Source organism: Snodgrassella gandavensis, from assembly GCF_914768025.1.
GTDB lineage: Bacteria > Pseudomonadota > Gammaproteobacteria > Burkholderiales > Neisseriaceae > Snodgrassella > Snodgrassella gandavensis.
Genome location: NZ_CAJZCE010000002.1, coordinates 56916 through 172258 on the forward strand (window position 1 = coordinate 56916; position 115343 = coordinate 172258).

Annotated in this window: 90 protein-coding genes, 8 tRNA genes and 3 pseudogenes (1 of these 101 only partly in view); 51 read left to right on the forward strand and 50 right to left on the reverse strand. The window is 43.9% G+C overall.

The window, feature by feature from the left end; genetic code table 11:
• Nucleotides 1-444, reverse strand: partial view of a TetR/AcrR family transcriptional regulator gene (locus MJ764_RS02080; RefSeq protein ID WP_239324205.1) — the 5' portion only. It extends 162 nt beyond the left edge of the window; only the first 444 of its 606 coding nucleotides appear in the window; it begins with the start codon at nt 442-444; the stop codon falls past the left edge of the window.
• A 135-nt stretch (nt 445-579) separates the two neighbouring features.
• Here MJ764_RS02080 and MJ764_RS02085 point away from each other — a divergent pair, with 135 nt between their 5' ends.
• Both MJ764_RS02085 and MJ764_RS02090 read left to right on the forward strand, forming a co-directional pair.
• Nucleotides 580-1131 carry an HPP family protein gene (locus MJ764_RS02085; RefSeq protein WP_239324207.1) on the forward strand — a complete coding sequence of 184 codons (552 nt, stop codon included), beginning with the start codon at nt 580-582 and terminating at the stop codon, nt 1129-1131.
• Nucleotides 1132-1815: 684 nt separating this feature from the next.
• Entirely contained in the window at nt 1816-2784 is a 969-nt protein-coding gene (locus MJ764_RS02090; protein WP_239324209.1) for a phospholipase D family protein, read from the forward strand.
• Nucleotides 2785-3147: 363 nt separating this feature from the next.
• Here the strand turns inward: MJ764_RS02090 and purM are convergent, their stop codons facing one another.
• The 5 genes from purM to rpsP all read right to left on the reverse strand — a co-directional run bounded on the left by purM (nt 3148) and on the right by rpsP (nt 6464).
• Nucleotides 3148-4182: a phosphoribosylformylglycinamidine cyclo-ligase gene (purM, locus tag MJ764_RS02095; RefSeq protein ID WP_239324211.1), complete on the reverse strand. Its 1035-nt coding sequence runs from the start codon at nt 4180-4182 to the stop codon at nt 3148-3150.
• Between the two features lie 379 nt (nt 4183-4561).
• Nucleotides 4562-4927: a 50S ribosomal protein L19 gene (gene rplS, locus MJ764_RS02100; RefSeq protein WP_025331156.1), complete on the reverse strand. Its 366-nt coding sequence runs from the start codon at nt 4925-4927 to the stop codon at nt 4562-4564.
• A 13-nt stretch (nt 4928-4940) separates the two neighbouring features.
• Nucleotides 4941-5687, reverse strand: coding sequence for a tRNA (guanosine(37)-N1)-methyltransferase TrmD (gene trmD, locus MJ764_RS02105; protein ID WP_239324213.1), 747 nt, complete (start codon nt 5685-5687; stop codon nt 4941-4943).
• A complete protein-coding gene (gene rimM / locus MJ764_RS02110; protein WP_239324215.1) occupies nt 5687-6199 on the reverse strand; it encodes a ribosome maturation factor RimM in 513 nt (170 codons plus the stop codon). Before rimM ends, trmD begins: the two co-directional genes overlap by 1 nt.
• 16 nt (nt 6200-6215) lie before the next feature.
• Complete coding sequence (rpsP, locus tag MJ764_RS02115; RefSeq protein ID WP_025331153.1) at nt 6216-6464, reverse strand: 30S ribosomal protein S16; 249 nt, start codon at nt 6462-6464, stop codon at nt 6216-6218.
• Nucleotides 6465-6869: 405 nt separating this feature from the next.
• On the opposite strand from rpsP, the gene MJ764_RS02120 reads away from it, so the two are divergent.
• The 5 genes from MJ764_RS02120 to groL all read left to right on the forward strand — a co-directional run bounded on the left by MJ764_RS02120 (nt 6870) and on the right by groL (nt 12927).
• Complete coding sequence (locus MJ764_RS02120; RefSeq protein WP_239324217.1) at nt 6870-7829, forward strand: acetyl-CoA carboxylase carboxyltransferase subunit alpha; 960 nt, start codon at nt 6870-6872, stop codon at nt 7827-7829.
• On the forward strand, nt 7807-9132 hold the full coding sequence (gene tilS, locus MJ764_RS02125; RefSeq protein WP_239324219.1) for a tRNA lysidine(34) synthetase TilS: 1326 nt from the start codon (nt 7807-7809) through the stop codon (nt 9130-9132). Before MJ764_RS02120 ends, tilS begins: the two co-directional genes overlap by 23 nt.
• Nucleotides 9133-9208: 76 nt before the next feature.
• On the forward strand, nt 9209-9805 hold the full coding sequence (locus tag MJ764_RS02130; protein WP_239324221.1) for a sigma-70 family RNA polymerase sigma factor: 597 nt from the start codon (nt 9209-9211) through the stop codon (nt 9803-9805).
• A gap of 1124 nt (nt 9806-10929) precedes the next feature.
• The gene (groES, locus tag MJ764_RS02135) at nt 10930-11217 is read left to right on the forward strand and encodes a co-chaperone GroES (protein ID WP_239324223.1); all 288 of its coding nucleotides are present in this window, start codon (nt 10930-10932) and stop codon (nt 11215-11217) included.
• A gap of 63 nt (nt 11218-11280) precedes the next feature.
• Entirely contained in the window at nt 11281-12927 is a 1647-nt protein-coding gene (gene groL / locus MJ764_RS02140) for a chaperonin GroEL (protein WP_100091008.1), read from the forward strand.
• Nucleotides 12928-13169: 242 nt separating this feature from the next.
• On the opposite strand, the pseudogene MJ764_RS11555 reads toward groL, so the two are convergent.
• The 3 genes and pseudogenes from MJ764_RS11555 to MJ764_RS02155 form a co-directional block, all read right to left on the reverse strand.
• Nucleotides 13170-13789, reverse strand: a pseudogene (locus MJ764_RS11555) (3,4-dihydroxy-2-butanone-4-phosphate synthase).
• Nucleotides 13790-14056: 267 nt separating this feature from the next.
• Nucleotides 14057-14491, reverse strand: coding sequence for a ribonuclease HI (gene rnhA, locus MJ764_RS02150; RefSeq protein ID WP_420853912.1), 435 nt, complete (start codon nt 14489-14491; stop codon nt 14057-14059).
• Nucleotides 14492-14524: 33 nt separating this feature from the next.
• A complete protein-coding gene (locus MJ764_RS02155; RefSeq protein WP_239324227.1) occupies nt 14525-15931 on the reverse strand; it encodes an FAD-binding oxidoreductase in 1407 nt (468 codons plus the stop codon).
• Nucleotides 15932-16061: 130 nt separating this feature from the next.
• Here MJ764_RS02155 and MJ764_RS02160 point away from each other — a divergent pair, with 130 nt between their 5' ends.
• The 6 genes from MJ764_RS02160 to purF all read left to right on the forward strand — a co-directional run bounded on the left by MJ764_RS02160 (nt 16062) and on the right by purF (nt 21555).
• On the forward strand, nt 16062-16415 hold the full coding sequence (locus MJ764_RS02160; RefSeq protein WP_239324228.1) for a hypothetical protein: 354 nt from the start codon (nt 16062-16064) through the stop codon (nt 16413-16415).
• A 12-nt stretch (nt 16416-16427) separates the two neighbouring features.
• Entirely contained in the window at nt 16428-16910 is a 483-nt protein-coding gene (locus tag MJ764_RS02165) for a protein YgfX (protein WP_239324230.1), read from the forward strand.
• 4 nt (nt 16911-16914) lie between these two features.
• Nucleotides 16915-18231: a bifunctional tetrahydrofolate synthase/dihydrofolate synthase gene (gene folC, locus MJ764_RS02170; protein ID WP_239324232.1), complete on the forward strand. Its 1317-nt coding sequence runs from the start codon at nt 16915-16917 to the stop codon at nt 18229-18231.
• A 30-nt stretch (nt 18232-18261) separates the two neighbouring features.
• Nucleotides 18262-19422 carry an SPOR domain-containing protein gene (locus MJ764_RS02175; protein WP_239324234.1) on the forward strand — a complete coding sequence of 387 codons (1161 nt, stop codon included), beginning with the start codon at nt 18262-18264 and terminating at the stop codon, nt 19420-19422.
• Nucleotides 19423-19437: 15 nt separating this feature from the next.
• Nucleotides 19438-19935 carry a CvpA family protein gene (locus MJ764_RS02180; RefSeq protein WP_239324236.1) on the forward strand — a complete coding sequence of 166 codons (498 nt, stop codon included), beginning with the start codon at nt 19438-19440 and terminating at the stop codon, nt 19933-19935.
• An 84-nt stretch (nt 19936-20019) separates the two neighbouring features.
• Nucleotides 20020-21555, forward strand: coding sequence for an amidophosphoribosyltransferase (gene purF, locus MJ764_RS02185; RefSeq protein WP_239324540.1), 1536 nt, complete (start codon nt 20020-20022; stop codon nt 21553-21555).
• 251 nt (nt 21556-21806) lie between these two features.
• Here purF and MJ764_RS02190 read toward each other — a convergent pair whose 3' ends face one another.
• The 3 genes from MJ764_RS02190 to MJ764_RS02200 all read right to left on the reverse strand — a co-directional run bounded on the left by MJ764_RS02190 (nt 21807) and on the right by MJ764_RS02200 (nt 26075).
• On the reverse strand, nt 21807-22877 hold the full coding sequence (locus MJ764_RS02190) for a zinc-dependent alcohol dehydrogenase family protein (RefSeq protein WP_239324238.1): 1071 nt from the start codon (nt 22875-22877) through the stop codon (nt 21807-21809).
• A 321-nt stretch (nt 22878-23198) separates the two neighbouring features.
• Nucleotides 23199-23780, reverse strand: coding sequence for a ferritin-like domain-containing protein (locus MJ764_RS02195; RefSeq protein WP_239324240.1), 582 nt, complete (start codon nt 23778-23780; stop codon nt 23199-23201).
• 813 nt (nt 23781-24593) lie between these two features.
• Nucleotides 24594-26075, reverse strand: coding sequence for a SulP family inorganic anion transporter (locus MJ764_RS02200; RefSeq protein ID WP_239324242.1), 1482 nt, complete (start codon nt 26073-26075; stop codon nt 24594-24596).
• Between the two features lie 338 nt (nt 26076-26413).
• On the opposite strand from MJ764_RS02200, the gene MJ764_RS11560 reads away from it, so the two are divergent.
• Entirely contained in the window at nt 26414-26581 is a 168-nt protein-coding gene (locus MJ764_RS11560) for an integrase core domain-containing protein (protein WP_369127169.1), read from the forward strand.
• 70 nt (nt 26582-26651) lie between these two features.
• Here the strand turns inward: MJ764_RS11560 and MJ764_RS02205 are convergent, their stop codons facing one another.
• Both MJ764_RS02205 and MJ764_RS02210 read right to left on the reverse strand, forming a co-directional pair.
• Nucleotides 26652-29957 carry a S8 family serine peptidase gene (locus MJ764_RS02205; protein WP_239324244.1) on the reverse strand — a complete coding sequence of 1102 codons (3306 nt, stop codon included), beginning with the start codon at nt 29955-29957 and terminating at the stop codon, nt 26652-26654.
• 401 nt (nt 29958-30358) lie between these two features.
• Nucleotides 30359-30940, reverse strand: coding sequence for a DUF3418 domain-containing protein (locus MJ764_RS02210; RefSeq protein ID WP_239324245.1), 582 nt, complete (start codon nt 30938-30940; stop codon nt 30359-30361).
• A 1156-nt stretch (nt 30941-32096) separates the two neighbouring features.
• Between MJ764_RS02210 and MJ764_RS02215 the strand changes: the two genes are divergently transcribed.
• Together MJ764_RS02215 and MJ764_RS02220 are read left to right on the forward strand one after the other, a co-directional pair.
• A complete protein-coding gene (locus tag MJ764_RS02215; protein ID WP_239324246.1) occupies nt 32097-32798 on the forward strand; it encodes a phosphoadenosine phosphosulfate reductase in 702 nt (233 codons plus the stop codon).
• Complete coding sequence (locus MJ764_RS02220; RefSeq protein WP_239324247.1) at nt 32785-33210, forward strand: hypothetical protein; 426 nt, start codon at nt 32785-32787, stop codon at nt 33208-33210. Before MJ764_RS02215 ends, MJ764_RS02220 begins: the two co-directional genes overlap by 14 nt.
• Nucleotides 33211-33287: 77 nt before the next feature.
• Here MJ764_RS02220 and hrpA read toward each other — a convergent pair whose 3' ends face one another.
• The 9 genes from hrpA to MJ764_RS02265 form a co-directional block, all read right to left on the reverse strand.
• Complete coding sequence (hrpA, locus tag MJ764_RS02225; protein WP_239324248.1) at nt 33288-37310, reverse strand: ATP-dependent RNA helicase HrpA; 4023 nt, start codon at nt 37308-37310, stop codon at nt 33288-33290.
• Nucleotides 37311-37633: 323 nt separating this feature from the next.
• Nucleotides 37634-37873: a hypothetical protein gene (locus MJ764_RS02230; protein WP_239324249.1), complete on the reverse strand. Its 240-nt coding sequence runs from the start codon at nt 37871-37873 to the stop codon at nt 37634-37636.
• Between the two features lie 11 nt (nt 37874-37884).
• Complete coding sequence (locus MJ764_RS02235) at nt 37885-38643, reverse strand: iron ABC transporter ATP-binding protein (RefSeq protein WP_239324254.1); 759 nt, start codon at nt 38641-38643, stop codon at nt 37885-37887.
• Between the two features lie 67 nt (nt 38644-38710).
• Complete coding sequence (locus MJ764_RS02240; protein WP_239324256.1) at nt 38711-39685, reverse strand: iron chelate uptake ABC transporter family permease subunit; 975 nt, start codon at nt 39683-39685, stop codon at nt 38711-38713.
• Entirely contained in the window at nt 39675-40643 is a 969-nt protein-coding gene (locus MJ764_RS02245; protein WP_239324258.1) for an ABC transporter permease, read from the reverse strand. Before MJ764_RS02245 ends, MJ764_RS02240 begins: the two co-directional genes overlap by 11 nt.
• Before the next feature lie 96 nt (nt 40644-40739).
• Entirely contained in the window at nt 40740-41702 is a 963-nt protein-coding gene (locus tag MJ764_RS02250; RefSeq protein WP_239324260.1) for a siderophore ABC transporter substrate-binding protein, read from the reverse strand.
• A gap of 81 nt (nt 41703-41783) precedes the next feature.
• Nucleotides 41784-42590: a siderophore-interacting protein gene (locus MJ764_RS02255; protein WP_239324262.1), complete on the reverse strand. Its 807-nt coding sequence runs from the start codon at nt 42588-42590 to the stop codon at nt 41784-41786.
• Nucleotides 42591-42592: 2 nt separating this feature from the next.
• Nucleotides 42593-43534, reverse strand: coding sequence for an alpha/beta hydrolase (locus MJ764_RS02260; protein WP_239324264.1), 942 nt, complete (start codon nt 43532-43534; stop codon nt 42593-42595).
• A gap of 318 nt (nt 43535-43852) precedes the next feature.
• Entirely contained in the window at nt 43853-46078 is a 2226-nt protein-coding gene (locus tag MJ764_RS02265; RefSeq protein WP_239324266.1) for a FepA family TonB-dependent siderophore receptor, read from the reverse strand.
• A 376-nt stretch (nt 46079-46454) separates the two neighbouring features.
• On the opposite strand from MJ764_RS02265, the gene MJ764_RS02270 reads away from it, so the two are divergent.
• From MJ764_RS02270 to MJ764_RS02290, 5 genes are all read left to right on the forward strand, one after another.
• A complete protein-coding gene (locus MJ764_RS02270) occupies nt 46455-47264 on the forward strand; it encodes a hypothetical protein (RefSeq protein ID WP_239324268.1) in 810 nt (269 codons plus the stop codon).
• Between the two features lie 312 nt (nt 47265-47576).
• The gene (locus tag MJ764_RS02275; RefSeq protein WP_420853914.1) at nt 47577-48077 is read left to right on the forward strand and encodes a pilin; all 501 of its coding nucleotides are present in this window, start codon (nt 47577-47579) and stop codon (nt 48075-48077) included.
• A 172-nt stretch (nt 48078-48249) separates the two neighbouring features.
• Nucleotides 48250-48714: a pilin gene (locus MJ764_RS02280; protein ID WP_239324270.1), complete on the forward strand. Its 465-nt coding sequence runs from the start codon at nt 48250-48252 to the stop codon at nt 48712-48714.
• Between the two features lie 131 nt (nt 48715-48845).
• Nucleotides 48846-49082 (forward strand): hypothetical protein, encoded by a 237-nt coding sequence (locus tag MJ764_RS02285; RefSeq protein ID WP_239324272.1) that lies wholly within the window; start codon nt 48846-48848, stop codon nt 49080-49082.
• 9 nt (nt 49083-49091) lie between these two features.
• Complete coding sequence (locus MJ764_RS02290; RefSeq protein WP_338053812.1) at nt 49092-49574, forward strand: alkaline phosphatase family protein; 483 nt, start codon at nt 49092-49094, stop codon at nt 49572-49574.
• 356 nt (nt 49575-49930) lie between these two features.
• Here MJ764_RS02290 and waaA read toward each other — a convergent pair whose 3' ends face one another.
• The 3 genes from waaA to MJ764_RS02305 all read right to left on the reverse strand — a co-directional run bounded on the left by waaA (nt 49931) and on the right by MJ764_RS02305 (nt 55388).
• A complete protein-coding gene (gene waaA / locus MJ764_RS02295; protein ID WP_239324276.1) occupies nt 49931-51226 on the reverse strand; it encodes a lipid IV(A) 3-deoxy-D-manno-octulosonic acid transferase in 1296 nt (431 codons plus the stop codon).
• Between the two features lie 148 nt (nt 51227-51374).
• Nucleotides 51375-54854 carry a chromosome segregation protein SMC gene (gene smc, locus MJ764_RS02300; protein WP_239324278.1) on the reverse strand — a complete coding sequence of 1160 codons (3480 nt, stop codon included), beginning with the start codon at nt 54852-54854 and terminating at the stop codon, nt 51375-51377.
• 126 nt (nt 54855-54980) lie between these two features.
• Complete coding sequence (locus tag MJ764_RS02305) at nt 54981-55388, reverse strand: MerR family DNA-binding protein (protein WP_239324280.1); 408 nt, start codon at nt 55386-55388, stop codon at nt 54981-54983.
• Nucleotides 55389-55504: 116 nt separating this feature from the next.
• Between MJ764_RS02305 and MJ764_RS02310 the strand changes: the two genes are divergently transcribed.
• The 6 genes from MJ764_RS02310 to MJ764_RS02335 all read left to right on the forward strand — a co-directional run bounded on the left by MJ764_RS02310 (nt 55505) and on the right by MJ764_RS02335 (nt 63603).
• Nucleotides 55505-55711 (forward strand): heavy-metal-associated domain-containing protein, encoded by a 207-nt coding sequence (locus tag MJ764_RS02310; RefSeq protein ID WP_239324282.1) that lies wholly within the window; start codon nt 55505-55507, stop codon nt 55709-55711.
• A gap of 38 nt (nt 55712-55749) precedes the next feature.
• On the forward strand, nt 55750-57954 hold the full coding sequence (locus MJ764_RS02315) for a heavy metal translocating P-type ATPase (RefSeq protein WP_239324284.1): 2205 nt from the start codon (nt 55750-55752) through the stop codon (nt 57952-57954).
• A 296-nt stretch (nt 57955-58250) separates the two neighbouring features.
• Nucleotides 58251-59165, forward strand: a complete 915-nt coding sequence (locus tag MJ764_RS02320) for a hypothetical protein (protein WP_239324286.1) — start codon at nt 58251-58253, stop codon at nt 59163-59165.
• A gap of 588 nt (nt 59166-59753) precedes the next feature.
• The gene (locus tag MJ764_RS02325) at nt 59754-60125 is read left to right on the forward strand and encodes a hypothetical protein (protein ID WP_239324288.1); all 372 of its coding nucleotides are present in this window, start codon (nt 59754-59756) and stop codon (nt 60123-60125) included.
• 231 nt (nt 60126-60356) lie between these two features.
• Nucleotides 60357-61424 (forward strand): AAA family ATPase, encoded by a 1068-nt coding sequence (locus MJ764_RS02330; RefSeq protein WP_239324290.1) that lies wholly within the window; start codon nt 60357-60359, stop codon nt 61422-61424.
• Entirely contained in the window at nt 61414-63603 is a 2190-nt protein-coding gene (locus MJ764_RS02335; protein WP_239324292.1) for a S8 family peptidase, read from the forward strand. The genes MJ764_RS02330 and MJ764_RS02335 overlap by 11 nt, the downstream gene beginning before the upstream one ends.
• 78 nt (nt 63604-63681) lie before the next feature.
• Here MJ764_RS02335 and MJ764_RS02340 read toward each other — a convergent pair whose 3' ends face one another.
• The 6 genes from MJ764_RS02340 to MJ764_RS02365 all read right to left on the reverse strand — a co-directional run bounded on the left by MJ764_RS02340 (nt 63682) and on the right by MJ764_RS02365 (nt 71549).
• A complete protein-coding gene (locus MJ764_RS02340) occupies nt 63682-67512 on the reverse strand; it encodes a DUF3683 domain-containing protein (protein ID WP_239324302.1) in 3831 nt (1276 codons plus the stop codon).
• 270 nt (nt 67513-67782) lie between these two features.
• On the reverse strand, nt 67783-68472 hold the full coding sequence (locus MJ764_RS02345) for a DUF799 domain-containing protein (protein WP_239324544.1): 690 nt from the start codon (nt 68470-68472) through the stop codon (nt 67783-67785).
• Complete coding sequence (locus MJ764_RS02350) at nt 68472-68828, reverse strand: DUF4810 domain-containing protein (RefSeq protein ID WP_174828947.1); 357 nt, start codon at nt 68826-68828, stop codon at nt 68472-68474. The genes MJ764_RS02345 and MJ764_RS02350 overlap by 1 nt, the downstream gene beginning before the upstream one ends.
• 36 nt (nt 68829-68864) lie before the next feature.
• Nucleotides 68865-69527, reverse strand: a complete 663-nt coding sequence (locus MJ764_RS02355) for a CsgG/HfaB family protein (RefSeq protein WP_239324304.1) — start codon at nt 69525-69527, stop codon at nt 68865-68867.
• Between the two features lie 121 nt (nt 69528-69648).
• Nucleotides 69649-70395 (reverse strand): pseudouridine synthase, encoded by a 747-nt coding sequence (locus MJ764_RS02360; RefSeq protein ID WP_239324306.1) that lies wholly within the window; start codon nt 70393-70395, stop codon nt 69649-69651.
• Nucleotides 70392-71549, reverse strand: a complete 1158-nt coding sequence (locus tag MJ764_RS02365; RefSeq protein WP_239324308.1) for a THUMP domain-containing class I SAM-dependent RNA methyltransferase — start codon at nt 71547-71549, stop codon at nt 70392-70394. Before MJ764_RS02365 ends, MJ764_RS02360 begins: the two co-directional genes overlap by 4 nt.
• A gap of 203 nt (nt 71550-71752) precedes the next feature.
• Here MJ764_RS02365 and MJ764_RS02370 point away from each other — a divergent pair, with 203 nt between their 5' ends.
• From MJ764_RS02370 to MJ764_RS02425, 12 genes are all read left to right on the forward strand, one after another.
• A complete protein-coding gene (locus tag MJ764_RS02370; RefSeq protein ID WP_239324310.1) occupies nt 71753-72037 on the forward strand; it encodes a YciI family protein in 285 nt (94 codons plus the stop codon).
• Between the two features lie 120 nt (nt 72038-72157).
• Nucleotides 72158-72994 carry an NYN domain-containing protein gene (locus MJ764_RS02375; protein ID WP_239324312.1) on the forward strand — a complete coding sequence of 279 codons (837 nt, stop codon included), beginning with the start codon at nt 72158-72160 and terminating at the stop codon, nt 72992-72994.
• A gap of 186 nt (nt 72995-73180) precedes the next feature.
• Complete coding sequence (locus tag MJ764_RS02380; protein WP_239324314.1) at nt 73181-74239, forward strand: bifunctional transcriptional activator/DNA repair enzyme AdaA; 1059 nt, start codon at nt 73181-73183, stop codon at nt 74237-74239.
• A gap of 485 nt (nt 74240-74724) precedes the next feature.
• The gene (locus MJ764_RS02385; RefSeq protein ID WP_239324316.1) at nt 74725-75981 is read left to right on the forward strand and encodes a tetratricopeptide repeat protein; all 1257 of its coding nucleotides are present in this window, start codon (nt 74725-74727) and stop codon (nt 75979-75981) included.
• Nucleotides 75982-76218: 237 nt separating this feature from the next.
• The gene (gene mutY / locus MJ764_RS02390) at nt 76219-77289 is read left to right on the forward strand and encodes an A/G-specific adenine glycosylase (RefSeq protein ID WP_239324318.1); all 1071 of its coding nucleotides are present in this window, start codon (nt 76219-76221) and stop codon (nt 77287-77289) included.
• 402 nt (nt 77290-77691) lie between these two features.
• Nucleotides 77692-80385 (forward strand): magnesium-translocating P-type ATPase, encoded by a 2694-nt coding sequence (gene mgtA / locus MJ764_RS02395; protein ID WP_239324320.1) that lies wholly within the window; start codon nt 77692-77694, stop codon nt 80383-80385.
• Between the two features lie 176 nt (nt 80386-80561).
• Complete coding sequence (locus tag MJ764_RS02400) at nt 80562-80810, forward strand: helix-hairpin-helix domain-containing protein (protein WP_239324322.1); 249 nt, start codon at nt 80562-80564, stop codon at nt 80808-80810.
• A gap of 319 nt (nt 80811-81129) precedes the next feature.
• Nucleotides 81130-83400, forward strand: a complete 2271-nt coding sequence (locus MJ764_RS02405; protein WP_239324324.1) for an NADP-dependent malic enzyme — start codon at nt 81130-81132, stop codon at nt 83398-83400.
• Between the two features lie 82 nt (nt 83401-83482).
• Entirely contained in the window at nt 83483-83986 is a 504-nt protein-coding gene (greB, locus tag MJ764_RS02410) for a transcription elongation factor GreB (protein WP_239324326.1), read from the forward strand.
• A gap of 218 nt (nt 83987-84204) precedes the next feature.
• Complete coding sequence (locus MJ764_RS02415; protein ID WP_239324327.1) at nt 84205-85116, forward strand: AAA family ATPase; 912 nt, start codon at nt 84205-84207, stop codon at nt 85114-85116.
• A complete protein-coding gene (locus MJ764_RS02420) occupies nt 85100-86035 on the forward strand; it encodes a DUF58 domain-containing protein (RefSeq protein ID WP_239324328.1) in 936 nt (311 codons plus the stop codon). Before MJ764_RS02415 ends, MJ764_RS02420 begins: the two co-directional genes overlap by 17 nt.
• The gene (locus MJ764_RS02425; protein WP_239324330.1) at nt 86035-88032 is read left to right on the forward strand and encodes a transglutaminase TgpA family protein; all 1998 of its coding nucleotides are present in this window, start codon (nt 86035-86037) and stop codon (nt 88030-88032) included. The genes MJ764_RS02420 and MJ764_RS02425 overlap by 1 nt, the downstream gene beginning before the upstream one ends.
• Nucleotides 88033-88184: 152 nt before the next feature.
• Here the strand turns inward: MJ764_RS02425 and MJ764_RS02430 are convergent, their stop codons facing one another.
• Nucleotides 88185-89129 (reverse strand): DUF723 domain-containing protein, encoded by a 945-nt coding sequence (locus tag MJ764_RS02430; RefSeq protein WP_239324331.1) that lies wholly within the window; start codon nt 89127-89129, stop codon nt 88185-88187.
• Between the two features lie 771 nt (nt 89130-89900).
• On the opposite strand from MJ764_RS02430, the gene MJ764_RS02435 reads away from it, so the two are divergent.
• Nucleotides 89901-90674: an isocitrate lyase/PEP mutase family protein gene (locus tag MJ764_RS02435; protein WP_239324333.1), complete on the forward strand. Its 774-nt coding sequence runs from the start codon at nt 89901-89903 to the stop codon at nt 90672-90674.
• A gap of 246 nt (nt 90675-90920) precedes the next feature.
• On the opposite strand, the gene MJ764_RS02440 is transcribed toward MJ764_RS02435, so the two are convergent.
• On the reverse strand, nt 90921-92633 hold the full coding sequence (locus MJ764_RS02440) for a thiamine pyrophosphate-dependent enzyme (protein WP_239324334.1): 1713 nt from the start codon (nt 92631-92633) through the stop codon (nt 90921-90923).
• 276 nt (nt 92634-92909) lie between these two features.
• On the reverse strand, nt 92910-93557 hold the full coding sequence (gene grxB, locus MJ764_RS02445; protein WP_239324336.1) for a glutaredoxin 2: 648 nt from the start codon (nt 93555-93557) through the stop codon (nt 92910-92912).
• 239 nt (nt 93558-93796) lie between these two features.
• On the opposite strand from grxB, the gene hemF reads away from it, so the two are divergent.
• Entirely contained in the window at nt 93797-94723 is a 927-nt protein-coding gene (gene hemF / locus MJ764_RS02450) for an oxygen-dependent coproporphyrinogen oxidase (RefSeq protein ID WP_239324337.1), read from the forward strand.
• Nucleotides 94724-94746: 23 nt separating this feature from the next.
• Here hemF and MJ764_RS02455 read toward each other — a convergent pair whose 3' ends face one another.
• Nucleotides 94747-95973 carry a chloride channel protein gene (locus MJ764_RS02455; RefSeq protein WP_239324339.1) on the reverse strand — a complete coding sequence of 409 codons (1227 nt, stop codon included), beginning with the start codon at nt 95971-95973 and terminating at the stop codon, nt 94747-94749.
• Between the two features lie 145 nt (nt 95974-96118).
• Here MJ764_RS02455 and MJ764_RS02460 point away from each other — a divergent pair, with 145 nt between their 5' ends.
• Together MJ764_RS02460 and MJ764_RS02465 are read left to right on the forward strand one after the other, a co-directional pair.
• Nucleotides 96119-97747, forward strand: coding sequence for an ABC-F family ATPase (locus MJ764_RS02460; RefSeq protein ID WP_239324340.1), 1629 nt, complete (start codon nt 96119-96121; stop codon nt 97745-97747).
• Nucleotides 97748-97800: 53 nt separating this feature from the next.
• On the forward strand, nt 97801-98346 hold the full coding sequence (locus tag MJ764_RS02465) for a GNAT family N-acetyltransferase (RefSeq protein ID WP_239324342.1): 546 nt from the start codon (nt 97801-97803) through the stop codon (nt 98344-98346).
• 18 nt (nt 98347-98364) lie between these two features.
• Here MJ764_RS02465 and crcB read toward each other — a convergent pair whose 3' ends face one another.
• A complete protein-coding gene (crcB, locus tag MJ764_RS02470) occupies nt 98365-98751 on the reverse strand; it encodes a fluoride efflux transporter CrcB (RefSeq protein ID WP_239324343.1) in 387 nt (128 codons plus the stop codon).
• Between the two features lie 124 nt (nt 98752-98875).
• Here crcB and MJ764_RS02475 point away from each other — a divergent pair, with 124 nt between their 5' ends.
• The 5 genes from MJ764_RS02475 to MJ764_RS02495 all read left to right on the forward strand — a co-directional run bounded on the left by MJ764_RS02475 (nt 98876) and on the right by MJ764_RS02495 (nt 102017).
• A complete protein-coding gene (locus MJ764_RS02475) occupies nt 98876-99412 on the forward strand; it encodes an NUDIX hydrolase (protein ID WP_239324345.1) in 537 nt (178 codons plus the stop codon).
• A gap of 17 nt (nt 99413-99429) precedes the next feature.
• The gene (gene gloB, locus MJ764_RS02480) at nt 99430-100188 is read left to right on the forward strand and encodes a hydroxyacylglutathione hydrolase (protein ID WP_239324546.1); all 759 of its coding nucleotides are present in this window, start codon (nt 99430-99432) and stop codon (nt 100186-100188) included.
• 169 nt (nt 100189-100357) lie between these two features.
• On the forward strand, nt 100358-101698 hold the full coding sequence (locus MJ764_RS02485) for a deoxyguanosinetriphosphate triphosphohydrolase (protein ID WP_239324346.1): 1341 nt from the start codon (nt 100358-100360) through the stop codon (nt 101696-101698).
• A 157-nt stretch (nt 101699-101855) separates the two neighbouring features.
• Nucleotides 101856-101932, forward strand: a tRNA-Arg gene (locus MJ764_RS02490).
• Between the two features lie 10 nt (nt 101933-101942).
• Nucleotides 101943-102017: transfer RNA gene (locus MJ764_RS02495), tRNA-Glu, on the forward strand.
• A 160-nt stretch (nt 102018-102177) separates the two neighbouring features.
• Here the strand turns inward: MJ764_RS02495 and recG are convergent.
• The 5 genes and pseudogenes from recG to MJ764_RS02520 all read right to left on the reverse strand — a co-directional run bounded on the left by recG (nt 102178) and on the right by MJ764_RS02520 (nt 108449).
• A complete protein-coding gene (gene recG, locus MJ764_RS02500; RefSeq protein WP_239324348.1) occupies nt 102178-104214 on the reverse strand; it encodes an ATP-dependent DNA helicase RecG in 2037 nt (678 codons plus the stop codon).
• A 201-nt stretch (nt 104215-104415) separates the two neighbouring features.
• Nucleotides 104416-106284: a dihydroxy-acid dehydratase gene (gene ilvD, locus MJ764_RS02505; RefSeq protein WP_239324349.1), complete on the reverse strand. Its 1869-nt coding sequence runs from the start codon at nt 106282-106284 to the stop codon at nt 104416-104418.
• Between the two features lie 185 nt (nt 106285-106469).
• On the reverse strand, nt 106470-107159 hold the full coding sequence (locus MJ764_RS02510) for an RDD family protein (RefSeq protein WP_239324351.1): 690 nt from the start codon (nt 107157-107159) through the stop codon (nt 106470-106472).
• 118 nt (nt 107160-107277) lie between these two features.
• Nucleotides 107278-107771 (reverse strand): annotated as a pseudogene (locus tag MJ764_RS02515) (dihydroxy-acid dehydratase domain-containing protein); the annotation flags it as partial.
• 108 nt (nt 107772-107879) lie between these two features.
• Nucleotides 107880-108449, reverse strand: a complete 570-nt coding sequence (locus MJ764_RS02520) for an RDD family protein (protein WP_239324353.1) — start codon at nt 108447-108449, stop codon at nt 107880-107882.
• A gap of 552 nt (nt 108450-109001) precedes the next feature.
• Here MJ764_RS02520 and MJ764_RS02525 point away from each other — a divergent pair.
• Both MJ764_RS02525 and MJ764_RS02530 read left to right on the forward strand, forming a co-directional pair.
• The gene (locus MJ764_RS02525) at nt 109002-110192 is read left to right on the forward strand and encodes an FAD-dependent monooxygenase (protein ID WP_239324355.1); all 1191 of its coding nucleotides are present in this window, start codon (nt 109002-109004) and stop codon (nt 110190-110192) included.
• 27 nt (nt 110193-110219) lie between these two features.
• A complete protein-coding gene (locus MJ764_RS02530) occupies nt 110220-111383 on the forward strand; it encodes an FAD-dependent monooxygenase (protein ID WP_239324357.1) in 1164 nt (387 codons plus the stop codon).
• Between the two features lie 435 nt (nt 111384-111818).
• Here MJ764_RS02530 and MJ764_RS02535 read toward each other — a convergent pair.
• The 8 genes and pseudogenes from MJ764_RS02535 to msrAB form a co-directional block, all read right to left on the reverse strand.
• Nucleotides 111819-111909, reverse strand: a tRNA-Leu gene (locus MJ764_RS02535).
• A 45-nt stretch (nt 111910-111954) separates the two neighbouring features.
• A tRNA-Cys gene (locus tag MJ764_RS02540) sits at nt 111955-112029 on the reverse strand.
• Between the two features lie 23 nt (nt 112030-112052).
• Nucleotides 112053-112126 (reverse strand) — tRNA-Cys (locus MJ764_RS02545).
• Between the two features lie 45 nt (nt 112127-112171).
• Nucleotides 112172-112247: transfer RNA gene (locus MJ764_RS02550), tRNA-Gly, on the reverse strand.
• A gap of 31 nt (nt 112248-112278) precedes the next feature.
• Nucleotides 112279-112354: transfer RNA gene (locus MJ764_RS02555), tRNA-Gly, on the reverse strand.
• 31 nt (nt 112355-112385) lie between these two features.
• Nucleotides 112386-112461: transfer RNA gene (locus MJ764_RS02560), tRNA-Gly, on the reverse strand.
• A gap of 107 nt (nt 112462-112568) precedes the next feature.
• Nucleotides 112569-113141 (reverse strand): CDP-diacylglycerol--glycerol-3-phosphate 3-phosphatidyltransferase, encoded by a 573-nt coding sequence (gene pgsA / locus MJ764_RS02565; RefSeq protein WP_239324359.1) that lies wholly within the window; start codon nt 113139-113141, stop codon nt 112569-112571.
• Nucleotides 113142-113377: 236 nt separating this feature from the next.
• Nucleotides 113378-114364 (reverse strand): annotated as a pseudogene (msrAB, locus tag MJ764_RS02570) (bifunctional peptide-methionine (S)-S-oxide reductase MsrA/peptide-methionine (R)-S-oxide reductase MsrB); the annotation flags it as partial.
• Between the two features lie 152 nt (nt 114365-114516).
• Here msrAB and MJ764_RS02575 point away from each other — a divergent pair.
• Entirely contained in the window at nt 114517-115005 is a 489-nt protein-coding gene (locus MJ764_RS02575; RefSeq protein ID WP_239324360.1) for a GNAT family N-acetyltransferase, read from the forward strand.
• The last annotated feature ends 338 nt before the right edge of the window (nt 115006-115343 follow it).

Genomic DNA, 115343 nt, shown 5'->3' on the forward strand with positions numbered 1-115343 from the left:
CAGCCATTGAGAAATTGAAGTCTGCATCCATAGTTTGTGTTCTCTAACAATAGAGCATATTTCTTCACTTCTATTGCCATATTCAGCCTGAGCACGCACAAACATGCAACCGCGATAGTCGTTATCGTTAAACCACCTGATATGCCATGAAATAAGCGCATTAATTTTATCTTTTTTCTCCGAAAATACCGCAATCACATCTGTAATTGACTTTTTAAAAAAAGCATTCCTCCTAAGTAATACTTTACTCACCAGCCCATTTTTGTCACCGAAATATTTATATAACGTTCGTTTCGATACTCCTGCACGTTCTGCAACGAGCTCCAGACTAACAGCGCAGTAACCAAATTCATTAAAAAGTGATTCAGCAGCAGCAAGTATCTTATCAATAATTTCAGATTTCATTATTTTGACGTTTTTAGCATATTTTTGTGATTTTATCACAATAACACCATTTTGGTTAATTATAAATATTATTTGACCATAAATGGTTTTGAAAATACAATAAGTAAACGCAATCGTTTATTTATTGTATTTATTTAAACAATAATGTTTACTTATTCATTACAGGAGGAATTCATGTTAGTAAAAATTAAAGGGGGAGAGGCCATGCAGCCCCGACCTAATGCAGTAGCGATATTGAGAGGTTTTACTGGTGGCACTTTGGGAATTTTCGTGTTACTCCTGATAACTTACTGGAGCGGTACTTTAGCAATCATGGCTCCATTTGGTGCAACATGTGTATTATTATTTGCCGTACCTAAAGCACCATTAGCTCAGCCAAGAAGTGTTATCGGGGGGCATTTTATCTCGGCTTTAGTAGGGATTTTGTTCATCAATTTATTTGGTAATGGAATACTATCCATAGCATTAGCGGTTGGCATATCCATTGCTTTAATGCAATTTTTACGTGTAGTCCATGCCCCTGCGGGTGCAAATCCTATTCTTATCATGATGTCAGGAATCACTGACTATTCATTCTTGTTGACACCCGTACTGATAGGTTCAGTTCTGTTAGTTCTTGTCGCTTTAATAGTCAATAATATCGGAGCCGGAACCCATTGGCCCTGTTATTGGCTGGGCTATCATTCAGGTATGGATAACAAACATATAAAATCAAAAGGGGGTTAGCGTGCCTGTATGATTTGGCAGAATGGTTAATAACTCTCGGTATCTAAAGACCTCATCAGGTACTAACTAATATCACGCCAATGCAATATGCAACACTGAAACAGACTGCTTAATTTTTTGGATAAGTTTTGTACTAGTAGGGTATTTAGATTAAAAATTTTATTATTGTACTTTATCCGGTTAATAAAAAAGGTATAACCATGATTATGCCTTTTTTAATTTATACATTACAAATACGCTTGGAAGCACTGAGACTTCCATCTTGCAAACAGGTTTTATACCCGCACAATAAGAAATACCGCCTTTTTTCCAGAGCAGGGCAAACAGCCTTTGACTTGTGCAATGCTAACCATGAAAGTAGCTGCGGTTATAATTAATAGCCATTTTTGCATCACTACTCCTGTTATTTTAATTGATAATTAACGTTATTATAAATAAAATAAAATATGGATATGATTGTTAATATTATGTTTTTATCAAAATATAGCTTATTGATACATTATCTTTTATGTTAGAAGCATTTTTATTTTGTCTAAATAAAGCACTTGTTGGACAAAGCCTATAACAATACCGGCTAAATAATAAGTGATTTGGCTTAAGATTAATCAACAAAAAAGTTGTTGTAAATGACCATGTGCTATAGTCAGCACATTAAACATCTAAATGTTAAATTAGAGGATAAATATGAAAATTTTGAGAGAAGATTGTCTGCGTGAAATCTTACTACAAAATTATAATAAAAAAATTACTATTGTTTCTGCTTTTATAAGTGGAATTGAATCTGATATAAAACAATTACTTGATCAACATAATCAGGTTGAACTTATTATAGGGACAATCAATGCCTTTTCTTCTATCGATTTGATAGATTTTTGCATTGAAGAGGCTGAGGAGAATAATAATTTTAAATTTTATATTGATTTCAGATATGACGATAGCGTTCATTGGAAGCTCTATATGATTGAGCCAGATATTACTATTATAGGAAGCGCCAATTTTACCCAAAAAGGGCTGAAGCTTGTTCGAGATACATGCCTTTACATACAGAATAAAAAGTTGTACTTAGACTACTTAAAAGAAATTGCTGAAGTAAAAGTATTAGATAAAGTATTAGATTGTAAGGGTAAAAATTTTAATGATGAACTAGAAAAATATAGAAAAAAACATTTAAAATCTAGAGTTTGGTTAAATTCAAATAGTACAGATTCAAGTTTGGAAGATTATTTAAAACAAGAAATTCCACCTGAATTAGCAATTTTAATTTGGGATAGATATATGGATGAGGAGGAAATGAAATATATTGAAGCTAAAGTTGGAAAAGAAAATTCTTGTGAGCAACTAAATTTTGATAAGCATGAATGCTTTAAGATTGATCGTGAGTATGAAAAAGACTATAGAGAAAATGAGATTATTTTATGTATGAATAAACGGGGGAATAAAATCAAGTTTTTTTGTTGCCAGAAAATTGTCGTTGATAAATCAAAAGGTAATATGTATCTTATTGATTTTTTAAAGAAGAGGTCTGAGGGGCCATTTAAATTAACCAAAGAAATTAAAAGTAGGCTTAAGGAAAAAGCTCTAGAATGGAGCAAAGATGAAACAGATAAAGTTAAATTAAGCTATGAAGATTTAAAGGAATTATTACAGAATTAATGATTTTAATTTTTTTAGTGTCATATGTCTGGGTTATTTATTATGATGGCTGTAAGAAATTATCTATTTCTTTGATATTGTATCCTTGTTTGCACAGGAATGATTAGTTTATTTAGGCACCATTCTGATTTATCTGAATCATTTAATAATATTTGAAGTGTTAATAAAGAAATAAGATTTTGTATAACTTGTCTGTGGAAAGCTTCCTAAGGAGAACAATTTTACTTGCGACAGACGAAAGTGCTTTTCACTACAAAATTAATTAGTTATCAGTATTATTTGACCAGATTAATTTGAAAAAAGCCCAGAAATTAGCGCAAGCTGATACTGGGCTTTTGATTTATATTCTGTAGATGTAATTTTTCAGCCTATTTGCGTTTGATGTTCATCACCCTGACGTGTACGAATGGTACCAATCTGGTAAACAGTTTCGCCCTCTTGCTGTAGAAAGTGCTGTACAGCAACAGCGTCTGCGGCGTCTACAATCATTACCATGCCGATACCGCAATTAAAGGTACGGTACATTTCCTGTATATCTACTTGTCCGGCCTGTTGTAACCACTGAAAGAGTTTTGGCAGTGGCCAAGACTGGGCGTCAATTGCGGCAACGGTGTTGTCTGGCAGGATACGGGGTACGTTTTCGCTGATGCCACCACCGGTAATGTGTGCCATACCCTTGATGGTAAACTGTTTTAATGCAGCCAGAACGGGCTTAACGTATAAACGGGTAGGGGCGATGATGGCCTGCCGCAGGGTTTGGCCATTTTCAAATTCGGCGTCCAATTCTGGTTGGGCACGCTCAATAATTTTGCGCACTAATGAATAGCCATTGGAATGAATACCATTAGAGGCCAGTCCCAGTACCATATCACCGGTCACAATACTGCGTCCGTTGATAACCTGTGCTTTTTCAACCACGCCTACAGCAAAGCCAGCCAAATCATATTCGCCATCTGGGTACATGCCGGGCATTTCGGCGGTTTCACCGCCAATCAGGGCACATCCTGATTGTTCACAACCGGCGGCAATGCCTTTAATCACTGCTGCTGCACGTTCAACATCCAGTTTACCACAGGCAAAGTAGTCCAGAAAAAACAGTGGTTCTGCTCCCTGTACCAAAATGTCATTGACGCTCATGGCCACCAGATCGATACCGACGGTATCGTGTTGATCCCATTCAAATGCCAGTTTTAGTTTGGTGCCTACGCCATCGGTACCGGATACCAGTACTGGCTGGCGGTATTTCTGGCTGATTTCTACAAGTGCGCCGAAGCCGCCCAAATCGCCTAATACTTCAGGACGCATGGTGCGTTTGGCAAATGGTTTAATCTTTTCGACCAGCGAATCGCCAGCGTCAATATCAACACCGGCATCACGATAACTCAGGGACTGGCTCATTAGTGTGCTTCCTTTGGACAAGAACAAAGCTGATTGAGATGGAATAGACAAAAACCGAGCAATTTTAACATTTTTCATCTTTTTACGGTGTTGAAATTGGCGCGGATGATTAGCTGGCGTATTCTGGCTTATATCTTTGTGACAGCTTTGAGCAGGATAAATAGTTGGCCAGTCTTTGCTTTAATGTCAGATAAAGGAGAGGGAAAAGATATGGAAAATGACTGGCTGCTATACCTGAATGTTTGTGATTTGCTGTTGGTTTTAATAGAATTACAGAGATAAAGATTCTATGTAACTTAGGATAGCAATCAAAGAAAAAGGCCGAATTGATAAATTCGGCCTCAGGATTAGTCTGCTATATGCGGCTAATGTATGCTGCTTAGGCTTTGCGAGCCGGCAGTTTTTCACGAATACGGGCAGCTTTACCGGTTAAGCCACGCAGGTAATACAGTTTGGCACGGCGTACATCACCACGGCGTTTAACTTCGATTTTTTCAACGGCTGGAGAATATAACTGGAATGTACGTTCTACACCTTCACCGCTGGAAATTTTGCGAACGATGAAGTTGCTGTTCAGGCCACGGTTGCGACGGGCGATTACAATGCCTTCATAGGCTTGCAAACGGGTACGGCTACCTTCGGTAACGCGTACAGATACAACCACGGTATCACCAGGCGCGAAGGCTGGGATTTCTTTATTCAGACGAGCGATTTCTTCCTGCTCTAATTGTTGAATCAAGTTCATGTTAAGCTTCCTATTATAATGGGATATCCCGTTCCTCTTGTCTGATACGCTGCAAGAGTCTGGATTCCTCTGGGGTTAATTCACGGTCGGCCAGTAAATCAGGACGACGTGTCAGTGTGCGCCTGAGCGCCTGAGTTAATCGCCATTGTGCGATTAAAGCATGATTACCGCTACGCAATACGTCGGGAACTGTCTGCTGACGAAATTCTACCGGACGGGTGTAATGCGGACAATCAAGTAAACCATTGGCAAATGAGTCTTCTACTGCTGAGCGTGCGTCACCAAGTGTGCCGGGTAACAGGCGGATTACTGCGTCCATTAACATCATGGCCGGTAATTCTCCACCGGAAACCACAAAGTCGCCGATACTGATTTCGGTTACTTCGTTGCTGGTGAGAATACGTTCATCAATACCCTCGTAACGACCACACAGTACAATCAGCGCCGATTCTCTGGCCAGACTGGCTGCCTGTGCATGATTCAGTGGTTTGCCCTGCGGGCTCATGTAAATCAATCGTCCCTGCGGGCTGCTTTGTCTGGCTGCATCTATGGCTGCCTGTAAGGGCGGAGCCATCATAATCATTCCCGGGCCTCCGCCAAACGGGCGGTCATCAATATGACCCAGTGGATTATCGGCAAATTGCCGCGGGTTGATTGCTGCAAACTGCCAGATGCCCTGTTGTAAGGCACGTCCGGTTACGCCACTGTCGGTAAGGGCAGTAAACATTTCCGGAAACAGGGTAATGGCTTGAATATGCATCAGTAGTCGCTGCCCCAGTCGACACAAATCTGCCGTTGCGGCAAGTTTACTTCGTCGATGTACTGGGAGACAAAGGGAATCAGTTTACGGCCAAAAACACCATCTACTACCAGTACGTCATGAGCACCGGTTTGCATTAATGAACTGACAGTGCCCAGATTTTCCTGTGTACGGTTAAGTACGTTCAGGCCAATCAGGTCTGCCCAATAATACTCATCGTCATCGGTTTCGGCAAAGCTGGCACGGTCTATTTCGATGGTAAAGCCGCGCAGTAGTGCTGCGCTGTCACGATCGTGTATTCCGTCAAACCGCACCTGTAATTCATCACCGCTGATTTTGCTTTCGGCAATGCTCACAGTTTTGGTTTGGCCATCTTTACTCAGCTGCCATTGCGGATAGTCGAGCAGGCTGTCGGTATATTCGGTATCGGAATGGATTTTCACCCAACCCTTTACGCCAAATACGCCTTTAATATAGCCCATTGCTACCCATTGTGGCTGTGTACTATTCATCTGCTTTACTGCTGAATTAGGCCGCAGCCTTTTGTTCTTTAACCAGTTTGGCAACAGCTTCGCTTAATTGCGCGCCTTGGCCAATCCAGTGATTCAGACGGTCTGCGCTCAGACGTACGCGTTCCTGTTTTTCATTGGCAACAGGATTGTAAAAGCCAACGCGTTCGATAAAGCGTCCGTCACGACGGTTGTGAGAGTCTGCTACGACAATGTTATAGAAAGGACGGTGTTTAGAACCACCGCGAGCCAAACGGATAACTACCATAGTGTATTCCTTAGTGAAAAAATCGAAGTAATTTTATTCTGTCAAGATAACAGAAAATCGCTAATTTTAGTGGGTAATTCCCAGTCTTGGCAAGCTGTTAATGCATATTTGTTGCATATATATTGCTGTGGGTTTGTTTGTTGCTGGATATTTATTTTTCTGACATCTGGGCTGGTGTTGTTTGGGTAAATTATTGCTGTATATGGTTAAAATCCGATGGGGTGTGATGATGTTGGCCAGATATGCTGCTGGTTGTTTGGGGGCTTTTTTATAATTATTCTTATGAAAATCTTGTATTTATATGCTTTTTTCTGATATGTGCATTAGGTTTTTGCTATTTAGGGCTGCATAGCTTGATTTCTTCGCGTATCATAGCTGCCACATGTTTTTGCGGATATCTTAAAAATGAAACAGATTTTTTTGGATTTTGAACAACCTATAGCCGAGCTGGTACAGAAAATTGATGAACTGCGCTTTGTGCAAGATGAATCGGCTGTGGATATTTCCGAAGAAATCGCGCGCCTGAAAAAGAAAAGCGATGATTTAACCAAAAATCTTTTTGCCAAGTTGACCCCGGTGCAGATTTCGCAGGTATCCCGTCATGCCCAGCGTCCTTATACTTTAGATTATATTGATGCGCTGTGTACGGATTTTGAGGAATTGCATGGTGATCGTGCGTTTGCTGATGATGCGGCTATTGTAGGTGGTCTAGCACGCTTTAATGGTGAAAGTGTTATGGTAATCGGCCATCAGAAAGGCCGTGATACTAAGGAAAAAATTCGCCGTAATTTTGGTATGCCTAAGCCAGAGGGTTACCGCAAGGCCTTGCGTTTGATGAAACTGGCAGAAAAATTTCAAATTCCCTTACTGACTTTTATTGATACCCCGGGAGCCTATCCCGGTATCGGAGCGGAAGAGCGTGGCCAATCTGAGGCTATTGGCCGTAATCTGTATGAACTGGCACGGCTGCGGGTGCCGGTGATTTGTACGGTAATTGGTGAAGGTGGCTCTGGCGGGGCGCTGGCTATTGCGGTGGGCGATTATGTCAATATGCTGCAATTTTCTACTTATTCAGTAATTTCACCGGAAGGCTGTGCCTCTATTCTGTGGAAAACGGCTGAAAAAGCACCGGAAGCTGCTCAGGCGCTGGGTATTACAGCTAAACGCCTGCACGAGTTGAAGCTGATTGATACTGTAATAGAGGAGCCTTTGGGCGGAGCACATCGTAATTATCCGGAAATCATGCAACGGGTGAAATCTGTACTTACCCGCCAGCTGCATGAAGCTAAAGGTAAACAGTTGTCTACTTTGTTGACGCGTCGCTTTGATCGTTTGATGAATTATGGTCAATTCAACGGTAAATAAAATTTGTGTCAGTTTATGTGACGATATTGCGCAACAATGGTCAGCCACTATGGCTGACCGTTGTGTTTTAGCCGTAGGCCTTAGTGGCGGGCTTGATTCGGTGGTGCTGTTGCATGCTTTGACTCTTTTGCGCAACAGATTGCCGCTTGAGGTGTCTGCTATTCATGTGCATCATGGATTAAGTCGGTATGCAGATGAATGGGCAGCTTTCTGCCAGCAGTTATGTGCATCTTGGTCGGTGCCATTAAAGATAGTTAAGGTGAATGTGTGTGCTGCTGGCGAGGGCGTGGAAGCTGCGGCACGTAAGGCGCGTTATCAGGGTTATGCTAATAGTGAAGCGGATGCGGTGGTGCTGGCGCATCATCGGGATGACCAGATAGAAACCTTTTTTTTGGGTGCATTGCGTGGTGGTGGTTTACGTTCGCTTTCGGCTATGCCTCTGGTGCGGAAATTGACTGAACGTACAGTTTTGTGGCGGCCGTTATTGCATTTTTCACGACAGCAGCTACAGGCTTATGCTGATGCGATGCGGCTGATACACATTGAGGATGACAGTAACAGTGATTGTGCCTATTTGCGTAACTGGCTGCGTTTGAGTGGTTTGCCGCACTGGCGCGAGCATCAGCCGTATCTGGATACGCAGATTGAAGCGGCGGTAGGGCGGTTACAGGATGAGCTGGCTTTGCTGGATGAAGTGGCTGAAGCTGATTGGGCTATGCTGCATGCACAACAGCAAGGGTTTCAGATACCTTTGTGGCGCACTTTGAGTGCGGCACGACGCCGGCAACAGTTACGCCTGTTTGCACTTAAAAACTGTCTGGGCATGTCAACTGCGGCAGCGTTGACGGAATTTGCACGACAGCTGATGGAAGGTAAAAATGGTGCACAATGGTCTTTGCCCCACGCTTGTGTCATTTATTATGATTCCAGATTATGGATAGATAAACACGAGGCAAACCGGCAATGGCTCTGGTTTGGATTGCTGCCAGTAAGCTGCGGGCAGTTGAGTGCTGCTGACTATCTGCAATGGAAGCGGCATAGTTTTGGTTTGGCAGAAATTGCTGCTGAGTGGACGGTGCGGCAGGCACATACTCAGGATACAATTGTTTTGCGAGGAGGAAGAAAAAAGGTTAAGAAGTTATTACAGGAACGGAAAATCCCGCCTTTTATGCGTGCTGTCTGGCCGGTTTTGTGTGATTCCAATAATCAATGTGTTGCTGTGATTAATGTAGCTGTGGCCACTGATATTGGTGTAGTTAATGGCTGGATGCCGTTTATGGAGGATTTACCTGTCAAATTATAAGTTAGAAGATTGATAATATATTTATCGCAGATTCGGCTGCTGATTAATGCAATAACAATAATTAGAGGATAGCAGTATGCATGATAACCGTACCCAACAGGTTGAAGAACAGATGTTGGTGCGTAAGGCTCAGCAGGGTGATGCGCAGATTTTTAGTTTGTTAGTTAATAAATATCAACGTCGCTTGAATCATTTTCTGCATCGTTTTACCCATGATGAGCAAATAACGCTGGATGTAGTGCAGGAAACATTTCTGAAAGCTTATAAGGCTTTACCACAGTTTCGTGCCGGTAGTCAGTTCTATACGTGGTTATGCTGTATTGGAATGAATACAGCTAAATCTATGGCTGCGGTGTACCGGCGGGAACCTCAGATGATTACTGAAATTGTGGATGACGATGGAGAACTGGTTGATGTACTGGAATATTTGTCTGATTATCAAACGCCGGAAGCGCAATTACTTAATCGCGAACTGATTGATGCAGTGGATGAGGCGATTGATAATTTACCGGTCAATCTGCGTCAGCCGATTATATTGTCGGAGGTCAATGGTTTGACGTATGAGGAAATCGCTCAGGTGATGGGTTGTCCGGTTGGTACGGTGCGCTCACGTATTGCGCGGGCTCGTGAAATTTTATCAGCTCAGATTAAAACCAGATTTGACCGTGAATAGGGTATTGGTTTTGGCTATATCCGGATAGCCCTCATTTGTGTGCAGTGGCTAGGATAACCGAGCAGGCTATAGATATTGCTTTAACTGGATAATTGCAATTTGCATCTGGTCAGTTTATCTTGGTTGCATGCTTATTCATGGCGTGGTTGAAGCAGCAATAATGATGTGTGCCTGTTTTTCATAGTGGCCTATTCTGCCGGTACCATCTGGTATGAAACCAATAGATTTAACCACCCATCCATCAATATTTAATGATTCTCCATGAACAAATCCAGAACTCTAATTGTAATATAACCCAGTAAATGGCTTTCTTTGATAATAATAATGTATCTGATTCATTTTATAATCAAAATATTCATCACTGGTTAACAAACCATAATCAATTTTAATCATACTATCGGCTTGTAAAGTACTATAATCTCGACTAGCAGTAATAATGCCGTCGGTAATTTCGTATACCTGATAAAGCTGATTATCCCGATAATCGCAGGCTTTGCCGGTAAATAAAATATTGTTATAAAATTAGTAATTACTGCGATTTTCTGGCTGATTGAGTTCTATTCTGACTATCGTAATATTAATTCCTTAATCCTTTACGCTGTTTAATCATTAATCTGTCTGGTTGGAATGTGAATGCCTTTTGATTTGGATAGAATGCTACTTTCTCTTTTGTCTCCATTGCTGAAATACATTATTGGTGGGTAGTACTTGATTATGCAAATTTGCTAAATCATCTGCTATGATAAGTTTTGATTGTTGATAATAATATTCATGTAAATAAATTGGGAGTTGATATTAAGATTATCTGGAAGTCTGGATTGTGTTTATCCGGAAGACAGAAATATTGTTCTGAGAACTAATGCTATATATGGGCTGGACTGATTTTGCGGACATAAATGTGTCTGGATTGCTAAAGATGCTATGTAGCTGTAATAACAAGGTTAATCTGTCAATTTTGCTAAGCGTTTGTAAGAGATGGGAAAAAAATTATTCCACTTACTCTTGAATTGTGAACAGCTAACCTTACCTTAATTAGCGAACTGAATTTTACGCCCCGCAATAGATGCGGGTTTGTATTAACCAACTTTGCAGTGCTGCGAGCACTAAAGATGTGGAGAAGATATATGACTATTCGTCCTTTGAATGACCGCGTTGTCGTAAAACGTTTGGAAGCTGAAGAAAAAACTGCTTCTGGTATTGTATTGCCGGGTTCTGCTGCTGAAAAACCTGATATGGGTGAAGTAATGGCTGTCGGCAATGGCAAACTGTTGAAAAATGGTGACCGTCAGAAACTGGATGTTAAAGTTGGCGATAAAGTGATTTTTGGCAAATACAGCGGCCAAACTGTTAAGGTAGATGGTGAAGAATTGCTGGTAATGCGCGAAGAAGATATTTTCGGTATTGTTGAATAAATTATTTATTTTAGATATTAAGATTTTATTGCGTAATTGATTATTAAAGATTAGGAGTTACAAATGGCAGCAAAAGACGTGAAATTCTCTGACGAAGCCCGTCAGAAAATGGTTGCTGGTGTCAATGTGTTGGCTGAAGCAGTAAAAGTAACTTTAGGCCCTAAAGGCCGCAATGTGCTGTTAGATCGTGCCTTTGGCGGCCCGCACATCACTAAGGATGGTGTGTCTGTTGCTAAAGAAGTGGAATTAAAAGACAAATTCGAAAACATGGGTGCTCAGCTGGTTAAAGAAGTAGCTTCTAAAACCAATGATGTGGCTGGTGATGGTACAACTACCGCTACTGTGCTGGCTCAGGCGATTGTAACTGAAGGTATGAAATATGTTACTGCCGGCATGAATCCGATGGATTTGAAACGTGGTATTGATAAAGCAGTTGAAGCTGTTATTGCTGAACTGAAAAACATTTCCAGACCAGTACCAGAAAAATCTAAAGAAATTTCTCAGGTTGCTTCTATTTCTGCTAATGCAGACGAATCTATCGGTGAAATCATTGCCAAAGCCATGAATGAAGTAGGCAAAGAAGGCGTGATTACTGTTGAGGATGGTAAATCTCTGGAAAACGAAGTGGAAGTGGTTAAAGGTATGCAGTTTGACCGTGGCTACCTGTCTCCTTACTTCGTAACCGATGTGGAAAAACAGATTGCCGGTCTGGATAGCCCATACATTCTGCTGTTTGATAAAAAAATCTCTAATATCCGTGACCTGTTGCCAGTTCTGGAACAGGTGGCAAAAACCAGCCGTCCGTTGCTGATTATTGCTGAAGATGTAGAAGGTGAAGCACTGGCTACGCTGGTGGTGAACAATATTCGCGGTATTCTGAAAACTGTTGCTGTTAAAGCTCCGGGCTTCGGTGACCGTCGTAAAGCCATGTTGCAGGATATTGCTATCCTGACCGGCGGTACTGTTATTGCTGAAGAAGTTGGTCTGTCTCTGGAAAAAGCCACTCTGGAAGATTTGGGTCAGGCTAAACGTGTAGAAGTTGGTAAAGAAAATACCACTGTGATTGATGGTTTGGGTGACAAAGCTGCTGTTGAAGCTCGTGTTGCTGAAATCCGTAAACAGATTGAAGTGGCTACCAGCGACTACGATAAAGAAAAATTGCAGGAACGCGTGGCTAAACTGGCTGGCGGTGTGGCAGTAATTAAAGTTGGTGCTGCTACTGAAGTTGAAATGAAAGAGAAAAAAGACCGCGTGGATGATGCTCTGCATGCTACCCGTGCTGCCGTGGAAGAAGGCGTGGTAGCTGGTGGTGGTGTTGCGCTGTTGCGTGCCCGTGCAGCAATTAAAGACCTGAAAGGTGCCAATGCTGATCAGGAAGCCGGTGTGAAAATCGTTCTGAAAGCAGTTGAAGCACCATTGCGTCAAATCGTTGCTAATGCTGGTGATGAACCAAGTGTTGTGGTGAACAATGTGTTGAATGGTTCTGGTAACTACGGTTACAACGCTGGTACTGGTGAATACGGCGATATGCTGGAAATGGGTGTGCTGGATCCTGCTAAAGTTACCCGCACTGCCTTGCAGCATGCTGCTTCTATCGCTGGCCTGATGCTGACTACTGATTGCATGATTACCGAATTACCGGAAGATAAACCTGCTGCTCCTGATATGGGTGGCATGGGCGGTATGGGTGGTATGGGCGGCATGATGTAATGTTGCCTTAAGCACTCTGCTTAGTGATGCAAAAGCCGGATATCAAAGATATCCGGCTTTTGTGTTGGCTATAGGAGTATTGATTTAAACATTGAAAAGCTTGTATGAGGCAGTGAATGTTTACGTCGGCCGAAGTATTGGCTATTAAGATGTAGTGCCGTTTATTTCAGAGAAATATAATGCTGATATTGTTATCTATTCCAATATCAGCATTATTTGCTATGTTGATTTATTCATGTAAATTAGGTGCTTTCCTGTTGGAAGTATTGTAGATACTGATAGATATTTTCGACACTGATTTGAGTCAGATTCTGCTCAGCGCAGAATTGTTGCAAATCATGACCTCTTTTCAAGGTTCCGTCGTCATTCAACAGTTTACACAGGATAGCCACCGGTTTAAGTTTAGTTAATTTGACGGTTTCAATGGAAGCTTCTGTGTGTCCGCGTCAGCTAGACAGGCCATCAGGATGTGCAACTAATGGAAAAGCATGCCCTGAGCTGATGACATTGGCGGATTTGTATATTGGGGAAATAGCTGCTTTGATGGTGGTTATTCTGTCCTGAGTGGAAGTACCGGTGATGATGCTATGTGTGGCTTCGATTGAGGCAGTAAAGTTGGTGTGGTACAGACTTTGGTTTTTTCAACCATAGTTGATAAGGCCAGTTTTTTCGCCAGATTATTTTCAATACATAGACAGACAATATCGTTGTCATGGCGGATAAGTATAGCCATGATGGGCATGTTAATCATTTTAACAGCAATAATTAAATCAGTTTCATTTTCTCTGTTGGCATCATCAGTAATGACAATAGGTTTGCCATGCTGTAGGTCAGCGATGGCTTTTTTTGCTGGGTATGATATGGTTAGACGTCATTAAGTGAATTAATTGACGTCTTCTGGAAGTTTCTTTTTTCTTCCGGGTTATTAACGTTAGTTTAGCTTGGTTCTAAATCTGCCTGAGTAGGCTTCTGGGCTTGTAAAGTTACTTACCACCAATAGGAAGTTTTACCTTTCGCAGAAAAGCCTGATGAATTAGCATTTCTGCCTTTGATGGCGGTATGCTGCTACACAGAATGGTGCTGGTTGGCAAAGAGAATAAAAATTTATTTATCTGTGCAATTGCAAAGCTTATTTAACTAGTTCAACACCGCGATTGGCCAGTTCATCCGCTTTTTCATTGCCCGGATCACCGGCATGACCCTTTACCCAGTGCCAGTGTACCTGATGCTTGTTCACTTCAGCATCCAGTGCCTGCCATAATTCAACGTTTTTAACCGGCTGCTTTGAGGCGGTTTTCCAGCCACGTGCTTTCCAGTTGTGAATCCATTCCTGCATGCCGTTTTTGACGTATTGAGAGTCAGTATAGATGTTGACGATGCAGGGGCGTTTCAAGGCGGCCAGCCCCTGAATCACTGCGGTTAGTTCCATGCGATTATTGGTAGTATTGGCTTCGCCGCCAAAGAGTTCTTTACTGTGTTGACCTGATTGCAGAAAAGCACCCCAGCCACCTACGCCGGGATTACCTTTGCAGGCGCCATCGGTATACAGAGTTACTTCGCTCATATTCATAGGCTATTTTGCAAAGGGCTAACTATATCATGTCTGGGGCGGTAAAACTTTGCCGGGATTGAGAATGCCCTGTGGGTCGAGGTGGTGTTTTTGTGCCCACATCCATTTGATTTCTGTGTCACTGCGTACTCGTGGCAGCCAATGATTTTTTAGCTGTCCAATACCATGTTCGGCAGCAATGCTGCCATGATGGTGTAACACTTGTTCATATACCAGTTGGTTGATGTTGTTTTCGTAGTGATAGACATCATTACTGAGAATATCGGCAATAAACACATTGTAATGCAGGCTGCCGTCGCCAAGATGACCAAATAGGATGGTTTTGGTTTGTGGAAAGGTTCTGGCCAGTTGTTGCTGGCAGTTTTCGACAAAATCAGCAACATGTTCGATTGGTATAACAATATCGTGTTTGATGCTGGCACCCAAACTGCGTTGTGCTGCGGATATGTTTTCGCGTAATGTCCACAGGTGCTGACGGTCGTTTTCTGACTGGGCAATCACGGTATTGAGCCAGTTGCCCTGTTCGAGCACGCTGATTAAGGGTTCGGTTAAATCCTGTGCAGGCAGGCTGTCGCTCAGTTCTAGCAGAATATGCCAGTTGGCGCTGGTGGGTTCGCGTAGCTGGCTATAGCTGGCCGACAGGCTGAGGGCATCATGACTGATTAATTCATAACTGGAGAGGCGTTCGGCAAAGTGGTTTTTCAATGCAGATAGCAGACTGGTAGCAGCGTGTATATTTTCTATGCCAACCCAAGCTGTTAATACGCTTTGCGGTGGTGCAAACAGCTTTAGTGTGGCCGCGGTGATGATGGCCAGTGTACCTTCGCTACCGATGATTTGTTGGTGCATTTCGTAGCCGCTGGTGTTTTTGTGCAATGGATATAGATGGCTTACCAGGTCGCCGTTGGCCAGTACATATTCCAGCCCCAGTACTAAATCGCGCATGGTGCCATAACGTACTACATTCAGGCCACCGGCATTGCATGCAATGTTGCCTCCAATCTGGCAGGAACCTTCGCTGGCCAGACTCAGTGGAAAGTAGCGGTTGGCATGACGGGCTGCGGCCTGAACTTCAGCCAGTATCATGCCTGCTTCTACAGTAATGGTGTTGTCAGCCAGATTGAGCTGGCGCATGCGATTGAGTTTGCTTAGTGACAGGATAATCCCTTTACCGGCAATAGAGGCATGGGGAGTGGCACCGCCACATAATCCGGTATTGCCGCCCTGCGGGGTAACGGGGATATGCTGCTGCTGGCAATAGCGCAGGATATTTTGCACGCTGTTTACGGTATGGGGTTGTAATACGGCAAAAGCCTGTCCATGATACCGGTTGCGCTGGTCGGTACAGAACGGGGCGATGAGTCCGCCATCGGTGAGGATGTCGCTGGGTGTAAGTATCTGCCGCAATTGGGCAAGGTGAGTAGTGGTTGACATAGCGGTTATCCCTGTAGATGCGAGAGGCTGATTGTACGGCAACTGGCACTGCTGGCATGGTAAATATACGCTGTCAGGCAAGGTTTACAGTACAATATTGCTATTGTGTAATATTAGTTAAGGAAGTGGCATGTATTTTGTTGATCGTAGTGCAGTGGTGCTGAAACCTGCTCAGGCTTTTCTCGACTGGCTGCAAAATACCAGTGATGATTTGCCTGATTTAACTCTGGCTCAGTTACAGAGTAATTGTACTACGTTGCTGGTGCCGGAATTTGAAACACCGGAACAGGCAATTGGTTATATTGGTGAGCGCTTTAGGCTGATTTTTGAGGCAGAGCTGTCTGCCTGGGAAGTTGACCGCAAGCTGTGGCCGGCAATGGATATTGACCAGTTCTGGAATTTTTTCACGGTTGAGGTACATGATATGGTGCTGGATCTGGTAGATACCGATTTGCAGATATCACCGGTTTATGGTGAAGTGTAGGCGCGCTGTCTGATGCTGGCCTGTGTTGTGCGGTTGCGACCGTCTTTTGGTGCTCAATGTCTGGCTGTGGGGATGCACGGGCTGGCATTGGGTGTCATTGTACTGTATAGCATCGGCTGGCAACGTTTATTGTGGCTGCTGGCGTGGCTGTTTTCTGCTTTGTGGGCAGGCTATGGTCTGCGCCAGAATAAGGTAAAACGGATTGAAATCAGCCAACAGGGACAGGCCAGTTTGGTGCTGATGCATCGTAAAACTGCTATACCGGCTATTCTATGTTCTGGCAGTATGGTCAGGGCAAAGCTGATGGCCTTGCAGTGGCAAACAGCCAGAGGTAGTGTATACCAGCTTTTGTTGCCCGATATGATGGATGCGCTGGCATGGCGACGTTTACAGGTATGGGTGCGCTGGTGTCAGCCGCATAAGGCTCAGCCGGTTTTAAGGCAATCAATTTTAAATAAGGTAATTCATTGGTTCAGGCTGAAGGATAATAATTAGAATAATGACAGAAAAATTTCATGCCACCGGGTTGGCTCAATGGTTGCAACATCTGGAAAACGGTGTTGCTGGCGGGCAGATTGAAATGGGGCTGGCACGGGTAGAGGCCGTTCGTGAACGTATGGGTTTACAGCCACAGTGCCCGCTGATTGTGGTTGGTGGGACTAATGGCAAAGGTTCGGTATGCTCTTATCTGACTCAGATTTATCATGAAGCTGGCTATCGGGTCGGCACGCTGACCAGTCCGCATTTGTTGCGTTTTAATGAGCGTATTGCCATTAATGGGCAGGCAGTTGCTGACGAGCTGATTGTCACTGCGTTTGAACGCATTGAGGTGGCAAGGGCGGATACAGTATTGACCTATTTCGAATTCAATACGCTAGCTGCGGTGGATATTTTTGTGCAGCAGCAGGTCGATGTGATGGTGCTGGAAGTAGGGCTGGGTGGCCGGCTGGATGCGGTGAATATATTTGATGCCGATGTTGCGGTGATCACCAGTGTTGATGTGGATCATGAGGCATATCTGGGCGACACGGTAGAAAAAGTGGCGTTTGAAAAAGCAGGTATTATGCGTTGCGGAAAGCCGGTGATATGTGGCCAGTTGCCAGTGCCGCACAGTCTGGTGGCGCATGCAGATGCGGTGGGGGCAGATTTACTTCTGCTCAAGCGCGACTTTGATTACCGCAAACTGGAAATGCAGCAGTGGTCGTATCGTTTTCATCCGCAATCAAGCAGGTTGTATACTGGTGAACATGCCCGCCATGCGTTACCGATACCGGTATTGCGTGGGAGTTTTCAACTTAATAATGCAGCCTGTGCGTTAACAGTGCTGGAGTGTCTGTCTGAGCGTCTGCCGCTGGACATTGGTGCGATCAAGCGTGGTTTGTTGCGTGTGCGCCATCCAGGGCGGTTTCAGATATTGCCCGGCCAGCCGCTTACTGTGCTTGATGTGGGACATAACCCGCACGCAGCACGTGCATTGCGCAGCAGTTTGATTGCTTTGCCTTATGCAGAAAAACGCATGGCTGTATTTAGTATGTTAGCGGATAAGGACATTGATACAGTTCTGGAAATTGTTAAAGATCAGTTTGACTGTTGGCTGATTGCACCGCTGGCTTTACCGCGCGGCATGACTATAGAGGCATTACAGCAGAAGTTTAGCCAGCATACTATTGCTGCTGTGACTGCTTATCCTTCTGTTCAGGATGCTTATGGGGCAGCTTTATCACAAGCGAGTAAGAATGATAGAATTGTGGTATTTGGTTCGTTTCATACGGTAGCAGAGGTGATAGATGTACCACAGTGGGAAAATTTGAAATAGAAACGAATGGGATAGAGGAGGTGATAATTTATGAATGCGCAGGAAAACTATGAACAGCTGAAACGGCGTAATCGCCGTCGTTTGGTAGGTGCATTAATCATGGTGGTCATTGCCGCCATTTTGTTGCTTATTATGCTGAACCGCCGTACGCCACAGCCAGTACCAGCTCCGCAACTGGATATTCAGGCGGCTTCTGCAGTAGTGCTGGAACCGGTAGACAATGTGCCTACCTCTGCTGTAACAGTGCCTGCTGCTGGGGTAAACACTATGCCAGCAGCTTCGGCTGTGTCTGAACATGAGTCTGACAGCATTATATCCAGACCAGTACCATTATCGCAGACGACGGTACAGCATTCGAAACCTGCTGAGACAGTGACACCAAACGAAGCCCCAGCCACAACACCTGCCCGTGCTCAGGCTAGGCAGCAGAATGATGTTATTTCTGCAAATACTAGACCATCTGTGCATCCATCCAAACCAGTAGCTGAAAGGGCAGTCACCAGTGAACCCGCTGACAAAAAAAACATAGAAACGAATCGGCAGCATAATACACAGACAGCACCAGACTCCAGAACCAAAGCGGCTATAGCCAAGCCAGCAGGAACAGTAGAGAAAAATGCACCGGTGCAAGTGCCTACGGCAACAAACAGCCAAGCCCGTACTGAAGCAGTGGCGAAGCCGGCCAGAAAAGCCCCCGCTGCTACTACAAGCGGAAAAAACAGTGAAGCTGTAAGTACTGCTGGAACGGCAACAGCACCTAAAACCATAAATAAAACGCCTGCTACGGCAAAACCGGCTACTTCTGCCAAAAATACAACAGGTGCAACAAACAGTACCGCAGCTGGCAGACTAACACCGCAGCAAATACTGGAAAATAAGGCTGCCGTTGCTATGACCAAAAAAACTGTATCTAATCAGAATAGCACTAGTGCTACTTCTACCAACACCAGTAATGTGGCTGTGGAACGTACCGTGATTCAGATTGGTGCCTATACCACAGAAGCACAGGCCAATCTGGTACAGCAAAGGCTGGCTGTTGCTGGTGTGCCCACCAGTATAAGCGCCAGTCAGACCAGTAAGGGTACGCTGTATCGGGTGCGTAGCCGTGTTTATAATAGCCGCAGTCAGGCCATGCAGAATCTGGATAAAGTGCGGGCAGTGGGACTGGATGGACTGGTAATTGGTTTATAGGAAGTTAATACTGGCATGACCCTGTTTGATGTTTTGGCTCTTGGCTTGATTCTATTGACAACGCTGGTTGCGATGATGCGTGGACTGGTAGGTGAAATAGCTTCATTACTATGCTGGGTTGTCGCATTTATCGGGGCAAAAGTACTGGCCGTGCCTGTGGCCGATATGGCTTTTAGCAGTATGCAGCCGCGGGCAGTGGCCGTTTCTTTATCTTTTGTGCTGGTATTCGGGGGGGTATGGATCGTACAGCGGCTGTTGCGTACCCTGATTACTTCGGCATTGCAAACCATGGGGCTGGGCGGGGTCAACCGTACTCTTGGTGCCTGTTTCGGAGCCGTTAAGGGTGTTATTATTGTTACTTTGGTCGTGCTGATATGTGCTTTTACCGATTTGCCGAAGTCGTCAGTTTGGCGCAATTCAGTCACCGCAGACATGTTTGAGCGACTGGCGATGCTGGCAGTGCCGTACTTGCCACCTTTTCTTGCTGATAAGCTGAATTCGCCGTCGGTATAACGGTATGAATAAAGGTAACCAGATACAACGCGCGTTTTTAATTATAAAAACGCGCGTATTTATTTGTTTTGAATGGAGAGAATGATGTGTGGTGTATTGGGTATTGTTGCGCATGAACCGGTAAATCAGCTTTTGTATGATGGCTTACAAATGCTGCAGCACCGTGGACAGGATGCTGCCGGGATTGTTACTGCTGAAGGCACAATGTTTCATATGCATAAAGGCCGTGGCATGGTGCGTGATGTATTTCGTACCCGCAATATGCGAGAGTTGGTTGGTAACATTGGCATTGCCCATGTTCGCTATCCGACTGCTGGTAATGCCAATTGTAGTGCTGAGGCGCAGCCATTTTATGTCAATTCGCCTTTCGGTATTGTGCTGGCACACAATGGTAATTTAACCAATACCGAGGAGTTGTTCAAGAATGTCTGTTTTACAGATTTGCGCCATGTCAATACTCGTTCTGATTCGGAAGTATTGCTCAATGTGCTGGCTCGTGAGCTGGAAAATCAGGTGGGCAATCGCACTGCACTGACACTGACAGATATTTTTGCTGCCGTGGCCACTCTGCACAAACGTGTGCATGGTGCTTATGGCGTAGTGGCACTGATTGCTGGCTATGGTTTGCTGGCTTTTCGTGATCCATTTGGAATTCGGCCACTGTGTCTGGGCAAAAAAGTCGAGCACGGACATACGGATTATGTGGTGGCTTCTGAATCTGTGGTATTTCCGAGTCTGGATTTTGAACTGGTGCGTGACGTGGCACCCGGTGAGGCCATTTTTATCAGTAATGAAGGGCAACTGTTTTCACAGCAGTGTGCTCAGGAACCACATCTGATGCCGTGTTTGTTTGAATATGTATACTTTGCCCGCCCGGATTCAGTGATTGACGGGGTATCTGTGTATCAGGCACGATTGAATATGGGCGTTACGCTGGCGGAGAAGGTAAAACGGACGCTGGATTTACAGGATATCGATGTGGTTATGCCTGTACCGGATACCAGCCGCCCCAGTGCGATGGAGCTGGCACAGCATCTGAATAAACCCTTTCGTGAAGGATTATTTAAAAACCGTTATATTGGCCGGACATTTATCATGCCCGGACAGGCTGTGCGCAAAAAATCAGTACGACAGAAGCTCAATCCAATGAACTATGAGTTTAGTGGTAAGAAAGTTCTATTGGTAGATGATTCAATTGTGCGCGGTACCACCAGCCGTGAGATTGTAGAGATGGTGCGTGAGGCGGGGGCAACAAAAGTTTACTTTGCATCTGCGGCACCGGCGGTATTGTTTCCCAATGTTTATGGTATTGATATGCCTACCCGTGAAGAGTTGATTTCCTATCGCCGTAATGCAGAGCAGGTGGCTGCTGAAATTGGTGCAGATGCGGTGGTGTTTCAGGATTTAAGCGATTTACAGGCGGTGGTATTAAAACTGAATCCGCAGATTGAGGGCTTTGACAGCTCGTGTTTTGATGGGCGCTATATCACTGCTGATGTGGATGAAACTTATCTGCAACGCTTGTCTGCGAATAAAAATACACTTGATACTTCTTTTGTGGTACCCAGTCTGATTGAACACAGTGTTAGCGTGCAGGAAGATGAAGACGAAGAGGAATAAGCTGGCACCAGTATCTGAATCTGGTCAAATATATTACTGCTGCCCGATTATGTAGGCATGTTGCAAGCTGTCTGCTTAGCCACAGTAATATTTGTGGTATTTGGCTAATTGATTTAATTGCGCATAAATTAAATTGCCATAATCAATATGATGAAAAAGTAAACAACAGGTAGACAATTGAAAAGCAGCCATAGTGGCTGCTTTATTTGTGGAAACCCGATAATAACTATTTTGGTTTATCCAATTATGGCTTAGTAATCAATAATCACTTTCATGGCTTTTTCATCTGCGGCATGCTTGAATACATCATAAGCTTTTTCCAGCTCATTAAAGTGGAAATGATGGGTAGCCAGTTTTTCCATGGGCAGCTTGCCTGAACAACAGGTCTTCAGCAGCATACCGGTAGTATTGGCATTGACCAAACCGGTGGTAATGGTGAGATTTTTAATCCACAGTTTTTCCAGCTCGAAGTTAACTGATTGCCCGTGCACGCCAACATTGGCCAGATGGCCGCCTTCTTTCACTACGCGTTGGCAGATATCCCAAGTAGCACTAAGCCCTACAGCTTCCATGGCGCAGTCTACCCCGCGGCCATTGGTGAACTCTAGCACACGCGCCACCGCATCTTCTCTGGCGGAATTGACAATCTGGTTTGCACCAAGTTCTCTGGCCATGTGTAGACGATTATCGTCCATATCAATCATGATAATCTGGCTGGGTGAATACAACTGCGCGGTTAATAAACAACTCATACCTACCGGGCCAGCACCGACAATGGCCACTGTGTCACCGGGTTTGACATCACCATATTGCACGCCGATTTCATGTGCAGTAGGCAGGGCATCAGACAATAGCACAGCAACGTCTTCGTTTAAATCTGCCGGTAATCGGTAAAGAGAGTTATCAGCAAATGGCGTGCGCACGTATTCAGCCTGTGTGCCATCAATCATATAGCCCATAATCCAACCACCACCACTTTGACAATGTGCATAGAGTTGTTTCTGACAGTTTTCACACACACCACAGCGACTAACACAGGAAATAATGACTTTATCACCTTTTTTGAAATTTTTAACACCTCTGCCTATTTCTTCAACAATGCCAATACCTTCATGCCCTAGTGTACGGCCATTGAATTTTCCCTCTTTCTGGGTTGCGGTTTGTTCAATTTCTGGATTTTTGCCTTTCAAAATGCCCAGATCAGTACCACAGATGGTGGTTTTAATTAAGCGGATAACTGCATCAGTGGGTTCGATAATTGCCGGTTTAGCGCGTTCTTCGAATCGTATGTCGCCAGCACCGTAGTACACCATTGCTTTCATACTCTTTACTCCTTTAATTATTAAAAAGTCATTCTGATATCTATAGTAACAGAATTACCAGTCTCTTTACCGATTGTAATGTAAAGATATCAATATAATAAATTTCATGTTGGCTGTTGGTGCCATGCTGAGCGAAAGATTGATCAGATTGTTAGTTTGGCTTGAATCTTAGCCGTTTACACTGATAGCTACCTATATTTGTCTTAATAAAGTATTTGCAGATGTGTTAAAACTACTGTTGTCTGGAGAAATATACTGCTGTGGCCAGTCTGGGCACAAAAAATATCCGTGGGTTTAACACGGATATTTTTTATTCAGCAATCAAATTATTTTGTCTGACACCGGTTTGCCGTCCAGACCTTCCATCATGTCCGATAATTCATCGGCGTGGTCTTCTTCTTCGGCCAGAATATGTTCCAGCATCCGTTTGGTAGTGGTGTCATAATCGCCGACATACATAATTGTCTGCCGGTACAGGTCAATGACAATGCGCTCTGCAATCAAATCTGATTCCACCATATCACGCAAGGTTTTGCCTTCGATATATTCGGTAGGTGAGCGCTGAATAAAAACATCAGGGTTCAGATCTGGTTCGCCGCCTAGTTGGGTAATGCGTTCAGCTAGCATGGCCGCATGTTTCTGTTCCTGCTGGGCGTGTTCCATAAATTCTTCTTTTACTGCATCCATAAACAGGCCGCTAGCCATATAGTAATGGCGCAAATAACGCAGCACACATACCCATTCTGAGGCTAAAGCGATATTAAGCAATTCAACTACCCGCTCAACATCCAGTTCATAGGTTGATGTTACCGCACCATCCGCATAACTTTTGCGTGCGTTGGCACGCAATTCTTCGGTAGTGCTGAATTTAATGTCACGTTTTAGTGGTTTGCGTTTGTTCATGTTTATCTCCTTAGTTTATATGAGTAGCTATCGGTTTGTTGTCCAATGTTCCATTTGTAAGGTAGCTGATTACATAAGTTGTTGTCTATGCAATTATTTTTAATATAGGTAATAGTTAGATGAATATAATTGCATAATGTATATTTATACGTTTTTCGTTTTAATATTTAATATTTAAGGTGAAATAAAATTAATTATTCTCAAATAATTATTTTTGCTATAAGTAAAATATAGCATCAAATTATTGTTTTATTTGTCTGTCTGTTTTAATTGTTAGTAACAAATTTATTGCAATTGCTTGAAAAATTGCAGATGCAGCCAAGCTGATATCAGACGCCAGAATGAAACGGTAACGGACATTTTTTCAGGTGTAAGTTTATCATTTAGCAGTACGAATAATACTATGGGATATTAGATATAATAAATTAAATTTTGTTTGATTAATAAATATAAACCAGTAAATCAGATGTTTGGCTAAGGGATTATGCTCAAAATTAAGAATACTGGCAGAAGAATCTAATCATTGTTTTTAAGCCGCTCAAAAATAACGGTACCAATGAAATATAAATTTTGTTATTAATCAAATTAGATAAAGAAAGACAGCCAGTTATGGAATATTCAGCCTTGATACTCAATTTGATAGTTAGTGCTGTTTATTTTGCTTGAATAGCCTGTGGTGGCGGTGATGTATTTATGTAGTAGTACTATGAGCACTGTTAGTTTATTACATGCTTCATGTTACCGAGTGACAAACACTAAATACTCATTTTGCGCCACCAATGCAGGTCATTCTTTTTTCGTTGTTATATTCTCTTAGTGATTATTTAAATTCTGTTGAGCATCCGGTTTATCATAGACACCAAAGTGGTCAACAATTGTACTGCTGGCTTTATTCAGCCCTAAAACTTCTACTTGTGCGCCTGCTCGGCGGAATTTAATCACAACTTTATCTAAGGCTGCTACAGCGGTTATATCCCAGAAATGTGCTTGGGTAAGATCAATTGTTACCTTTTGTACAACTTCTTTAAAATCAAATGAACTGATGAATTTTGCAGATGATGCAAAGAATACTTGTCCATACACTGTATAAATACGTTGCTCCCTGCTGGGGTGCTCAGTCTTAATTTGAAGGTAATGGGCAACCTTATTGGCATAGAACAATGATGCCAGTAATACCCCCACAAATACGCCGTAAGCAAGATTGTGAGTAAATACGACCACAACCACGGTAGAGAGCATAACAATATTAGTTGAAAGTGGATACGATTTAAGATTCTTGATTGAGTCCCAGTTAAAGGTGCCAATTGAAACCATAATCATGACAGCAACTAATGCTGCCATGGGTATTTGGCCTACCCAGTCTTGTAAAAACACCACTAACAATAAAAGTACAGTTCCGGCGATAAGTGAGGATAAACGCGTCCGCCCGCCTGATTTCATATTAACCATTGATTGACCAATCATCGCGCAACCGGCCATACCACCAAAGAAACCTGTGACGATATTGGCGATACCTTGCCCCTTGCACTCTCGGTTTTTATCACTGGGTGTATCGGTAATATCATCCACAATGGTTGCGGTCATCATCGACTCTAATAAGCCAACAATCGCCAATGAAATGGAGTAAGGCAGAATAATTAATAGTGTATCTAGATTAAAAGGAACATTCGGGAGTAAAAAAGTAGGTAAGCTTGTGGGCAGGGTGCCCATGTCTCCCACTGTTCGTATATCCATTCCAAAATACATATAGATACCTGTCAGGATAAGAATACACAGTAGTGGGGAGGGAATAATTTTCCCTAATTTGGGAATATAAGGGAAGAGATAAATAATACCAAGCCCTGCGATAGTCATCGCATAGACATGCCATGTTACGTTAGTCAGTTCGGGAAGTTGGGCTAAAAAAATCAGGATAGCTAATGCATTGACAAAACCGGTTACCACAGAGCGGGAAACAAAGCGCATTAAATTTCCTAATTTAAGAAAACCCGCAACAATTTGAAAAATACCACATAAGATGGTCGCGGCCAGTAGATACTCTAGCCCATGCGCTTTAACCAGACCAGCAATTAATAACGCCATTGCACCGGTCGCAGCAGAAATCATACCAGGGCGACCGCCTGTAAAAGCCGTAATAACCGCTATACAAAAAGCTGCATACAGCCCCGTCTTGGGGTCAACACCGGCAATGATTGAAAAAGCAATTGCTTCAGGAATAAGGGCAAGTGCAACGACGAGCCCAGATAGAACATCATTTCTGATATTGGAAAACCATTCTTTACGTAAGGATTGCATTGAATTTAATCACCACTGAAAAAACGAAAGAGAATTACAGCGTGAAGCAATGCATTTATTACGTTATCAAAATTTGATAGGAAAAAACATGACTTCTGTGCATCACGCGAGTAATTGTAATTATTTTTGATAGAAACAACTCGCAATAAACTACACAGCTATACTCCGAAATTAAATTTATTTAATTATACTAATAAAATTTTAACAATTAGACAAGGTTAATTTCCTGATTTTGGTTAATGGTATAGCCATAGCTGATATTCAATCGGGCAGTTTATATCAATATGGTTATATGGAACGATTTAAGCGTACGGATTGCCCGACAGTATTAAATTTATATCTTTTTTAATAATTTAAAGCAGATAAGGAGTGCAATCGAAGAATGGCTAATGGTTTATAACACCGGAAGACTTCATGAGGCACTAAATAATATGACACTAAATATCTCACACACTGAAACACGCAGCGTAATTTTTTGCGTAAATTATGTACTAAGAATGGCATAGTTATAAACTGAATTCCGGTTATCCCGGAATTCAGTTTATATAATCAAATAGCTAATAATTTATGCTATTATCAAAAACGAATATTCAAATTCGCTTTGGCAGAATTACTATGCCAATGATTACCATTTTCATACTGATATTGTATACCCGCATTGATATTTCGGCCGATTTGTATATTACTACCTACCGCTGCATTCCAGCGTGTTTTGGCCGAAGACCATCTGCCGGCTTTTTCATTGCTATGCATACCTGCAAAACCGCCACGGGTAGCATAATCTCTGTCCTGAAAATCATGCTCAACTCCTACTAAACCAAAGATACTATACAATGTATCTTTGATATTAAAGCGGTATTGGGTTAATAAATTAGCTGTACCTGCTATTATCCCTTTATCCAGTTTTCTGGCGTGCAAACCAAATCCGTGCGCGCCATCTTCTGTAAAGCTGTTTTGTTGCAGATAGTCATATCTCATTCCCAATTGTGGTGTGAGCGTTAGTCTGTTTAGGTTAAATGGCTTACCGCCGTTAACTACCAGTTGCCATAAATTCCCTTTGACTTTGGCACCGCTCTGCTCAACTTTTTCTCCTAACCATATCTGATGATTAACATCGTTGGAGAAACGGTTATAGCCCAAACTACCGGTAAGGAATGCACCTTTCCATGCATCTGGTGCATAGAACGAACCAATCATCAAACCATTGCTTTTGATATTAGCACTAGCATCAGGTTCATTCCAGCTCGAATTCTGGAAAGTATAGGCTATAGCTCCGGATAAACCATTACCGAAGTTTTTGCTGGCGCCCAATATACCACTATTGGTATTTTGTTTACCTTTGATTCCGGATGGGTTCCAACGATTTTTAGAATGGTTAAATTCAACAATCGCTTCAACTTTATCTGAAGGGTTCTGAATAGATGACATAAAATCATTATTCAGCTTGCCCATTGCCAATGTATTCACCACATTAGCATTGCTATATACCGCTCCCGATAAAGAATATAGCGACCGCTTCAGGCTTTGCGCTGATTGTACATTCTGGATACTAACAGCACCTTCCACTAAATCCTGCTTTTGTGTATCCTGTAGCTCAGACATCTGCAAGCTATCCAGTTGGGTAAAGGTTTTATCTACCGCATCGGCTGCCGCTTGAATCGCCTGATCTGCTGCGCTGTATGTTAAAAGATGATTGGCTAAAACAGCTGTACGCGCAGGAATCCGAGTAATATAAAAGTTAACATTATTGCTGTCATAAATGGTTCTGCCATTTAATAATATATTGGCGGATAATTCAGTTTTATTAAATTTACCATGGCGTTGATGAGCATTTATTACTTTAACCTTTGCTCCTGTCTTTGGGATAAAGCCAGATTTAAGTGCATCAAAATACAAACGTCCGGCCAGATCTGCTCTACCATTGATGGTGGTTTTGCTACCTAGATTGGTTTGGAAGGTGGCGTCTGCTGTCTGTGTAAAATCACCATTAATGGTGGCATCACGGCTTATGAAGGTACCTTCATTCTTAACAGCTCCAGTGCTACCCTTAACCTGATAGGTACCGCTATGAACAATGTGTGCTTTTGATTGATTGCTGCCATCTAAAGCCAGCATACCTGAATTTATCTGGGTTTTACCCTGATAAGTATGTTGCCCCTGCAATATCAGTGTACCGCTACCATTTTTAATTAATCCGCCTTTTCCGCTAATATCATTACTGAATATATATTGCCCGTTAGTCACATTGGCAGAGAAATCACCAAAAGCAAATTGTGCCGGACCATTAACTGCTTTACCGATATTTAACAATCCCCAGCCATAAACAGAATCCACGCCCTCGGCACCAAGGTCGGTAGCAGTGGTGAGTAAGGTGGTACGTAAATTGTTATTGGTCATCCATGGGTATTTTTGTTTCACCAATACGGCAGCACCTGTAACCTGAGGCGCTGCAATTGAGGTACCTGCCGGGGTTGAGTATGGTAATGAATTAATATTATCACCAGGCTGTGCTTCTAGATTAGCCGTGTCAACTTGCCAATAAGCAGCCATACACCATTCTTTGGCGTCACCACAACGATTAGAACGTTTATTAATGTTATTATCCCGATCTACCCCAGCTACTGCAATCCAGCCTTTTTGTAATTCAGGCTCAATTAATGGAAACAATTTGCGAATATCCGGCTGGTCTTGACCGCTATTACCTGCTGCCCAGATAAAAAGCATGTCGTCTTGTACCAGCGAAGTAACCTGACCAATATAAGATTTTCCTTTAGCGGTAGCATTTATAGGATTTAAATATTCATTAGCATAATTAATATATTTTTGCTTATTATCTGCATAATTGCTGCCATAGCTATTATTAACAATTTTTACTCCCGCCTTATTAAGAGCATGAAATGCACGTAATGCAGCACCATATCCATCTATGAAGCCTGGAGTACTGTAAGACACACCAGCGACATGTAAATTAGCGTTTGAAGCTATTCCCAATACCCGACCATTAACATTTTTACCTGCTAGTACTAATGCTACTATATCTCCGTGGCTATGCTTACTCTGGGGAGGATGATGGGTACCAAATTCACCCAGATTAACTGTATTTTTAGGTAATGCTGGATGTTGAATATGAACTGGTAGATCAACGATTCCCACCTTTACCCCACGACCATCAAGCCCCTGATCACGTGCGTCTTTTAAATTTAAACGATCAGCCTGTTGATTGTTACCACCATATCGATTCTTACTTAATGGTACCTTTTGGGCACGTTTGGAACTATCAAACTTGGAGGGGTCATCCGAAGGCATTGGAATTCTAATCGACTTAGGTGAATACATAGATTCAGGCGAATCAATAGGTTCAGGTGGGTCGATAGGTTCAGACGGGTCAATAGATTTAGGCAGGTCAATAGATTTAGGCAGGTCAATAGATTTAGGCAGGTCAATAGATTTAGGCAGGTCAATAGATTTAGGCAGGTCAATAGATTTAGGCAGGTCAATAGATTTAGGCGGGTCGATAGATTTAGGCGAGTCAATAGATTCAGCCGAGTCGATAGGTTCAGGCGAGTCAATAGATTTAGGCGAGTCAATAGATTTAGGCGAGTCAATAGATTTAGGCGAGTCAATAGATTTAGGCGAGTCAATAGATTTGGGCAGGTCGATAGATTTAGGTGGGTCGATAGGCTTGGGTGAAGGCTCTACTAGTGAAGGTAATTCCGGTTTTGGTGATGGTATAGGTGGTGTACTTTCGGCACCACTTCCTCCTAATTTGCCACCAGTGTTTGTAGAATGCACATGTAAATGACTTTTATGTTCACTACAGGCAGTCAATGCTATTGAAACAGCAATAACCACTGCTTTAAGCATCAATTTAGAATATTTCATACTGATTATCTCCTTAATTACAAACAATTGTTTGAATCAAAATAAAAAATCTTTAAATAAAATATCATATTTTAATGAATTATAATTCCCAGGTTTTTCTATAATTTTCCTCGTTTTAGTGCTCATATGTTATTGATGTTAACATATATATATATTTATTTACAAATTAGGCTAAATTTTTATTAATTGATAATAAAAATAGTATAAACAGCAATATAAAAAAACAAGGCTGTATGATGGTGTTGGCAGAATATGACAATTGTGATCAATTTTTGCCTCCAGTTAATTAAGCGGATTCGATTCAGAATTAATAGCAGCTTGCTCGTTGTGTTAATTGGCGCTGCTGGCAAGAATATTTGCTTTGTCGAGCTATGCGTTTGTTTCATTCTTCACTAAGGTATTTAGCTGAATAGGATAGGGGGCATTCCTGAGCTGTCAGGAAAATGTGCAGCTCTTCGAGCATTCAGCGAAATTTGGCTATGGGCTATGGTAGTGGGTACAGGCTGGTTTTGTTGCTGATATTGCTGTACTTTTGTCTGCCAAGTGTCGATGAGTGTCTGAATATCGGCCTCGCGCTCAGCATCACATACGGGGTTGCTGTCGTATTTGTCCATGCGTTTGAGCATGGTTTGCAGGTATACGGGCAGGTGCGACCATTGCTGCCAATAGGTGGTGCTGGTACAGCCGGGATAAATCAGGCTGTTGCGGTGCGGGCGCAAAATCTGGATTAATGGATATTTGCTTTGATGGCTGTAGAATTTGGTATAAAACAGTGTGGGTGGTAGGGCATAGAGGTTGGCGTCTTCTGTTATCGCAGGTTGGCGGCCGCGCGCTTGTTTGAACTGTTGTGACCGGCTATTGAGGTTGTGCCCGCTGGCCAGTTCTGTGCTGCTATCATCAAGTACTTGAATGTTGAGATAGCAATGTGCTGGCAATTGTTGTGTGTACCTCTGTTCGATGTCGAGCTGGCTGAGCAGGGGCATATCGCCGGCCTGGCTGGTAATGGTGTGTGTCAGCCGAGGACGCAGGGGAGTATTGATGTCGGGATTACTGCTAAGAAAAGTGGTGACGAAATCGGGTACGGATGTACGCAGATGTGTTGGATTTGTTTGTGCTCTACTTTGATGAATAATTGCAGTTTTTCGTGAATCATACAGGGTACGAACTACTCAAGTCGCGCTGATGCGGTTGAGTAGAGGTACAGTTACAGTAATACCATTAAGCAGGGGATAAAGAGTAATAAGATTGGGATTGGCGATGTTAAATCGCTAATTTTTTAAGCTGATATGGTGTTGTCTGGTATAAATTCCAGCCTGACTAATTAGGGAAATCTGCGAGTTTTCAGAAGTGTGATTTTTAGTATGGCTACAGAAAAAAGAACCCGCTATTAAAATGATTAAATCTGAATAGGAGAGAAAATCGACATATCGAATGGCGAGGGCAGAAATATAAATAGCTTAGATACTCAATTATGAATATTAGCAAACATCTTTATTTTATTATACAAACAATTTAATAATTTAACTTAAATAGCATCTTTTTTTGATATATATTTGATTTTTTTATATTTCTACTTGTGCAATCTGAAAGCAGGGGGTATAACAATAATCTGGTTGCATACAGATTAGTCACTTCAGATAATTGTTTTGTCTGTTTCAGGAATTTAAGAGACAGAGATTAAGTGGCGTGTAGTTACGGTTATGGTGATGCAGCTATGAGTTAAAAGTGGTGAGCTGAATAAATTGAATGAGGCAGGTAAAGGAATATTAATGTTTGGGGCTTAAGCAGTATTTTATGCATATTTTATAGCAATGTACTTTCCATGTGTTTATGGTGATTATTATTGCCTGTTTATGTGCTGCCTGAGCAGTAACCTCGCTGCAAAGTGAGAAGAGTTTGAGAAATCAGGTAAAGACTGATTTTTACACTCAGGATATTACTTGCTATATTAATGAGTAACTATTGTTATATAATGCTGATTAATTGATATAAAAATTCATTAAATACGATAAAATTAGAATTTTATTGCTATTTTATTATTTTAAAATATTTAAATAACTCATAACGGATTATGAATTTAGATTTATTTTGGCTATACTTATTAAAATTATTTGATGGTTTGTTTGGAATTGTGAATTTATGGCTATTTTGGCTGGAACGAACACGATTAAGAAAGTGGCCAAAGAACACAGGCAAAGTATTTTGGCATTTAGTACTGGTAAGAATGCGGTTGCTGCTTATCTAGCCATTAAGGATAGTTTTACCGATGTTTATCCTTATTATTTGTATTTGGTGCCAGAGCTGGAATTTGTGGAAGAACAGCTTGATTTGTATGAGCGTCAGTTTGGTTTCAAGATTACTCGTTTACCGCACCCTGCGCTGTATCAAATGCTTAGAGCACATGTTTTTCAGCCACTATACAATATACCGGTAATTGATGAGGCGAAACTGGTGGATTTTGATTATGCCGATATTCGCAAGGTAATGTGCGGAATGTTTAATTTACCGCTGAATACGCCGGTAGCGAATGGCACTAGGGTGGAAAAAAATCCGAAGCGGCGACTGAGTATGTTGCGACATGGTTCGATTGTGAAGAGCCAGCGTCAGTATTATCCGATATGGGACTGGAAAAAGTCTGATTTGCTACATTGTTTTACGCAGCACAATGTCAGGCTTGGAAGTGATTACAAGGTGTTTGGCTGTTCTTTTGATAGCTTGGATTTGCGTTTTTTGCTGCCTATCAAACAGTTTTATCCACGTGATTATCAAAAGATTTTGGAGTTTTTTCCATTGTGTGAACTGGAAATTTATCGTTGGGAGTGTGCTCATGGAAAAGGATAAAAGCGTTGTGGAGGCTGGAATGTCTGCGCAGCCCGATTTGGACAGCAAGGCGCGGAATATTTCCGAACCGGGGTCTTTTTTAGAATGTTCTGCGCGTGCTGACCGCCGTGCGGATACGGAAGCGTTAATGCAGCTTGAGGAACTGAAGCATGAGTTTGAACGTGCTAAACAGATGCCCAGACAGCTACGTCAGCGGGTTATGGATAGTGAATATTGGTGTACAGTCTGTTTTCAGACACATGAGCAGCTAATGGTTTTTCTTAATGCGTTGGCCATACTCCCTTATGAAAACAAGTATATTGACGGGCAGTTGCTGGCTCAGAAACTGGGGATTGAGCTGCCGTCTGGTGCGGTGAGATTTCGATTATCTAACTATGTGGATAAGGATTTTCAGAAGCTGGTTGATAATTAAGAGGCAGGTCTGTCGTGGCCGACTGAATAAAATAACCGCCCTGTTCTGGTGAACGGGGCGGTTATTTTATGTGGATTTTACAGAACTGTGCGTTTGTCCCATTCTTTACTCAGGCGTTTGGCGGAAACGGGATAAGGGGTTTTGAGCTCCTGTGCAAACAGGGAAACGCGCAGCTCTTCGAGCATCCAGCGAAATTCGGTTATGGCAGTGGGTACAGGCTGGTTTTGTTGCTGATATTGCTGTACTTTTGTCTGCCATGTGGTGGTGAGTGTCTGAATATCAGCCTCACGGGCAGCATCACGTGCGGGGCTGCTGCCGTATTTGTCCATGCGCTTGAGCATGGCTTGCAGGTATACGGGTAGACGCGGCCACTGCTGCCACGGGGTAGCACTGGCAAAACTGGGGTAAATCAAGCTGTTGAGGTGCTGGCGCAAAAGTTGGGTTAATGGATGTTTACCCAGATGGCTATTGACTTCGGCATAGGCCTGTGCGGTTTGCAGGGCATAGTGATTGACGGCTTCTTTTACCGCTGGTAGACGGCTGCGCGCTCGCTTGAGCTGTTCCTTGAAGGATTTTTCGTCGCGCGGCAGCTCGTCTTCGCCTATTAGGGCGCGGTCAAGAACAGCATGGGTAAGGTCTTCCCGCAGCTTGTCCATGCCAAGATGTTTGAGCAGCATGGCGATTTGGGTGAAATCTGGCAGGCCTTTGTTGAGGTCTTTAATCTGTTCTTTCAGGTGCAGGCTCATCAGGGCGAGTACGCCGCTGCGATGTGCCTGTTCGGCGGCAGCCGCGGTATCAAACAGGCGTAAGGCGATGCTGCCGTTTTTTTGCTGTTGCAGGCCAAGATAGCCGGTGAGTTGTTGCTCGGCGCGGGCAAATTTGATGCTTTCTGGTAGTTTGCCAATATCCCAGTTGGTGATGTTGTCGCGTTCAAATTCGTTGCTGTTGTCGCGGAAGGTTACCGCAGCCGCTTGTCCGAGCTGTTGTTGCAGGACGTGGAGGTCGCGTCCGCTGGCCAGTTCTGCGCCGCTATCATCTATTACTTGAATGTTGAAATAACAATGTGCTGGCAATTGTTGTATGCGCCACTGTTCGATATCTATCTGGCTGAGCAGGCGCATGTCGCCAGCTTGTCGGGCAATGGCGTCTGCTAACTGTGGTAGCAGTGGGGCATTGATGTCGGGATTGCTGCTGAGAAAGGCTGTGATGAAATCGGGTACGGGTACGCAGATACGGCGGATTTGTTTGGGCAGTGCTTTGATGAGTAATTGCAATTTTTCGCGAATCATGCCGGGCACGAGCCATTCAAGCCGAGTGGCACTGATGCGGTTGAGCAGAGGCAAAGGGACAGCTACGGTAACGCCATCCAGCGGGTGATGGGGTTCGAAGCGGTAGCTGAGGGCACAGCGGCCGTCTTTGGTGTCGAGGTATTCGGGAAACTGGCTTTCGGTGACGTTGCTGGCTGCGTGTTGCATCAGGTCGTCACGGCTCAGATACAGCAGTTTGGGGTTTTCGGCTTCAGCCTGTTTGCGCCAGGTTTCAAAGGTACAGATATCGGCCAGTGGCAGATGGCGATCTTTGCTTTCTACACTGGCTGGCAGACGCTGGTCGTAGAAGCTGAACAGGGCTTCTTCGTCTACCAGTACATCTTGCCGGCGAGATTTGTGTTCCAGCTCGGTGATTTCTTCTATCAGTTTCTGGTTATGCTGGAAAAAAGCTGCTTTGAGGCTGCATTCCTGTGCTACCAGTGCGCTGCGGATGAAGATTTCACGGGCTTCTTTTGGGTTGATGCGCCCATAGGTGACTGGTCGACGGGGCATAACAGTGAGGCCGTACAGGGTGATGCGTTCGCTGGCCACAACTTCGCCGCGTTTCTGTTCCCAATGTGGTTCGAAGTAGTGATGGCGCAAAAGATGAGGGACTTCGCTTTCAATCCATTCCGGTTCGATTTTGCCAATATCGCGCGCATACAGTCGGGTAGTTTCGGTGAGCTCGGCAGCAATCACCCATTTAGGCTTACTTTTAAACAATGCAGAAGTAGGAAACAGATGAAAATGGATGCCACGTGCTCCGGTGTAGTCGTGTCCTTCGGGGCTTTTGAGGCCAACATTGGTTATCAGGCCAGTGAGCAGAGCGCGGTGAATCTGTTCGTAGCTGGCTTCTTTGACCTGTTGCCGATTCTGGCGCTGCTGGCGGCGGTCAATTTGCTGCTGTTTGAGTCTGGCAGATAAATCCTGATCGTCGTTTTTGCTGGCTGCTGGCTGGGTAGTGTTGTTGTCAGGGATTTGCCGGTAGGCACCGGCTTTATCGGTAAGCCTCATATCGATGGCAATTTGTGCCAGTTGGTGATGCAGTTCACGCCACTCGCGCATGCGCAGGTGGGAGAGGAAGTATTGATGACACCACTGTATCATTTGCCGGTTGGATAAACCTTTATCGCGTTCACGCTGATAAGAATCCCAGATGTTGAGGTAGGCAAGAAAGTCAGATTGCTTGTCGTTGAAGCGTTCGTGCGCTTTGGCTGCAGCTTCGCGTGCTTCCAGTGGCCGTTCGCGCGGATCCTGAATCGACAGGGCTGCTACGATTACCAGCATTTCGGCAACGCATTGCAGGCGTGTGCCGGCCAGCAGCATGCGGCTGATGCGTGGGTCTAGTGGCAGGCGTGCCATCTGTTCGCCCAGTTTGCTGAGCTGGTTGTGCTCATCTACCGCACCAAGTTCGAGCAGGATTTGATAGCCGTCGTTGATGTAGCGCTGCTCGGGAGCCTGTAAAAAGGGAAAGGCGTTCACATCGCCCAGTTTGAGGCTAATCATGCGCAGGATAACGGCAGCAAGATTGCTGCGGATGATTTCCGGGTCGGTAAATGCAGGACGCTGGTTGAAGTCCTGTTCACTATACAGGCGGATACAGATACCTGCGGCAACACGGCCGCAACGACCGGCACGCTGGCGTGCGGCAGCCTGACTGATGGGCTCGATGTGCAATTGTTCTACTTTGGCGCGGGCGGAATAGCGTTTTACCCGAGCCAGACCAGTATCGATAACATAGCGGATACCGGGTACGGTAAGGGAGGTTTCGGCAACGTTGGTAGCCAGCACGATGCGCCGCTGGTGGCCACTCGGATGAAAGATTTTATGCTGTTCGGCAGCAGATAAGCGCGCGAACAGGGGCAGGATTTCGTCGTTACGACGCAGCGGTGATTGCTGTAATGCATGTGCAGCTTCGCGGATTTCACGTTCGCCGGGCAGGAAAATCAGAATGTCGCCATTGCCTTCACGTGCCAGTTCGTCGGCAGCATCAACGATGGCGTCGTTGATTTCTATTTCGGCTTCGTCTGCGTCGGTGCTGTGCAGGGGGCGATAACGAATTGCTACCGGATAGGTGCGGCCGGATACTTCGATGACAGGAGCGGGTAAGCCGTGCAGGGCGAAGTGTTGGCTGAAGCGTTCGGCATCGATGGTGGCAGAGGTAATGATGACTTTCAGGTCGGGGCGCCGTGGTAAAAGCTGTTTGAGATAGCCCAGCAAAAAGTCGATGTTCAGGCTGCGTTCATGTGCTTCATCGATGATGATGGTGTCGTAGGTGCTGAGAAAGCGATCGGTCTGGCTTTCGGCCAGCAGGATACCGTCGGTCATCAGTTTGATATAGCTTTCGGGTGCGGTTTTGTCGTTAAAACGTACTTTATAGCCTACGTTCTGGCCAATCTGGCTATGCAGTTCTTCGGCAATGCGCTCGGCTACAGAGCGTGCAGCCAGCCGTCGTGGCTGGGTGTGGCCAATCAGTCCGGCCACGCCGCGCCCAAGTTCGAGGCAGATTTTCGGCAACTGGGTAGTTTTGCCTGATCCGGTTTCGCCGCAGACGATAATTACCTGATGCTGGCTGATGGCCTGTTTGATTTCTGCGCGTTTTTCATGTACGGGCAGGGTATTGTCGTATTCGGGTACGGGGAGTCCGGCCAGTCGTTGCAGATAGGCCTGATGAGAACGCTGATAACGGCTGTTTACTTTTTCTTCACCGCCATAACGGGCAGGATTTTTACAGGCTCGTTGCAGATAAAAGCGGTCTTTGCTCAGGATTTGATTAAGTTCGTATGCTGACATGGCACAGATATTGCCGAAAAATGATTGAATATGCGTATTATAACAAATCTGCTTAAAATGCTTTTGGGCGGCATTTTATAGCAGGTTTTGGTGTTTAATTAGGCAATTTGGGATACAAACTGGCGGATAAGTAGCTGCGCAGTTTTCTGTTTTATAGGCACAATAGTTGCTGTAGCAAAAAAATAGCTTGATGCTCTGTTGGCTAATGATACTGTGCTATGGTGTTCTGGTGTTCTGGTGTTCTGGTGTTCTGGTGTTCTGGTGTATTAGAACACCTCTGTGTGAATTTTGGGGTTGCACTGTGCTGGAAATAGACGGAATTTTCAGTTATGCGGGTGTTGCTGGCGCCAGATTTTCAGGCCAATCATGATGAATACGCCAAATAAGAATGTGCATACGAGCCCTAGAAAAATCAACATTATACGAGCCATAGACATGCGTACTGCGGCGTCGTCTCCCATAAACAGCCAGATAAACCATGAGGCCAGTATAACAAACAGGACAACGATGGCGATAATTAGTGAGGTCTGTTTACGTGGGTGGGGAGGATTATTGTTTTGCATGGTCTGACCTGTCAGAGATGATGGATAACGAGTGGTTTACTTTTGTGGCTGACAACTTCGGTATCCAGATTAAATATGGTTTGAATGTTGTCTATGGTAATTATGTCCTCTGGTGTGCCCTGCATGACAATCTGCCCATTTTTTAGGGCAACAATATGGTCGGCATAGGCTGCGGCCATGTTGATATCATGGACAACCATGATGGTTGTCAAGCCCTGTTCGGTGGTAAGCTGGCGCAGCAGGCGCATTAGTTCGCGGGCATGATACATGTCCATATTGTTGAGCGGTTCGTCTAGAATAACATGTTTGGTTTGCTGGCAGAAAGTCATGGCTACGAGTGCGCGCTGGCGCTGGCCGCCGGATAGTGCACTCAGATAACGCTGTTGCAGCGCTTCCAGTTCAAAACGCTGCAATGCCTGATCAACAATTTGCTGGTCTTCGGGAGTAACTCGCCCCTGATTGTGTGGATAGCGGCCAAACAGCAATAAATCGCGTACGGTAATTCGACTCTGTATATTGTTCTCTTGCGATAATATCGCCAGTTTTTTGGCGATAGCGGTAGATTTGCTGTGGCTGACATCAAGTTCATCAATATGGATGCTACCTTGTTGCAGCGGTAGCAGACGCGCAATCAGAGAAAATAGGGTGGATTTACCTGCACCATTGGGGCCGATCAGTGCGATAATGCTTTTATCAGGTATGTCGAGATTGATATCGCGCAGGATTGCTGTGCCGTTGATGTTGTGGTTAACATTTTTTATGGTAATCATTTTGCTGTTAGGTTCAATCGGTAGGCAGAAAAATAGTTAATATAAATAAGTATGTGTCTGAAATAGTTTAGCGTTTACGCTTTAATACCAGCCACAGAAAGACAATGCCACCGCAAAATTCAATGACGACACTTAATACTCCCTGCATGCCGAGTAAATGTTCAAATAGTAGCTGGCCACTAATTAGTACTAGCGCAGCTACCAGAAATGCGGCTGGAATTCGCAGCTGATGCTTCATATTGGGTACACAGGCATTCACCAGTGCACATATCAGTAAACCAAAAAAGCTCACGGGCCCCACCAGTGCGGTGGAAACCGAAACCAGCAGGGCAATCCACAGCAGGATGCTGCGGCTCAGGCGCGCATAGTTTATCCCCAGTGCAATGGAGGCATTGCGCCCGAGCATAAGCACATCTAGCTGATAGCGCATTCGCCAGATCCAGACAGTGCTGCACAGCATCACGCTGATGCCGATTATCAGCATGTTGATGTTTACGGAGGTAAATTGGGCAAAATAGCGGGTCTGCGCAACAGCAAATATGGTGGGATCAATCAGGCGTTGCAATAAGCTATTGAAACTGCGAAACATGACGCCAAAAATCATGCCGGTGAGTATCAGTCGTGCCAAGTCACCATTGCTGTTTTTGGTTAGTGTACGAAACAATAGTAAGGACGCCATCATCATTAATGGCGCTTCGATAATAAATTTACTCAGCGCACCGATGCTGGTGTAGCCCACTGCACCAAACACAAACAGGGTAATGGTTTGCAGTAGCAGATAAAGTGAATCATAGCCAAGCAATCCCGGGGTGAGAATGGGATTATGGGTCAGGGTCTGGAAAAGCAGGGTGGATACGCCAACTGCGTAGGCGACAGTAAGCAGCATGAGCAGTTTTTTGCCGCGCAGTTGCAGAACAAAATCCCAGCCGCCCTTGACTCCGTAGGTCATAAACAGGATGCTGGTAATGATTAACAGAATACTGAGCACGCCGAGAAAACGTGCACCGGCATGGTGTAATGGCATGGTTGGGTTATGCTGCATGTACGGAAGGCTTTCTAAACAGCAGGTACAGGAAAATCAGGGTTCCGACAATACCGAAAATCAGGGATACTGGTATTTCATAGGGCGGGTCAATAGTGCGACCGATAATGTCACATACCAGCAGGGCATTGGCACCCAAAAGTGCAACTGCGGGCAGATTTTGCCGTAAACGGTCACCTGCCAGTCGGGAAACGATATTGGGTACCACCAGCCCGATAAAAGGAATCTGGCCAACAGTTACCACCACAATGGCGGTAATTGTGGCCACCGTAATCAGGGAAATCCACATCATTTGTGCATAGTTGATGCCCAGACTGGTACTGATATTCTGTCCCAATCCGGCAATGGTGAGCCGGTCGGCGAGAAAATAGATAAGTAGTGCCATCAGGCCAGTGAGCCATAATAATTCATAACGCCCTGCCAGCACGGCAGAGAAATCACCGGCAAACCACACGGCCAATAATTGTAAGGTGTTGGTTTCCACACCAATGAAATTCACCATTGCTTCAATGATGCTGCCGTAAATAATGCCGATTAACGGAATCATCATTTGCCGGTGAGGGGGCAATCGGCGAAACAGAAGTAAAAACAGGGTCATGCCCAGTAATGCGGCAATACTGGCACAGCTCATTTTGGCTAGCTGGCTAGCCTGTGGCAACCAGATAGATACCAGTAATACGCCAAGTGCTGCACTTTGGGTGGCACCGACCATATTGGGTTCGAGGAAACGGTTACGCAATACAATCTGTAAAACCATGCCGGCCACTGCCAATGTGGCACCGGTGAGGATAATGGCCAGAGAACGGGGCAGGCGGCTATACAGCAGCAGGGAGCGTGTATCGCTGCTGCTAAATAAATCACCCCAATGGAAAGTGGCTGCGCCAATGCTGATACTGATAATCAGTAACAATGGCAGCAGCAATAGATTGATTGTATTAATCTGGAAAGAACGAAACATAAGGCACAAAAGGATACAGACAGCAGGTTTGCGCTATGGTCGCGAATTTTGCGCGACAAAGCGAAACCTGATGACTGTGGATGGATAATGCGCAGCTTAGTGAGCGAAAGCAGCCTTGATATTGGTCAGGTCGGTTTTCATTTGTTGCACACCGCCGGCAGCCAGATAGGAAGCACTGCTCAGGTAAATAACATGGTTTTCTTTCCATGCCTTGGACTGGCGTACCAAATCGTTGTTAAGCACGGCCTGAGCCGTTTTACCTTCTTCACCAATGGCTGCTGTGCGGTCGATAACGAATAACCAGTCTGGATTGATTTTCTGTACATATTCAAAAGATACAGACTGGCCATGCGGTGCTTCCGGAATACTGCTATCTGCTGCCGGTACGCCTACCTGAGTATGTATCCAGCCAAAGCGTGAAGAAGATCCAAAGGCAGAAAGTTTACCAGCGTTTACCATCAGAATCAGGCCAGTGCCTTTCCCTTTGACAGCCTGCTGTGTTTCAGCCAGCAGGTTTTGGATATCATCATGCAGTTTTTTGGCTTCTGTTTCTTTCTTAAACAGTTTGCCGTAGCTATCCAGCATTTTCAGGCCATCACCAATCAAATCCTGCCCGCTGTCAGACATATCCATGGTAGGAGCCAGCGCAGCCAGCTCATCATATTTAGGTGCAGTACGGCCTGAGATGATAATCAACTGCGGTTTCAGGGCATGGAGGGCTTCCATATCTGGTTCAAACAGCGTACCGACGTTGTTGACCGTTTCCAGAGTCTGCTGCAAATACGGTACCAGTACTTTTTTCGGTGCGCCAACAACAGGCACTTTCAATGCTTGTAAATCGTCCAGCGTAGCCATATCAAATACCACGACTTTGGATGGGTTTTCCGGTACTGCCATTTCACCACGAGCGGTATTTACGTTAACAGTTGCTCCACTGACAGCAGCAGAAGCAGCCGTATTACTGGCAGTGCTATTTTCATTACTTTTTTGACCGCAGGCGGAAAGTAAAGTCAGTGCCAGTACCGACAGAGCAAGAGGTTTCCAGCAAGATTTAATCATTTTTAGAATTTCCTATCATTATCGTTTGCAATAATTATACTGCCTGAGCAGAAGTAAGGTCACTTTTCTGGTGCACAGCGCTTATTTTTCGATAAATTTGTGCCGTGTCTCATGATAGCTTTCTTCATTTTCTCCCTGACGCCAGTAGGGAACGGCGTAGTGGCGCTGGGGTGGTAATTGCCATTGTGTACGCAGTAATTCACGTAGTGGTTTAACCAGTGCTGCTTCGCCCGCAACCCAGGCAAAATCATCACAGACAAGGGGGACAAAAGTACTGACAAGTTTTACTAGTGCCGGAATTTGGCTTAAATCACCGTAAAAGGTATGCAGACGCATTCCGGCGGGCAGGGAAAGGGTAGCCGGTAAATCCTCTGCTTGGGGCAGTAACAGTACAACATCGCCACGTGCATCCGGCTGCATACCGGCAAGCAGTGACTCAATGGCCGGTAGGGCAGTGATGTCGCCGGCAAACAAATAACGCGCAGCCGTTTTCAGCATCGGATTCGGGCCGCCGGGGGAAGAAATACCGAGTATATCTCCCGGCTGAGCCTGTTCGGCAAATGCGCAAGCAGGGCCACTGTCGCCATGTTTTACAAAATCAATACTAATTGTGCATGCCTTAGCATCATAATCACGGATAGTATAGGTGCGCACAATCGGTTTGTTATCCGCTTCCGCCCAGTTAAAGCCATGGCCTGAAAATTGGGGCAGTTGTGGTGTTGTCTGCCCAGGGCGCGCCAGAAAAATTTTGATGTGAGCACCGTTAAACTGGTGCGGATACTCGGCCAGTTCTGCACTGTGCAAAACCAGCCGGCGCAGATTAGGGCTTAAATCGATAATCTTGTGCACGCGTACCAGATAAGCGTGATGTGGTGAACGTTTATTCATTATTATTGCCGGTTGATGAGATGAAAAAGTGCCAGTTGCAGGCTTTTGCTAAACATACTGCCATGATTTTCATAAGGGAAATGTTCATGTCTGATGGTTAAATCAGTGTGTTGCTGTAATTCGTTAATCAGTTTTTCAGTTATGCTGCCCTGTCTGGCAGTGAGCTCATTGCGTATTTTGATACGCGCTGCTATCTGAGGATTTTTAGGCGTTTTATTTACCTTAAGCTTACTGTTTAATATCCATAAACTGCTGGCAGACAGAGCAACCTTACGCTTGAGCATGTTTGCTGCTTCCTGTTGGAGCAAATCTCCGTGTAACCATACAGACGGATCGGCAGCGATATAGTGCTGAAAAAGATTAGGCCGAGTAACCAGCGTATGCAACACCATCAGTCCACCATATGAATGTCCCCATAGGGTTTGTGCATTAATATTAACCGGCACTATCTGCTGTACTGCCGGCATAATTTGATTCTGGATTAAATCGAGAAATATATCAGCACCACCATTTATTCTGCTTGAATCCAGTGGGTCGGTATTGTCATCATCCGGTGCTATGGTGTAATCATAGGCGCGTGCCTGTGCGTCAAAACGTTTATCGGTAGCATAGCCAAGCAATACCAGTACTGGAGGCTGAGCCTGTGTGGCCAATGTTTGCATATTAGCCGGAGTAAGCAAGTCCAGCACAGCATTGCCATCCAGTGCGTAGAATACAGGAAAACCACTAGCAGGTGCTTTCTGGTCTGGAATGGCTATATAAACACGATAATGGCGCTGCCCGTCTGCCGAGGTAAGCGGCAGGGTAGTAAAGTGATAACCACTGTGCTGCTGTTGTAGTACAGTAAGATTGGCTGTTTGATGCAGATTGGGCTGTGCTTTGGCTGTGTTGTGCAAGATTAAGGCCGTAAAAAACATTAATAGAAAAATAATAATCTGGCGCATTTTTAATCTTTCCGTCAGTTGACTGGTTCTATAGAACATATGGAGACAACAGGAAGACAGTGAGGTAAGATTTTGTTGCTGCATTGCAAAAAATGATGAAAGAGCTGTTAAAAAATGGCCAGATCAGATTGTTTCGTTAAAGCATATTGCTAATTAATAAATCATGTTTAACCTATTTGATGCGGTTGTTTGGGATTTTGGGTAAATAATAATCATTACTGTTTATTACTATAACTGATTTTTGTTTTCAAGTCATGATAAAACATCATTTTCATTACCCAACAGCTTGCCTAAATGGCAAGCTGTTGGAACAAAATATCAGAAAGAAACCTTCATATTGCCCCAGACTGCACGCCCACGTTCATTATAAGTATAGGCTGTACCACGCAGAGTAGAAGCATAGATACGTTTATTGAAAATATTCGACATTCCGGCGCGAAGATTAATATTTTTAGTAACAGCATAACCGGTGGAAATACCCCAGATACCATAACTGCCGATTTCTTCTCCACTCAGGCCAACAGTGCCCTGTCCGCCATTACCATGTCCGGCTTCAACCGGATTAACCGGAACAGAGCGGGGTTTCTGACGACCATAATAAGTATAGGTCAGTAAAGTGTCCCATTTTTCAGTTGGAGCCCATGCAAGAGATGAGTTTAGCGTATATTTAGGAATAATAGACAAAGGATTACCGGTTGCCTTATTTTTGGAGTTAAACATATAAGTAAAATTATTTACCCATTTCCATTGTTTGGAGAACGGCAGCGTCAGATTACCTTCCAGTCCTTCCACCACTGCTTTGCGGGTATTTGTCCATTCAAAATAGTCGTAGCCTCCCGCGCGTGCAGCCACATTCGTACTACCAGTAAAAATAATCTGCTGGCCAGCCTCAATCTTGTTTTTATAATCGTTGCGAAAATAAGCCAGAGAAGCCAGATAGCCATCTTTATTAAATTCGAAGCCCAGCTCCTTATTAATACTGGTTTCCGGTTTTAGCTTACTGTTACCAATCAGGTAACAGCCACGACCACTGCCTGAAGAAGTGGCACAGCCATTACCTTTGCTATACAGCATATAACTTTCCGTACTCTGATACAGATTCGGAACCTTGTATGCGCGTGCAATACCACCCTTAATCAGCCAGTTTGGATGCAGTTGCCAAGCCATGTTTATAGCGGGGCTAATATTTCCGCCAGTTTTATTACTATGGTCGTAGCGCAGCATCGGCACCAGCTTTAACTGCTCGGTGAGGCTGATATTGTCTTCTACATAGCCAGCCCAGCTGCTTAGCGCAGGCGTATGATTGGCTGCTGCCGGATAAATCGCATTGGGTAAAGGAATGCGGCGCAGGCCGTCTGGGTCATCCAGCCTATCGTGCTGATATTCTGCACCCATTGTCAGCACATGCGGCACACCCAAAGTAAAAGGAAAGTTTACCTCACCGGCCAGACGTTTAGTGGTTAGGATACTGTCGGCGTAAGTAATATTCTGGCTGCCCAAATCCTGACACAGGCCTTCCGGCCCGCCCGACAAAGCTTCTGAACAGTGGCTATTGGTGGTTTTATCGTATTGTGCTACCAGCTTGCTGTCGCCCCAGTCCCAAAACCCTTCATGCGTCAGCGCAAAACTCTGGCGGTATAACCGGCGCGTTTCCTTACCATATAAGCTTTGAGTGTAATCGGTTTGCACATTGTTCGGGCCATCACCATTGTAGCGATTGCCCTGCCGGCTATAAGTAGCATCCAGAGTTAATGTCTGCTCAGGAGACAGGCGCCATGCCAAACGTCCGCCCACATCCTTATTAATCAAACCCTCTTGTCCGGCAGCCACAGATTTACTGCCTTTGTCATTTAAACCCTGATTAATGTATGGTGAATCGGCATCAGTACGGTTCAGATTCCCATATACCCGAAATCCCAGAACATCTTTAATAATTGGTCCGTTTAAATCAAAGCCAATACGCTGAGTGTCACCTTCTTCTTTATCTGCTGCTAAATTCATAAAGGCATTAATCGCACCGTGAAACTCATTGCTGACTTTTTTTGTCACTATATTAACCACTCCGCCGGCTGCACCAGAACCATAGCGTGCAGCGGCAGGCCCGCGAATCACTTCAATTGACAGGATTTCTGCTGCCGGTACCCAGTTACTGTCACCAATAGTGTCCCGCTCACCGCGCCAGCTCATGCGCGCACTGTTGCGTGCAGTAACAGGCCGGCCATCAATCATAATCAGCGTATTTTCCGGACCCATCCCGCGAATATCAATCTGGCGTTTATTGCCATGCTGCCCAGAAGCAGTATTGCCGGTAAGATTCACCCCCGGCATCGTGCGCACCAGCTCTGAAATATCATTTACCGGCACTTTACGTTCAATATCCTTACTATCGAGTTTGGATACACCAAGTGACTGTTTAACCTGCTGCTCGGCCGTTACATAAATATCTTCCAGCCTTGCCGTACCATCCTGTGCATACGCAGTGCTGCCAGCAAAAAACAACGGAAATAAAGCCAGTTTAAAAGAAGGGAATGGGTGTTGAGACATACAAAACAGAATATAAAAGAAAGTTTATTAAACAATATTAATGATAATTATTATTGTTATTATTTTCAATTATAACTACATTTAACTAACCAAAAAATACAAATACATACTTATTCAGTATAATAATTTCCTATGGTTACATAATTCAGTTTAATGTGACGAAAATTGACAGCTTTAACAAAAGATTCAGTCTACTGAAAAATTAGCAACAGCTTAACTACAAAATAAACTATTTATTCACAAAGAAATTCTGCTGATCACCCTTTTTCCTGCACATGCAGCTTAGTACTGGCTAAGGTAAAGAGAGAAAAACTGGTAATCCATCGTAGCATGCAGGAAAATAGATAAAATTCAATTAAAACAGATAATAATTATCATGAAGAAAAAAATAACACACTCTCTCTATCCATACATTGCATTGTTGTTATCATTTGTAAGCCCACTACCTATCTATGCTGAAACTTTAGCTTCAGATATTCTTGTTTCTGATAACCCGGTAATAGCATTACCAGTTACTCAAACCTGCGCAGGCGCACCATGGCCAAATATTGTGTGGATACACGTACATGATAATGAAGAAACCGCGCGCCAGACCGCCCTGCATGCGCTAAGCCAAATCCAGCAAGGCTGTTTACTGGATTTGCGCCATGGGGGTAACCGAGAAGTCAGCGTACAAAATAGTCAGGTAAGCTATCAATTTGATCCAAATAGAATTTTTACTCCAAAGGGACGCCAAAGTGCACTGAAATGTCGTCAGGGAGATTGTGCTGCAGCTATGGCTCAGCTTACCCATGCCGCTAATCAATTTCTTAGCCAATATCTAGCTCAAAAACAGCTTATCGTGGCACTGCATAATAATCAGCCTAATAGCGGCTTATCCATACGTAACTATATAACGGGCGGTTCCATGGCAGGTGTAACGCGTCAAATAGTGACCAATTCCGACAATAATGCGCATGATTTCTTCTATGTGACTAGTCAGAGAGCTTTTGATTTTCTGACTATACGTGGTTTTAATGTGGTATTGCAGAATAATGAAGATATCAGCGATGATGGCTCTTTATCTGTCTGGTCTGCTCAGCAGCAGATTGATTATATCAATGTTGAAGCGGGAACAGGACATTCAAGTGCACAACTGGCCATGTTGGCGGCGATATGGGCATATATGCAGCAGTATTATCTGTGATAAAAGTTTCTGATTGCAGAGATAAACGATTACTCATTGATATCATTAAATATATGGATGGAAAATCAGTTTAATCATTGGTAAAAGCGGAAATTATCATTCAGATTGATGATTTATTCTATAAACAGCTAAATAGAATTCTGCTGAAGTTTATGAAGTAAAAATAATACTATTGTTGGATGCGGAGTAAAATACTCTTTAGATTCAAATGTATTTAGGTATCGCTTCAAATAATCATCATAAATTTAAATGTAATAAAAAATAAACAGATATATAATCTGGATTTTATAATATGTTGATTGCTTATTTTATATGATGAAATATATCAGCTGTACCAGTCAGTATGCACAAAGGGGTATAAATGCTTTGCAAAAAGGGTTTACCTTGCTTGAATTGATGCTTGTTATTGCCATTATCAGTATATTGGCTGGGGTGGGGGTAGCAACATACGCTGAATTTGTCGCCCGTTCTCAGGTGGCTGAAGTGTCTACTCTGGCAGAAAATATGAAAATGCAGATTTTAGATAACCTGCAAAGCAATAGCTGTGTTTCTGCTACTACTTTAAACAGCAATGCAGATGTACAAAACGGTAGATATGGAGTAGCGATAATTGGCGGTGCGCCAGTACACAATTCAGGCACATCGGCTTATTCAGAGACGGGTTGTACGATTACGTATCAGGTTAATAATACTTATGTATCACCGTTTATCGCCAATACCAAAATTGTTTTAGACGTATTGAAAAACGGTTCATTACGCAAAAACTCTACTTCCAACATCCCTGATAGGTATATACCGGAAGCGTTTATGTAATGCTATATGTTAATTAGAGGAGTTATCCCTATTTGCGTCTATTTATAAAACATAGATTTATTAAATGAATATACTTAATTTGTGTTGGTTTAATAGAAAAATAAATTTTGGCACGCTAATTGCTACATACATTTTGTAACTCTTGCACAGTTTTTTAAACAAGGAGATTGAAATGAAAGCATTGCAAAAAGGTTTTACATTAATTGAATTGATGATCGTTATTGCGATTATTGGTATTCTGGCTGCTATTGCAGTACCTGCATACTCTGACTACATTGCACGTTCACAGGCTTCTGAAGCTTCTAGTCTTGCAGCTGGTCTGAAAACACAAGTTGTTGATAATATGCAGAACAATGTATGTACTGTAGCTGTTAATAATAATAGCGCCAATAATATTGATCGACAAGAAGGTAAGTACGGTATTGCGGAAATTATAGGTAGCCCTGCCCAGAACCAAGGTGCTCTGAACCCCACTGATCCTACTGGATGTCAGATTCAATACACAGTAAATAATACTGGCGTTTCTTCATCTATTGCTGGTCAAACACTGATATTGGATGTCTTGAAAAATGGGTCATTAAGTAAAGCTGCTACTTCCTCTATGGATGATAAATACATTCCTAAAGCATACCTGTAATTTTTAATTTAATTTTAATAAAAAGCCACCTTTGGGTGGCTTTTCTATATTAGGAACGAGAGGATGATTACAATCATTAATAAATCCTGTTTTCACTATGCAGCATCTACTAAAAATGTTGTTTGTTTTAAATGAATCATGAAGGAGTATTTATTCCTGATCATAGTTCGATAAATGCTTCAGTAGTGGAGCCTTTGCTGAATGTGGCGAATGTACAATTGGTTGCCCAAGGCGAAAATCCTGCTTTGCTTAGTACAATTATGGGTGAAATCCGTGAATTATGTGATTTAAAAGCCAAAAGCTCCAATTTTTCACTTGGACCATGGGATAAATTTAAGCAGTGCGTACCAAATAAATTGCAACAATAAGGCTATAATATACAGTCTTTCCATGCTTCATTTGCAAAGATGTATAATCGTAAAAACTGGTATCCTGCTGTAGGCTTGCACCAGACACGGTTTTTCCCTAAATTCAGTAATATTCAGCACTGTCGCTCTTTTCCGGGGGCTTGTGATTTTAACGTGATACATGATATTTCTGCGGCTAATAAATCCGCAAAAGATAAATCATTTATTTACTGGCTGACTTTGAATACACATCATCCATATGATGAGCATGATATTCTCAGTTATGCTTACGATTGTAAGCAACCACTGTTTGAAGGTAGGCAGGAAGCGTGTCGTAATCTGAATTTACAACATCAGTTCTTTAGAGTTTTGGCTGATGAAATCAAGGCCGGAGGTTTTAAAGATACGGAAATTGTGATTGTGGGGGATCATAGCCCACCGATTATGCTAGATAAGTATAAAGATAGTTTTAAACCAGATTCTGTTCCATTTATTCATGTACGCGTGCATTAATTAAATCAATTGTAAACAAGAATAGAAAAAGCCGAATAAATAAATTTATTCGGCTGTTTAGCTTGCATAAGAATCATTAAATAGCTTGTACTTTCTGGAAATTCTTATATTTTCAATAAAATGTCGTATTGATAATCTTAAAGGCTTATTTTTACTGTAATACAGAGAAATAATGATCAATTGATTTTGTGTATATTGTTTATTTAGAGAATATTATGTGATTATACCCAGTTATTGGGGTATAAAATTACTTCAAACGCTTAAAGATAAAGCTGTTTACTCTTAATTAATATTTAGGCAATATTTTGCTCATACTAATGGCTATTTTGATTAATAATAAAGCTATACATTATCAATTAATTGTCTGTTAAATTATTTTTAAATTCACTATTATTCAATTTTTTATATATTGCCTGTGCCATTCGTTGGCTTGCTCCCTGATGTTGCTGAATAAAAGTTTCTGCACTATCCGACATGCGTTGCCTTTGTTGCGGATTGGCAAGTAAAGTCAAGGTTGTGGTTGCCCACTCATCGGACGACTGAATTTGCTGTGCAGCACCGGCTGCAATTGCTTTGGGGGCGGCATCGGCAAAGTTATAGGTAGATGGGCCAAACAAGGTAGGGAGTTTGCAGGCAATGGGTTCAACAATGTTGTGGCAGCCACTATCAACCAGACTGCCGCCTACAAAAGCAATATCGGCACACAGATAATAGGCAAAGAGTTCGCCGATACTGTCGCCAATCCATATTTGCGTTTCTTCTGCAATATCCTGATTATCACTGCGTTTCTGGGTAATAAAATTCAATTTTTCAGCATATTCGCAAGCTGGCTGAAAACGTTCTGTGTGGCGCGGGATGATTACCAGCAAAGTATTGCCAAATTTTTGTTTCACCCATGCGTCCAGCAGTAATTGTACTTCGTCTGTACCGTGGTAAAAACGGGTACTGGCACAAACTACTACTGGCCGGTTGCCGATGCGCTGTTTAAATGTCTGTGCCAATGCATACATGTCTGCTGGTGGCGATATATCGTATTTGGTATTGCCGCAGACCTGTATATTGGCGGCACCAATTTTATTTAACCGCCGGGCATCGGCATCTGTTTGTGCATAGCAACCGGTCAGCGTAGCCAGTGGTGGCGCAACCAGTGAGCGTACTTTCAGATAACCATGCAGGGATTTTTCTGATAAACGTGCATTGGCCATAAACAGGGGGATATGATTCTGGGCACAGACACTCATCAGATTAGGCCAGATTTCTGTTTCCATTAAAACACCGAATAAGGGCTGGTGTTCGCGGATAAACTGGCTAACCCATGATTTTTTATCATAGGGCAGATAGCGGCATTGTGCTTCAGGGAAAAAATGTTGTGCGGTAGCCCGGCCGGTAGGCGTAGTTTGGGTCATTAGCAGCGGTGTATCTGGAAAAAGACCTTGCAGGGCACGGATGAATTGTAACGAAGCGCGGGTTTCACCCACAGAAACCACGTGAATCCAGATTGCATGTTTTACCGGATTTGGACAGGGCTTACCAAAACGTTCAGACCAGTTGAGTGCATAAGCTGGTGCCAGCTTGGCGCGCCGGCGCAGATATCTGCGTAAAAAGGGTGGGGCGAGCAGCCATAAAAATTGATATAAAAGGTTCAGGAACATATGCATTAACTGTAGAAGCCTATTTCACGGCGATTATAAATTAAAAATCCGGCTTGATTAGTGGTAATCATTGTCGGGGAATATAACCAGCAGCGTAGATATATTGGTGAGTGGGCTGCTATCAAGATGCTGGCTTGTCTGTTTGTGCTTACGCTTCTGCCATATCCAATGCCTGACGGATATTCACTTCAACAATGCGCGACACCCCTTTTTCCTGCATGGTTACGCCTACCAGTTGCTCAGCCATTTCCATGGTCAGGCGGTTATGCGAAATATAGACAAACTGGGTTTGTGCCGACATTTGTTGTACCAGATTACAGAAGCGGCTGGTATTGGCATCATCCAGCGGTGCGTCCACCTCATCCAGCAAGCAGAATGGTGCCGGATTAAGGCTGAATAGGGCAAATACCAGACTCATGGCGGTTAGAGCTTTCTCACCACCGGAAAGCAGATGAATGGTGCTATTTTTTTTGCCAGGCGGGCGAGCCATGATGGATACGCCAGCGCTGAGTAAATCATCGCCCACCATATCCAGCCGTGCTTCACCACCGCCAAACAGGGTGGGGAAATAGCTTTGTACTTTTTCGTTGACTGCATCAAAAGTGGTTTTAAAGCGAGTTTTGGTTTCTTCATCAATGGTGCTGATGGCCTCTTCCAGCAGGGCAATGGCTGCCTGTACATCAGTTGTCTGTTTCTGGTAATACTCAGCACGCTCGTGTGCTTCTTCCAATTCCTGTAATGCGGCCAGATTAACTGCCCCCAGTGCGTTGATTTTCTGTGCTAGTGCGGCAATTTGCTGGCTTAGTTCCGGTGCAGCCTGAGCTGACTTGGCAAATTGCTCAGCCAATGCATCCAGATTGGCGCTATTCTGTTGAAGAGTTTCATGAAAGCGTTTGGCATTGAGCAAGGCTTCCTGTTGCTGTAGCAGGGCTGTTTGGGTATCAGCCTGTAGCTGTGGTAAGCGGCTATTGAGGGTATGTTGTTGCTGTTGCGTCTGTTGTAGTTGCTGCTGAAGCTGCTGTAGCTGTTGCTGTGCGGCTGCACACCGCTCACTGGCCACATCAATCTGCGCATTCAGCTCTTCGGTTTGCAGGGTTTGCTCATCGTCCATTTCCTGCTCGGCAATACCCAGAGCCAGCTCACTTTGGCGTTCCTGCCAGCGTTCGGTGTCGCGGGCAATGCGCTGGCGTTCCTGAGTGGCACTCTGGATGCACTGTTGCAGGCGCACAATGGCCATTTCCACCAGCCCCTGCTGCCGTCGTGCTTCCAGTAAGGCCAGCTGGCTTTGTTTTAATGTCTGCTGCTGATTTTGCTGGCTGGCGGTATGATTCTGTAACTGTGGGCGCAATTGCTCAATAGCCAGAGTCAGGTTGTCAGCATCAGCCTGTGTCTGTTGCTGCACCTGCTGCTGTTGGGTCATTTCGCTGCTTATCTGCGCGCTTTCCTGCTGAATATGCTCATGGCGTAATTGCCCCTGACTGGTGCGTGCCAGTAATTCAGTGGCTTGAGCTGAAGCGGTTTGCCAGCGCTGTTGCTGCTGTTTCAGTTGCTGCTGGCATTGATTTAGCTGGGCTTCGGTATTTTCCAGATTGCGTTGTGCCAGTTGCATCGCTTCTGTTGCTTGTTGTAATGGTTTTTCCAGCGCAGCCAATGCCTGCTGCTGCTCACGCAATTGCTGCTGCTGTTGCAGCAGGCTGATGCCATTATCTTCGGTATATAAAGTAACGCTAACCGCATCAACACAGTGACCTTCCGGTGTGATAATTAGCTGTTGTGGCTGTAAGTCAGTTTGCAGGAGCAGGGCTGCTTCCAGTGTTTCAGCACACCATACCTGCCCAAGCCAATAATGTATGGCCTGCGTAAAAGGCGCTTGTACTTCTATATGCTGCAACAGGGCATTAGGAGCAAGGGGCTGTTTTTCTGCTTCACCAGTCTGATTCACCCATACTGTTGTCTGTTCGGGCTGGGTATCGGCCAGCATTAACTGTTCTGTATACTGTGCCTGTAGTTTATAGCCGAGAACCACGCTGGTGGCGTGCTGCCATGCTGGTGCAACCTGCATATGCTGCCATAGCAATGGGATATCCGTATTAGTAACGCCTGCTATACTGCTGCGCTCAGCCTGCGGCAGCATGGCGGTCAATGTTTCTACTTGTGCGCTTAGTGTGAGCTGCTGTTTGTCCAGTTGCCGGTGCTGCTGCTGTGCCAGAATAAGTGCTTGCTGTGCGCTTTCACGCTGCTGTTCATATTGCAGCAGGTTTTCTTCCAGTGTGGCCACAACCTGTTCCAACTCCGCCACAGTTTCCTGTGCTTGTTGTAGTTCTTCGTTTTGTGGTAAGGCCAATTGTGCCAGTTCTTCTTCCAGACGCTGCTGGCGTTGCTGCAACTGGTTAATGCTGCCAGTTGCATGCTGTTGCTGCTGTTGCTTAATCGCCAGCTCACGCTCCAGCCGCGCCAGCTCATTTTGCTGATTCTGGCGGGTGCGTTCACCCTGATGTGCCAGTTCTTCCAGCTCAGGCATACGCGCTTCATGCTCCGCTGCCTGTAGTGCCCATTCTTCGCGCTGTAGCTGCTGTTCTTCCAGTTGCATAATAGCTGTTTCGAGCTGTTCCTGCTGCTGCTGGTCTTCATTATGCAGCCTTTGCAGTTCAGTTTGAGCCTGAGCCTGCTCACGTGCAATGCGCTGCTGCCAGTCACGCCGGTGGCGAATTTGTTCTTCCAGTCGTGCCCATTGTTCACGCAGACTGGCGCGTTGCATTTCTGCTTCGCGTACCTGCTGCTGTTGTTGCTGTTCCTGCTGGCGTAATTGTTGCAGCGTTTCTTCCAGTACCTCTAATTGCTGCTGGAGCGTTTCCTGTGCACTACCATGCTGCTGATACAGAAGCGTAGCACTGTCGGCCTGATGCAGTGCCTGTTGCCACTGGCTATAATCAAATAAATCCTGTTTATCAGCTATCTGGGCTTTCAGTTCCTGATAGCGCTGGGCAGTATTGGCCTGCCGCCGCAACTTTTCTACCTGACGATCCAGCTCACCTTGCAAATCAGCCAGTCGTTGTAAATGTTCGCGCGTATCGGTCAGCCGGTTTTCAGTTTCACGCCGGCGTTCCTTGTATTTAGATACACCGGCGGCTTCTTCAATATGAGCGCGCAGTTCTTCCGGGCGCGCTTCAATAATGCGCGAAATCATGCCCTGCTCAATCACCGCATAGCCACGAGCACCTACACCAGTACCGAGAAACAGGTCGGTAATATCGCGGCGACGCACGACCTGATTATTAATGTAATAAGTAGAATCGCCCTGACGAGTAAGCTGGCGTTTTATCGCCACTTCGGCATATTGTCCCCATGCGCCCTGCAGCTGGCCGTCACTGTTGTCAAACACCAGTTCCACACTGGCGCGCGGAGCCGGACGGCGGGTATTGGCACCATTGAAAATCACGTCCTGCATGCTTTCACCGCGCAACTGTCTGGCCGAAGCTTCACCCAGTACCCAGCGTACCGCGTCTATCACATTGCTTTTACCACAGCCATTCGGCCCGATGACAGCAACCAGCCTGCCAGGAACAGCAATCGTAGTGGGGTCAACAAATGATTTAAAGCCGAAAAGCTTGATGTGGGTTAGACGCATAGCAACAATAAACGCAGGCAAAAGTGCCGAAAAGCGACTATTTTAGCCGGTTTTAAACAAAAAGACAGTTTTAGTTACAAGGTATAACAGCTTGTCACACTTCAATACCGCTAATAACAAGTGGCCTTAATCCCTGCTGCTGGCACAGCCGTGTTTATTCAGCCCGTCAATAATGGCACAGTGAGGTGAGGCATTACCACCGCAGCCCTTATACCAGTTTTCCAGCGTATCCTTCATACTGCTCAAATCAGTGATTTTCTGGTTCAGGCGCTGGATATGCTCGCCAACCAATGCCTTGACATCCGCACTGGCACGCTGCGGATTATTGCGTAAGGCCAGTAGCTCGGCAATTTGTGCCAGTGAAAAATCCACTTCACGCGCATGTTTAATAAAACACAAAGTAGCAATATCTGCTTCGCTGTAACTGCGGTAACCATTGTGCTGACGCAGCGGCCGGACTAAACCGGCGGCCTCATAATCCCGGATTGTCTTACTGGATAAACCGGATAATTTTTCTGCTGTACTAATATTCATAGCGCATTAAGAAAATACTGTAAATCCGAATTAAAATTTGACTTTATCACAGCGTTAAGGTTTAAGCTTTATTTTATAGATTTTTGATTCAACCCAAAAACCATAAGGAGGCAAAAATGCAAATGGTTCAGTTCAAAATTGACGGCATGAGCTGCGAAGGCTGTGCCAAAAGTGTCACAGCAGCACTACAGGGCAGTCCGGGCGTAGAAACAGTGGCGGTTAATTTTGCCACCAGCATTGCTGATATTGGCTTTGATGACAGCCTTACCAATGTAGATACCCTTAAAGCCGCCGTAGAAGCAGCCGGCTTTGATGTAGTTTAGCCATCAGGCAAGTACGGTGCACAGGCCAAGGACAGACAATGAACGAAAATCAGCATACAACCGCTAACACAACCGCAACAGCGCGCTTTGCCATTGAAGGCATGGACTGTCAGGCCTGTGCCAACCGCATAGAAAAAGTATTGCGCCGGCAACAGGGCATTATTGCCGCCGATGTTAATTTTGCCAGCGATGAATTACAAACCCGTTTTGACAGCAAACTTCTAAGTACAAACGATATCGTGCAGATGGTGGCTAAAACCGGTTTTAAGGCTATACCAGCCAGCAGTACCAATATCGAAGCACTGGCCGATGCCCAGTCTGGTGAGCATGCCGGCATATCATGGCGGTTAGCAATAATCTGGCTAATTGCTATTCCATTTATCATTGGCATGTTGGGCATGTTACTGGGGCAGCAGTGGATGCTGCCACCATTATGGCAGTTTATTCTGGCATCCATTATCCAGCTTGGCTTCGCATGGCCGTTTTACAATAGCGCCATCAAATCCCTACAGGGCGGCGTAGCCAATATGGACGTACTTGTGTCTCTGGGCACAATAGCCATCTGGCTTTACTCCAGCGTAATGCTGTTTAACCAGCATAATCATGCACACCAGTATATTTATTTTGAAGCCAGCGTAATGGTGATTGCCTTTGTATCGCTGGGTAAATATCTCGAACAGCGCACCAAAAAACAAAGTCTCAACAGCATGAGCATGCTGCTGCAACTTACCCCAAAAATGGTACGCAAACAAACGGCTAATGGCTGGCAGCAAGTACCGCTGAGCCAGATACAGGCGGGCGATATCCTGCAAACCAACGCCGGCAATCGCATTGCAGCCGATGGCATCGTATCCAGTGGCCAAGCGTGGTGTGACGAAAGCTATCTCACCGGCGAATCCAAACCATTATTAAAACAGACTGGTGATAAAGTTCTGGCCGGCGCGCTACTTAGTAACGGCAGCATTACCTATCAGGCACAAACCCTCGGCAGCCAAACCCTGCTGGGCGATATGATGCAGGCACTGGCACAGGCGCAGGGCAGCAAAGCACCAATAGCGCGGCTGGCCGACAAAGTATCCATGGTATTTGTGCCCACAGTGGTTGCCATCGCCGTATTAACCTTTATCCTCAACTACTGGCTTAGCAGCGATTTTAACCAAGCAATAACCCGTGGCGTAGCCGTACTGGTTATTGCCTGTCCATGTGCACTGGGGCTGGCCACACCCGCAGCCATGATGGTGGGCATGGGACGCTCAGCACGTTATGGCGTATGGTTTAAAGATGCCGCCTCACTTGAGCGCAGCAGTCAGGTAACTACCGTTGTGCTGGATAAAACCGGCACCCTTACCAATGGCAAACCACAGATTATTGCACAATGGCGTGCTCCCGACAGTAACTTGAATAGCCAGAAAATTCTGCAACTGGCCGCTGCCGTAGAACAGCTTACTACCCACCCACTGGCACAGGCCATCATACAGGCAGCGCAACAGCAGCAACTGCCTGCATTAACTGCCAGTCACAGCCATAGTGATATCGGGCAGGGAACACAGGCACAGATAGCTGGTTACGGCAATATCAAAGTGGGCAATCCGGCCTATTGCGGTTGCAGCATCCCGCAGGAGCTGATGGAACAGGAAGTCTGGCAGATTGCCAGCATCGTAGTCGTGGCCATCAATGAAAAAATAGCCGGTGCATTTGCCATAGCTGATGCACTAAAAGAAGATAGCGTCAGCGCCATTCAGCGTCTACAGCAACAGCATATCGACATCCAAATCATGAGTGGTGACCAGCACAGCGTAGTCGAACACATCGCCAAACAACTGGGCATCAGCCATTATCAGGCACAAATGAATCCGCGCGCTAAAGCAGAAGCAGTACACCTGCTGATGCAGCAAGGCAAAGTAGTTGCCATGGTTGGCGATGGCATTAACGACGCGCCAGCACTGGCCGCCGCCGACGTTAGCTTTGCCATGTATGGCGGTGCAGATGTCGCCACCAATACCGCTTCTGCCACCCTGATGCGCCATTCCGTAACCCAAGTAGCCGATGCCCTTGCCTTAGCCCATGCCACCGTACGTGTGGTTAAACAAAACCTGTTTTTTGCTTTTTTCTACAATATTCTTGGTATCCCGCTGGCCGCTATTGGCTGGCTTAGCCCGGTAATCGCTGGTGCAGCCATGGCGATGAGCTCCATCTCAGTATTACTCAATGCTTTGCGATTGCGTAAAAGCAGATTGGATTGACCATACACATATTCTTTCTGGCTGCTGGCAAACAGGCATATAGTCTGCCAGCAGCCAGTTATCTATAAATCACCAAAGCGCTGTCTATAAAACAAGCCAGATTTTAACCAGATAAATTTTTACTAGTATTTCCGATACAAAGATTTAGCCTAAAAGTAAATTCTGATAAATGTTTTTATGTATAAGAAAATATAATATAATTTTAATTAAATTAGCATTAAAGCTATAGAAGCTATATTAAATCAACCTGACATATTGATGGCCAAAGTGAACGTTTAATTTAGAAGAGGAAAGACATGAGTACATACGGGCTTAAACTTACAACACGTATTGGATTGTTTCTTACAGCTTATACACCGATGTTTCTATGCCTCTCAATCTGGCAATTTTGCGAATATAGCAACTATCTGAGCTGGACTAGCTGGAGTGCAGACTATATCACTCATACTTATATGCACTATTTTGGCTTGGCTACCATTCTGTTATTTCTTGCAGTGATTGGTAGCCTTAATACTTATTCTTATCTGAAAAAACTAAGCTATAAAAAAGAGTATTTCCAGAATAAAGTAACAATTTTGCAGATAAAAAAAACAATCATGGTTGATCCCTCAATATTAATAGTTATTTTTGGTTTTTATTGTGAAAATTTTAACAATACAAAATCAAAGCTACCATTTGTTCTTTTTTTTGCATTGCTATGGATACTTATATTTTATTACTGGCCATTGTTCAAGAAAGCCAAAAAAGATGTTCAAACAGATACAGAAATTAAATCAGAAAGAAAACATATACCGTGGATATATCGGCTATGGCAAAAAAAATCTGAAAAAAAATCAAAATTTGAGCGAAAAATGGACAGTTGGGGATTTGTATATCTAATATCATATGCTGTATTTACACAACTATTTGAATCGTCTTTAAATGCAAAATACATGTTTATGTATGTAATTGGTATGCTGGGATTGATGCTGGTTTATTGTCATAGCAAAATGCTGTTAATCAATCCTGTACTTTTTTTTAAATATAATCTTTTTCAGATCCAATATATAGATAGTAGGACTAGTATAGAAGGCACTCGCTTACTAATAACTACTAAAACTAATCTGAAAGAAAAAGACATTGTATATATAGAAGATATCAGTAGTGAAATAGCCTATATTCCGTCGGGTAGCGGATTTGATAACTGGCATAATTCAGATATGCACAAATAAATAGTAGATTTCTTAATGATAAATTGCTGCATAACCTTTTACGCATAAGAAGCATACAATTGAAAACAAATTAATACGAATCCATTAGCTGTATAAATCACCAGTATTCAATATGGTAGCATTATCAGCTTATTGACACACCCATAATTAAACAGCAAAATATCTTTGCGGCGTTCAATAGCGCGGCCAGTTTTGACAGGCTGTTTTAGTATGACGGACAACACCGCCAATATTTTATTGCGTGGCTTTATTGTCTGATTTCCGTGCCATGGGTACGCTTTATATAGTGAACCATGGCAGAAGGTTTTTTGCCTGCGGTTCATACTGCCTGTCAGTCGATTTTCTTCTTATGCTTGTCGGTATGTAAGTAGGCTTTTCAAAATTAATAGAATGAAAGGCTACCAACATGAAAGCAATCCAGCAGCTTGTCCAATGCTGTAAACTTCCGCATCTATCACTACTATCCCAATCACAACCGATTGCAAGTAAAACCAAAAATAAAGCAAGTCAATGCTTGGCCGCTAGCAAAGCAATACAACAGCAAATATCATCCTTGTGCCAAATAGCAAACCAATGCCGAGGTGCACAATGAATCAGCAACAATTTATTGCCGCCAGCCTAAGCAACAGCCCCGCCTTGTTGCTCGAACAGGCCAGAGAGCTGGCCATTATTCAAGACAAAAAACACAGCCCCACAGAAAAAGCCCAAATGCTCAAACAGCATGAGCTTAACACCATTATCGAATATTGCGAGAGTACCAGCTACAATATTGATTTACTCACCAGCACATTAGGCAAACTCCTGCTTGAACGCCTGCATATCCCCAGCCAAACCTTGCTGCTGGAGAATCAGGACATGCTCCAATTTGCCGGCATACTCAATACACTGCTTTCCAGCCTGAAAACCAGTATTAGCACTATTGAAAGCAGCAGCAAGGTTATTGTTGGCTGTTATCGCTGAAAAAGTGGTAGTTGAGTAAAAACGCTTATGGCTGTTAGAGCCAAAGGCGTTTTTTATTCGACAAAAAATCTTCTAAAATATAATTTTACTTAATAAATGGTTTATGTTTTATGAAAAGTGGTCTTAATTTTGCATGAATGTAACTAAAAAATTCTAAAAAAGCTATTTTTCGGTTATAATAATATAAATTTTGGTCCTTTTTGTAGTTTGGGTGGTTAAGTGAATAATTTGATGAATAAAATGCTTATTGATATTATCAATGATGCTTTATCTGGAAAAAAAGAAAGTCTTCTTATGCGTCTGCGTATTATGGCGAAAAAACTACAAAAGGACTCCCCACAATTAGCAGAGAGTTTAGAGACTTTAATTATAAACAATCAAGGAATAGGGGGGGAAAGGGCTCAATTTTTAAAACCTAAAATTTCTCCAGTTGATGCTGATAGTAGGTTAAATTTACTTGTTGAAACATATCCTGTTCAAATCAATGTAGAACCAATTTGGTCAGAAGAAACTTATCAACAATTAAATCGATTTGTTGCGGAATGGCATAAAAAAGAACTTTTATATAAAGAAGGATTAAATCCCTCAATATCACTTCTCATGGCAGGACCGCCCGGAGTTGGTAAAACATTAGCAGCGAAATGGCTTGCTTCTAAGCTTGATATGCCTCTTTTGACATTAGATTTGGCTAGTGTGATGAGTAGTTTTTTAGGTAAAACTGGTAACAATATTAAAGCTGTACTGAACTATGCTTCGACTTTCCCTTGTGTTTTATTACTTGATGAATTTGATGCAATTGCAAAAAAGAGGGATGACGTTTCCGATGTAGGTGAATTGAAAAGATTAGTTACTGTACTTTTACAAGCAATAGATGACTGGCCTTCCACATCGGTATTAATTGCAGCTACAAATCATGCAGAACTTTTAGACCCAGCTGTATGGAGAAGATTTGATAGAGTTACTAGGTTTGAATATCCTTCACAAAAGCTTATTGAGAAATATTTAATTTCTAAAGACATTAGTGTGAGCTTGGCAAATTATATTTCTATTCGGCTTGATAAAATGTCGTATTCAGTTTTAGAAAAAGCTATTAATCAGGCCAAGAGAAATAGTATTTTAGAAAGGATTCCCTTAAGTGCAGCATTAATCGGTGAATTATTAAGTAGTGATTCTTTAGAAAATGTGGTTAAGGCGATGTCTAATGAAAAAATCTCGCAACGTAAGATTGCAAAGGATTTATGTATTCCAAGATCACGAATACGTTTAATTTTAAATGATGAGGACTGTAATGCTGAATAATAAAAACATGCTACTAGGTTATGGTGAAACTTTAACTAAACCTGTATACTTTAACCAAAATGGTGGGCCTAAAAATAAACCCTATACTTATGAAGAAAATAAACCTGTAATTTTAGAAAAATTACAAGATTTAATTTTAAATATCAATACAATTTCTCCTGATGCACTGCCAGATGGAAAAGCAGTTGCTAAATTTGTACTTCATCCAACTTTTTTAGCGAAAAGTTATTTTCCAATAGATCTTTTAAATCATTTTTCTTTGGAAAGTATTGGTAGCAAATCTATTAAAATTAAACCACGAAAAGATAATAAAATAAAAGGTAGAAAAAATATTTACATAACAATCTGTATTTATGTATCTGGAAAACGAGAAAATTTTGAATTATTTATTGAGGCATTGAAAAAAGATACTTTTAAAGATATTGAGAAATTAAAAAATAATTTTATTACACTTGAAGATATATCGATCTTGGAAATATCGGATAAAATCAAGAATATAGATGATGATATAGACAAAGTAGAAGTAACTTTACATACCCCTCAAAACTCACTTTCCATTGAAAAAAAGTTTGAAAATTTTGCTTTAAAAAATGGTGTACGCATAGATAAGAATAAATGTATAAGAGTAAAAGGTTTAACTTTTATGTCTTTTAAGGCTAATAGGAAAGATATTCCGAAATTAGCTGAATTTTCGTTTTTGAGAACAATTAGAAAGTTACCAGAATTAAGATTTAATAAACCAATTATTACTCGTTCCTTGGAAAATTCACTATTATTATCTTTACCTTCTGAACCAGCTATCAATCAAAATTTAAAAGTTGCTATATTCGATGGAGGAATAGGGGGGAATGATTATGAATTATGGGTTAAAGAAATAAATTTAGTTAGTGATAAGAATACAGGAATAAAGCCAATCACGCATGGACTGGACGTTACTTCCACAATTCTATTTGGCTTAATTGATTCTAAAACAGAAACACTTAAAACACCTTATTGTAATATAGATCATTATCGTGTTTTGGATTCAAATACGCATACTGATATAGATTTGTTTGATGTTTTAATCCGCATTAAATCAGTCTTGGAAAAAAATAATTATGATTATGTTAATATTAGTTTAGGACCAAGGATACCTATTGATGATGATGATGTCCACGTTTGGACTTCAACATTAGAAGAGATTTTTGCTAAAACTGGAACATTATGCACAATTGCTGCTGGAAATGATGGTGATTTACCAGATACATTAAATAGAATTCAGCCACCTGCCGATTTGATTAATGCATTGGCTGTTGGAGCAGCAACATCTCTTTCTGATAATTGGAAAAGATGTTCATACAGTTGTATTGGCCCTGGGCGTAGCCCAGGTTATATTAAACCTGATGGTTTGGCTTTTGGAGGAAGTGAGGAGGAACCTTTTCAAATTTATAACCCTGTATCAAAAGGAATTGTTAGAGTCGCCGGTACGAGTTTTGCTGCACCATTAGTATTGAGACAGGCAATTGCCCTAAGTACTTTATTAAGATATAAGATTACACCTTTAACTGCTAAAGCCCTTCTTATTCATCATGCGGAAGCGAAACGATTTGCACCTCAAGAAGTTGGTTGGGGACGGTTTCCTGTAAATATTAGTGATGTCATATATTGTGATGATAATCAGGTTAAAGTTATATATCAAGGTATGTTAGAGCCCTCTCAATACATGAGGGCATTGATACCATTTCCTGATTCGGAAATAAAAGGAAAGATAAATTTAAAAGCTACATTTTGTTTTACTAGTTCTGTAGATGTTGAGCATCCTATTAACTTAACAAGAAGTGGATTAGAGATAACAATGAGAAAAAATGAATTATCTAAAAATAATACTTATCCATTATTTAACAATAAAAATATATATGCTGATGAAAACGAGAAACGAAGTGATGGACATAAATGGGAAACTACTTTACGAGCTGAGCATACATTTACAAAGACCCTTGATATTACAAATCCATGTTTTGATATTGTATATCATGAACGTGACCGCGGCATACCTTGCAAAAATCAAGAAAAATTAGAATATGTGCTTGTAGTAACTTTGTCAATTGAAAATATGCCAGAATTATATAATTTAATTCGACAAAAATATCAAACTCTACAGCCAATTGAAATTCAGCAACAAGTGAGGATATCGAATTAAATTATTTGTTAATATAGATTATAATTTATTCTAAGGTTGCTATGTAAAAGTTGTAGCAACCTTTTCTTTAATAATCACTTACAACAACACTTTTTCAATTCCCCCATTACTGGCTTTCTGCATAAACTCTTCCTGCCAGTTTTCACCCAGTATATGCTTGGCCATTTCAATCACGACATAATCGGCCTTGATATTGCTGTCATCGCTGTAGCGGCTGAGGCCTTGCAGGCAGGCGGGGCAGCTGGTGAGAATTTTTACCGGTTCGCCCTGCGGCAGTTTGGCTTTGCCTTTTTCGATTTCTTCTTGTTTACGGAAGCGTACTTGGGTGGCGATATCGGGGCGGTTGACGGCAAACATGCCGGATTCGCCGCAGCAGCGGTCGGACAGGGGCACGTTTTGTCCCATCAGCTCGTTAACTACTTTGATTGGCTGGTTGGTTTTGATTGGTGTGTGGCAGGGGTCGTGGTACAGATATTGCTGGCCTTTGATGCCGTCCAGTTTCAGGCCTTTTTCCAGTAGGTATTCGTGGATGTCGAGTATACGGCAGCCGGGGAAAATTTTATCGAAGTGATAATCTGTAAGCTGGTCGTAGCAGGTGCCGCAGCTTACAACTACGGTTTTGATATCCAGATAGTTAAGGGTATTGGCTACGCGGTGGAACAGGACGCGGTTGTCCATGGTGATTTGGTCGCCTTTGTCTTTGTTGCCGCCAGCGGTTTGCGGGTAGCCGCAGCACAGGTAACCGGGTGGTAGTACGGTTTGTACGCCTACATGCCACAGCATGGCTTGGGTGGCTAGGCCAATCTGGCTAAACAGGCGTTCGGAGCCACAGCCGGGGAAGTAGAAGACGGCTTCGGCTTCTTCGCTTACCTGTGGATTGCGGATAATCGGTACGGTGGTGTTGTCCTCGATATTCAGCAATGCGCGGGCGGTTTTAATTGGTATGTGGCGCGGTAACGGGCGGTTGATGAAGTGGACAACTTGCTCGCGGATTTCCGGTTTGCCGGTGGTGGCACGCGGGGCAGTTTTCTGGCGTTTGAGCCAGCCAAGGCTGAAGTGTTTGCCCATTTCATAGCCCCAGTTTTGCAATCTGAAGCCGGTTTTGATTACACTCTGACGCAGGGCTTTGATGGTTCTTGGGTCGGTGGCGTTGAGGAAAGCCATGCCCATGTAGACGGTGGGGTTGAATTTCTTTTTACCGGCCTTGCGCAGGTAGTTGCGCATGGCTACGGTTACGTCGCCGAAATCAATTTTTACTGGGCAGGGCTTGATGCAGCGGTGGCATACGGTGCAGTGGTCGGCCACGCTGTTGAGTTCGTCGAAGTGTTTCAGGGATACGCCGCGGCGGGTCTGTTCTTCGTACAGGAAGGCTTCGGTAAGCAGGCCTACGCCGAGGATTTTGTTGCGTGGGGAGTAGAGCAGGTTGGCGCGCGGTACGTGGGTGCTGCATACGGGTTTGCATTTGCCGCAGCGCAGGCAGTCTTTGATGGCATGGGCGATTTTGCCTAGTTCGGATTGCTCCATAATCAGGGATTCTACGCCCAGCAGCTCAAAGGAGGGGGTGTAGGCTTTGTCGAGGTTGGCACCGGGCATCAGTTTGCCGCGGTTGAAATGGCCGTGCGGGTCTACCTGCTGTTTGTAGTCCCAGTAGGGCTGCATTTCGGCTGCGGTGAGGTAGTTGATTTTGGTAATGCCGATGCCGTGCTCGCCGGAAATAACGCCGTTCAGGCTGCGTGCCAGTGCCATAATGCGGTCTACGGCGTGGTGGGCGGTTTGCAGCATGTCGTAGTCGTCGGAGTTTACCGGTATGTTGGTGTGGACGTTGCCATCACCGGCATGCATGTGCAGGGCGACGAAGACGCGGCCGCGGATGATGTGGCGGTGGATTTGGTCGAGTTTTTCCAGAATCAGGGTATCGGTTTTGCCACTGAAAATTTCTGCCAGCGGCTGCATGATGTCGCGTTTTACGGATACTCGCAGGTGGAAGTCGCGCATGGCGATAAAGCAGCTTTGGTCGCCTGCCGGTTCGTTGTCTTCAAGTTTTTGCGGGAACTGTTTGAGGTAGTCGACCAGCGGGGCATCAAGGTGATTGAGCAGCCATGTCCAGCGGGTTTGGATGCCGGTCACGTGATTCAGTGCATGCTGTTTGCGTGAGCCGAGTAATTCGGTGCTGGGCAGGTCGGTGTCGAGCTTGTCTACCGGTAGTTTGGTTTGCAGATAGTCGATGATGGCGGCACACAAGGCCAGTTTGTTCTGAATGGATAATTCGATGTTGATGCGTTCGATGCCATCGGAGTAGCTGCCAAGCTGTTCCAGCGGGATAACGACGTCTTCGTTGATTTTAAAGGCGTTGGTATGGCGGGCAATGGCGGCGGTACGGGAACGGTCGAGCCAGAAGGTTTTGCGTGCTTCGGGGGTAACGGCGATAAAGCCTTCACCACAGCGGGCATTGGCCAGCCGTACGATATGTGCAGCGGCGGCCTGTACTTCGTTTTCGTCGTCGGCAACGATGTCGGCGAGTAAAACCATTTTCGGGCGGCCTTTGCCGGCGGCCTTGGTGGCGTAGCCGACGGCGCGCACGTAACGCCAGTCCAGATGCTCCAGTCCTGCCAGTTTGACGCTTGGGTGGTTGAGCATGTAGTTGCGTACTTCGACAATGGACGGAGTGGCGTTGGCTACGGTGCCAAAAAATTCCATACATATGGTACGGGTGTATTTGGGCATGCGGTGCAGTACAAAGGCGGCAGAGGTTATGATGCCGTCGGTACCTTCTTTTTGCACACCGGGCACGCCGGCAAGGAATTTGTCGGTAACGTCTTTGCCCAAGCCTACTTTGCGGAATCGCTGCCCGGGTACTTCGAGGCGCTCGGTTTTGATAATGGAATAGCCATCGTCATCTAGTGTGTGTATGTCGAAAATGGCGGTGGCTTCGTCGTGAATTTTGCCAAAGTTGTGACGTACGCGCTCGATTTTCAGCCACAGACCCTGTGGGTTGACCATTTTCCACCATGCCAGATTGTCGAGGGTTGTGCCCCATAGTACGGCTTTTTTACCACCGGCATTCATGGCTATGTTGCCGCCGATACAGCAGGCATCGGCGGAGGTGGGATCGACGGCAAATACCCAGCCGGCTGCGGTAGCGGCTTCTTCTACGCGGCGGGTAACGACGCCGGCACCACAGGTAATAACGGGGTGTGTGCCTTCCAGTCCGGGTAGTTGCTGTAAGGCTACTGGGCTGTACTGGTCGAGTTTTTCGGTGTTGATTACGGCACTCATGGCATCCATGGGTATGGCGCCGCCTGTATAGCCGGTGCCACCGCCACGCGGGATGATGGTGAGTTCGAGTTCAATCAGGGCGCGTACGAGTGGGGCAATTTCTTTTTCGTGGTCTGGATTGATAACTACAAATGGATATTCGATACGCCAGTCGGTGGCATCGGTAACATGGGTAACGCGTGCCAGCCCGTCAAACATGATGTTGTCTTTGTGGGTGATTTTGCGCAGGCGGTTGAATACCTGTTCGCGTTTGTTGCGGGTTTTGCCGAAGCTGCTGTCAAAGTCTTTGATGGCCTGTTCGGTACTTTCCATCAGTTGGGCAACTTGCTGGTTGTTGTCGCGCCGTTTCTGGATTTCGTGCAGGCGGTGGCGCATTTCTTTAACCAGTGCCTGCTGGCGTTGTTGGTGTTCGAGCAGGTCGTCGATGAGATAGGGGTTGCGGATGACTGCCCAGATGTCGCCCAGTATTTCAAACAGCATGCGCGCTGAGCGGCCGGTACGTCTTTGTCCGCGCAGTTGTTGCAGTAAATCCCATGAATGGTTGCCGAGTAGGCGGATGACTATTTCCCGGTCGGAATAGGAGGTGTAGTTATAAGGGATTTCGCGTATACGCTGACTGGCTTGTGTGCTCATTGATGTGTTCCGTTCCGCTCTGCTGGCGTTAAATTGGTAGGGCTATGAGTGGGGTATTTTAACTGATTAACTTTACTTTTCGCAGTTTTGTCTTGTGACAATTTAGGTGAAAACGGCAATGGTGGCAATGGAAAAATCTGCTGGTTTGATGGTAGTTTGTTTCATATACGCAGTTGTCAAAGGGATAACTGTTGTGAGGCCTATAGATATGTTTTGCTGGTGAGCATGAATTAATTAGCCCTTTAGTTTTTTGCTAAAGGGCTTGAGGGGTTAGTTTGCTGGCTCTATGGTAGTGATTGGCTTTTTATATTTAGGGCTGTATGGGCCGTAAAGAATGCCATTGCGTTCCTGAGCTGATAATAAGTTGGTATCTACAACACCAGCAATTTTGTAAGCCCGGTCTGAAACTTTATCGGAAATCTGGGTAATCACCGCGTTGACCATCAGTGAGAAAAGGCCATTGTTGTTACTGTTGTTGCTAGAATCTACTGTAATATTTTTCCGCCCCGTCCAGATAACTGAGCCGTCTTTGGCATCTACTAGTTTGGCATTGACTGTGACAGTGGTTACGCTGCTGATTACTTTGTATTTGGTGCCATAGTTTTCTACGTTTAAATACAAAATGGCATCAGGGTTGTATACCTGCCTAATTTTTTTGAGGTCTGCTGCCTGTATTTCGGCACCATCATTCAGGCCGTTGTCTTTAAATGTTTCATGAACCAACGCTACTGGAAATACGTAATAACCGGATTCGGCCAGTGGCTGAGTAGTTTGTGCCATGACAGCGTAAGGTGCTTTTACGTCTACTGATGCATTGGTAGGTAGCATTACCAGAATGGAATGTGGATTGCTTTGCTGGAATTTGCTGTAATCACGCGGTTGGACGCGGTGATGATTGCTGGCACAGGCTGACAGCAGGCTGATGATGGATAATGGTAGTAATAGCTGGCGTAAACGCATCACGATTTGCCTCCATCAATATTTTTTAACAGGAAATTCATATAGGTTGCTGATTCTGGAAAGGCTTCTTTCTCCATTTTAAATTGGGCTTTGGCACCGGCACGGTTACCTACTTTGGCATACAGCATTCCCAGATGAGCATGTGCACCTGGCGCTGGCTTGCTATGGTGATTGCTGGTATCGATAAAGTATTTTTCCATGCTGGCAATCTGTTCTTCTGGTGTAGTTTTGCCATCCAGTGCCTGATATTGCAGTTTGTGGTAGTCGCCCCAGTAATACAGTGTAGGTGTCTGTTGTCTCTGGGCACATGCTGCCAGTAACACGACAGCCAAAGCTGTTGTTAGTATTTTATTCATATTGAGTTTGATGTGTGTTGATAAAATTTTATTGCTTTAGGGTTGTGGATTCCAATTTCCTTGTTCGATACCCTTGACCAGATTGTTGACGGCTTCACGGATGGCTAAATCGAGTACTTTGCCATTGAGGGTACCATCGTAGCTGGCGTGGCCACCTGTACCAAGTATTTCGCGTGTGGACAGCTTAAATTCGCCGGCACCCTGACTTGAGTAAACGATTTCAGATGTTTGTACATCAACAATATTCAGAGTGACTTTGGCGTAGGCTACTTGAGTTTTGCCTTGACCAAGTATGCCAAATAATTGTTCATCACCTACATTTTTACGTCCAAATTCGGAAATGTCGCCAGTTACAACGTAGCGTGCACCTTTAAGCTTTTGTGACATGCCTTTGATAGAGGCTTCGGTGCGGATTTCGTCCATATTGGTGCGATCCAGAACAACAAAGCGTCCTGTTTGCTGCAAATCGGTCATCAAAAGAGTTTTGGCCTGACTGGTAAGCTGGTTGTTGCTATTACTGAAAATACCACCTCCCAGATTACCACGGCTATCAAACTTGCCTACAGCCAGTGGTGCTTTTACGCCATTGTAGGCCTGCTGATAGGTTTCTACTTTGGGAACGTTCAGAACCTGAGAGCTTTCGGTTGCGCATGCAGATAATAGAACTGCACTTAATATGGTTAAATAAAGTTTATTCATGATTGTTTAGGTTAATTATGTTGAGCGCAGTATATTGAGACTGTTGTTTTATGTCAAAAATATATTAGCTAAAAGTGTAAAAATTTTAATTATGCAGGCTTTATGTAGGAGCTGGCTGTTGTCAGAATTGCTCCTGTACGCTTAGATAACGCCATTGCCCCGGTGGTAGAGCGCCCAGTTTGATTTTGCCCATACGTACCCGTTTCAGGCCGGTAACGCGCAGACCTACCAGTTCACACATGCGCCGGATTTGGCGTTTTTTACCCTGTTTGAGTATGAAGCGCAGTTGATCCTGATTTTGCCAGCTGACTTTGGCCGGCCGCAGTTTTTCGCCATCCAGACTTAAGCCATGGTTGAGCAGTGCCAGACCATTGTCACTAAGCTTGCCGCTGACGCGTACTAGATATTCTTTTTCAATGCCGCTGTTTTCACCGATAAGCTGTTTGGCGATACGCCCGTCCTGTGTAAGCACCAGTAAGCCTACTGAATCTATGTCCAGCCGGCCAGCCGGTGCCAGATGGCGGGTATGGGCTGTCTGAAACTGGATACGGCTTTTGTCTTCCTGCCAGTGATTGGCTTCGGTAATCAGTTCGACGGCGGCACGGTAGCCTTTTTCTGGCTGCGCGCTGACATAGCCAACTGGCTTGTTTAACAGAATGGTAACGCGTTCGGCCTGCTGGCGATGTGCCTGCCGGTCGAGGTCGATGCGGTCGGAGTCGACAACTTTCTGTCCCAGTACCGCGGTAACGCCATTCACTTTTACCCAGCCCTGCTCGATGTAGCCATCGGCTTCGCGGCGCGAGCATAAGCCCAGTTGTGCCATACGCTTGGACAGGCGTTGTGGTTCATTTTGGTCTGTTGTTGTCATGCTTTATGCTCTTTCTGTCGATTTGAACCGGCTACCATGTCCAGCAGAAACAGGCGGCAATCCAGATTACCATTGAAGAGGGGAATTTTGCGCTTGGGTGACAGGCGCATCAGTTTGGGCATATCGCGGTCGGCACTGAACATGCCAATCAGCCAGCCGGCAAAATGTTGTTTCAGCCAACTGCCAAGCTGCGGATATAAAGCGTGTAATAGCTGGATTTCTGAAAGGCGTACGCCATAAGGTGGATTGCTTATCATGATGCCATTGGCACCATTCGGGCGAGTATCCAGTGCATCAGTTACTTGCCATTGAATATGCTGGTCTACTTCGGCGTAGCGGGCATTGTTTTGTGCCAGTTTGATGAGTTTGCCATCAATGTCTGCGCCGAAAATCGGAGCCTGAGGCTGGCTTTTGGTGGCTAAAGCGGCACGGCGCAGTTGCTGCCATAAGGCATCATTGTAATTGCGCAGGTTTTCAAAGCCAAAAGCACGCTCCAGGCCGGGTGCTGTATTGGTGGCAATCAGTGCTGCTTCGATGGCGAGGGTGCCACTACCGCAGAATGGATCCATAAATGGCTGGCTGCCATTATAGCCAGCCAGTAATAACAGGCCGGCCGCCAGATTTTCGCGTAATGGTGCTTCGCCGGTATCGCTGCGATAGCCACGTTTGAATAAGGCTTCGCCACTACTATCCAGATAGATGGATAGTTCGTTTTTTTCGATGAAAACGTGAATGCGTACATCCGGGCGAAATTTCTCTACGCTGGGGCGGCTGCCGGTTTTGTCGCGAAATACATCGCAAAGTGCATCTTTTACTTTGAGTGCGGCAAAGTTCAGGCTGTTAATTTGTGCCTGTTTGCCTTCTATGTGAATTTTGAAGTTTTTGTTGACGTCAAACCATTCTGGCCAGTTAATTTTTCTGGCCTGCTGATAAATGTCGTTTTCGTTGCGAAAGTGGCCGTTACTCAGGCGAATGAGCACACGGCTGGCTACGCGGCTGTACAGATTAATCCGGTAAACGCTGGCTAAATCACCATCAACAGCAACGCCACCATCGCGATTGTGAATCTGTTCGCAGCCCAGTGTAACCAGCTCCTGATTTAATATGGTTTCAAGCCCACGCGGACAGCTTACGAAAAGAGGATATGAATTCATGCAATACTTTAATTAAGAGGGAAAGGACATGCTAAACTTGTTTATGCATGTTTGAATAGTGTGATTGTAATATTGAAGTTTGGATGTTGACTATTGTTTGTGCTTTCCGGTGCGCAAATTTGGGTGATTAAGTGTGAAGCTGCACTTTTGGAAAAAGCAAGTTTTATGTCTGCATATTGCTAATAATTATCACGGAGAATGCTATGTTTATTTTTAAGTTAACCTATCTGCAATCGATAGAAGAGGTGGAGAAATATTTACCTGCTCATCTGGCCTATTTGCAGGAATACTATGATACTGGCCATTTTATTGCTTCTGGCCGGCAAGTACCACGTGTTGGTGGGGTAATTCTGTGTCGCGCCAGTAGTAAAGATGCTGCTGAGGCTATATTGCAGGAGGATCCGTTTTATATCCATCAGGTTGCTGAATATGAAGTAATTGAGTTTGTACCAAGTAAATATGTGAATGGTTTTGAAGTATTTATCTGATTTTATTGCTGGGTTAGCAGATTAGTTTACTGAAACTGGTTTCGGTTTTTGCTGGCAATTTTATTTGGTGTTTGGGATACCTTTTTCTAATGAATTTTATTTTTAGGATATACAAACTTTATGAATCAACCTAAGAAACTAGCTGTTCTCATCAATGCTGATAATGTGTGTGCAAATACTATAGAATCTATACTAAATAAAATTGCAACCTTTGGGCGAATTAATATCAAACGTGTTTATGGTGACTGGGGTTCTTCTTGCTTAACAACATGGCGTCAAAAAATATTACCAAATGCATTGACACCTATACAGCAACTTGCTTATATCAAAGGAAAAAATGTAACTGATGTTGCTATAATTATTGACGCAATGGATTTATTACATAGTAAAGTATTTGACGGGTTTTGTATCGTCTCTAGTGATAGTGATTTTACTAGTCTTGCTACACGTATTCGTGCAGGTGGCTTATTAGTATATGGATTCGGCGATACTAAAACTCCAGAAATTTACCGTAATATTTGTGATCAATTTATTTGTATGGATGAATTAAACTCATCAACAAATAAAAATTCAGTATCTATAACTGCTGAGCAATCTAAAAAAACTGAGCAAAAACAAGTTGTCCAGTCAAAAGCAAAAAATAACACAGGGCTGAAAAGACAACTAATCACTCTAATCGCCTCGATTATTGAAGCGCAAAAAAATAAAGAAGGTTGGTGTAATCTAGGATGTGTTAAACAACGTATCATTGTAGAAAAACCAGATTTTAATTTTAAGAGTTATGGCTACAGTAAATTTTCTAGTTTAATTGCCAGTATTTATCTATTTGAACTAAAAAAAGGGAGTTCTTGCCTTGTCAGAATACGCCCAGAATTATCGAATAGTAAATTAATTCTATCAAATATGCCTTGTGCTAAGACAAAAAACAAAGAAAAAGAAAAAACAAACACGCTTTAAATTATCATTAGTAAACAAGCTTGGAGAAAATTTATAAACAATAATTTACATAGCAATAATTATACATTGATTAAATAGATAAAATTACAAGGGTATGATGTAAAACGAACGAATCAGAATAACCAGATATAAAATGGTTTGCTAGATTTATTGTAATTATAAGAAATAAAGAGGGAATGCATAACAATGCCAGTTGCAGATATAATCGAAATCCAGAAATACTACCAAGCTTTACTCGCAAAAGACCCAAGCTATGTTGGTATCTTTTACGTTGGTGTTAAGACTACCTCAATATTTTGTGTAGCTACATGCAGAGCAAAAAAGCCAAAATTTGAAAATACAGAATTTTTTCGCACGGTAAAAGATGCTCTTAATGCAGGCTACAGACCCTGTAAAATCTGCCGGCCGACAGAGAATGCTAATGAAGCACCCAAACAGGTGATTGATGCGATAAAAATCAGTACTGAAAATCCAAAGATAAGAATATCTGATGCGCTGTTAAGAGAGCATCAAATCAGCCCAGAAATTGTTCGCCGCTGGTTTAAAAAAAATTATGGTATTACCTTTCAGGCTTATCAAAGAATGTACCGAATTAATCAGGCTTATCAGGAATTGAAAGGGGGTAAAAAGATAATGGACACAGCTTTTGATAATGGATATGAATCATTGAGTGGTTTTGGTTATACCTACAAAAAGATTGTCAAAAAAGCACCTTCTAACTATTCAAATGACAATCTTATCCTTATCAATCGTTTAACCACGCCCATTGGCCCTATGTTCATTTGTGCTACACAACAGGGTATTTGTCTGTTGGAGTTCGTTGACCGACGTATGCTTGAAACAGAGTTCAAGCAGCTACAAAATTTACTTAAGGGGACAATTATCTTTGGTGAAAATAATCACATTCTACAGGCCAGAGTTGAAATAGATGAATACTTTCAGGGTAAAAGGACAAACTTTACTGTTCAATTGCATACACCCGGAACGCATTTTCAGCAAGCTGTCTGGGATTGTTTGAGAACAATACCTTATGGCGAACTCTCTACTTACAAGCAACAGGCAGAAAAGCTAAATAATCCTAAAGCAGTCAGGGCTGTTGCTAGCGCCAACGGCTTTAATCGTGTCGCCATCATTATTCCCTGCCACAGAGTAATCGGTTCTAACGGCCAATTAACTGGCTATGGTGGTGGATTGGAACGCAAACAATGGCTTATTAATCATGAAAAAAATAATCATCAATCATAGATTTTCTGGTACAAACGGGTAGTTTGCTTGGATTTTGTCACCGCGTAAGTACACAGTGTTGTTTGTATTTAACCATATTACATAGTATTGGCTTAGCTTAACGTGGTTTTAATGGGTTGGTTTCAGTGGTTAAGCTGAAACAGGGCAAACTTGTGCCCGATAGACAATAAAAACTTACCAGCGGTGAAGCCTTAATTTAATTGATTTAGCAATAGCCATTGCTGGTTGGAATTTTTTCTAAATGGAATATTCAGCGCAGTATAACTGTCTTTATTTGTTTCATTATTATTTGTTCTTAAATGATGAAACTGGTAAAGTTACTCCGCTTTTTGTCTGTAATTATAATGTGTTTGAAAAGACTTTAGCTTTGGCAATTGCGTTGATTAATTCTAATATTAATTGAATTAATTATCATGGGTAACTATATATTGATATGGTTTTTAACTTAATCCATACATAATTTATTTGTAATAAAAGGATAATAGATGAAAGAAAAATCAATTTCACACGTGTCGGCCTTATTAAAACAAATTAGTTCTGAAACCAAGGCAGAAGATATTTTAGAAGAAAAAGAAAATAATTTTAATGAGTTAGAGTATGTTGTAATGCAAGCACAACAAGGTGATGCAGATTCTCAATTTGAGTTAGGTGTGTTGTATTATGAAGGTGAAGAAGTTTCTCAGGATTATGCAGAAGCAGCCAAATATTTTCATCTGTCAGCCAAGCAGGGAAATGCAAATGCCCAATTTGCTCTGGGGTGTATGTATGAGGATGGCGAGGGATTAGAACAGGATTATGCTAAAGCAATACATTATTATCGTCTTGCAGCTGAGCAGGGCAATGCAAATGCTCAATTTAATCTGGCGTCAATTTACTATAATGGTACAGGCACAGCACAGGACTTTGTGCAGGCATTAAAATATTACCAGCTTGCGGCTGATCAGGGTAATGCTCTTGCCCAATATAATCTCGGTATTTTTTATGAAAAAGGTCGGATTACGCAGCAAGATTATGCTAAAGCTGTGAAATATTATCAATTGGCAGCTAAACAGGGCTATTCTTATGCTACCTATAACTTAGGACTGATGTTATATAACGGTAAGGGTATTAAGCAGGATTATCAAAAAGCAGCCAAATGTTTTTATCTGGCTGCTAAAGATGGATTAGCCGCAGCGCAATATAATCTTGGATTGATGTACTATAAAGGGATAGAGATGAAACAAGATTATGAAAAAGCAGCTGAGTATTATCAATTAGCTGCTGATCAGGGAGAAGCTATTGCTCAGGCTGATTTGGGTTATTTGTATGATAATGGTATAGGTTTAAAGCAGGATTATATAAAAGCATTTGAGTATTATCAGCTTGCAGCAGATCAGGGGCAGGTTATTGCTCAATATAATTTAGCTAATATGTATCAAATTGGTAGAGTTGTAAAACAGGACGATGCAAAAGCATTGAAATATTACCAACTGGCAGCCGAGAAGGGACATGTGGATGCGCAACTGGATTTAGGAAAAAAATATTTCTCTGGTAATGGCGTCAAACAGAATTATTTGAAAGCAATTGAATATTTTCAACAGGCTGCAACGCAGGATGATGCTGAAGCCCAGTTTATTTTAGGAGTGATGCATTTGAATGGTAAAGGAGTAAAGCCAAATAAGCGTATGGCTATGGAACTGCTTAGAAAAAGCTGTGAAAATGGTAAACAGGAAGCCTGCGAGCTATATAGGCAATTGAAATAAAAATAGTTTTTTATCAGATATTTGTCTTTATTATATATTATAAGTCACCTGATAAAAATAATGCTGAAATTATCCAGAATTGGTATGGAATAAATCATGAGTTTTGTATAGTTGAAATGAATCTGGTTTTGCAAAATTTGTTGCTTGTTTTATGGCTATCGTCACCAATATTAGCTTTTTATCTATAGTAGTCAGATATCTTTGCTAACAATTTAGTTATTTCAAGATTAGTCCGTTATGAATGAACAAGCAGCACCAATGCCGGAATTTGCTCTCCGTTTAGTCAAATGGCAGCGGCAGTATGGCCGGCATGGTTTGCCGTGGCAGACGCGCGAGCCGTATCTGGTATGGCTGTCGGAAATTATGTTGCAGCAAACACAGGTAGCGACAGTACTGGATTATTATCCGCGGTTTGTGGCTACTTTTCCAGACGTGCAGGCACTGGCGGCTGCCGATGAAGATGAGATACTGGGCTTATGGCAGGGACTGGGCTATTACAGCCGTGCGCGGAATCTGCATAAAGCGGCTAAACAGGTGGTAACCGAGTTTGCCGGTAGGTTTCCACGTAGCCGGATTGAGCTGCAAACGCTGTGCGGGGTAGGGCGCAGTACTGCGGCGGCAATTGCCGCATTCTGTTTTGATGCACGCGAAACCATTCTGGATGGCAATGTGAAACGTGTGTTGTGCCGGTTGCTGGTACTGGACGGTGATATTGCTAATAAAAAATTTGAAGAGAAGCTCTGGTGTACTGCCGAAGCTTTGTTGCCGCAGGATGCTGCCGATATGCCAGCCTATATTCAGGGATTGATGGACTTGGGCGCTACGGTATGCAAGCGCAGCAAGCCGGTATGTTGTGTATGCCCTATGAATGATATGTGTCTGGCGCGGGCGCAAGACCGTATTGCTGAATTACCACGCAAGAAAACTGCGGTAATGGTAAAAAATCTGTCGCTATACTGGCTGGTATTGCGTAATCGCGATGGAGCGGTATTCTTACATAAGCGCCCAGCCAAAGGTATTTGGGGTGGTTTGTGGTGTGTGCCCTGTGTGGATAGTCTGGCTGCTCTGTATGAGCTAGCGGCACAATTTGGCCTTGCTGCTGAAGATTTGAACGAAGGCGCTGAAATCAGCCATCGTTTAACCCACCGCCATTTATTTATGGTGCCATTTACGGCACAGGCAGGCGGGCAGCCGATAGAATCTACGGCAGTAGCTGGTGAATGGGTGTCACCTGATAATCTGGCAGCATATGGTATTCCTAAACCATTACATGATTATCTGAATGCTGTACAAAGCAGTCTGTTTTAATTCAATGGCATAATTATTATTTATGCTTGTAAAGCACGCTTATTTTTAATTTTGTCTGATTTATGTGAATAAATCGCAGTGAATATTGTTTTTTACTCTGTTTAGGGTAAATTTAATTGACGCTATCATTATTGTCACGTATAAACGCTATCTTGCTGAAATGTGGCTGTCTTTTTGCTATTTCACGTTATATGGATAAAAGCGGAAAACAGGAATTTCAGTACAGGTGAGCTAAATGCTGTGCATTGAGCTTCTAACTATTTAACCGGGAATAAAACAATGGAAGAAGATTCGAGTCGACCGTTTATTTTATTAATACTACAACTGCAACTAGGCCGTTGATGTTTCCGGGTTAACAGTATCTGCCGACCGGGAAACAGCATGGTCGGTGAGGTACTGTTTATGAAAAAACTAAAAAAAATCATTTCTCAACCAGTAGTAATCAAGGCTGTGCTGGAGTCTCGCAACAGCCTTGACGGCACACTGTCCAAATTACAGACCAGTCTGAGTGGTCTGACCGAGCACGATGTTAAAGAGCGGCTAGCCAGTTTTGGCAGCAATGATGTGGTGCACGATAAAGCGCCGTCTGCATGGCTGCAATTGTTGCTGGCGTTTAAGAATCCTTTTATTTTTGTGTTACTGGCGCTGGCCTTGGTAAGCTTTTTTACCGATTATCTAATTCCTTTGCGCAGTGGTGAAGAAACCAGCGTGAGTGGAATTAGCATTATTCTGGTGATGGTTCTGCTTAGTGGTTTGCTCAGTTTCTGGCAGGAATATCGTTCCAATAAGGCGGCTCAGGCGCTGAAGTCAATGATTAGCACCACTGCTACGGTGTTGCGTCGCAGCCATCATGATATCAGTGCCGAGCAGCTTGAAGTACCGATTAAGGAAGTGGTACCGGGTGATATTATTTTGCTGTCTGCCGGTGATATGGTTCCGGCTGATGTGCGTCTAATTGAATCACGCGATTTGTTTATCAGTCAGGCGGTACTGACTGGTGAATCCATTCCGGTAGAAAAATCTGATACTGTTGGTATGAGTGGAAATACGGCTGCTCAACAGCAGCAACCGTCATCAGCCAATCCGCTGGATGCAGAAAATATCTGCTTTATGGGTACCAATATTGTGAGCGGTACGGCTAAAGCAGTGGTGGTGGCTACGGGCAGTGATACTTATTTTGGTTCGCTGGCCAAATCGATTGTTGGTACACGCAGCCAGACTGCTTTTGACCGTGGTGTAAACAGTGTCAGCCATCTGTTGATTCGCTTTATGCTGATTCTGGTGCCAGTGGTGTTGCTGATTAATGGTTTTACCAAAGGTGACTGGGGTGATGCTGCTTTGTTTGCTCTGGCTGTAGCGGTAGGGCTGACACCGGAAATGCTGCCGATGATTGTAAGCGCTAATCTGGCCAAGGGCGCAATGGCGATGGCGCGGCGTAAGGTGGTGGTAAAACGCCTGAGTGCTATCCAGAATTTTGGTTCCATGGATGTGTTGTGTACCGATAAAACCGGCACATTAACGCAGGATAAAATTATTCTGGAGCATTACACTGATATCAATGGCAATAATGATAGTGAAGTTTTGCAGTTGGCATGGCTGAACAGCTCCTATCAGAGTGGTATGAAAAACCTGATGGACAAGGCGATTGTGCGCTTTGCTCAGGAACCAGAAAACAGTGCTGTTATCAATGATGGTGGTTATCGCAAGATAGATGAGCTGCCATTTGATTTTATACGCCGGCGTTTATCTGTCGTGCTGCGGGATGAAGAACAGCGCCATGTGCTGATTTGTAAAGGTGCTGTTGAGGAAATGCTGTCAATTTCCAGTTGCGTGTATGAACAGGGTGAATATCTGCCACTGGATACAGCACGGCGTGAGCAGTTGCTGGCACTGGCTGAAAGTTACAATAAGGAAGGTTTCCGTGTACTGGCGATTGGTAAAAAGTATATTGCTCCGGAAGCACAGAAAGCACAGTATGCGGTGGCGGACGAAACTGAACTGACTTTGTTTGGCTTTCTGACTTTCCTTGATCCACCGAAAGACAGCGCAGCCCAAGCCATTGCTGCATTGAGTGAAAATGGTGTGGCTGTGAAAGTGCTGACCGGTGATAATGCTATTGTGACGCGCAAAATCTGTCATGAAGTAGGTATCGAAGCCGGACAGCCTTTACTGGGCAATGATATCGAAGGATTGAGTGATGAGGCGCTGAAACCATTACTGGAACAGCACACTGTATTTGCCAAGCTAACACCATTGCAGAAATCGCGCATTATCCGCTTGTTGCAAGAAAATGGGCATACAGTGGGTTTTCTGGGTGATGGTATTAACGATGCTCCTGCTTTGCGCGATGCCGATGTTGGTATTTCTGTAGATACGGCCACTGATATTGCCAAGGAATCTGCCGATATCATTCTGCTGGAAAAGAGCCTGATGGTGCTGGAAGAGGGGGTAATCAAAGGGCGTGAAACTTTTGGTAATATTATTAAGTATCTGAATATGACGGCCAGCTCTAATTTTGGCAATGTATTTTCAGTATTGTTTGCCAGTGCCTTTTTGCCATTTTTGCCCATGCTGGCGATTCAGTTGCTGATTCAGAATCTGTTGTATGATTTTTCCCAGTTGTCACTACCTTGGGATAAGATGGATGAGGAATTTTTGCGTAAACCACGCAAATGGGATGTTTCCAATATCAGCCGTTTTATGCTGTTTATCGGCCCGATTTCCTCTATTTTTGATATCAGTACTTTTGCGCTGATGTGGTTTGTATTTCATGCCAATGCACCAGAAGTGCAGAATCTGTTTCATTCCGGCTGGTTTGTGGAAGGATTGCTGTCACAAACGCTGGTGGTGCATATGCTACGTACGCGCAAAATTCCGTTTGTACAAAGCACCGCTGCTTTACCAGTATTATTGATGACAGGGTTGATTATGGTAATCGGAATTTGTGTTCCGTTTTCACCGATAAGCAACTGGATTGGCCTGACTGCATTACCATGGCAATATTTCCCATGGCTGGTACTCACGCTGGGCAGCTACTGCGTTGTTACTCAGATAGTGAAACGCTGGTACATTCGCCGTTTTGGACAATGGTTCTAAGCATTAAATAGCAAAAAGAGCGAGTTAAATACTCGCTCTTTTTTTGTTATCATCTATTTGTGGTGATTTATCAGGTAAATTGCATTACCTTTGGTTAGTCATACTTTGCCGAGTTGTTTAATATCTACTAATTTTTCTATATTTAAATTAATCATGAGTAAATAGACGGAGGTTAAATGGCATTTAATGCAACTGAAAAAGCAGCGTTGTTGACGGTAAAAGGGGTTGGGGAAAAAGTGATTTTGCGTTTGGAGCAAATGGGCATTGATTCATTGGCAAAACTGGCACAGGCAAATCCGCAGGATATTACTGAGCAGGCAGCCAGTCTGGTTGGCAGCAGTTGCTGGAAAAATAGCCCACAAGCCAAAACTGCTATCAGTATGGCAGTAGATTTTGCTCGCAGGAGTATTGAAAACCAGTCCTGAAAATTTATGGGTAAATCAGCATAAATGATTTTGGTGACTATGGTCTGACTTGCTGGCAGAAAGCGGGATATGCGGTTTTAGTATTGCAAAATAATTATCTCTTTTCAAACTGGTGAAATGAAATGAGTTATGTATTTACACTTAATGGCAATTGATTATACTGATAATAAAGCGGTGCATGATTTTGTTAAATAACGCTATAATGTGAATAACCTTTATCTTGGCCATGTTTAATAAATTGCTCAGATAAAAATGACTTTTAGCGCGCTCTTTCAAGAACAGCTTATTGGTGTTGAAAAACCTAAGACTGAGAACAGATATGGATGAATTAATCAAAGAAGCAGCATTACATTTTCACGAAGAACCCCGTCCCGGTAAAATTCAGGTTACGCCAACCAAACCACTGGCTACTCAATATGATTTGTCATTGGCCTATTCACCGGGTGTGGCTGCGCCATGTATGGAAATCCACCGTGACCCTCTAAATGCATACAAATATACAGCACGTGGTAATTTGGTTGCGGTGATTTCGAATGGTACGGCGGTGCTGGGGCTGGGCAATATTGGTGCACTGGCCGGTAAGCCGGTAATGGAAGGCAAGGGGGTACTGTTCAAGAAATTTGGCGGTATTGATGTATTTGATATTGAGGTTAATGAAACTGATCCGGATAAGCTGGTAGATATTATTGCTTCGCTGGAACCGACATTTGGTGGTATTAACCTTGAAGACATTAAAGCCCCTGAATGTTTCTATATTGAGAAAAAACTGCGCGAGCGCTGCAATATTCCTGTATTCCATGACGACCAGCATGGTACGGCAATTATTACTGCCGCTGCGATTAAAAATGGTCTTGAAGTTGTCGGTAAAGACATTGGTGAGGTTAAGCTGGTGTGCTCTGGCGCAGGTGCAGCGGCAATTGCCTGTCTGGAACTTCTGGTTGCGCTGGGTATGAAGCGTGAAAATATCACTGTGTGCGATTCCAAAGGTGTGATTTATCAGAATCGCGAAGCAAACATGGTGGAATCGAAAAAACTCTTTGCCATTGCGGATAATGGTCAGCGTAATCTTGCTGATGCTGTTCATGGCAAAGATATTTTCCTGGGCTTGTCTGGTCCGAATGTATTGAGCGTAGATATGCTTAAAACCATGGCCAAAGACCCGATTATTCTGGCCATGGCCAACCCGACACCGGAAATCTGGCCGCCGGAAGCCAAAGCTGCCCGACCAGATGCAGTAATCGGTACTGGTCGTTCTGATTTCCCGAATCAGGTAAATAATGTATTGTGCTTCCCGTTTATTTTCCGCGGCGCGCTGGATGTTGGTGCCACCACCATTAATGAACAGATGAAGCTGGCCTGTGTGCATGCTATTGCTGAACTGGCCAAGGCCGAGCTGAGTGATGAAGTATCTGCTGCTTATGGCAATGCCGAGCTGTCTTTTGGACGTGAATATCTGATTCCGAAGCCATTTGACCCTCGTCTGATCGCAGTGGTGGCTCCCGCTGTGGCTAAAGCCGCTATGGATTCTGGTGTGGCTACCCGTCCGATTGACGACATGGATGCTTATGTAGAAAAACTGAGTCAGTTTGTCTATAAGTCTAGCCTGTTTATGAAACCGGTATTTTCTCAGGCTAAGAAAGAGCTTAAACGTGTGGTGTTATGTGAGGGTGAAGATGAGCGTGTTCTGCATGCTACCCAGCACATTGTTAACCACAAACTGGCTTTCCCGATTCTTATTGGCCGCCCAGCAGTAATCGAAGCGCGTTCGAAACAACTGGGGCTGACTATTCAGCCGGGCAAAGATTTTGAAATTGTTAATAATCAGGATGATCCACGTTTCCGTGAGTACTGGCAGGCTTATTATCAGTTGCGTAAACGCCATGGTGTAACTGAGGAAATGGCACGCCGCCGCATGATCAGCAACTCTACTCTGATTGGTGCTATGCTGGTACGCATGGGCAGTGCAGATGCGCTGCTATGTGGTACAGTAGGCCGCTTCCATGACCATTTCAATATTCTGGAAGAAGTTATTGGTTATAACAATCCTGAGCACAATGCTTGTGCGATGAATGCTTTAATTATGACTTCAGGCAATATGTTCATTGCGGATACTTATGTTAATCCAGAACCAACTGCCGAGCAGATTGCTGCTAATACACTGATGTGTGTTAAAGAAATGAAACGCTTCGGTATTGAGCCTAAAGTAGCCTTATTGTCCAATTCCAACTTTGGTTCACTGAATCAGCCAAGCAGCAGTAAAATGCAGGAAGCACTGGCTTTGATTAAAGAGGCCGATCCTGAGTTGAATGTTGATGGTGAAATGCAGGGTGATCTGGCTCTGGATGAAAAATTGCGTCAGAAACTGATGCCAGACTGCGAGCTTAAGGGTGCGGCTAATCTGTTGGTAATGCCAAATGTTGAAGCTGCCAATATTAGTTACAATCTGTTGCGGACTTCATCTAATGGCGTCACTATTGGCCCGATTCTGATGGGTATGAATGAATCTGTGCACATTGTTACGCCAATGGCTTCTGTACGCCGTATTGTCAATATGGTGGCTTTGGCAGCAGTAGATGCACAGCGTAAATAATCGCTGAGTTTGTTGTAAAATCAAGCAGGCTGTCTGTATTTTTTCAGACAGCCTGCTTTTGTATTAATTAGGGAGATACACTATGGCTAATGTGCCACCCCAGACAGCGCCCAATTACATTACTCCTGCTGGTCATCAGGCTTTGCAGGATGAACTTTATCAACTGGTTCATAAGGAGCGGCCGGAAATAGTGAATGTGGTGAACTGGGCCGCCGGGAATGGCGACCGCAGTGAAAATGGTGATTATCTGTATGGTAAGCGTAGGTTGCGTGAAATCGACCGCCGGATTCGTTTTTTAACCAAACGGTTGGAAGCTGCGCAGGTGATTGACCCGGAGACCCGCGAAGCCAGTGATCAGGTGTTTTTTAGTGCGACGGTAACCATTTTGCGTGGAAACGGGCAGGAGCAGACTGTGCGTATTGTGGGTACAGATGAGATTGATACTGCTCGGAATAAAATTTCATGGGTATCACCGTTAGCGCGTACTTTGCTGAAAGCACATGAGGGTGATGAAGTACGTTTGCATGGTCCTGATGGTGTGGAAAATATTGAAATACTGGCAGTAGAGTATGTTCGCATTGATTAATTTGCTCTTAATCATGCATAATGTTAAATCTAGTTAGTAATTTTGCTTTTATATGGCATTTATAGTCTGAGCTAGTGCGGTAAAGCGTGTATGTTTTCAGATAATGTTGGTATTAAGCAATGATGGTGTAAGTATTGCAGGGTTTATTATTAATTGTTACCGCAGTATGTCCATGTTTGATGATGCTGCCGGATTTTTTCTTACAACTGCGTTAAAACATGAATCCAAAACTTGAACCGATTTTCAAACAGCTCAATGCTCTGATTCTGGGTAAGCAGCAATTATTGATACAGATTGTTACCTGTGTGCTGGCACGCGGGCATATTCTGCTTGAAGATGTGCCGGGTGTTGGCAAAACTACACTGGCTCATGCACTGGCCGTCGTATTGGGATTAAATTATCAGCGCGTACAGTTTACTAACGATATGCTGCCGGCTGATTTGCTTGGTGTAAGTGTTTTTCAGCCGAAAACCAGTGAATTTATCTTTCATCAGGGGCCGGTTTTTAATTCTTTTTTACTTGCAGATGAAATTAACCGTGCTTCACCCAAGCTGCAATCGGCTTTATTGGAAGCCATGGAAGAAGGACAGGTATCTGTAGATGGTAAAACCTATGCACTGCCAAAGCCGTTTCTGGTAGTTGCCACCCAGAATCCAACTGAACAGCTAGGTACATATCCTTTACCTGAATCGCAGCTAGACCGTTTTATGATGTGTCTGAGTATTGGCTATCCGGCAGAAAAGGAAGAAAAGCAGCTCTATCTTTCAGGCGGCCGGCGCCAGTTTGTACCGCGTCTTAAGGCTGTGTGCAATGGAGAAATATTGCAGCAGTGGCAGGCGGAGGTAACTAAAGTTAATTTATCTGCGGCGGCGGCAGATTATGTTTACCGTCTGGTAGCGGCCACGCGGACACCGGGTACGTTTGCTGTTGGCCTCAGCCCGCGTGCCGGACTGGCAGTCGTGCAGGCAGCCAAAGCTTATGCCTGGGTGCATGGGCGGGCACATGTGCTACCGGAAGATGTGAAGGCAGTATGGGTAGCAGTGGCTGCGCACCGACTGCACCCATTACAAAGTCAATCCAGAAGCAGTACGCTGCTCGCCGGGATGCTGGATTATGTCGCAGTGGTCTGAGGTACCGGCACCTACGCTCATTGACGGGCATACTGCCTTGCGTGCCCGTAATGTACGCATTAATCTGACGCGCATGGGCTGGGGACTGGCTTTTGCCTGTATTCTGCTGTGGATTATGGCGGTTAATTATCAGGTAAATGTAGCCTATGCGCTGGTATTCTGGCTACTGGGTATATTGCTGTTTGGTGCGCTTGCGGGTATACGTCAGCTTACCGGACTGGTACTGGCTATTGTGCCACAGCAGGAATACTTTGCCGGTAAAGATTGTGTGTTGACTTTACGTGCCTGTGATAGCTGTAAACGTACGCGCTGGTTGTGGCTGCAAACAGCACAGGAGATAACCGGTACCGCCAGTGACTGGCAGTTGTGGACGATTACACCTGAAAATACTGATTTTATCTGGACATTACCACCACAGCGACGCGGGATTCTGCCCACGCTGATGCTGGCTGGTGCCAGTATGGCACCGTTTGGATTGCTGATGATTAAAACACATTGGGAATTTACTGATGAGATTGTGATTTTCCCTGAACCTGTTGAGCATAATATTCCAACGACAAGAGGCAGTGGCGATGAGCAGAGTACACAAATCAGTTTGAGCGGTCAGGATCCAGCATATCTACTGCCACATCAGAATACCACTTCACCGCGGCAGATTGCATGGAAGCACTATGCCAAAACAGGTGATTTACTGGATAAGTACTTTGAGCAGGGTGGTACGCAGGTGCAGCCACTACTGATTTCCTATCGTGATTATCCGCAGGGTACCAGTCTGGAACAGATGGCCAGTATGATGTGTTATCGTGTTCTGGCAGCTGATGCCAGTGGGGAAAAATATATACTGGAATTACCGCGGCAGCGCTATGAGGCCGCTACTGCACAACGGACACAATGTCTGAATGCTTTGGGTAGATGGTGATGTGGCTCGCAGATCCGATTTTTTTACGCAAATCTCCGCCGATACGCACGCAGTTTATTTTATTGCTGATGCTGGCGTGGGTAGCTTTACCTTTATTATTTGATTTGCCACTGAGCGTAGGCGCCGCATTTGCCGTGCTGTTGATTGTGCGTGTAGCTTTGCTTTTTACCAATGTTAAAAGGCTACCGTTGTGGGCATTGGTGTTATTGCTGGTGGCTACTGCTGTATGGGTATATTTTCGTATTGGAACAATCATAGGCCGCGACGCCAGTGTTTCTCTGCTGATGCTGATGATTGTGCTTAAGGCTTTTGAAGGCGAAACCCTGCGCGACTGGCAGATACTGTTACTGGCACAGCTAATTTTAATGGGTGGTGGCCTGCTGTTTAATCAAAGCATGCTGATGGCACCATGGCTGATTGTGGCTTTATTCTGCCTGATTTCTTCGCTGGGCTTATTGGCTGGTATTAATCCGGTTGCCGCTATGCGGCAGGGCGCACTGATTTTGGTTCTGTCTTTTCCGCTGGCAGTAATTTTATTTGTGGTGGTACCGCGTAAGGATACGCCATTATGGGGCGTACCGCAGCCACAGCAGTCTGCCATAACTGGGTTATCAGATACGCTTGACTCTGGCAGTATCAGTAATCTGATTCCGAGTAATGCACTGGCGTTTAATGTTACTTTTGATAATGATGTGATTCCCCGCAATGCCGATCTGTACTGGCGTGTGATGGTGATGGGCAATAATCAGGGCGGGCAGTGGCATGCTGTAAAGGAACAGTATACCGATGAAGATACTTTGCAGTTGCCAAACAGGGCTGTTTTAGCACAGCGACCTGATAGCAGGCTGGTGGGCTATCAGCTGATTATTCAGGACGACCATGGTCGTATACCGGCACTGGATCAGCCACTGGCAGACAGCCAGTCTGATTTAAGTCGGCGGGTGGGAAATGTGGTGCGGGTGAATAAAAGCCGGGAAGGCTTGCGTCGGGTGCATTTATATTCTCAGTTGGTACCGTATCTGCATCAGCAAATGGATCGGAGTTTGCTGAATTATTATACCCAGTTGCCGGCAGGACTTAATCCCGAAACCCGCCGGCTGGCGCAACAATTGGCTAAAAAGTCCAGCAGCAGTGAGGAATTTATCCGCCATATCCTAGCTTATTTTCGTAATGGTGGTTTTCAATATACGCTAACACCAAAACGCAGTCATGAATCTCTGAATAAAACCGACTATTTTTTATTCAGCAGTCAGGAAGGTTTTTGTGAAGATTATGCAAATGCTACTGTATGGCTGGCGCGTGCGGTTGGTGTTCCGGCACGAATTGTGATTGGCTATCAGGGAGGCGAATATCATCCTGATGGCAAATTCTGGCAGATTCGCAGTAAGGACGCTCATGCCTGGACAGAAATCTGGCTAGCAGAAAAAGGTAAATGGCAGCGAGTAGACCCAACCAGTGCGGTTTCATCGGTACGGGTGGAAAACGGGGTGGAAAATGCTTTGCCAGCAGAACAGCGAGCAGGGTTGTCTTCGCCTTATCCATTATTACAAAAATATCTGGATAAAGGCCAGTTTTACTGGCAGCAATGGGTAGTTAACTATGACTCTGGCCGCCAAAGTTCGATACTGGACTGGCTTAAGTTAAAAGATATACCCAAGTCAGTATTGTTACTGGTGATTGCGATTGCGATCATGATTACTGCGCTGCCACTGATTATCTGGCTGCGTAGACAGGGAAATATGCAGGCGCAGCCATTGACCGATGGTATCAATCTGCTTAAGCAGGCTGTTATAGAAGGGGCGGAGGCGGAGTTATCGGCTATCGGCCCGCTGGAACTACAGGCTATTCTGGCTGAGCATGGTTTACTTAATGATAATTTAGCTGCTTTACTGGCTCAATATATTGATTGGCAGTATGGAACTGCCGGTATGCCGGACAAACGGCAGCAGCGTGCATGGTATCGTAAAGTAAAGCAGGTTGTTCGCCGGTTATCGTGATAATTAAAGCGTATCTATATGTTTTTAGGTGAACCCTACTTGGTAGTTAAGTAGATGGATAAATCCTGTCAAACCTGAAGTCTTGGTCAATATTTTGAATATTTGTAATGCATAGGATGGCGTACTTGTTGCAGCTGTTCATCACAATTTACCTAAAATATTGAGGCAGCCCAGAACAAACGGCCAATAACACGAATTGAGTCAGGAGTAACTGTCTCTGTTTCATAAGCATAATTGTAACTATGAATCTTTATCAGAGAATCGTTTGTCTTGACTAAAATTTTTATGTGTGACCAACCATCTTCGTCAATAAACGCATAAATTTTCCCACTACGAATCTCAGTTTCCGCCGTATCGATCCCTACCAAAGAACCATCTTGTAGTATTGGTACCATGCTATCATCAAGAACCCGACAATAAATAATGTTATTTGGTCGAACGCCTAACTTTTGCAGCTCAGGTAGACTTAAGGGAACAGGCAAAGTTTCAAGAGCATTATTGTAACGCCCTAATCCGGCAGCCAACTTCACGTCACTATGATACGGTACTACAACAAAGTTGCCCTTTGGTAAATCTTCCGGCTTATCATAGAATACTGGCTTTACATGAGATGAAGAAAATTCTCCTGTACGCGCTTTATTACTTAAAGCTTGTTTAGCAGTAGATCCTTTACTACTGTATTCCACCGGAAATTCTGCTAAGGTACTGGACTTGCCTCGTCTAGTTTTATCTGTTCTGCGAGTGTTAGATGTAGAACGTGGAGCGTTGTCTAGCACCTTGCTGACTTTTTCTTTAGATATACTACGAGGTACGGTATCACCAAATTTCTTAACCTTATTTAAACGTTTACTAGAATTCATTTCTAAATACTGCTTAATTTTAGCTTCAACTCCTCGCCTACGGTGATCCCGTGCGCATTTAGGACAGCCAAATTTGGAGAGCCTTAAATTCCTGAAACCTAAATCTTCTACCAAGCCATGTTTGTAACATAATATAGAACATGGTCTTGATGCTGATTCGAACTTAACAAGTTTATTATTTGGAAATTTTGATTCGTATAAGTTTTTGGCCTCTGTAAATGTCACCTTTGCCGGCATTTATATCTACCTCCTTTGCAATTTCTTTACTTTAGATTATTATAAAATTACCTAGATAAAAGGTCAAAAGTTTCAAATGTCTGATTATTTTCAGACTAACGTTGCCGCAACTAAATATAAACATTATAAAGCGAAAACTACCCAACATTGAAATTTGGTACCAATGGCTGGGTAGTCTATTACAGCGTTGAATGATCATATTAATCTGAAAGTCAGAAGTTTTTCCGTATCGTCAATAATATCTGACTATTCGGAATCCCTGCTGACAGATAACTTTTATTCATGTTGAGTAAAAGTTAAGAAATAACAATACTTTAAATTATTTTGATTGAAAAGGGTTAATTAGTGTTAATAATTAACTATATGATTTTAATAATCATTAAATTTAAATTGGGTGTTGTGAAAAATGAAATATTTATCTTTTTATACTTGAGGCTGATTGCCGGCTGCACGGGCAGATGAATGATTCAGAATGGCTTGAATACTTTTGTATCTGAAACTAATCATTTAATTCTGTAATATTTATATGGATAAAATAATGTATTAGGAAGATTCTTGTTTTTGAGTGATATTGAAAATTGCTTTGATGCAAATCGATACTGGTTTGAAATTTTCGGTAGTCTTATTTATTTTTCCAGTAAATAATATTTAATAATCAAAGTTATATTTGATTGGTGCTCTAAATAAAAAAATACTTGTCAATTCTTAGGTTGTCGTATTCAATTTATTATCTCTATTATTAATGTCATCAATAACTTCTGAGGTTTTATTATGACATTTACTGAGTTCCATAAAAATTCTTATCCTTTAATACTATGTAATGTTTGGGATGTAAATAGTGCTAGGATAGCCGAAAAACTAGGTTTTCAGGCTATTGGTACTTCTAGTGCTGCGATTGCTTGTATGCTTGGCTATGAAGATGGAGAAAAGATACAATTTAAGGAGTTGTGTTATGTTATACAAAAAATTGCTGAAAACACATCTTTACCTCTTTCAGTTGATATGGAGGCAGGGTATAGCAGAATACCAACTGAAATAGTCAATAATATTAAGAAGCTGGCAACATATGGTATTGTAGGAATTAATCTTGAGGATAGTATTGTGAACGAAGAGCGTATACTGCTTGATAGTAAAAGCTTCGCTAATATTATTCATGAGGTTAAAAGCAGACTTAATGAAGCTAATCTAAATATTTTCCTTAATATTCGAACCGATACTTATTTATTAAATGTTCCGGATAAGCTGGATGAAACCCAAAAACGCATTGAACTGTATACAAAAGCTGGTGCTGATGGAATTTTTATCCCTTGTTTAGTGCATGAATCAGATATTAAATTTCTTGTAGATAAATCTCGGTTACCTATTAATGTTATGGCTATGCCTGATCTACCTGATTTTGAAAAGCTCAAAGAGTTAGGTGTTAAACGGATCAGCATGGGAGATTGTTTATTTTCTAATATGTCTAGGATGCTTAAACATAAACTTGGTAAGGTTATGGGCAATCAATCTTTTGATGATATTTTCAGTGCTGATAGCAACAGCTGATTTGAATATTACTAAACTTGATATGCAGAATTAAAGCATATCAATATTCTAAATATTTTAAATTAATATCCTTTCATTGTTTCATATTTTATAAATACCATTGTAAGCTGGTGAGTAGATTTAGTATGTACTCCTGATAAGCTGGTATTGATATGGGAGTTATGCAGCAGCACTTGCATACTTGCAGCCATAATTAAAGCCCACTGCTATGGTAACGTCTGAGCAGTGAGCCTGTGTTTGGTAAGTTCAGATATTATTCTTTATCATGTCGATAACGTCTTTGCCTTTGCCTTCAAGTATGGCTTTGGAACCATACCAAACCATGTTTTTCACATTTTCATAGCTGATTGCTGGCGGCAGCATCAGTTCTTTGTCGCTGATTACGACATCCAGCAGAGCTGGGCCTTTATGTGCCAGAAAGGTTTGTATTGCAGCTTCCAGTTCGGAAGATTTACTGACACTCTGGGCACAGAAGCCACAGCCCTCGGCGATGGTTTTAAAATCACCATTTATCAAATCAACAAATACTTCTACTAGTCCTTCGCCTTTTTGTTCCTGTTCAACGAAGTTGAGGGAGCTGTTGTTGAAAACGACTATTTTAATTGGCAGATTTTCCTGTTTGGCGGTAAGCAGGTCACCCATCAGCATGGCTAGGCCACCATCACCAGATAAGGAAATTACTTGCCGTGCTGGGAAAGCTTTCTGCAATCCATAAGCCTGAGGCATGCCATTTGACATGGTGCCATGTTTCAGGCTGGTAAGAAAACGTCGCTTACCGTTCATGGTCAGGTAGCGTGCACCCCATAGCATGGGTGTACCCACGTCAGCGGTAATCAGGGCATCGTCGTCGGCATGTTCGTCTAGCAGCTCAATCAGTTGTTGCGGATGAATTGGATGTTTGTCGTCTGGCGTGGCATAAGCTTCATATTTATCCATGATTTTGGCAAATAGGGCGGTATGGTGATCCAGAAAGCTGCTGTCGCTATGTGGCTGAATTTTTGGTAAAACAGTTTGCAGGGTAGTTTTAACATCGCCTACCAGTCCCAAGCTGATTGGATGGCGTAAACCTAGTTGAGTCGCATCGTGATCAATCTGGATTATGTTGGCGTTTTCTGGATAGTATTCTGCCCATGCAAAACTGCAGCCAAGTAATAATAAGGTGTCACAGTTTTTGACTGCTTCATAGCCGGCTTTGGTGCCAAACATGCCGGTCATGCCTATCTGATAGGGGTTTTCCCAGGCAATGCTGTCCTTGGCGCGAGACGTGTGTACAACTGGTGCCTTGAGCTTTTCAGCCAAGGCAATCACTTCGTCATGTGCATCTTTACTACCATAACCGGCATAAATGGTGATTTTATTGCCCTGATTGATGGCTTTAACCAGTTCTTCGATTTCATTATCATTTGGGCGGGTAACTGGCTGCGGCTGCCAGATTTTTATCGGTTGTTCGACTACTTCCATTTTGCTGATGTCGCTGGGCAGGATAACAACGGCTACGCCGCGCTTGTTGATTGCTGTCTGAGCCGCCTGAATGAAGATACGCTGTGCTTCCTGTGGCTGGTTAACCATCTGACAGAATACGCTGGTGTCCTGATAAACTTTGAGAAAGTCCACTTCCTGAGGAAAACCGGTACCCATGGATGTGGCAGCCAGTTGGCTGGCAATCACAATGACTGGCGCATTGTTGCGATTGGATTCGTACAGCCCGTTAATCAGATGCAGGCTGCCGGGGCCACATGAACCGGCACAGGCAGTGAGTTTATTGGTAATCAAGGCTTCAGCACCGGCGGCAAATGCAGCAGCTTCTTCATGACGGGTATGTACCCAGTTAATACTGCTTTTTTCGATGGCCTTACCGACAAAATTCAGGGTATCGCCGATGATGCCATAGCAGTTGCTTACTCCGGCTGCGGTCAGTACATCAATCAGTACTTCTGAAACGGTTTTGGTTTTAGACATGATGTATTTCCTCTAAATTTAATTATTAATTAATGGTTGGAAAATAAATAAATAGTTTATTTGATAATCATTTGGTTATGTTTTCTGTGTTTTCTATGTATACAGTAAATTTAAGTGCTATGTTAATTTTTTATCAATATTTATTGTGGTAGTGAGTTATCTACAACACTAGGATGTTGGTAAACTCATTATATAAGTTGGTATTTTTGAATATCATCTAATAAAAAAGGCAGCCGATACATAGTATCGCCTGCCAATTGGGACAAAGGAGAAATTTCAGATGGCGTGGTCATTAAACAGGGGAATTCGGGTAATGCGGCTGATGCTGTGCATGTAGTCAAGTACCGGTGCTGTCCATTCAACACCCTTAACCATGGTCAGATTGCGCAGTAATGGAAATAACAGTATATCTTCCATGCCAAAGATACCATTGGCACCGTGATCGCTGATAAGCAATGGTGACAATGCAATCAAATCGGCATTCAAGCGCTCAATATAGGTTTGGCTGTTAAGCAGATGCTGTTGAAAATCGCCGTAGATAGCTGTTTTTTTGTTAACAAAATAATCTATGGCACTTTGAGTAGCAAATTCAGGCAGATTAATGCTGATGCAGCGCGGCAAGGTAAGGAAATTGCGGTAAGTATCTACAATTTTTATCCAGCCTTCGATTTCGGGGCGGACTGTGCTGTTTAATAAAGTATCACCGGCAAGCTGGTCAATGTAGTGCACAATATCCAGACTTTCACCCATGGCACTGCCATCGTCTTTCACTAATATCGGTACTATTTTTGTGCCGATTAGTTTATTGGGTGTGTCTTCATCATCGTTGAGCAGGTAAATATTTTCTACCGGTACGATTTTTTTACCAAATATCATGCGGACACGCACACAGTAGGGGCAATGGTCATAAAGATAAAGTTTCATTCTGGTTTCCTTGTTTTGGTGTATTGTGTGAATTAAAGGGGTGCTGTTTGCGTTGTCTGGAACACATTTATCAGGTATTGATGTTGTAATTAGCCTCTTGCTGATGATAAATGTGCAGTAAAATACTTTCTTTACACAATCTTTTTGATTTTAAAAAAATCTGGTTTTGTGAATTCTTTTTTAATAAGAATTAATTGATATTATACATATATTAATTAATTTTAGTTCACGGTTTTTTCATGAGTTGTGATGCGTTTAATCAAGTTTTAAGTTTTTTTAAAAATTTTCAGGCAGATTTAACTGAAGCTCTGGTTCAGGAAGACGGTGCTGCGGGGTTTGTGGCAGATGAGTGGTCTGGTGGTCTGGGCAAGGGATGCAGTATGGTGCTGAAAGACGGTGCTGTGTTTGAGCAGGCTGGCGTAAATTTTTCCCATGTAACGGGTAAAGCAATGCCAGTTTCAGCAACACGGGAACGCCAGTATCTGGCCGGTGCTCCGTATGAGGCCATGGGGGTATCACTAGTGGTACATCCGCGTAATCCGTATATACCTACCAGCCATGCCAATGTGAGGCTGTTTGTGGCCTATCCTGAACAGGCCAAGCCGGTTTGGTGGTTTGGCGGAGGTTTTGATCTGACGCCATTTTATCCATTTACGGAAGATGTAGTGCATTGGCATCAGGTGGCGCGTGAGGCGTGTTTGCCTTTTGGTGCAACGGTATATACCGAATTTAAAGAGTGGTGCGACCGTTATTTTTATCTGCCACATCGGCAGGAGCAACGAGGTGTGGGCGGTTTGTTTTTTGATGATTTAAACCGCTGGGATTTTGCACAGTGTTTTGCTTTTGTACGGACGGTAAGTGCAGCCTATTTACAGGCATACCTGCCTATTGTGGCACGACGTAAAATTATGGTTTATGGCGAGCGGGAGCGACAGTTTCAGTTGTACCGGCGCGGACGCTATATTGAATTTAATCTGTTATGTGACCGCGGGACGCAATTTGGTTTGCATGCTGGCGGACGCACTGAGTCGATTCTGATGTCAATGCCACCTTTAGCCCGCTTTGAATATCAGTATGAACCAGTAGCAGGTTCTGCTGAAGCCCGGTTGGCAGAATATTTGCGCATACACGACTGGCTGGCAGAAGCCGAAACTTGTCCGGTTTAGGCAGGTAGCAAATCCTTTTTGGTTTACTGTTTGTTTAAAGCCTGCTGGCAGAGTAGTGCGGTAAGCAGACACAGGCTCACAGGCATGATAAAGTCTGGCGTGATGTTGGTTATTTCCAGTACAAATAATATGGCAGTGAGGGGCATTTTTTGCTGTATAGCCAGAAAAACGGTGGCACCAGTCACCACTGCGGCAACAACGGGCACTGATGGTAGTACATTGTTCCAAGCAGTGGCTGCCAGTAATGCGATGAGGCCGCCGAGCATCATTGAGGGGGTAATAAACCCACCATAAGCACCACCGCGGGTTGCCAGCAGCAGTGCCAGCCATTTGCCGATTAGCAGTACCAGAGCGTAATGCCAGCCAATGCTGGCATTAAATAACAGTTCGTTACCGGCTTTGCCATTACCCAGTATTTCTGGTAACCACATGGCCATGACACCAATTAATATAAAAGCAGCCATACTGATAAAAATCAGTTTGGGATTACTACGGGTGGCTGGTTTACAGTAGGCTAGCTGGCGTTGTAACAACCATGAGCTGGTAGCGATTACCGGACCGAGCAGCAGTGCCCAAATTAACAGTGGGCTGTTCAGACTAAAGGTTGGTAGCTGATAGGCTGGTGTGCTGCCCAATCCCACACGGGCGACCCAGGCAGCAGTCGTACAGCAGATTAAAGCAGCGATAACATGATTACGCTGAAAACTGAATAGCAAGGTTTCCAGCGCAAACAGGGCAGCAGCCAGTGGCACATCAAAAACCGCGGACAGACCGGCAGCCGCACTACAGGCCAGCAGGATTTTGCGCTCTTCAGTGCTGATAGATAAGCGACGGCTAATATAATCAGCAAGGGCTGAACTGATTTCACGTGGTGCTGTTTCACGTCCGAGAGGAGAACCCATACCTACGGTAAGTATCTGAAGCAGGCCATGCATCAAGGTGGTGCTTAATGGGATGGGTGTGCCGCTGTTACCGATTGCCTGTTTGATGTCAACCAGTTTGGGGGCATAACGGTGCAGTATGAACCAGCCTGTGCCGGCAACCACGCCACAGCCGCTTAAGGCCAGTAGCCGATGTGTGGCGCTGGTTTGTTCGACTATGTTGCGAAAAGTGATGCCATCAATGCGGGAAATTCCGTAAACTATCTGCTGAATAAGATGCAGTAAGCCGATAAGCACCATGCCGGCCACACCAGCAATGGCACCACAGAGCAATAATAAGGCTATTAGTTTAGGGCTTAATCTGGCCATATCACTATGAATTTGTAGTAAATAAAAAGTGTTTTTTACATTTTAAATGACTATATTGTAAACGTCAGTACAGGGATTGCCGAATTTTGGCATGTGCCTGTGCTAAAATTAGACCATTTTGTCAGGATTTTAAAGGAACATTCCTGTGATCAGTACCAATAATATTACGATGCAGTTTGGCGCTAAGCCATTGTTTGAAAATGTGTCGGTGAAGTTCGGTGGCGGCCATCGTTATGGTTTGATTGGTGCCAACGGTTCAGGTAAATCAACTTTTATGAAAATTCTGGGTGGCGATCTGGAACCCAGCAGTGGTGAAGTTGCCATCGATCAGGGGCTGCGGCTGGGTAAGCTGCGGCAGGATCAATTTGCGTATGAAGATATGCGGGTGCTGGATGTGGTGTTGATGGGGCATACGGAAATGTGGGCTGCCATGACAGAGCGTGATGCTATCTATGCCAATCCGGATGCTACTGAAGATGACTATATGCGCGCGGCTGATCTGGAAGCTAAGTTTGCCGAGTATGATGGTTATACGGCTGAGGCACGTGCTGCCGAATTGCTTGCCGGTGTGGGCATTGATGAGCATTTACATAATGCCAGTATGAGTGAAGTAGCACCCGGCTTCAAACTGCGTGTACTGCTGGCACAGGCACTGTTTTCCAAACCAGACGTGCTGCTGCTGGATGAACCTACCAATAATCTGGATATCAATACCATTCGCTGGCTGGAAGGAGTATTGAATAGCTATGAATCTACCATGATTATTATTTCACACGACCGCCACTTTCTGAATGAAGTGTGCACTTATATGGCCGATGTGGATTATGGTGGCATTACGTTGTATCCGGGTAATTATGATGATTATATGCTGGCTTCAACTCAGGCGCGTGAACGTACCCTGAAAGACAATGCCAAAGCCAAGGAAAAACTACAGGAATTGCAGGAATTTGTGGCGCGTTTTTCCGCCAATAAATCCAAGGCAAGGCAGGCAACCAGTCGTGCCAAACTGGCAGATAAAATCAAGGCCGATATGGTAGAAGTGAAGCCATCCAGCCGTCAGAGTCCGTTTATCCGCTTTAATTTTGACGACAAGAAAAAATTACACCGGCAGGCACTGGAAGTACAGGATTTATCCAAGCGATTCGACCGGCAATTGTTTAACAAGCTGAATCTGATGCTGGATGCTGGTGAGCGGCTGGCCATTATCGGCCCGAATGGTGCCGGTAAATCCACCCTGCTGAAATTACTGGCCGGCGCATACGATGAAGCCTGTAACGAAGGCATCAAGGCAGATACAGGTAAAGTTAAATGGGCGGAAAAAGCACAGGTAGGCTATTACCCGCAAGACCATGAAAATGATTTTGATGTACCGATGACTTTAACTGAGTGGATGCGCCAGTGGGGTAAAGACGGCGATGATGAGCAGGTGATTCGCGGTACTTTGGGACGCTTGCTTTTTGGCAGCAATGAAGTGGGCAAGCAGGTGCAGGTACTGTCGGGTGGTGAAAAAGGCCGTATGCTGTATGGCAAGCTGATTTTGCAGGAACCGAATGTGCTGGTGATGGATGAACCCACTAACCACATGGATATGGAAAGTATTGAGGCGTTAAATATGGCGCTGGAAAAATTCCCGGGTACGCTGGTGTTTGTGTCTCATGACCGCCAGTTTGTTTCCAGTCTGGCTACGCAGATTCTTGAGCTGGATGGTGAAGGCGGCTTTGAGTATTATCTGGGTGATTATGAAGGCTATCTGGCCAAAAAAGGCCTGATCTGATTTTGTGCTGACTGCCTGTATTTACAGGCAGTTTTTTATATGGGAGAAAAGTAATGAGTATAGACAGGAATGATACGGTAAAGCTGGTTGACTGTACGGAAAAAGAACACGCAGCAGCCATTCTGGCGCTTTTTAACGATACTATTGCTGGTTCTACTGCCCTGTATGATTATGAACCGCGCTCGCTGTCATTCATGGAAGGCTGGTTTGCAGCCAAGCGTGCGCGCAACTGCCCAGTAGTTGGTGCAGTAAACGGGCAGGGAGAACTGCTGGCCTTTGCTTCATGGGGTGCATTCCGGGATTATCCGGCTAATAAATACACGGTAGAACACAGTGTGTATGTACGCAATGACTGCCGGCGGCAAGGGCTGGCACGCAAGCTGATGCAGGAACTGATTACGCGTGCACAAAAGGCAGATATGCATGTATTAATGGGTGTAATTGATGCAGCCAATAGTGGTAGCATAGCCCTGCATGAGCAGCTTGGCTTCAAACATGTGGGCACATTGCCGCAGATTGGTTTCAAGTTCGGCCACTGGCTGGATGCGGCGCTGTACCAGCTCATTCTGGAAACACCAGCGCAGCCTGTGGATGGCTGATAAACACATGATGCTGTTTCAGGCGATTCTCAGCCACCAGTGTACGCTCAGTAAACCGAGTATGGTGAGCAATAAGGAACCGCCTGTATGCAGCAGTATATGGGTTATGGCCAGAGCATAGCGTTGTGATTGGAGTAATTGCACAGATTCGAGCGAAAAAGTTGAAAAAGTAGTCAGCCCGCCAAGAAAACCGGTGATGACAAACAAGCGCCATTCGGGTGCAATATTCACCAAATGCATAAACAGGCCACTGGACAGGCCAATCAGATAGGCTCCTGTCCAGTTGGCCATTAAGGTGCCATACGGCAGACAGGAATGAAGTGAATTCAGGCTGATACCTAGCAGCCAGCGCAAAATGGCACCCAGCGCAGCTCCGCTGGCAATAGCGAATAAAGATAAATACATAATGAATCCAGTAAAAAAAACACGGGTATAGGATTATTTATTTTACGCTAAAGCAGTATCCTATATTGCCATAAGCAACTGAAATGACTACGCTAGGGTTTTAGTCACTGTAAAAAATATTAATATGAATTTAACCGAAACCAAAATCACCAGCAAAGAAATTTATCGAGGTTCATTTTTAAATGTGTTTGAGGATACCGTCAGCTTGCCGAATGGCAAGCAGGCACAGCGGGTAGTGGTACAGCATCCCGGTGCCGCAGCGGTACTGGCCGTGACTGCTGAACAGAAAGTGGTACTGGTAAGGCAATGGCGCTATCCGGTGGGAGAGGCATTACTGGAAATTCCGGCGGGCAAGCTGGATGGCAAAAATGAGGATCCGGCTGATGCAGCCTTGCGGGAGTTGGCGGAAGAAACTCCTTATACCGCAGCAGAAGTTAAACTGATTCATACTTTCTATACCGTGCCCGGTTTCGGTGATGAAAAAATGTATCTTTATCTGGCGGAAAATGTGCAGCCCAATAGTGCACTGGCAGCAGATGAGGATGAAATTCTTGAACCATTACTGCTAAGCCGGGATGAAGTGCGTACGGCATTGGCCAATAACCAGATTCATGACGGCAAAACCCTGATTGCCTTGCAGTACTGGCTATTGTATTGCTAAAACTGGAGGATGCCGTGATGCAAATCATTCCATTACCCGCCTTGTCGGATAATTATATCTGGTTGCTGCGGCAGGGAAGTCAGGCAATAGTGATAGACCCAGGTGAAGCCGCTGTGGTGAAGAATTATCTGGCTGCACAGGCGTTAAACCTGAATGCTATCTGGCTTACCCATGCACACCATGACCATATTGGTGGTGTAGCAGCATTAAAACAACACTATCCACAGTGTGAGGTTATTGGCTGGGGTGAGTGGCCTGAGGTGAACAGGGCAGTAAACGAAGGCAGCGAATTTGAAGTTTTCGGGCAACAGATATCTGTATGGCATATTCCCGGTCATACTGCTGATCATCTGGCTTATCTATTGGCTGATTCTGCTGGCCAGCAACGGGTATTTTGTGGTGATACGCTGCTTAGTGCCGGTTGCGGACGGGTATTTACCGGAACTATGGCACAAATGTTTGCCAGCTTGCAGCGCTTAAACAGCCTGCCGCAAGATACTTTATTTTATCCGGCACATGAGTATACGGCAGCTAATTTAAAATTTGCTCAGGTTGTAGAACCGGATAATCCGGCAATCCGGCAGGCATTATCGCAGACAGCAACATTACCCACATTACCGGTAAGTTTGGCACATGAACGTGATATTAATCCTTTTTTGCGTACCAGCCAGCCGCCAGTTATCGCATCAGTAGTGCAGAAAGGATTGCCTGAGCAGCAGTCCACTGAGCCACTGGCAGTATTTACCTGTTTGCGGGAATGGAAAAACCGTTTTTGATTACGGTATAGGTTACAGCATGTTATCATTGAGCCAGCATAATAACGAAGGAATATATGAGTTGAAACAGGGCTGAATGATAACAACTGATGATATCGGCCAGTGAAAGATTCATGGCGCTTTCAGCCTGTCAACCTGTCTGAATATGAAAACAACTTCGCCATACTGTATGAACTGGACACAATTATTAAGTGCCCAACGTTTTAAACCGGATAATGGCTGTATCGTGCCTACTGTGACCGCCTCCAGTGAAGAAGGCGCGGAGGCTTTACGTACTGATTTTCACATAGATTATGATCGTGTGGTGTTTTCCAGCGGTTTTCGCCGTCTGGCACGTAAAACGCAGGTGCATCCGTTTGCTTTGCATGACAACACGCACAACCGCCTCACTCATAGTGTTGAAGTAGCCAGTGTCGGGCGCAGCTTGGGCAATCGTGTCGGCGTTATGCTGGCTGCCGGTAATTTTCTACCACCGGGCAGTCATGCTGCCGATATTGGTGCGATAGTACAGGTAGCCTGTCTGGCGCATGATTTTGGTAATCCGCCGTTTGGGCATACCGGTGAAGATGCACTGCGAGAATGGTTTCGTGACCCGCAGCACGCACATTATTTACAGGAGCTAAGCACTGCTGAGCGCAATGATATTGAAACCTATGAAGGTAATGCACATAGCCTGCGACTGGTGGCCAGTCTGGAAATGTATCAGAACGATGGCGGCATGCGCCTCACCGCAGCAGTTATCGGTGCCTTGCTGAAATACCCGTGGACAAGTTCGGCTGAGCAGGGGCGGCGTAAATTCAATATTTATCAGACAGAACTGCCTTTTATCCGTTGTATTGCTCAACAGCTTGGCTTGCCAGAGGCGGGTGAAAATCACTGGGTACGGCATCCATTATCCTATTTAATGGAAGCTGCCGATGATATCTGCTACGCCTTGCTGGATTTGGAAGATGCAGTGGAGCTGGGCTTGTTACAGGTTGATGAAGTAGAGCAAATCCTGTCCAGACTAACCAATAAAGAATATGAATGGCATTCGTATGCTAGTCAGGAACGTTGTGCCCGTTTGCGTGGTATTGCTATTGGCCGTGCGGTAGATGATATTGCGCATACTTTTATCAAACACCACGGTGATTTATTAAATGGCTCCTTTCGTGGCAAAGATTTACTTGCTCTGGCCAGCCCAGACGTAAATGAGGCACTGCATGCAGCCAAGGAGCTGGCACGGACAAGGATATTCCGCCACCAGAGCAAGCTGATTACGGAAATCGCTACTTTTCCCTGTCTAGGTTCGATTCTGGGCTTGCTGGTACCGGCTGTGTATGCGTTTATTAAAACCGATAAATTAAGCAAACGGCAGGAGTTGGCCTTGTCCTTATTGAAGGAACAGAAGCTAAGCAGAGACGATGGTTTGTATCTGGCCTATATGAAAGTGCTGGATTTTGTCGGTGGCATGACGGATAACACCGCAGCGAAACTGGCGCGTGAGGTATCCGGTATTGGTATGTTGTAGATTTTGCGCCTGAGGGTTATATAAAATAATTATATAAATCATAAGCATAAATATTTATTTTATTTTTATTCCCGTTTTTTGCTTGCCAAGGATCAGATTATTGCGTATTATCGCGCTTCTTGATTTTCGGTGACTCTTAAACGAGTTCGAAAGCAATGCACCCGTAGCTCAGTTGGATAGAGTATCTGGCTACGAACCAGAGGGTCGGGCGTTCGAATCGCTCCGGGTGCACCATCAAGACAACGCGCCCATCGTCTAGCGGTTAGGACATCGCCCTTTCACGGCGGTAACCGGGGTTCGATTCCCCGTGGGCGTGCCAGATTCTGAAAACCTGTTTGATTTTTCAAACAGGTTTTTTTATTTTGTTTAAATTCTGTTAGTGATGGATTTATCTGGTGGCTATTTGTCTCAATAATCCTACTTATTAGCGTCATCACTGAATAAGTTTGAATCATGTGGCTGATACAGCGGAACTCAACTTATACACCCAGATAAGCAGCACGTTGAGACAGCCAGCGTTGCAGATGTTTATTAACTATTTCTGGTTGCTGGCTAATCAAAATCGGCGCCAGATCACGTGCTTTTTCCAGTAATGGCAAATCTTCTTCCAGATTGGCAAAGCGCAGCATGGGCACACCACTTTGGCGTGCTCCCAGAAATTCTCCGGGGCCACGGATGTTTAAATCTTGTCTGGCAATCTCAAAACCATCAGTATTTTCATAAATTACTTTCAGGCGCGCTTTAGCCAAATCGCCCAGCGGTTCACTAAACAGCAATACACAGCGGCTGGCCGCAGCACCACGCCCTACGCGTCCGCGCAGTTGATGCAATTGCGCCAGTCCCATACGCTCCGCGTGTTCGATAACCATCAGGCTGGCATTAGGCACATCCACACCCACTTCAATCACAGTGGTTGCTACCAGTACCTGAGTACTCCCTTCGACGAATGCCACCATCACCGCCGCTTTTTCCGCAGGTTTCAGACGGCCATGAATCAGGCCTATGGTCAGTTCCGGCAAGGCAGCCTGTAATTGAACAACGGTATCCACTGCTGTTTGTAATTGTAAGGTTTCCGATTCCTCAATCAATGGGCATACCCAATACACCTGTCGCCCCTGAGTGCAGGTATGCTTCACCAGTTTTTCCACTTCATGTCGGCGCGCACTGTTTACCAAACGGGTTACTACCGGCGTGCGTCCGGGCGGCAGTTCATCAATCACCGAAACATCCAGATCAGCAAAAAAACTCATTGCCAGTGTCCGTGGTATCGGGGTGGCAGACATCATCAACTGATGTACATCATCTCCTTTATTCTTTAAGGCCAGACGCTGGGCTACACCAAAGCGGTGTTGTTCATCAACAATAACCAACCCCAGATTATGAAAGGCTACATCATCCTGAAACAGCGCATGCGTGCCAACAGCCAGTTGAACCGTACCGTTTGCCAGCTCATTTTTGGCTTCTTTACGGGCTTTTTTGCGCACACTACCGGAAAGCCAGACAATCCTGATTCCCAATGGCGCAAACCATTGCTGAAATTTCAGGTAATGCTGTTCAGCCAGAATCTCTGTAGGTGCCATTACCGCTACCTGAAAACCAGCTTCCATTGCTGCTGCGGCAGCAAGTGCACAAACAATGGTTTTGCCGCTACCCACATCTCCTTGTAATAAACGGTGCATCGGATGTGTTTGTGCCAAGTCATTCGTGATTTCAGCAATGGCACGCTGTTGTGCCGTAGTTAAGGCGAAACCCAGATTAGCCAGTAAAGGTTGACTGATGCGTCCGTCACCACATAAAGCTGTGGCGTGACCACTCAAACGCTGCTGGCGAGCCAGCCGCATTGATAATTGCTGTGCCAGTAATTCATCGAATTTCAGCCGCTGCCATGCTGGTAAAGTGCCTTCATGTAAGTCCCGCGCCGTGTACTCAGGTGGGGGAGAATGCAGAAAAGTCAGACTTTCCAGAAAGGAAGGTAATTGCAATTGTTGTAATAGCTCGGCTGGCAGGGTATCGTCGGCAGGCAGATGCTTAAGTGAAGCCTGAATCAGGCGACGTAAAGTGGGTTGATTCAGTCCATTAACTGTAGGGTAAATTGGTGTCAGGCTTTCGGCTAATCCCTTGTCGATATCGGTACGAATTTTGGGATGTACCATTTCATCACCAAAAAAGCCATGTCTGATTTCACCAAGCGCCCGAATCACATTGCCTTCTGCCAGTTGTTTTTGCTGACTGGGGTAAAAATGCAGAAAACGCAGATACAAAACATATCCGGATACATCTTTAACTTGTACTACTAACTGTTTGCGCGGACGAAATTGTATTTGTTGATGGATTACCGTTGCTTCAATCTGGACTGGTACACCCGTCTGGGCGTCAGCGATTGGGGTGATATGAGTTTCGTCTTCATAGCGTAAAGGCAGGTGCAGAGCCAAATCCCAGATATTACTGATATTGAGCTTGGCCAGTTTAGCAAGTGTGCCTGCACTGACAGGAAAAGGAAAAGCAGCGGTAGACATGGTGAAACAGTTAAAAGATATGATGCAACACTGCTACCATAGCATGTTTAAACGCATATCGCTATTCTGGCTGGCGTTACCTCAATTAATAGCAGATAAATGACTGGCGATTATTTAATAGATGTCTTTGTCACAAAAATAAACCCGTTTTGCTGGCCGGTAATTTTATCCGCAGCAAAACGGGTAGATTTTCAGAATCAATTAATCCTGTCGTTCTACTTGGGTTACATCACGTACTGCACCGGTATCGGCGCTGGTAGTCATCGCGGCATAGGCGCGTAAAGCAACGGAAACATGGCGCTGGCGCTCTACAGGTTTCCATGCACGGGCACCACGGCTTTCCATCTCTGCACGGCGTTGTTGTAATTCAGAGTCAGATACGGCCAGATGAATCCGGCGTGCAGGAATATCAATTTCAATAATATCGCCTTCGTGTACCAGACCAATATTGCCACCTTCAGCCGCCTCTGGCGAAGCGTGGCCAATTGACAAGCCGGATGTGCCACCGGAAAAACGACCATCGGTGAGCAGGGCACAGGCTTTACCCAAGCCTTTGGATTTCAGATAGCTGGTAGGATAAAGCATTTCCTGCATACCGGGCCCACCTTTAGGACCTTCATAACGGATAATAACCACATCACCAGCCACAATCTGATTGCCCAGAATGGCTTCAACCGCCTCATCTTGGCTTTCAAATACGCGGGCACGGCCGCTAAATTTAAGAATACTGTCGTCTACACCAGCGGTTTTCACCACACAGCCACGTTCGGCCAGATTGCCAAACAAAACCGCCAGACCGCCATCCTGTGAATAGGCATGTTCTTTATCACGGATACAGCCATTTGCACGATCCAGATCAAGCGATGGCCATATACTGTTCTGCGAGAAAGCTTCTGTTGAACGTACACCACCCGGCGCAGCCTGATATCGTTGTTTTGCCTCTGTATTGGCCGGATTGCTTACATCCCAGTGTGCAATCGCATCTGCCAGCGTGGGCGTATGGACAGTATGCACGCTGGTATCCAGTAGGCCGGCACGATTGAGCTGAGACAGAATGGCCATTACTCCGCCGGCGCGATGTACATCTTCCATATGATATTTCTGCGTAGCCGGTGCAACTTTACACAGACAGGGCACATGCCGGCTTAACAGGTCGATATCGGCCATTTTGAAATTAACCCTAGCTTCGGTAGCAGCGGCGAGTAGGTGCAATACTGTATTGGTAGAACCGCCCATAGCGATATCCAGACTCATGGCATTATTAAACGCTGCCTTGGTGGCAATGCTGCGGGGAAGAACACTGCTATCATCCTGTTCATAATAGCGTTTGGCTAATTCAACAATACGCCGTCCAGCTTCGAGAAACAGTTCTTTACGTAATGCATGGGTAGCCAGTAAAGAACCATTACCGGGCAAAGACAAGCCCAGTGCCTCAGTCAGACAGTTCATCGAATTGGCCGTAAACATGCCGGAGCAGGAGCCGCAGGTAGGGCAGGCACTGCGTTCTATACTGGCCACAGTTTCATCGCTGATTTTATCGTTACCGGCTTCAATCATCGCATCAATCAGATCCAGCTTGCGCATCTGTTGCTGACCATTAGTCGTAGCGATGATTTTACCGGCTTCCATCGGGCCACCGGATACAAATATGGTTGGAATATTCAGGCGCATCGACGCCATCAGCATGCCCGGGGTAATTTTGTCGCAGTTGGATATACACACCAGCGCATCTGCACAATGGGCATTAACCATATATTCAACGCTATCGGCAATCAGGTCGCGTGAAGGCAAACTGTACAGCATCCCTTCATGCCCCATGGCAATGCCGTCATCTACGGCAATAGTATTAAATTCCTTAGCGATACCACCGGAACGCTCAATTTCGCGTGCCACCAACTGACCGATATTATGTAAATGCACATGGCCGGGAACAAACTGAGTAAAAGAATTGGCAATGGCAATAATGGGTTTGCCGAAATCATGATCGGCAACCCCAGTTGCGCGCCATAGTGCTCGCGCACCAGCCATATTGCGCCCGTGTGTGGAAGTCTGTGAACGGTATTGTGGCATGATTATTCCCTTGTATGTTTTTTTATCTGTAAATGTAAAACAACTGCCAGCATGGTACGCAGACAGTTGATGTTTGTAAACTCAGGGCTAAACTTTAATTACAATAGTTGTAGCTAGAACATTTGCAGTGTACGCCGAAATTTATTTTTCGAAATAGTATGTGCTGATATGTATTATCTACATGGCTATTTCTCAGCTTTTATGACTATTGTCTTGGCTAAATAATCTTGAAGAGTACGGTAATTAATATTTTTTAGAAAAAGCATAATCAGGCAAAAAATAGCCAGAAGTGGAAAATTAAATACTCTACCATCAAATAATTCAGAAGGTTTGACAAATATAACTACCAAAATAACAATAATATGTGAAATCATCTGAAAACTAATTTCGCGAAGCAATACAGTACCAGCAAATCCCGGATTTTGACCGTAAATACCAATAACTTTAATACCCATCAGTCGTTTACCAATAGATTGCCCTGTGATACTCATCTGTATAGTTTGCCAAAGCGCAAAAATGACCACAGGTAAAATAATATATAAAAATATACTTGATAGATCATGTGTTTCTTCAGAAACAAACAGCAATCCTAAAATAGATGAGACTGGTTCTGTAGACTCGTAGTCAGAAAGAAACCATAATTCAAAAGGTTGTACAATATTTTGTCCTAAGGCCTCAGATTTAAAATCAAATGTTGCGTTATAAATGCGCAGACCTATAAAAATAATAAAATAATATATTGCATTATTAATTAAATAGGCTGCAATTCTCCTCCACGGAGAAGCTAATTCGACTGCGACTGAGCTACGGGATTCAGTCATAAACAATTTAGATTGATTATTATTTGAGTCTGAATGTTGTTGTGTGTTTACCATAATTGAATCTATCCCAAATTTTGTATATTTTGCTTTTATAGACAATAGTTAATTCTGTTACTAAATTCTATAATAAATCGACTTATCGCACCTCTCCTGCTCCGGATGGGTACTGCCCATCTTCCATATGATATTTCTGCGTAGCCGGTGCAGCTTTACATAACAGGGTACATGGCGGCTTAACAGGTCGATATCGGCCATTTTGAAATTAACTCCAGCTTCGGTAGCAGCGGCGAGTAGGTGCAATACTGTATTGGTAGAACCGCCCACAGCGATATCCAGACTCATGACATTATTAAACGCTGCCTTGGTGGCAATGCTGCGGGGAAGAACACTGCTATCATCCTGTTCATAATAGCGTTTGGCTAATTCAACAATACGCCGTCCAGCTTCGAGAAATAATTCTTTACGTAATGCATGGGTAGCCAGTAAAGAACCATTACCGGGTAAAGACAAGCCCAGTACTTCAGTCAGACAGTTCATTGAATTGGCCGTAAACATGCCGGAGCAGGAACCGCAGGTAGGGCAGGCACTGCGTTCTATACTGGCCACAGTTTCATCGCTGACTTTATCATTACCGACTTCATTCATCGTATCCATCAAATCCAATTTGTGCCTTTATTGCTAACCATTAGTGTTTGCAAAATTATGATCGGCAACTCAAGTTGCGCGTCATAGTGCATGCGCACCCATAGTACACATGAAGTTAATTTTTGTAAACTAAGGGCTAGATTTTATTTTAATTACAATGGTTGTAGCCAGATAGTCTTCTAAAGTGCGACGATAAGTTGCGGTGCGAAATAACATAAACAGGCAAATAACATAAAAAAATAAAGCTATAGTATTAGGTTTAGCTAATGCAATTACAATATTTTGATAAAAGATCAGATTTAGTGATAGACCTACTGTGATTAATGCAACAGCAGGGACTGCTGTACGGAGTAAAACAGTTCCAATAAAGCCGGGATTACTACCGTCTATCCCGATAACTTTTATTCTTAGCAGTTTTTTTCCAAAGGATTGGCCTTTTGTACTCATCATAATGCTCTGACCAATAAAATACATTAATAACGGAACTAAAGTAGCCAGTATTAAACATATTTTTCCGGCTAGGACACTGTGCAACATTTTGGCTGAAAGCCCAAAGAAAAGTGTGCCCAGAATCATACCAAGATGAAAAATCAGCCCGTTAATTAAAACAGCAGCAATACGCATCCAAGGTGAGGCTAGTTCAACTTCATAATCGTCCGCTAAGGTATTGGTGGATGAAGAGGAAAGAAAATCAGTCATATATAAAGGTATCAAAAAGTAAATATAAGATATATAGAGTAAATAATATTTTATATTTATATCAATTTATAGTTGAATTGACAGGATATAAACTATTGACTGAACTAGCAGATAGACTATTTGGATAAATAGTAATGCCACTGCAATTATAAATTTCTGCTTGATTAGAAAACAACAAAATAATTATTCAAGCTATAAAATCTTTAGGAAATACTAATTAGCAAATTTATATTTGTATTTAAATTAACTGATTAATGATGATGTTTAGTGTATTTGTGTCAATGATTGCTTATATCACTATGGCATGGCCTAATACTTTGATTACAACGATGTTAGCAGGATAGCCTCATCGTTGGGCTATTTGCCTCTAATCGAATATAACAAACAAACACTCCTTAATTTTTTGTTTGAATGTGCGTGGTCACTCCAATCTGGATTAGCTTTATATATTTTTCTGGTTACCTAGTGCTCTTATTGCTTTTAGACAGATTTCCGTTGCTCTACTGATGAATTACGTTAGAATCAGCTTATCTGTTTGTAAAGGGGTGAATCATGCAGCCATTGTCACATTATCCGTTTATTATTATCGGTGCTGGTCCCGTTGGTATGCTCGCCGCTCTGAAGTTACAGCAGCAGGGTAAGCCTGTATTACTGCTGGAAGCGCGTGCTGCCGACAGCCACTTAACTGACCAGCGCACACTGGCTTTGTCATATCACAGTATTCAGGCTTTCCGGCGGGCTGGTGTGGATCTGCCTGATGAAACCTTTACTTTTATTCAGCAGGTACATGTATCGCGACAACAACATTTTGGCCGTGTATTGCTGACAGCGCAGGATATTAATTTGCCGTATCTCGGTGCCACAATTGATTATGCTCGGCTATTACATGCCTGTGAAAAGGCATTGCAAAAATATCATGTACCTGTGCAATGGCAGACTACTGTAGAGCAAGTACAAAGTACCGCGCATTGGGCTTCAGTACAATGCATATTTCAGCAACAACAGCATATTCTGACAGCGCAATGGCTGATTCTGGCTGAGGGCGGTAATCTGGCGGCCAGTTTGCCGGATATTCGAGTGCGTAGCCATGACTACCGACAGCAGGCACTGGTAAATACTCTGAAATTTGAATCGAGTAATCAGTCTATTGCCTATGAACGTTTTACCCGAAATGGCCCTTTCGCATTATTGCCTTATGGTGATGATTTTCGTCTGGTATGGACTTGTACTCCCAAGGAAGCACAACAGCGCCAGCAGCAGGATGTGCATGCATTTAATCAACAATTACAGGCTGTAATGGGAAACCGGCTTGGTCAGTTGTGTCAGATGGGCACGCCGGCGACTTTTCCACTGAAATTGCGTCAGCTTAATCAGGTGTACAGTCAACGGGTAATCTGTATCGGTAATGCAGCCCAAACCATGCATCCGGTTGCAGCTCAGGGATTGAATCTGGGGGTACGCGATGCGGAAACGCTCAGTGAGATATTGGGTAATGCGGACCCGGCGGCTCTGGATAATGCTGCTTTGGCCAGAAAGTATGCACAGACACGTGCATATGATGCTCGTGCAGTTGTTGGTTTTACCCATATTCTGGTACAGCTGTTTGATCATGCCCATAGCGGGCTTAAATATGGGCAAAGTCTGGGTATGGGCATTCTTGGTGCAATACCTGCATTAAGACACCAATTTACCAGACAGCTGGTTTTTGGCCTGAACCAGCATTCCAGTTATCTGGTTAAATGAGAATGCTTTATTAATATGGATAGTAATATGAGTAATAAGCAGCAGTATGATTTTAATGTCACTATTCTGGGGGGCGGGCTGGTTGGTGCCACTCTGGCTCTGGCCTTGCACCAGCAGGGCAAAAAAGTGCTGTTACTGGAAAAAAAGCCACCTCAAACCAATTTAAGCAGCCTGTCTCAGGCTTGGGATGCTCGTATTTATGCCGTCAGTCCAGCTAATCAGCAGTTTTTAAATAAATTAGGTATCTGGCCAGCAGAACGAGTGCAGGCAGTAAGCCATATGCAAGTGTATGGTGATGGTCATGGGCATATCAGCTTTGATGCTGCCAGTGTAAACGTACCCTGTTTAAATTATATGCTGGAAAACCGTTATCTGCTGGCAAGAATATGGCTGGCACTGGCAGAAAATGGTGTAACGATAGCAGAAAGCCGGCTGCTGTCGGTTAAAACCGATGTCTGGTCGGCACAGGTCACACTTGAAAATGGCGAGTCTTATCGTAGTCAGTTACTGGTAGGTGCGGATGGTGCCAATTCATGGCTGCGCGAACAGGTTGGCATCGAAGTAAGTGCTTCTCCTTACCGGCAGCAGGGGGTGGTAGCTAACTTCAGTACAGCAAAGCCACATCATGGTTGTGCCTATCAATGGTTCCGTGGTGGCGATATCCTCGCTTATCTGCCTTTGCCACAACAACAGATTTCTATTGTCTGGTCAACTGCTGATGCAGAAAAGCTGACTATGCTGGCCGGAGAAGATTTTGCCCGGCAGGTTGCTCAGGCTGGCCATTACACGCTGGGCGAGCTAACGCTGACTACACCAGTATTCACATTTGACCTGATAAAACGTCAGCCAAAGACGGTTATCAGTCAACGTGTTGCTTTGATTGGTGATGCCGCGCACACTGTTCATCCGCTAGCTGGACAGGGTGTTAATTTGGGTTTTGCTGATGTACAGTGCCTCAGCAATCTCTTGGCACAATCTAGTGATATAGGTAACTGGTCATTGCTCAAGCAGTATCAGCGTTCCAGATTGCTGGCAGTACGTATGATGCAACAGGGATGTGATGGACTGTTCCGGTTGTTTGCCAATGATGATTTACCCGGTATAGGCTGGTTACGTAATCAGGGACTGAATATGGTTGATTGTTCGGGGATGATTAAGAACAGGCTGATTCGTCAGGCCATGGGTTTATAATGCTACAGATTAAATCTGTATTATTTTTCCCTTAGCTTTCAGGCTACCATACGCATGCTCCTGAAGTTTAATCAGTACGTTTATTCGATCATTAAGTAAACAATATAATTGTTCCAAGTATGAATTTTTTGATTACAAGATAGATATGGAGTTTAAATTTGGGTGGTATTTAATATGTGTCAGTAAGATTAATTTACTTAATATGCAGTGTTGCTTTTGCAGTTATTACTTTTTTACACTTAATAGATTTTAATTAATGACTCATTCTACCGGCTTGAGATTCAGAACACGTTACTATAGATAACCATAGTACACGGTAACAAAATTCGGACAGATGTATGAACCCAGATAAATAAAGAGAGTTAATAAATAGTTGAGAAGTATTATAATCACAAAATAAAAAGACCATATGAAATGGTCTTTTTCTGTTTTGTATGGTGCCCGGGGCCGGAATCGAACCGGCACGGCCGTTTTAAGAGCCGACGGATTTTAAGTCCGTTGTGTCTACCAATTTCACCACCCGGGCAGGGCAGTAATCAATATTAATACACACTGTGCATTAAATTTATGTTGGAGGCGGGGGCGCGGATTTAAACCGGCCTACACAGCTTTGCACACTGTGGCATAGTCACTCTGCCACCCCGCCATAAAGGCTATTTACATAGTATCTGGAGGCGGGAGTCGGAATCGAACCGGCGTACACGGATTTGCAGTCCGCTGCATGACCACTCTGCCATCCCGCCTTAAATATTTACTCAATCGGGTAGAGCAACTATTAAATTAAAATCTGGAGCGGGAAACGAGTCTCGAACTCGCGACCTCAACCTTGGCAAGGTTGCGCTCTACCAACTGAGCTATTCCCGCAGATTCACTTTATACATGTGAGCATGTTTTTTGGAGCGGGAAACGAGTCTCGAACTCGCGACCTCAACCTTGGCAAGGTTGCGCTCTACCAACTGAGCTATTCCCGCAGATTCACTTTATACATGTGAGCATGTTTTTTGGAGCGGGAAACGAGTCTCGAACTCGCGACCTCAACCTTGGCAAGGTTGCGCTCTACCAACTGAGCTATTCCCGCGTTTCTCATTCGTACTGAACGAAGAAGCAACATTATATCGATGAAAAAAATTGTGTCAAGGTTATTAGCAGGCTTAATGGGGTATTTTTTGCTTTTGCTATGATTTTTTAGGATTTAAATTCTTTGGTAGCCATCTTCAAATAATACAGCATTGACCAGATAGTCAGAATACAGGCAATAAGCATAAGAGTATTTCCCAGTTTCCAGAGCAGATTGGGTTCAGCCAGTGGTGGTGATGTCAGTAATAGAAGAAAAATAGCCCCCATCTGTGCCGCGGTTTTGAATTTGCCTAGTTTAGCTACGGCAACACTGTTGCGTTTACCCAGTTGAGCCATCCATTCCCGCAAAGCGGAAATAGTGATTTCACGACCAATGATAATCATGGCAAATATGGCATAAGTGCGGCCGGTGGCTACCAGTAATATCAGTGCTACAGCTACCATTAGTTTGTCTGCAACTGGATCAAGAAAAGCACCAAAATTGGATGTCTGCCCCCAGCGACGTGCCAGATAGCCATCAAACCAGTCAGTTATTGCCGCTGCAGCGAAAAAGCCTGCTGCCAGCCAGTTAATAATCTGACGATCACTAATCCAATCGGCAGGCAAGTAAAACAATAAGGTAAATATAGGAATGATGAGGATACGCAACCAGGTGAGCAATATCGGAAAATTCCAGGGCATAACGGGGTGTTCCTGACAGGTTATGATTTGGTTAGTTTACATGATACCTGTTTGAAAGCTTTATGGTGATTTTTTATCGCTAACTGATGTTCGCATCAGGAGCTGAATTGTAGTGTAAATTTATTTTTTTACTCAGATATTCAGTAGTTATTTGTGATTTATTGCAATTCAGGTATTTTGGGGCAGCTTTAGCTTCGGGCGGCATATATATATACTGCCCGAAGTTTAAGCCTGGCTTATTTCACCATATCCTTATATGCAGCATAACCTGCCGCATCCATTTCATCATAGGGGATAAACCTCAAGCTGGCTCCGTTGATACAATAACGTAAACCACCACGTTCCTGCGGGCCATCTGTGAATACATGCCCCAAGTGGGAGTCTGCCTGATGGCTGCGTACTTCAGTACGCTGCATACCAAGACTGTTATCCTGATGTTCGCTGACTACTTCAGACTGAATCGGCTGGCTGAACGCTGGCCAGCCACAGCCTGAATTAAATTTGTCGCGCGAGCTGAAAAGTGGTTCGCCGCTGACAATATCGACATAAATACCGGGAACAAACAGTTCATCGTACGGATGACTATATGGGCGCTCGGTGCCTGCGTTCTGTGTGATTTGATAAGCTTCTTCGCCTAGCTGCTGATGTAAAGTTGCAGCATCCGGCTTGTGGAAAGCTTTGGCATCATAAGCTTGAGTGGACGTTGCAGTTCTGGGAAGCTCCGGCAAGGGTTCATGGGCTTTTTGCAGATCGATATGGCAATAGCCCTGAGGATTTTTGTCCAGATAGTCCTGATGATATTCTTCAGCCGGAAAAAATTGTTGCAAGGGCAGATTTTCTACTACGATAGGTGCTTGATAACGGCCCTGTTCGGCTTTGATTGCTGCCTGGATAACATCGTGGTCAGCAGTATCAGTATAGTAAATACCACTACGGTATTGGGTGCCAATATCATGTGCCTGACGATTCAGGCTAGTGGGGTCTACAATACGAAAGAAGTGACGCAGTATGTCGGTTAAGGGCAAAACATCTGCATCGTATTCAACCTTTATGGTTTCTGCGTGACCGGTGTTTTGTTTACACACTTCTTCATAACTTGGATTCTCGGTATTGCCGTTGGCATAGCCAGTTTGGGTGGCAAGCACGCCATTTAAACGTTTAAAGTAGCCTTCCATGCCCCAAAAACAGCCACCGGCAAGATAAATATTTTTTATATTCATAATGTTATATTGTATCCTTATGTGATGTATACGTATATGCTAGCACTAGCCCGTATTGAATGAAAGATGTTGTTTTGCTTAATTATGTATGGGTGATATAAAATCTGTACTTAATTTTGGTTAATTCATGTATTGCTATATTGGTTGAAGATTATATGAGTATTATTACTTATTTGCGTCCGGCGCGGCCGGAGGACTGTGAAGATATTTATAATGCTCATCGCTATGCGGTGCAATATACCTGTGCGCGCAAATATAATGAAACGGTATTGAAAGCATGGTTATCATTATTGAATATTGAGAGCTATTCGCATACGATGGCAGATGCAAATAAAGCTTTATGGGTGGTTGATTATAAGGGACATATTCAGGGTTTCTTTCAGATGGATTTGGTTGAAGCTCAATTGGATGCCTTATATATCCATCCCTTTGTGCATAATCAGGGGTTGGGAACAGCTCTCTTGCTGCGTGCTGAAGATGTTGCCAGTCGTGCTGGTTTGGGTATGCTGAAACTGTATGCCTCGCTAAATTCAGTTAAATTTTATGAAATCAATGGCTATGCTTCGCTGGGTGAATGTGCCTTACCACTCAATAATGAGGTCACAGTGAACTGTTTGCTGATGCGTAAGTATTTAACTGAGTAGATATTTATTATAAGGGTCTAGACTGGTATCTGGAATGCAGCCAGTAGTGTGGCCAGTTAATCGGTTTTACTGATATTTGATTTGGTATCCATATTTTGCATGTATTTTAGTCAAAGGTGCAAATTGTCAGCATAGCTATTTTTATTAATCTGCATAAATAATTAATAAAACAAAATTTTTAATCCGGATGATTCAATCGATGGCAGCAACGAATGTGTTTTGTGTACGGGATTATTGTTTGTATTGTCATTCTTGTGATAGCTGTATACCACTTAAAATATTATTCATTTATTATGGGTTGCCTATTTTTTAATCAGTAAAAAATATATAATTAAAAT

Coding starts and splice junctions, on each gene's coding strand:
- MJ764_RS02315 (WP_239324284.1), top strand. CDS start 55,750: ATGAACGAAAATCAGCATACAACCGCTAACACAACCGCAACAGCGCGC.
- MJ764_RS02220 (WP_239324247.1), top strand. CDS start 32,785: ATGGAAAAGGATAAAAGCGTTGTGGAGGCTGGAATGTCTGCGCAGCCC.
- MJ764_RS02265 (WP_239324266.1), bottom strand. CDS start 46,078: ATGTCTCAACACCCATTCCCTTCTTTTAAACTGGCTTTATTTCCGTTG.
- MJ764_RS02380 (WP_239324314.1), top strand. CDS start 73,181: ATGCCAGTTGCAGATATAATCGAAATCCAGAAATACTACCAAGCTTTA.
- MJ764_RS02400 (WP_239324322.1), top strand. CDS start 80,562: ATGGCATTTAATGCAACTGAAAAAGCAGCGTTGTTGACGGTAAAAGGG.
- grxB (WP_239324336.1), bottom strand. CDS start 93,557: ATGAAACTTTATCTTTATGACCATTGCCCCTACTGTGTGCGTGTCCGC.
- MJ764_RS02210 (WP_239324245.1), bottom strand. CDS start 30,940: ATGCCCCTGCTCAGCCAGCTCGACATCGAACAGAGGTACACACAACAA.
- recG (WP_239324348.1), bottom strand. CDS start 104,214: ATGTCTACCGCTGCTTTTCCTTTTCCTGTCAGTGCAGGCACACTTGCT.
- MJ764_RS02235 (WP_239324254.1), bottom strand. CDS start 38,643: ATGATTACCATAAAAAATGTTAACCACAACATCAACGGCACAGCAATC.
- groL (WP_100091008.1), top strand. CDS start 11,281: ATGGCAGCAAAAGACGTGAAATTCTCTGACGAAGCCCGTCAGAAAATG.
- MJ764_RS02415 (WP_239324327.1), top strand. CDS start 84,205: ATGAATCCAAAACTTGAACCGATTTTCAAACAGCTCAATGCTCTGATT.
- MJ764_RS02085 (WP_239324207.1), top strand. CDS start 580: ATGTTAGTAAAAATTAAAGGGGGAGAGGCCATGCAGCCCCGACCTAAT.
- MJ764_RS02375 (WP_239324312.1), top strand. CDS start 72,158: ATGAATCAACCTAAGAAACTAGCTGTTCTCATCAATGCTGATAATGTG.
- MJ764_RS02330 (WP_239324290.1), top strand. CDS start 60,357: ATGAATAAAATGCTTATTGATATTATCAATGATGCTTTATCTGGAAAA.
- groES (WP_239324223.1), top strand. CDS start 10,930: ATGACTATTCGTCCTTTGAATGACCGCGTTGTCGTAAAACGTTTGGAA.
- MJ764_RS02120 (WP_239324217.1), top strand. CDS start 6,870: ATGAAACAGATTTTTTTGGATTTTGAACAACCTATAGCCGAGCTGGTA.
- MJ764_RS02275 (WP_420853914.1), top strand. CDS start 47,577: ATGATGAAATATATCAGCTGTACCAGTCAGTATGCACAAAGGGGTATA.
- MJ764_RS02250 (WP_239324260.1), bottom strand. CDS start 41,702: ATGATTAAATCTTGCTGGAAACCTCTTGCTCTGTCGGTACTGGCACTG.
- MJ764_RS02255 (WP_239324262.1), bottom strand. CDS start 42,590: ATGAATAAACGTTCACCACATCACGCTTATCTGGTACGCGTGCACAAG.
- MJ764_RS02230 (WP_239324249.1), bottom strand. CDS start 37,873: ATGCAAAACAATAATCCTCCCCACCCACGTAAACAGACCTCACTAATT.
- pgsA (WP_239324359.1), bottom strand. CDS start 113,141: ATGCCCTGGAATTTTCCGATATTGCTCACCTGGTTGCGTATCCTCATC.
- MJ764_RS02240 (WP_239324256.1), bottom strand. CDS start 39,685: ATGCAGCATAACCCAACCATGCCATTACACCATGCCGGTGCACGTTTT.
- MJ764_RS02465 (WP_239324342.1), top strand. CDS start 97,801: ATGAGTATAGACAGGAATGATACGGTAAAGCTGGTTGACTGTACGGAA.
- mgtA (WP_239324320.1), top strand. CDS start 77,692: ATGAAAAAACTAAAAAAAATCATTTCTCAACCAGTAGTAATCAAGGCT.
- MJ764_RS02475 (WP_239324345.1), top strand. CDS start 98,876: ATGAATTTAACCGAAACCAAAATCACCAGCAAAGAAATTTATCGAGGT.
- MJ764_RS02165 (WP_239324230.1), top strand. CDS start 16,428: ATGCTGGCCTGTGTTGTGCGGTTGCGACCGTCTTTTGGTGCTCAATGT.
- MJ764_RS02520 (WP_239324353.1), bottom strand. CDS start 108,449: ATGACTGATTTTCTTTCCTCTTCATCCACCAATACCTTAGCGGACGAT.
- purM (WP_239324211.1), bottom strand. CDS start 4,182: ATGAGCCAGTCCCTGAGTTATCGTGATGCCGGTGTTGATATTGACGCT.
- ilvD (WP_239324349.1), bottom strand. CDS start 106,284: ATGCCACAATACCGTTCACAGACTTCCACACACGGGCGCAATATGGCT.
- rpsP (WP_025331153.1), bottom strand. CDS start 6,464: ATGGTAGTTATCCGTTTGGCTCGCGGTGGTTCTAAACACCGTCCTTTC.
- MJ764_RS02370 (WP_239324310.1), top strand. CDS start 71,753: ATGTTTATTTTTAAGTTAACCTATCTGCAATCGATAGAAGAGGTGGAG.
- MJ764_RS02345 (WP_239324544.1), bottom strand. CDS start 68,472: ATGCGTTTACGCCAGCTATTACTACCATTATCCATCATCAGCCTGCTG.
- hrpA (WP_239324248.1), bottom strand. CDS start 37,310: ATGTCAGCATACGAACTTAATCAAATCCTGAGCAAAGACCGCTTTTAT.
- MJ764_RS02365 (WP_239324308.1), bottom strand. CDS start 71,549: ATGAATTCATATCCTCTTTTCGTAAGCTGTCCGCGTGGGCTTGAAACC.
- hemF (WP_239324337.1), top strand. CDS start 93,797: ATGAGTTGTGATGCGTTTAATCAAGTTTTAAGTTTTTTTAAAAATTTT.
- MJ764_RS02260 (WP_239324264.1), bottom strand. CDS start 43,534: ATGCGCCAGATTATTATTTTTCTATTAATGTTTTTTACGGCCTTAATC.
- greB (WP_239324326.1), top strand. CDS start 83,483: ATGGCTAATGTGCCACCCCAGACAGCGCCCAATTACATTACTCCTGCT.
- MJ764_RS02180 (WP_239324236.1), top strand. CDS start 19,438: ATGACCCTGTTTGATGTTTTGGCTCTTGGCTTGATTCTATTGACAACG.
- crcB (WP_239324343.1), bottom strand. CDS start 98,751: ATGTATTTATCTTTATTCGCTATTGCCAGCGGAGCTGCGCTGGGTGCC.
- smc (WP_239324278.1), bottom strand. CDS start 54,854: ATGCGTCTAACCCACATCAAGCTTTTCGGCTTTAAATCATTTGTTGAC.
- MJ764_RS02160 (WP_239324228.1), top strand. CDS start 16,062: ATGTATTTTGTTGATCGTAGTGCAGTGGTGCTGAAACCTGCTCAGGCT.
- MJ764_RS02455 (WP_239324339.1), bottom strand. CDS start 95,973: ATGGCCAGATTAAGCCCTAAACTAATAGCCTTATTATTGCTCTGTGGT.
- MJ764_RS02205 (WP_239324244.1), bottom strand. CDS start 29,957: ATGAAATATTCTAAATTGATGCTTAAAGCAGTGGTTATTGCTGTTTCA.
- MJ764_RS02340 (WP_239324302.1), bottom strand. CDS start 67,512: ATGAGCACACAAGCCAGTCAGCGTATACGCGAAATCCCTTATAACTAC.
- MJ764_RS02310 (WP_239324282.1), top strand. CDS start 55,505: ATGCAAATGGTTCAGTTCAAAATTGACGGCATGAGCTGCGAAGGCTGT.
- MJ764_RS02090 (WP_239324209.1), top strand. CDS start 1,816: ATGAAAATTTTGAGAGAAGATTGTCTGCGTGAAATCTTACTACAAAAT.
- MJ764_RS02385 (WP_239324316.1), top strand. CDS start 74,725: ATGAAAGAAAAATCAATTTCACACGTGTCGGCCTTATTAAAACAAATT.
- MJ764_RS02215 (WP_239324246.1), top strand. CDS start 32,097: ATGGCTATTTTGGCTGGAACGAACACGATTAAGAAAGTGGCCAAAGAA.
- MJ764_RS02405 (WP_239324324.1), top strand. CDS start 81,130: ATGGATGAATTAATCAAAGAAGCAGCATTACATTTTCACGAAGAACCC.
- rimM (WP_239324215.1), bottom strand. CDS start 6,199: ATGAATAGTACACAGCCACAATGGGTAGCAATGGGCTATATTAAAGGC.
- MJ764_RS02325 (WP_239324288.1), top strand. CDS start 59,754: ATGAATCAGCAACAATTTATTGCCGCCAGCCTAAGCAACAGCCCCGCC.
- mutY (WP_239324318.1), top strand. CDS start 76,219: ATGAATGAACAAGCAGCACCAATGCCGGAATTTGCTCTCCGTTTAGTC.
- MJ764_RS02430 (WP_239324331.1), bottom strand. CDS start 89,129: ATGCCGGCAAAGGTGACATTTACAGAGGCCAAAAACTTATACGAATCA.
- rnhA (WP_420853912.1), bottom strand. CDS start 14,491: ATGAGCGAAGTAACTCTGTATACCGATGGCGCCTGCAAAGGTAATCCC.
- MJ764_RS02335 (WP_239324292.1), top strand. CDS start 61,414: ATGCTGAATAATAAAAACATGCTACTAGGTTATGGTGAAACTTTAACT.
- rplS (WP_025331156.1), bottom strand. CDS start 4,927: ATGAACTTGATTCAACAATTAGAGCAGGAAGAAATCGCTCGTCTGAAT.
- waaA (WP_239324276.1), bottom strand. CDS start 51,226: ATGTTCCTGAACCTTTTATATCAATTTTTATGGCTGCTCGCCCCACCC.
- MJ764_RS02530 (WP_239324357.1), top strand. CDS start 110,220: ATGAGTAATAAGCAGCAGTATGATTTTAATGTCACTATTCTGGGGGGC.
- MJ764_RS02510 (WP_239324351.1), bottom strand. CDS start 107,159: ATGGTAAACACACAACAACATTCAGACTCAAATAATAATCAATCTAAA.
- folC (WP_239324232.1), top strand. CDS start 16,915: ATGACAGAAAAATTTCATGCCACCGGGTTGGCTCAATGGTTGCAACAT.
- MJ764_RS02360 (WP_239324306.1), bottom strand. CDS start 70,395: ATGACAACAACAGACCAAAATGAACCACAACGCCTGTCCAAGCGTATG.
- MJ764_RS02435 (WP_239324333.1), top strand. CDS start 89,901: ATGACATTTACTGAGTTCCATAAAAATTCTTATCCTTTAATACTATGT.
- MJ764_RS02525 (WP_239324355.1), top strand. CDS start 109,002: ATGCAGCCATTGTCACATTATCCGTTTATTATTATCGGTGCTGGTCCC.
- MJ764_RS02155 (WP_239324227.1), bottom strand. CDS start 15,931: ATGTCAACCACTACTCACCTTGCCCAATTGCGGCAGATACTTACACCC.
- MJ764_RS02270 (WP_239324268.1), top strand. CDS start 46,455: ATGAAGAAAAAAATAACACACTCTCTCTATCCATACATTGCATTGTTG.
- MJ764_RS02195 (WP_239324240.1), bottom strand. CDS start 23,780: ATGAACAAACGCAAACCACTAAAACGTGACATTAAATTCAGCACTACC.
- tilS (WP_239324219.1), top strand. CDS start 7,807: ATGGTCAATTCAACGGTAAATAAAATTTGTGTCAGTTTATGTGACGAT.
- MJ764_RS02355 (WP_239324304.1), bottom strand. CDS start 69,527: ATGAATAAACTTTATTTAACCATATTAAGTGCAGTTCTATTATCTGCA.
- MJ764_RS02575 (WP_239324360.1), top strand. CDS start 114,517: ATGAGTATTATTACTTATTTGCGTCCGGCGCGGCCGGAGGACTGTGAA.
- MJ764_RS02190 (WP_239324238.1), bottom strand. CDS start 22,877: ATGAAAGCAATGGTGTACTACGGTGCTGGCGACATACGATTCGAAGAA.
- MJ764_RS02320 (WP_239324286.1), top strand. CDS start 58,251: ATGAGTACATACGGGCTTAAACTTACAACACGTATTGGATTGTTTCTT.
- MJ764_RS02420 (WP_239324328.1), top strand. CDS start 85,100: ATGTCGCAGTGGTCTGAGGTACCGGCACCTACGCTCATTGACGGGCAT.
- trmD (WP_239324213.1), bottom strand. CDS start 5,687: ATGCATATTCAAGCCATTACCCTGTTTCCGGAAATGTTTACTGCCCTT.
- gloB (WP_239324546.1), top strand. CDS start 99,430: ATGCAAATCATTCCATTACCCGCCTTGTCGGATAATTATATCTGGTTG.
- MJ764_RS02200 (WP_239324242.1), bottom strand. CDS start 26,075: ATGCAATCCTTACGTAAAGAATGGTTTTCCAATATCAGAAATGATGTT.
- MJ764_RS02440 (WP_239324334.1), bottom strand. CDS start 92,633: ATGTCTAAAACCAAAACCGTTTCAGAAGTACTGATTGATGTACTGACC.
- MJ764_RS02130 (WP_239324221.1), top strand. CDS start 9,209: ATGCATGATAACCGTACCCAACAGGTTGAAGAACAGATGTTGGTGCGT.
- MJ764_RS02425 (WP_239324330.1), top strand. CDS start 86,035: ATGTGGCTCGCAGATCCGATTTTTTTACGCAAATCTCCGCCGATACGC.
- MJ764_RS02285 (WP_239324272.1), top strand. CDS start 48,846: ATGAATCATGAAGGAGTATTTATTCCTGATCATAGTTCGATAAATGCT.
- MJ764_RS02485 (WP_239324346.1), top strand. CDS start 100,358: ATGAACTGGACACAATTATTAAGTGCCCAACGTTTTAAACCGGATAAT.
- MJ764_RS02175 (WP_239324234.1), top strand. CDS start 18,262: ATGAATGCGCAGGAAAACTATGAACAGCTGAAACGGCGTAATCGCCGT.
- MJ764_RS02280 (WP_239324270.1), top strand. CDS start 48,250: ATGAAAGCATTGCAAAAAGGTTTTACATTAATTGAATTGATGATCGTT.
- MJ764_RS02245 (WP_239324258.1), bottom strand. CDS start 40,643: ATGTTTCGTTCTTTCCAGATTAATACAATCAATCTATTGCTGCTGCCA.
- MJ764_RS02350 (WP_174828947.1), bottom strand. CDS start 68,828: ATGAATAAAATACTAACAACAGCTTTGGCTGTCGTGTTACTGGCAGCA.
- purF (WP_239324540.1), top strand. CDS start 20,020: ATGTGTGGTGTATTGGGTATTGTTGCGCATGAACCGGTAAATCAGCTT.
- MJ764_RS02305 (WP_239324280.1), bottom strand. CDS start 55,388: ATGAATATTAGTACAGCAGAAAAATTATCCGGTTTATCCAGTAAGACA.